The sequence below is a fragment of the Caulobacter sp. 05T431 genome, from assembly GCF_056665975.1.
On sequence record NZ_JBFTKU010000012.1, the window covers coordinates 57,672 to 163,541 of the forward strand.

Here is a 105,870-nt window from a genome sequence, read left to right on the forward strand (position 1 = left end):
CGCCGAAGCGCCGGCGGGCGCGAGACGCGTTTGGTCGCGATATAGGGCCAGCACGGCGTTACGCCAAACGGACTCGCGTCTAGTCGGCCATCAGGAACTGGATGCTCACCGCTTGGTCGTCCCCGACCTTGGAGGCGCCCTCCTGCGACTGCCCGACGCTGGCCACCCGCAGCAGGGGTTGGGATCCCGGTTGTCCGGGCGGGGCGTTGCGCAGGCGGGCCAGGTCCGGCTGGGCGGCCGTGAGCGCCTGATGGAAGACGGCGGCGCGCTGCAGGGCCAGGGCCGCGGCCCGCTGCCCCTCGGCGCTGAAGGCGTCGAGATTGGTCTGGCTGGTCACGTTGACGACCGACAGCTTGGCGTCGCCGCCCGTGCAGTCGCCCCCGGCCGCCACGCCGTAGCCCAGGCAGGGCAACCGGTGGATCAGGCTGCGGGCGACGTCCCCGGCGATCCGCTGGCCGTCGGGCGAGAGCGTCGCCGTCCCCGCCACGAACAGCTGATCCGCCCGGAAGCTGAGCGAGCCGCTTGAAGGATCGCCGGCGACCGGCGCCTTGGCGTCGCGCAGGTCGGCGTCCAGCGCCTGCATCAGCAGTTTCCGGGCGTCCATCACCGAGGCCGTCTCGGCCGTGGCCTTCGTCGGCGGCGCGAAGGCGAAGCAGCGGCGCTGGCCGGCCGCGCCCTTGCCGGTTTCCGACAGGGTCGCCTCCGGCACGCACAGCACCTGGGCCTTGTAGTCGATCTCGATGTCGGCGGTCTTGGGCGTGAGGTTGGCCGCCGTCTGCAGCAGGGCGGCGGTCTCCGGGTGCTTGGCCGTGGTCAGCTTGGCGGTCGTCGAGCGGAACTCGAAGGCGAAGTAGCTGAGCATGATGATGAAGATGAAGATCACCCCCACCATCATGTCGGTCATCGAGACGTAGTAGCTTTCGCCTTCCTCGACATCGACGGTCCGGCCGCGCTTGCGCCGCATCAAACCGCGCCCACGCGGGCGGGCCTGGCGGCCAGGGCCGCCTCGATGCGGCCCAGGATCGCCAGCTGCTCCAGCATCACCTTCTCGGGCGGGGCGAAGCGCACGCAGGCGTCCAGCAGGGCGAAGAAGTGGGCCTCCAGCGCCTCGATGGCCTGGCGACGCCGGCGCGCGGCCAGCCGCAGGACGATCGAGGCCAGCACCCCGGCGATCGAAGTCCAGAACTTGGTGGCGGCGATGGTCAGCAGATTGATCAGCGCGCCCTGCATGGCCGCCGAGCCGCCGCTCATCGCCGAGGTCGCCTCGGTCAGGGCCGCGACGATGCCCATGAAGGTGATCACCAGGCCGATGGCCACCATGATGTTGGCCCACCATTCCAGGGTGCGGGCCGGGGTGTCGGCATGGTCGAAGGCGTCGGCGGCGTGGATCGAGGCCGCCAGCCGCCCGTCGTCGGTCGGGGTCAGCTGGCTGCGATAGTGGGCCCAGCCCAGTTCGAGCGCGGGGTGGGCCTCGCCGCCCAGGCGCTTGTCGATCGCCTCGAACGCTTCGGCGAAGGCCTTCTGGCGATCCCCGCGCAGCTCGTCGAGCAGCCCGGTCCGCCGACGCAGGTCGTCCCGCAGCGGCGCGTATTCGAAGTGACCGGACTGGATGATGATCCCGACGGCGAAGACCAGGATGGCCGCCGCCATCAACAGGGCGGCGCCAGGCATGCTGAACACCGCGACTACGAACGACGTCACCGGATCGTGCATCTGAACCTTCGAATCAACCTCCGGCCACAATACCGCCGGGTGCGGCCGGAATGGGGCGCGGCTTAGCCGTTGAACGCCCGGATCGCGTCGATGATGCGTTGCTGGTCGCTTTCCGCCAGATACGGGTGCATCGGCAGGGCCAGCACGGTCTCGGCCTTGGCCTCGGTCACCGGCAGGCCGCCGGCCCCGCGCGGGAAGTCGGCATAGGGCGCCTGCACGTGCATGGGCACCGGATAATAGACCGCCGTCGGGATCCCCTGCGTCTTCAGGTGGGCGGCCAGGCCGTCGCGGTCGTCGTGCTCGATCACGTACTGGGCCCAGACCGAGACGCCGCCGTCGATGACCTTGGGCGTGGCGATGACCGCGCCCTTCAGGCCCTCGGCGTAGCGGTTCGCCACCCCCTGCCGCAGGTCGATCTCTTCCTGGAAGATGGCCAGCTTCTCGATCAGGATCGCCGCCTGGATGGTGTCCAGACGCGAGTTCATGCCGATGCGGGTGTTCAGGTACTTGGTGTCGTGGTCGAAGGTGCGGCCCACCAGGTCGGGGGCCACGGCCTTGCCGTGCACCCGGAAGCTGTCCATCAGGTCCCACAGGTCCTGGTCGTTGGTCAGCACCGCGCCGCCGTCGCCGTAGCAGCCCAGGGGCTTGGCCGGGAAGAAGCTGGTGGTGGCGACGTCGGCCCAGTGCAGCGGATGCTTGCCGTCCAGGGTGCAGCCGAAGCCCTGGGCGCTGTCGGAGATCAGCTTCAGGCCTTCGCGGTCGCAGATGGCCTTGATCGCCGGATAGTCGGCGGGCTGGCCGAACAGGTCGACGGCGATCACCACCTTGGGGGTCAGCTTGCCTTCGGCCTTCACGCCGGCGATCGCGGCTTCCAGCCTGGCGGGGTCGAGGTTGAACGTGTCGGGCAGGACGTCGACGAACACCGGCGTCGCCCCCACCCACGGCACGACTTCCGGCGTGGCGGCGAAGGTGAAGGACGGGCAGAACACCGCGTCGCCGGGACCGATCCCCCAGGCCATCAGCGGCAGGKCGATGGCGTCGGTGCCGTTGGCGCAGGACAGGGCCAGCTTGGCCTGGCCGAACGCCGCCAGCTTGGCCTCGAACTCGCGCACCTGCGGGCCCATCACATAGGCGCCGCTGTCGAGCACGGCGGCGATCGCCGTGTCGATCTTGGCGCGGATCCGGCGCTGCTGCGCGGCGAGGTCGATGAAGGACATGCTCATGGGCGGCGCTCTTAGAGGCGGTTTGCGACGGTTTCGAGCCAATTGATGTAACCGAGTGTTTCCAGGGAACGAAGCGCGGCCGTGGCGGAACGCGTCGATGTCCTGGTTCGTTGACGGGTCGGCGCGGGGGCGCCATCGAGAGATTCATGCAGACCAAGCCGACCCTGATCCCCGCCGACGCCACGCTCCCCTCCCTTGCCAATGTGAAAGCCGACGAGACGATGTTCGGGCATTTCCTCGACTGGCTGGGCAAGCTGGCGGTGAACCTGGTGGTCGCCACCCTGATCCTGGTCCTGACCTTCTGGATCGCCGGGTGGCTGGCGGGCGTGGCCCGGCGCGCCCTGGGCCGGGTGCATCGCAAGAACCCCGACCCGACGCTGGAGAGCTTCGTCTCGTCCCTGGTGCGCTACGCCGTGGTGGCCGTGGGCCTGGTGGCGGTGCTGCAGCAGCTGGGCGTGCAGGCCACCTCGATCATCGCCGTGCTGGGCGCGGCCTCCCTGGCCATCGGCCTGGCCCTGCAGGGCGCGCTGTCCAACGTGGCGGCCGGCGTGATGATCCTGCTGTTCCGCCCTTACAAGGTGGGCGACGTGATCGAGACCTCGACCCGCCAGGGCACGGTCAAGTCGCTGGACCTGCTGTTCACCGAGATCGCCACCCCCGACAACGTCAAGGTGATGATCCCCAACAGCAAGGTGTTCGGCGACGTCATCCTCAACTACTCGACCCACCGCAATCGGCGCGCGGACGTGGTGTTCAAGGTGCCGCTGAAGACCGACCTGGTCACGGTGCTGCAGAAGATGCGCGAGCGGGCCGAGGGCGACCCGCGGGTGCGCAAGGACCCGGCGGTGATGATCGAGGTCGTCGACCTCAGCGAAGCCTTCGCCCAGGCCGCGATCCGCGTCTGGACCGCCAAGGAGGACTACGGCCCGGTCAAGACCGACCTGATGCTGGCCGCCCACCTCTGGGCCGAGGACCCGACGCGGGAGCTGCCGCCGCCGCGCAAGTCCAAGGCGCCGGACCCGTCGCCGGCCATGCCCGGCGACGCCGGGCATCACCTGTTCAGGTTGCCAAAGCCTCGGAGAGGTCGGCAATCAGGTCCTCGCAGTCCTCGATCCCCACCGACAGCCTGATCAGGGTGTCGGAGATGCCGAGCGCGGCGCGCTGATCGGCCGGGATCGAGGCGTGGGTCATGATGGCCGGATGCTCGATCAGGCTCTCGACCCCGCCCAGGCTTTCCGCCAGCGTGAACAGCCGCGTGCGCTCCAGCATCCGCTTGGCGGTGTTCACGTCGCCCTTCAGCTCCACCGAGATGATCCCGCCGAAGCCGCCCAGCATCTGGCGCTTGGCCAGCTCGTGCTGCGGGTGGCTGGGCAGGCCCGGATAGATCACCCGCTCGACGTCCTTGCGGGTGGACAGCCACTTGGCGATGGCCAGGGCGCTGTCGCAGGCCCGCTGCATGCGCAGGGCCAGGGTCTTGACGCCGCGCAGGGCCAGGAAGCTGTCGAACGGGCCCAGCACCGCGCCGACCGCGTTCTGCAGGAACTTCAGCTTCTCGGCGATCTCGGCGTTGTCGCCAACCACCGCCACGCCCGCCACCACGTCGGAGTGACCGTTCAGGTACTTGGTGGCCGAGTGCATGACGATGTCGAAGCCCAGCTCCAGCGGCCGCTGGACGAACGGGCTGGCGAAGGTGTTGTCCGCCACGGTGATCAGGCCATGCTTTTTCGCCAGAGCCGCGATGCCGGACAGGTCGGCCAGGCGGAGCATCGGGTTGGTGGGCGTCTCGACCCAGATCATCTTCGTGGCAGGCGTGATCGCCGCCTCGATGGCCGCCAGGTCGCCCATGTCGACGAAGCTGAAGGTCAGGCCGGCCGAGCGCTTGCGCACCTTGTCGAACAGCCGGAACGAGCCGCCGTAGAGGTCGTCGCTGGCGATCACGTGCGCGCCGCTGTCCAGAACCTCCAGGATCGTCGAGGCCGCCGCCAGGCCCGAGGCGAAGGCGAAGCCGGCGGTCCCGCTCTCCAGGTCGGCGATGCAGCGCTCGAAGGCGAAGCGGGTGGGATTGTGGCTGCGGCTGTACTCGAAGCCCTTGTGCTCGCCCGGGCTGGACTGGACGTAGGTCGAGGTCGCGTAGATCGGCACCATCACCGCCCCGGTCGTCGGATCGGGGAACTGGCCGCCGTGGATGGTGCGGGTGGCGAAGGCCAGGCGGTTCTTGCCGGGGATCTCGGTCATGGAAAGTCCTTGGACGCCGCGCGGCGGGGCGCGACGTGGAGAGTGGTGCGGGCGAGCGCGTCCGACAAGCGGACGGATGGGCGCTCGGCCTAGCTGGCCATGCGCAGGTGGTTGATCAAGTCGACGCGGGTGATCACCCCGACGAACTCGTCGCCGTCGCAGACCAGGGCCACCTCGTCGCGGTCGAAGACCTCGGGCAGGGCGTCGACGCCTTGCGTGGACTGCAGCGTGTTGACGGCCTTGGTCATGGCCTTGCCGACCTTGGTCTTGAACTTGGGCCCGCGATCGTCGTCCGCGCCCTCGACGGCGGCCAGGATGTCGCTCTCGTCCAGGATGCCGACCAGCTTGCCATGGTCCACCACCGGCAGCTGGCTGATGTCGCCGCTGCGCATGCGGTTGTAGGCGGTCAGCAGGGTGTCGTCGGGCCCGATGGCGATCACGCCGCCGTCGGCGTAGCGCTTGGCGATCAGGTCGCGCAGGTCGCCGTGCAGCTCGCGCTGGTCGAAGYCGTGGGCGGCCAGCCACATGTCGTTGAACATCTTGGTCAGGTACTTGGCGCCCGTGTCGCAGACCAGGGTGACCACGCGCTTGGGCTCGGTCTGGGCCTGGCAGTAGCGCAGGGCCGCGGCAAGCAAGGTGCCCGAGGACGAGCCGGCCAGCACGCCCTCCTTGCGCAGCAGCAGGCGGGCGGTGTCGACGCTCTCGCGGTCGCTGATCGAATAGGCGTGCTTGACGAAGCCCATCTCGGCCACGGCCGGGATGAAGTCCTCGCCGATGCCCTCGACGATCCACGAGCCGGCCTCGCCGTAGCTGCCGGTCGCCACATATTCGCAGAGGATCGAGCCGACCGGGTCGGCCAGCACCATCTGCGTCTTGGGCGAATGGGCGGCCATGAACCGGCCGATGCCCGTCAGGGTGCCGCCCGAGCCGACGCCAACCACCACCGCGTCGACGTCGCCGTCCATCTGCTCGAAGATCTCGGGCGCGGTCGTGGTCTCGTGGGCCCTCGGGTTGGCCGGGTTCTCGAACTGGTTGACGTAGATCGCGCCGGGGATCGACTGGGCCAGGGTCTGGGCCATGTCCTGGTAGTATTCCGGATGGCCCTTGCCGACGTCGCTGCGGGTCAGGCGCACGTCCACGCCCATGGCCCGCAGGTGCAGGATCTTCTCGCGGGCCATCTTGTCGGGCACCACCAGAATCAGCTTGTAGCCCTTCAGGGTCGCTACCTGGGCCAAGCCCAGACCCGTATTGCCGGCCGTGGCCTCGATGATCGTGCCGCCCGGCTTGAGGCTGCCGTCGGCCTCGGCCGCCTCGATCATCGAGCGGGCCACCCGGTCCTTGATCGAGCCGCCGGGGTTCTGGTTCTCCAGCTTCAGGAACAGCCGGCAGGGGCCGGTGTCGAGGTTGCGCACCTCGATCATCGGCGTGCGGCCGATCAGATCGAGCGCGGAACCGACGACCGGGGGAAGGGCGGATTTGGGGTCGTTCATGGCGCAACTCGGCGACAGAGAGAAATGATCTCCCTATCTAGGCCCGTTTCGTGAAAGCGCAAACACCGTTACGCGAGCTTGGCCGCAACCCCTTACGGGGCCAAGAGCGTGGCAGCCGAAAGTGTGAGCGGTTTCGGCGCCTGCCACGCTCTAGATGTTTGATTTGAGCCTTTTAGACGCCTCACGTCGTGAGGCTAAAGGCTCATGCTCCGCAGGCGCCGAGCCGATCCATCCGCCATTCGCGGGCGAACTTGCGGCCCACCACGGCGTCCTCGAACACCACCTTGCGGCGCTCGCCCGACAGGTCCGGGGCGTCGTGGATCATCACGAAGGGGAAGCCGTTGCGGGCCAGGAAGTCCCGGACGAATCCCGAGAAGCGCAGGGCCTCCTCGGCGGAGGCGATGCAGATCTCGACGGCGATGTCGGCGGCGTTCATGGCGCGCTCCCGAAAGCGGTTACTGGGAGCTTAACGCACGAACTCGCAAATGCGAACAACCTTCGCAGGTGCAAAAATGAAACGGCCCCGGATTTCTCCGGGGCCGCACAGGAATCGAACAGGGTCCGGTCGACCTAGAGGATCGCCATTACAGGATGGATTGGCCGGTGCCGGCCCAGTCCTTCAGGAACTGCTCCAGGCCCTTGTCGGTCAGCGGGTGCTTGAACAGGTCGCCGAACACCGCCGGCGGGATGGTCACCACGTCGGCGCCGACGATGGCCGCGTCCTTGACGTGGGCGACGTTGCGCACCGAGGCGGCCAGGATCTCGGTCTCGTAGCCGTAGTTGTCGTAGATGGCGCGGATGTCGCGGATCAGGTCCATGCCGTCGAAGCCGTAGTCGTCCAGGCGGCCGATGAACGGCGAGACGAAGGTCGCGCCGGCCTTGGCGGCCAGCAGGGCCTGGGTCGGCGAGAAGCACAGGGTGACGTTGGTCGAGATGCCCTCGCCGGCGAAGGCGGCGCAGGCGATCAGGCCGTCGCGGGTCAGCGGGATCTTGACCACCACGTTCGGGGCGATGCCGGCCAGCTTCTTGCCTTCGGCGATCATGGCGTCGGCGGTGGTGGCGGCGACCTCGGCGCTGATCGGGCCCGGCACCAGGTCGCAGATCTCGGCGATCACCTCGAGCATCGGACGGCCCGCCTTGGCGATCAGGGTCGGGTTGGTGGTCACCCCGTCCACCAGGCCGGTGGCGGCCAGGTCGGCGATGACCTTGGTGTCGGTGCTGTCGAGGAAGATCTGCATGGGTCTGCGCTTTGTTTTGGGGGTTTCAGGCTCGTTTATCCGTCCGGGCCGTCCGCGCCAAGCGGGGAAAGTCCCTAGGCGTCGGACGGAAACCGCTCGCCCAGGCTTTCGCGCAGGAAGGCCAGCAGGTCGCCGCCCCGGAACCGCAGCCCTTCGACCCCCGCCCGCCGGGCGGCCTCGACGTCCGAGCCCTTGTCGCCGACCAGCACGGTCTCCTCGGGCGCCAGAGACCAGTCGGCCAGGCCGCGCAGGATCATGCCGGGATTGGGCTTGCGGTCGGGATGGTCGGGATGGCGATAGCGCTCGTCGACGGCGTCCTCGTGATGGGGCGCCACATAGAAGGCGTCGATGCGGCCACCGACCTCGGCCAGGCCGGCCTGCAGGGCGTCGTGGAAGAGGTCGACCTGGGCCTCGGTGAAATAGCCCCGCGCCACGCCCGACTGGTTGGTGACGACCAGCACCTTGACGCCCGCCGCGTTCAGCGCCGCCACCGCCTGGCGCGCGCCCTCCACCCAGTCCAGCCGCTCGGGCTCGCAGACATAGCCGTGGTCGAGGTTCAGCACCCCGTCGCGATCGAAGAAGACGGCTTTCAGCGGCGCTTTTCCGGACATGGTCCCGCCTTACGCCAGGGCCGGCGACACGACAAGGCGCGGGACCCGCGGGGTTGGCGAACCCGGCCTCGACGGCCTAGAACGGCCCCAGCTTCCGGCCCGCCCAAGGATCACCGATGACCGACGACTTCGCCCGCCTCGTCCGCCTGCGCGACGAGCTCAAGGCCTGGGCCCTTGAGCACGCCTTCCCGGTCTGGTGGGAGGTCGGCGCCGACAAGGTCCAGGGCGGGTTCTTCGAGAAGATCGCCCTGGACGGGACGCCGGTGGAGGCCCCGCGCCGGGCCCGGGTCCAGCCGCGCCAGATCTATTCCTACGCCGTGGCCGGTCTGCTGGGCTGGAACGGCCCGTGGAAGCAGGCCCTGGAGCACGGGCTGGACTTCTATCTGAGCAAGTACCGCCGTCCGGACGGGTTCATGCGCACCCTGGTGGCCAGCGACGGCTCGCCCCTGGACGACAAGGTCGACCTCTACGACCAGGCCTTCGGCCTGTTCGGCCTGGCCATGGCCAGCTCGGTGCTGCCCGACCGCGCCGACCTGCCGGCCCTGGCGATCAGCCTGCGCGACGCCCTCTACGCCACKCTGAAGCACCCCGTGGCGGGCTTCGAGGAAAGCGTCCCGCGCACCCTGCCGCTGCTGTCCAACCCGCACATGCACCTGTTCGAGGCCAGCCTGGCCTGGGTGGAGGCCGGCGGCGACGCCCAATGGCGCGCCATGGCCGACGAGATCGCCGAACTGGCCCTGGCCAAGTTCATCGACCCGAAGAGCGGCGGCCTGCGCGAATATTATGACGGCGACTGGAACCCCGCCCCCGGCGTCCAGGGCCGKATCGTCGAGCCCGGCCACCAGTTCGAATGGGCCTGGCTTCTGCTGCGCTGGGGCAAGCTGGCCGGGCGCGACGACGCGATCGCCGCCGCCCTGCGGATGATCGCCATCGGCGACGGCCCCGGCGTCGACCCGGCCCGCGGCGTGGCGATCTTCTCGCTGCTGGACGACATGAGCGTGCACGACGACGTCGCGCGGCTGTGGGCCCAGACCGAGCGGATCAAGGCCGGGGTGCTGGCCGCCCTGACGACCGGCGACGACCGCTGGTGGACCACCGCCGCCGAGGGCGCCGAGGGGCTGATCAAGTATTTCGACGTGCCGGTGAAGGGCCTGTGGCGGGACAAGCTCCAGGCCGACGGGACCTTCGTCGACGAAGCCGCGCCCGCCAGCTCGTTCTACCACATCGTCTGCGCGATCCTGGAACTGGACCGGGCGGTCAGCGCCAGACTGTGACCAGGAGCGTGGTCGCCACGCCGGCCTTGACCAGCAGGGGCGAGCGGAGGTCCTCGCGGGCCCCGGCGGCGTAGGTCTCCGAAGCCCCGACCAGTTCGCCGTCCAGCACCTGGATCGAGCACGCCGGCAGGTCGGCCACGGCCCCGGCCTCCATGCGCCACAGCTGCACCGTCGCCTCGGACGTGCTGGTCACCGGCTGGCGCTCGACGCCGCCGCTGAAGGCGATGGCGTGGCGCATGGCGATGTCGCGACCGCTGGCCTTGAGCACGTCGACCAGGGTCTTGACCGCCTGGGCGTCGTCGCGACGGCAGATCAGCACCGCATCGGGCTCGGCGACGATCAGGAGGTCCTGCACGCCGATCGCGCCCACGAACGGGCCCGTGGACCGGGCCAGCACGTTCTTGGCGTCGATCAGATGGATGTCGCCGCTGGCCGCGTTGCCGGCGCCGTCGCGGATCGAGGCTTCCCAGATCGCGTCCCAGGCGCCGAGGTCCGACCAGGTGAAGGCCGCCGGCGCCACGGCGGCGCGGGTCGTGCGCTCCATGACCGCGTAGTCGAGCGACTTCTTGGTGGTGGTGGCGAACGCCTCGCGGTCCAGGAACAGCCGCACGCCGTCGCGCCGGCCCTTGCCCACCGACGCGACCGCGCCGTCGCGGATCGCCGGCTCGAAGGTGGTCAGCTCGTGCAGCAGCGTCCCGGCCGTGAAGGCGAAGTTGCCGCTGTTCCAGTAGTAGCCGTCCTCGATATAGGCCTTGGCCTTGGCCAGGTCGGGCTTCTCGACGAACGCCGCCACGGCCTTGACCCCGCCCGGCAGCAGCTCGCCCGGCTTGATGTAGCCGAAGCCCGTCGCGGGCGAGGTCGGCTGCACGCCGAAGGTCACGATCAGGCCGGTCCTGGCCGCGTCGACGGCCACCATGGCCGCCTCGCGGAACATCTCCGGTTCGGCGATGTGGTGGTCGGCCGCCAGCATCAGCATCACGCCGTCGGGCGAGATCGACTGCACATAGGCCGCCGCCGCCGCGATGGCCGGCGCGGAATCCCGGGCCTCGGGCTCGATGATCACGGTCAGCCTGACGCCCAGTTCCAGCGCCTGGCGCTCGACCAGCTCGGCCATGGCCTGGCCGGTGACCACCACGATCTCGTCCGCGCCCGGCAGGTCCATGACCCGCAGGATGGTGTCCTGGAAGCTGGACCGGTCGCCGATCAGCTTCAGGAACTGCTTGGGACGGTCCGCGCGCGAGGCCGGCCAGAGACGGGTCCCCGATCCTCCGCAGAGGATTACCGGAAAGATGGCGGTCAAGACTCCCCCTAAACCTGGCGCTGTCATTCTATAGGCCGTGAGGTAGCACATCGCTCCCCGAGGACCAGAGGCCTATTGAACCTGGCCGTGCTTAAGCTTGAACGGGCGTTCCGGCGTGAAGTTCCGCCAGCCAGGCGTCCGCCGTCGCGTCCGACGGCATGCGCCAGTCGCCGCGCGGCGACAGCGCGCCGCCCGACGAGATCTTCGGACCGTTGGGCATGGCCGAGCGCTTGAACTGGTTGGCGAAGAACCGCTTCAGGAACAGCTCCAGCCACCGCTTGATCTCGGCCAGGTCGTAGGCGCGTCTGGCGGAATCGGGCGTCCCGACCGGCCACGCCCCGGCCGCCGCGTCCTGCCAGGCGGTCCAGGCCAGGAAGGCGATCTTGGACGGCGCCATGCCGTAGCGGGTCAGGTAGTAGAGGTTGAAGTCCTGCAGAGCGTAGGGCCCCACGAAGCTTTCGGTGGCCTGGACCGTCTCGCCCGGCACCAGTTCCGGCGAGATCTCCGTGGCCAGGATGTCTTCCAGGAGGTCGCTGGTCGCCGCGTCCACGTCGCCCGAGGCCGCCACGAAGCGGATCAGGTGCTGGATCAGGGTCTTTGGCACCCCGGAATTGGGGTTGTAATGGCTCATCTGGTCGCCGACCCCGTAGGTGCACCAGCCCAGGGCCAGTTCCGACAGATCGCCGGTGCCCACCACCATGCCGCGGTGATGGTTGGCCAGGCGGAACAGGTAGTCGGTGCGCAGGCCCGCCTGGACGTTCTCGAAGGTCACGTCATAGACCGGCTCGCCCTTGGCGAACGGGTGGCCCAGGTCGGCCAGCATCTGCTGGGCCGCCGGGCGGATGTCGAGTTCCTCGGCCGTGACGCCCATGGCTCGCATCAGCTTCCAGGCGTTCGACTTGGTGCCCTCGGAGGTGGCGAAGCCAGGCAGGGTGTAGGCGCGGATGTCCGAACGCGGCCGGCCCAGCTGGTCCATGGCCTTGGCGGCGACGATCAGGGCGTGGGTCGAATCCAGCCCGCCCGAGACCCCGATCACCAGGCTCTTGGAGCCGGTGGCCTCGACGCGGCGGGCCAGGCCCTGGACCTGGATGTTGTAGGCCTCGTAGCAGTTCTCGGCCAGCTTGGCGGGGTCGGACGGGGTGAACGGGAAGCGCTCGATCGGCCGCGCCAGGGCCAGGTCGCCGGCCGGCGGGGTGAAGTCGAGCGACACGATCCGGAACGGCGTTTCGGGCGGGTTCAGGGCCATGGCGTCGCCGAAGCTGCCCACCCGCATCCGCTCCTGGCGCAGCCGCTGGACGTCGACGTCCGCGATCGCCATCACCGGTCCGGTCGAGAACCGCGGGCTCTGGGCCAGCAGGGTCCCCATCTCATGGATGTCGACATGGCCGTCCCAGGCCAGGTCCGTCGAGCTCTCGCCCGCGCCGGCCGCCGAATAGACATAGGCCGCCACGGCCCGCGCCGATTGGCTGGCGCACAGCAGACTGCGGGTTTCGGACTTGCCGATGGTGATGTTGCTGGCCGACAGGTTCAGCAGGATCTCGGCCCCGGCCATGGCCTGGGCGGTGCTGGGCGGCGCGGGGGTCCAGACGTCCTCGCAGATCTCGATCCCGACGGTGAAGGCGACGTCCCCCGCAGGGCTTGGAGCGTTGCGCAGCAGGATGTCGGTCCCGAACGGCACGGCCTGGCCGGCCAGGTCCAGGGTGCGGCCGACCACCCCCGCGCCCGGCGTGAACCAGCGGCGTTMGTAGAATTCGCGGTAGTTGGGCAGGAAGCTCTTGGGGACCACCGCCCGCACCCGGCCGCCCTGGATGGCGACGGCGGTGTTGTAGAGCCGGCCGTTGTCGCGCAGCGGCGCGCCCACCACCACCAGCGGCGAGAGCGACGCGCTCTCCTGGGCCAAGGTCGCGATCGCCGCCTCGACGGCGTCGAGCAGGGCGTCCTGCTGCAAGAGGTCGTCGATCGTGTAGCCGGTCAGGCCCAGCTCGGGCAGCACCAGCACGGCGACGCCGGCGTCGTGGSCCTGGYGCGCCAGGGCCAGCGCGCTTTGCGCGTTGGCGGCGGGATCGGCCAGCCGAACCTTGGGAACCGCGGTGGCCACCCGGACGAAGCCATGGCGGTAGGGCGAGAAGAACGAGGGAGAACTCAAGCGACCCGGCCTTTCGAGGTTATGCTAAAAATGAGCATAAGTCTGTCCCCAGCTATAACGCCTGCGGACGTTGTTGCATAGCGCCCACGCGACGACGCCGGTAGGTCTCGAGCCGATGGCTGGCGGGTTGACCCACGGGGGTCATCGTGCGACTCGCCGCCTCGCGCAGCCCCGCAAAACAAGAACAACCCGGAACTCCCATGCCCGTTTCGCCCGTCAAGATGGCCGACGCGATCCGCGTCCTTTCCATGGACGCCGTCCACAAGGCCAAGTCCGGCCACCAGGGCATGCCCATGGGCATGGCCGACGTCGCCACGGTGCTGTGGGGCAAGTTCCTGAAGTTCGACGCGTCCAAGCCCGACTGGGCCGACCGCGACCGCTTCGTGCTGTCGGCCGGCCACGGCTCGATGCTGCTCTATTCCCTGCTCCATCTGACCGGCTTCAAGGCCGTGACGATGAAGGAGATCGAGAACTTCCGTCAGTGGGGCTCGCTGACCCCGGGTCACCCCGAGGTGCACCACACCCCGGGCGTGGAGACCACCACCGGCCCGCTGGGCCAGGGCCTGGCCACCGCCGTCGGCATGGCCATGGCCGAAGCTCACCTGGCCGCCCGCTTCGGCAAGGACGTCGTCGACCACCGCACCTGGGTGATCGCCGGCGACGGCTGCCTGATGGAGGGCGTCAGCCACGAAGCCATCTCTATCGCCGGCCGCCTGAAGCTCAACAAGCTGACGGTGCTGTTCGACGACAACAACACCACCATCGACGGCGAGGCCACCATCGCCGAGACCGGCGACCAGCTGGCCCGCTTCAAGGCCGCCGGCTGGGCGGTCAAGGCCGTCGACGGCCACGACCACGGCAAGATCGCCGCCGCCCTGCGCTGGGCGACCAAGCAGGACAAGCCGACCCTGATCGCCTGCAAGACCCTGATCTCCAAGGGCGCCGGCCCCAAGGAAGGCGACCCCCACAGCCACGGCTACACCCTGTTCGACGACCAGATCCGCGACGCGCGCCTGGCCATGGGCTGGGACGCCGCGCCGTTCACGGTGCCGGACGACATCGCCAAGGCCTGGAAGAGCATCGGCCGCCGCGGCGCCCGCGTCCGCAAGGCCTGGGAAGCCGTGGTCAAGGCCTCGCCCCTGGCCGACGACTTCGCCCGCGCCATGAAGGGCCAGCTGCCCGCCGACGCCTTCAAGGCCCTGGACGCCCACATCGCCGAGGCCGCCAGGACCAAGCCGGGCAACGCCACGCGCGTGCACTCGGGCGCGGCCCTGGACCAGCTGATCCCGACCGTCATCGACATGGTCGGCGGCTCGGCCGACCTGACGGGTTCGAACAACACCTTCGTCAAGGGCATGAAGCCGTTCGACGCCCCCGACTACGCCGGCCGCTACGTCCACTACGGCGTGCGCGAGTTCGGCATGGCCGCGGCCATGAACGGCATGGCCCTGCACGGCGGCGTCATCCCCTATTCGGGCACCTTCCTGGCCTTCGCCGACTACAGCCGCCCGGCCATCCGCCTGGGCGCCCTGATGCAGGCCCGGGTGATCCACGTGATGACCCACGACTCCATCGGCCTGGGCGAGGACGGCCCCACCCACCAGCCGGTCGAGCACGTGGCGTCCCTGCGCGCCATCCCGAACCTGCTGGTCTTCCGTCCGGCCGACGCGGTCGAGACCGCCGAATGCTGGAAGATCGCCCTGCAGCACGAGACCACCCCGTCGGTCATGTGCCTGTCGCGCCAGAAGGTCCCCGGCGTCCGCGGCGACGCCGACGAGAACCGCTCGGCCAAGGGCGCCTACGAGCTGCTGGCCGCCGAGGGCGGCGAGGCGGCCGTGACGATCTTCGCCTCTGGCACCGAGGTCTCGGTCGCCGTGGCGGCGCGCGACATCCTGCAGGCCCAGGGCAAGCCGACCCGCGTCGTCTCGACCCCCTGCTGGGAGCTCTTCGAGCAGCAGACCGACGCCTACAAGGCCTCGGTGATCGGCAAGGCGCCGACTCGCGTCGCCGTCGAAGCCGCCGTGCGCATGGGCTGGGACCGCTTCATCGGGGTGGACGGCAAGTTCGTGGGCATGACCGGCTTCGGCGCCAGCGCCCCGTTCGAACGTCTCTACAAGGAGTTCGGCATCACCGCCGAAGCGGTGGCCGCCGCGGCGGGCTAGGCCCGCCGTTCTGCTCCGAAATAATGGATCAAAAGTTCAAGGAAATGCGTCTTAAAGGCCTTAGAAAGGGCCAAAAGTCCGGCACAAACAACGCGCTCGCAGAGACCAGGACAACGATCGCGGATCGCGATGTTGAGCCCTAGGCGGACAGCCTAGACAGTGGTAGCTACGGCGCGTTGCTCGCCTCATCGGCGATCGAGACTCAAACATAGTTTGCAAGCGGCCAGGTAGATCGAACACTCAGCATGCAGATTAATTTTTCAGCGATCGATGGCCCGCGGATGGCCGCTTGGGATTTCGTTCAGGGCTTTTTGAATTGGAGACTCTGGGCTTTTCTCGGTCTTCAAGACATCAAGCAGCGCTATCGCCGCTCGTCTTTCGGTCCCCTCTGGCTGATGCTGGGCCTGGGCGTGACGATACTGGGTATCGGCATCCTGTATTCGAGGATCCTCAAGGTCGCCTCGGGTGACTTCATCCCGTACCTGGCCATCAGCCTGCTGGTCTGGAACTTCATCTCGACGGTCGTGAACGAGTCCGTGACGATCTTCCTGGTGGGCGCGGGCCTGATGACCTCGACCCGCGTGCCCTACACCAGCTTCGTGCTGCGGGGCCTGATGCGGAACCTGATCGTCGCGGCGCACTGCGTGGTGCCGGTGATCGTGGCCTTCATCTACTACAGGCACCCGGTGAACGTCCCGGTCGCGCTGCTGGCCATTCCGGGCCTGCTGCTGCTGCTCCTGAACCTCTACTGGGTCTCGCTGTGCATCGGCATCATCTGCCTGCGCTTCCGGGACATGGGCCAGATCGTGATCTACGGCACCCAGCTGGCGCTGTTCATCACGCCGATCATCTGGATGCCGAAGCAGGTCGACCCCAACAACCTCATCCTGAAGCTCAATCCCCTGAACCACCTGATCAACCTGGTCCGCAGCCCGCTGTTCGACGGGGTCGTCCCGATCGAGAGCTACGGCTGGGCGCTCGGCCTGCTGGCCGTCGGCGGCGCCTGCACGGCCCTGGTGATGGTGTACTTCCGTCGGTTCCTCGTTTTCTGGATCTAGATCTCGATGTCTATTGAAGTCCAAGGGCTGACGCTGGACCTGCCGATCTACACGGCGAACGCACGCTCACTCCGAAAGAAGCTGATGCCGTCCACGGTCGGCGGCACGTTGTTCTCGAAGGGCGACGCCACCGTGGTGGTCCGGGCCCTCCAGAACATCTCGCTGAAAATCAAGGACGGCGAGCGCGTCGCGCTGATCGGCCCCAACGGCGCGGGCAAGACCACGCTGATGAAGGTGCTGGCCGGCGTCTACACGCCGACCAAGGGCTCGGTGCGAATCAACGGCAAGGTGTCCGCGGCGCTGAACACCGCCCTGGGCATCGACAGCGAAGTGACCGGCCGCGAGAACATCTTCCTGCTGGGCTACTATCGCGGCCTGAGCAAGGCCGAGATCCAGGAAAGCCTGCCGGAGATCATCGAGACCGCCGACCTGGGCCAGTTCATCGACCTGCCGGTCAGCACCTATTCGGCCGGCATGGCCGGACGCCTGACCTTCGCGGTCGCCACGGCCTTCGATCCGGACGTGCTGATCATGGACGAGTGGCTCTCGGCCGGCGACGGCGCCTTCGTCGCCAAGGCCCACGAKCGCACCAGCCGTTTCGTGGAAAAGGCCCGCATCCTGGTGCTGGCCAGCCACTCGCTGGCGATCGTCCGCGAGTTCTGCACCCACGCCGCCTACATCAACAAGGGCTCGCTGATCGCCTTCGGCGAAGTCAACGAGACGATCGCCCGCTACGAAGCGGATCTGCACTCAGCCCAAACGGCCTAATCGACAACGATTCTCGGACGCGGCTTTGGCCCCGTCCGAGATCGAAAAGAGCATGGTTTTGGTTGAATTCCGCGTACCCCGGCTCGTCCATATCCATATCGGGAAAACGGCGGGCACCAGTCTTCGCATGACCATGCACCAGGCCCTGGGGCCTGGCAGCTGCTCGGAGCCGTTCGCCCAGACCTACATGACCGAGGCCGAGGCCGCCCGCTACGACGGCTTCCCCGTGATCAGCGGCCATATCAGCCGGGCCGATCAGATCCGCTGGTTTCCCGACCGCGACGTGATCACCTTGCTGCGGGAGCCCATCGACCGGGGCCTTTCCTTCATCCACTACGTCCGCAGCCTGCCGCCGGAGTCGTCGATCGTGGCGCGCGACGCCCGCGCGATGCCGATCCTGGACCTGATCGAGACGGAGGACGCCAAGCGGAACCTCCACAACACCATGGTCCGGCAGCTGGGCGGGCATGCGCTGGACACGCCGGACGACCTGCCCGCCCTGCTGGAGAACGCCAAGGAGACCCTGCGCCAGGCGTTCTGGGTGGGCCGCCGGAACACCATCGACGCCGACTTGGCGCGATTGAGCGCCTTGCTCGGCGCGGAAGGCCTGACGCCCGTCCAGGCCAACGTCACGCCCAACAGGCCGCCGATCGAAACCGAGGACCCCGCGGTCGTGGAACGTCTTCGAGCCCTCAACGACTACGATCTCCAACTGTGGCGATGGGCCCAGCGCGAGCTGTTCTAGACGGTCCCCCGACACGCCCGCGCCTTGTCATGACCCGGCGTTGCGGGCAAACAGCCTCCAGGGTTCCGGCCCGCCCCTTTTCAAGGTTGCACGCGTCCCCATGACCCTCGACATCGACTCCATCCGCGCCGCCGCCGGCCGTCTCGCCGGTCAGATCGAGCGCACGCCCTGCCGCTATTCCAAGACGCTGTCGAAGATCACCGGCGCCGAGGTGTGGGTGAAGTTCGAGAACCTGCAGTTCACCGCCGCCTACAAGGAGCGCGGCGCGCTGAACAAGCTGATGCTGCTGTCGGACGCCGAGAAGGCCAAGGGCGTCATCGCCGCCAGCGCCGGCAACCACGCCCAGGGCCTGGCCTATCACGGCGCCCGCCTGGGCGTGCCGGTGACCATCGTCATGCCGCGCACCACCCCGTTCATCAAGGTGCAGCACACCCGCGACTTCGGGGCCACGGTGGTCATCGAGGGCGAGACCTATGACGACGCCAACGCCCACGCGCGCAAGCTGCGCGACGAGCAGGGCCTGACCTTCGTCCACCCGTTCGACGACTACGACATCATGGCCGGCCAGGGCACGATCGCCCTGGAGATGCTGGAGGACGCCCCCGACCTGGAGGTCATGCCGGTGCCGATCGGCGGCGGCGGCCTGATCAGCGGCGTGGCCACCGCGGCCAAGGCCCTCAAGTCCGACATCCACATCATCGGCTGCGAGCCGGCCATGTATCCGTCCTTCACCGCCAAGATGCGCGGCGTGGCGGCCCATTGCGGCGGCCAGACCATCGCCGAGGGCGTGGCGGTCAAGCAGGTCGGCGAGCTGACCTACGGCGTCGCCCGGCCGCTGATCGACGACGTGCTGCTGCTGGAAGAGCCGCACATCGAGCAGGCCGTGGCCCTGTACTGCAACGTCGAGAAGACCATCGCCGAAGGGGCCGGCGCGGCCTCGCTGGCCGCCCTGCTGGCCTATCCCGAGCGGTTCCGCGGCAAGAAGTGCGGCCTGATCCTGTGCGGCGGCAACATCGACACCCGCCTGCTGGCTTCGGTCCTGACCCGTGAACTGGTGCGCGCCCAGCGCCTGGTGTCCCTGCGCATCGTCGGCGACGACCGCCCGGGCCTGCTGTCGACGGTGGCCAGCGTGATCGGCGGCATGGGCGCCAACATCATCGAGGTCAACCACAACCGCCTGGCCCTGGACGTGCCGGCCAAGGGCGCGGAGTTCGACATCACCATCGAGACCCGCGACGCTCAGCACACCCAGGACGTCATGGACGCCCTGCGCGAGAAGGGCTACCCGCCGCGCGCGGTGTAGTTTCTCCTTCTCCCCTTGCGGGAGAAGGTGGCGCGAAGCGCCGGATGAGGGGTCTCTCAAAAGCAAAAGCCGCGACCGGCCTTTCGGCTTGTCGYGGCTTTGTCGTTCTTCAACCCCTCACCCGACCGCCTACGGCGGCCACCCTCTCCCGCAAGGGGAGAGGGATCAGGCTTTACAGCAGCCCCTTGATCATTTCCCGCGCCGCGTCGGCCAGGTCCGGGCGCTTCAGGGCCAGGGCGACGTTGGCGCGCAGCAGGCCGATCTTGTCGCCGCAGTCATAGGTTTCGCCCTCGTATTCCAGGGCGTGGAAGTCCTGGGTCTGCAGCAGGGTCAGCATCGAGTCGGTCAGCTGGATCTCGCCGCCCGCGCCCTTGCCCTGCTTTTCCAGCAGGTCGAAGATTTCCGGCTGCAGGATGTAGCGGCCCGAGATGAACAGGTTCGAGGGCTCGGTCCCCTTCGGCGGCTTCTCGACCATGCCGGTCATGCGGTTCAGGCGGCCCTGCTGGCCGTCCAGGGCGACGATGCCGTACTGGTGGGCCATGCCCTCGGGGGCCGGCTCGACCACGACGACGTTGCCGCCCTTCTGGTCATAGGCCTCGATGGCCTGGGCCAGGGCGGGCTTGCCGGCCGACATCACCATGTCGGGCAGCATCACGGCGAACGGCTCGTCGCCGATGATGTCGCGGGCGCACCAGACGGCGTGGCCCAGACCCAGCGGGGCCATCTGGCGCACGAAGCTCATCTCGCCCGGACGGGGCAGCTCGTCGCGCAGCTCCTTCAGCAGGGCGGTCTTGCCCTTGGCCTCCAGCGCCGCCTCCAGCTCGACCTGGTGGTCGAAATAGTCCTCGATCGCGCCCTTGTTGCGGCCCGTCACGAAGACGAAGTGCTCGATGCCCGCCGCGCGTCCCTCCTCGACGATGTAGGACAGGATCGGCCTGTCCACGACGTTGAGCAGCTCCTTCGGGGTGGTCTTGGTGCCGGGCAGGACCCGGGTGCCGAAGCCCGCGACGGGAAGGACGGCTTTACGGACGGGTTTCATGAGGGCCTCGTGAGCGGTCACTGGGTGGGGACGGTTTCTAGGGCGCGCCGCGATCTCGCGCCACCACTGTTCTCTGACTGTCCGTGTCAAAACGAGGGCCGCCCAAAATCGGCGCGCGACAGACCGCGAAATGGTCTAGCACGGACGGAAAATCGTCGGAGCCCGTCGTCCCATGGTCCGTCCCCTAGCGCTGGCCCCCAAACTCGCCCTCGCCGCCGCCCTCGGCGCGACCCTGGCCCTGTCCGCCTGCGGCCCCAGCAAGAAGCAGCAGGAGACCCTGGCCGCGTCCCAGGTCTTCATGAACCAGAACGCCAAGCAGCCGGGCGTCGTCACCCTGGCCGACGGCCTGCAGTACAAGATCGTCCGCTCGGGCCCGCCCGAAGGCGCCAAGCCGAACCCGACCGACGAGGTCAAGGTCAACTACGAGGGCAAGCTGGTCGACGGCACGGTGTTCGACAGCTCCTACGAGCGCGGCCACCCCGAGTCCTTCCCGCTGCAGGGCCTGGTGCCCGCCTGGCGGGAGGCCCTGATCATGATGCGGCCGGGCGACGAGTGGGTGCTCTACGTGCCGCCGGAGCTGGGCTACGGCGCCCAGGACAAGGGCCCGATCCCCGGCAACAGCGTGATGATCTTCCGCATCGAGCTGATCGACGTGCTGTCCACGAAGATCCAGGCGCCCAAGCAGAAAGCGCCGGTTTAGGGCGCCTACACCTTCGGCACCGCCATGCCCCGCCGCACGGCGGCCCGCTCGCCAACCCGTTCCAGCCAGGCCCGCACCGCCGGCAGGGGCGGACGGTCGGGCTGGATCTTCTCCAGCCCCTCCAGGGCCGCCACGGTCCAGGGATAGGCGGCGATGTCGGCGATCGAATAGTCGTAGCCGGCCAGGTAGGGGACCTTCTCCAGTCGCCCCTCCATCACGCCCAGCAGCCGCCGCACCTCGTCGGCGAAGCGGTCGATGGCCAGCTCGATGTGTTCGGGCGCGCGCAGGGCGAAATAGCCCAGCTGGCCGGCCATCGGTCCCAGGCCCCCCACCTGCCAGAAGGTCCATTCCAGCGCCGCCACCCGGTCGGGACCCGACGGGGCCAAGAGCTTGCCGGTCTTCTCGGCCAGATAGACCAGGATCGCCCCGCTCTCGAACACCGATTGCGGCCCGCCTGGCGCGTCATGATCGACGATGGCGGGGATCTTGTTGTTGGGCGAGATGCTGAGGAAATCGGGCGCGAACTGCTGGTTCTGGCCGATGTCGACCGGGTGCACCGTGTAGTCCAGCCCCATCTCCTCCAGGGCGATGGGGATCTTGCGGCCGTTGGGGGTGGTCCAGGTGTAGAGGTCGATCATGGGGGCGCCTTCGAGGGCTTGTCTGTCCGGGGTCGAAGCATAGAACGCAAACGGAGCCGATCGGGGCTCAGCCCCGGTAGGCGCGGGCCGGCGGGCGCGCTAGGGTCGCGCCATGGTCCCGTCCTCCCAAACCGCGCCGCCCGCCGCGTCCTCTGAAGTCCTGGCCGCCCGCGCTGTCGACATCCTGTCCACCCTGGTGGCCTTCGACACCACCTCGCGCCTGTCGAACCTGGCCCTGGTCGAGTGGGTCGAGGCCTATCTGGCGGACCTGGGCGTCGCCTCCCGCCGGGTGCCCAACGCCGACGGGACCAAGAGCAACCTCCTGGCCAGCATCGGCCCGGCGGTGGAGGGCGGCGTCGTGCTGTCGGGCCACACCGACGTGGTGCCGGTCGACGGCCAGCCCTGGAGCAGCGACCCGTTCGTGCTGACCGAACGCGACGGCCGGCTGTACGGCCGGGGAACCTGCGACATGAAGGGCTTCCTGGCCCTGGCCCTGGCCGCCGCGCCGGACCTGGCCCGGGCCGAGCTGGACCGCMCCGTCCACCTGGCCTTCTCCTATGACGAGGAGGTCGGCTGCCTGGGCGCGCCGGACATGATCGCGGTGATCGCCGACGAACTGCCGCGCCCGGCCCTGGTGGTGGTGGGCGAGCCCACCGACATGGTCGCCGTGCGCGGTCACAAGGGCATCGCCAGCTTCCGCGTCACGGTCACCGGCCGCGAGGCCCATTCCAGCCTGACCCACCTGGGCGTCTCGGCCAACATGGTCGCCATCAAGCTGATGAACCACCTGGTCGAGCTGTCCGAGCGGCTGGAGCGCGAGGCCGACCCCGCCTCGCCGTTCACCCCCAAGGGCGCGACCCTGACCATCGGCCAGGTCAACGGCGGCACGGCGGTCAACATCCTGGCGCGGGAGTGCGTGTTCATCTTCGACCTGCGCGTCCCGGCGGGCCTGGAGCCCAAGGCGATCCTGGCCGATTTCTTCGCCCTGGCGGACAAGCTCGACGGCGAGATCAAGGCCAAGGCCCCCGAGGGCGGCGTACGGGTCGAGACCCGCTCAATGACCCCCGCCTTCGCGCCCGAGGTCGACGGCGCGGCCGAGACCTTCGCCCGCCGCATCGCCGGCGACAACGGCCCGCCCCGCGTGGTGCCCTACGCCGCCGAGGCCGGCCAGTTCCAGGGCGCGGGCTTCTCGACCGTGATCTGCGGCCCCGGCTCGATCGACCAGGCCCACCAGCCCGACGAATATGTCGAGATCAGCCAGATGGAGCGCGGCGCGGCCTTCATGCGCCGGCTGATCGAGGACCTGTCCCGGGCCTGACCTGGCGCCTTATCGGGCCGAGGGCCGGTAGGGCCGGATCACCAGCCGCCGGCCGAAGAAGGCCACCGGGTCCAGGGCCATGACCCGCAGGATGGCGAACGACCCGGCCTTGCGGGCGGCCTGGACCTCGCGGCGCGAGGCCAGGATCGGGTCGAGGTCCTCGGACTTCAGGGCCGCGCGGACGCCCCGCCAGGCCGGACCGGCGTCGCCCCGCCGCCAGTGCAGCAGCAAGAGGCCCGCCGTCACCGCCACGTGCAGCGGCAGGGTCAGCCACAGCAGCGGCCCCGGCGTGTTCTTCAGGAAGGTCCACAGACGGTTGCGCGAGCCGTGGAAGACCGAGAAGTCCGACCGCACCCCGGTGCTGGCCGATCCCACGTGCTCGACCACCGCCGCCGGCAGCAGCAGGGTCGGCTCGCCCGCCAGCCGCAGGCGGTAGCCCAGGTCGACGTCCTCGCAATAGCAGAAGAACCGCTCGTCGAAGCCGCCCAGGCCCAGGAACAGCTCGCGGTCGATCAGGGTGGCGGCCCCGCAGGCCGAGAACACCTCGCCCTCCGGCAGGGCGTCCGGACGCCGCCGGCGATAGCCGCCCCGGAACGGGATGCCGGCCGAAGTCATCACGTCGCCGGCCCCGTCCATCAGGCCGGGCTCGTCGGCCACCATCTGCAGCGAGGTGAAGCAATGCACCTCGGGGTGGCGACGGGTCCCGGCGACCAGGGCCTCCAGCCAGTCGGGCCGGGCGTAGGCGTCGGGGTTCAACAGCACCAGCCAGCGCCCCCCGGCCTGCCGCGCCGCCAGGTTGTTGCCCGCCGCGAAGCCCAGATTGGCCCCTGGCTCCAGGAACCGGATCGTCGGGTCGGCCGCCACGGCGGCCTGGGGCGCGCCGTCGGTCGAGGCGTTGTCGACCAGCAGGATCTCGAAATCGGTGAAGGTCTGAGCCCGCAGCGCCGCCAGGCAGCGCGCCAGCGTCGGACCGCTCTGGTAGGAGACGACGATCACGCTGACGAGCGGCGACAGGCTCATGGACACGACTGCTCTATTGAAGGGAAGCGGGGGAACTGGCTAACACAGCCGAACCTCTTTCAGGTACAGCGAACGTGATGAAATTTCTCCGCGACCTGGCCTGGCGCCATGCGCCGGCGTTCAGCCAGGCGCTCTCGACGCGCCTGCCGGCGCTTCGGGCCTGGCGTCTCTACGGCTGGCGGCGCCGCGCGCGGCCGCCGCGCGTCGCGCCCGTCGTCCTGGCGGGATTCCACGGGGCGGTGCTGGGCCTGGGCGAGGCGGCGCGGTCGGCGACCTCGGCCCTGCGCGGGACCGGCCTGGCCGTGACCGCCTGGGACATCTCCGAGACCATGGGTCACGCCCGCCGCCTGCCGGTGGGCGACACCGACCCGCCGCCGCCCGGTCCCGGCGTGCTGATCGCCCAGATGAACCCGCCCGAGCTGATCCGCCTGGTCAGCATGACCGGCGGGGCGGCTTTCGAGGGGAAGTACGTCATCGGCTGCTGGGCCTGGGAGCTGTCGGAGATCCCGGCCCTCTGGAAGCCGGCCTTCCGCTATGTGGACGAGGTCTGGGCGCTGTCCGAGTTCACCGCCGACGCCGTCCGCCGCGCCGCGCCGCGCCGGGTGAAGGTCCGTGTGGTCCCGATCGCCGTGCCGCTGAACGACACGTCGCCGGCCCGCGACCGCTTCGGGTTCGGCGACGAGACGATCGTCCTGTGCGCCTTCGACTTCCGCTCGACGATCGCCCGCAAGAACCCGCTGGCGGCCCTGGACGCCTTCCGCCGCGCCAAGGCCCAGGCCAAGGGGCCCGCGACCCTGGTCTTCAAGACGGTCGGCGGCGACGAGGCCCCCGAGGCCCTGGCCCGGCTCCAGGCGGCGATCGGCGACGACGCCGACGTCCGGCTGATGACCCAGTCGCTGGACGCGGCCGAACGCGACCAGCTGCTGGCCAGCTGCGACATCCTGCTGTCGCTGCATCGCTCGGAGGGCTTCGGCCTGTTCCCGGCCGAGGCCATGGCCGCGGGCAAGCCCGTGGTCGCCACCGCCTGGTCGGGCAATCTGGACTTCATGGACGACGCCTCCGCCGTCCTCGTCCCCTACGCTCTGCGCGCGGTCGAGGACCCCCAGGGCATCTACAGCGGCGGGCAGTGGGCGCAGGCCGACACCGAGGCCGCCGGCCAGGCCCTGGCCCGGCTGATCGACGACCCCGAACACCGCGCCCGCCTGGGCGCCGCCGCCCGCGCCATGATCCAGGACCGCCTGGCCCCGTCGGTCGTCGCCGCCACGATGCGCGACGCCCTGGGCCCCGCCGCCGACCCGAAGGAACCCCGCTCTTGAAGATCGAACCGCTCGCCATCCCCGAGGTCCTGCTGATCACGCCCGTGCGTCACGGCGACCAGCGCGGCTGGTTTTCCGAGACCTTCCGCCAGTCGGCCCTGGACGAGGCCGGCTTCGCGGGCGGCGCCTTCGTGCAGGACAACCACGTCCGCTCGACCGGGCGCGGCATCCTGCGCGGCCTGCACTTCCAGCGGCCGCCCCACGCCCAGGACAAGCTGGTGCGCTGCGTGCGCGGCGCGGTGTTCGACGTGGCCGTCGACATCCGCCGGGGGTCGCCGACCTTCGGGCGCTGGGTCGGGGCCGAGCTCTCGGCCGACAACGGGGCCCAGCTGCTGACGCCCAAGGGCTTCGCCCACGCCTACTGCACTCTCACCGACGATTGCGAGGTGCTCTACAAGGTCACCGGCTACTACGCGCCGGAGGCCGAGGGTCAGTTGCGCTGGAACGACCCAGCCCTGGCCATCGACTGGGGCGTGCCGGCCGGCGAGGTCACCACCAACGCCCGCGACGCCGCGGCCCCGCTGCTGGCCGACCTGGACACGCCCTTCGAATACGGAGCATGACCGTTCCAGCGGCGACTGTCGAAGCGTCGCGGCAAGTGGTATTCCGGCCCGGCGGCGACACGCCGGCCCGCGGGAGACGTTGAAGCGTGAAGATCTTGGTCACCGGCGGCGCGGGTTTCATCGGTTCGGCGGTCTGCCGCCTGCTGCTGGGCGAGACGGGCGATCAGGTCGTCAATGTCGACAAGCTCACCTACGCCGGCACCCTGACTTCGGTGGCCGAGGTCTCGGACTCGCCCGACTACGCGTTCGTCCAGGCCGACATCGCCGACCGCGCCGCGGTCCAGGCGATCTTCGACACCCACCGGCCCGACGCCGTCCTGCACCTGGCGGCCGAATCGCACGTCGACCGCTCGATCTCCGGCGCCGGCCCGTTCGTCGAGACCAACATCGTCGGCACGTACGTGATGCTGGACTGCGCCCTGGAGTACTGGCGCGGCCTGACCGGCGCGGCCAAGGACGCCTTCCGCTTCGTCCACGTCTCCACCGACGAGGTCTATGGCAGCCTCGGGGCCGACGGCCTGTTCGAGGAGACCACCGCCTACGCGCCCACCTCGCCCTATTCGGCCTCCAAGGCCGCGGCCGACCACCTGGCCCTGGCCTGGTTCCACACCTACGGCCTGCCGGTGCTGGTCTCCAACTGCTCCAACAACTACGGGCCCTATCACTTCCCTGAGAAGCTGATCCCGCTGATGATCCTGAACGGGCTGGAGCGTCGGCCCCTGCCCGTCTACGGCGACGGCGCCAACATCCGCGACTGGCTGTTCGTGGAAGACCACGCCCGCGCCCTGCGCACGATCCTGGAAACCGGCCGTCCGGGCGAAAAGTACAATGTCGGCGGCCGCAACGAGCGGAGCAACCTGGCCGTGGTCCAGACGATCTGCGACCTGCTGGACGAGCTGGCCCCCAGCGCCCAGGGCTCGCACCGCGACCTGATCACCTTCGTCGCCGACCGTCCCGGCCACGACCGCCGCTACGCCATCGACGCCACCAAGGTCGAGACCGAGCTGGGTTGGCGGGCGCGCGAGACCTTCGAGACCGGCATCCGCAAGACGGTCGAATGGTACCTGGCCCGGCGTGACTGGTGGGAGCCGCTGCGCCAGGCCTATGACGGCCGGCGGCTGGGCCTGCTGGCCGCCAAGGCCGGCTGAGGTCCATGGCCGCACCCATCCTCGTCTTCGGCCGCAACGGCCAGGTGGCGCGCGAACTGGCCGACCTGGCCCAGGCGAGCGGCCGCGCCATGGTCTTCGCCGGCCGCGAGACCCTGGACCTGGCCGATCCCGCCGGGGTCGAGGGCCTGATCGCCAGCATCGCCCCGGGTGCGGTGATCAACGCCGCCGCCTACACCGCCGTCGATCGGGCCGAGCGCGAGCCCGACGCCGCCTTCGCCCTCAACCGCGACGCCCCGGCCGCCATGGCCGCCGCCTGCGCCGCGCGCGACCTGGCCTTCATCCACTTCTCGACCGACTACGTGTTCGACGGGACCCTGGACCGGCCCTATGTCGAGACCGACCCGACCGGCCCGACCAGCGTCTACGGCGCCAGCAAGCTGGCCGGCGAACGGGCCGTGGCGGCCGCCGGCGGGCGGGCGATCGTCCTGCGCACCTCGTGGGTGTACGGCGTGCACGGGGTCAATTTCGTCAAGACCATGCTGCGCCTGGCCCGCGATCGCGACGAGATCAGTGTCGTCGTCGACCAGGTCGGCCGCCCCACCTGGTCGCGCGACTGCGCGCAGGTGGCCCTGCTGGCGGCCGACGCCCTGGGCGGCAGCCCCAACCTGGTGGGCGTCTACCACCTCAGCGGGGCCGGCGACGCCAGCTGGGCCGACCTGGCCGCGGCCGCCTTCGAGGCCTCGGCCCGGCGCGGCGGCCCGACCGCCGCGATCGCCCCGATCGTCACCGCCGACTATCCCACCCCCGCCAAGCGTCCGGCCAATTCGCGCCTGGACTGCGGCAAGATCGAAGCCGCCCTGCCCTGGCGCTGCCGCCCGTGGCGCGAGAGCCTGGCGGCCTGCATGAACGAGATGGAGCTCCCGGTCCCATGAAAGGCATCGTCCTCGCCGGCGGGTCCGGCACGCGCCTGCATCCCCTGACCCTGGCCGTCTGCAAGCAGCTGCTGCCGATCTACGACAAGCCGATGGTCTACTACCCGATCAGCACCCTGATGCTGGCCGGGATCCGCGACATCCTGATCATCTCCACGCCCAAGGACGTGCCGCTGTTCAAGGACCTGCTGGGCGACGGCTCGGCCTGGGGCGTGCGGTTCGAGTACGCGGTCCAGGAGACCCCGCGCGGCCTGGCCGACGCCTTCATCGTCGGCCGCGACTTCATCGGCGACGACGACTGCGCCCTGGTGCTGGGCGACAACCTCTATTTCGGCCACGGCCTCAGCGAGACCCTGGCCGAGGCGGCCGCCTCGAAGACCGGCGCGACCGTCTTCGCCTATCACGTCACCGATCCGGAACGGTACGGCGTGGTCGATTTCGACACCGAGGGCCGCGCGGTCTCCCTGGAGGAGAAGCCCGCCGCGCCGCGCTCGAACTGGGCGGTGACCGGGCTCTATTTCTACGACCGCCAAGTGGTGGGGATGGCGCGCGACCTGCAGCCGTCGGCCCGGGGCGAGCTGGAGATCACCGACATCAACCGGCTCTACATGGAGCAGGGCCAGCTGTCGGTGTCGAAGCTGGGACGCGGCTACGCCTGGCTGGACACCGGCACCCACGACAGCCTGGTCGAGGCCACCGAGTTCATCCGCGCCATCGAGAAGCGCCAGGGCCAGAAGGTGGGTTGCCCCGAGGAGGTGGCGTTCACCAAGGGCTGGATCTCGGCCGACCAGGTCGCCGCCCTCGGCGCGGCCATGGGCAAGACCGAGTACGGCCAGTACCTGACGCGGCTAGCGCGGGGCTGAGGCCCTTCTCCACCTTGCCCCTATTTTCAGCCGTCATTCCGGGCCTTGTGCCCGGAATCCCTCTCTCCGCCGCAGGTGAAGGGGGGCGGTTCGCCAGCGAACCGCTTGCATCTCACATGGAAGCTGAACCAGGGGTCCCGGACACAAGGCCCGGGATGACGGTGATCTAGGGGGCGAAAGCCGTCCATTCGGCCAGCACGGCCGGATCGTCTTCCGGTCCGCGCAATGTCCMCAGCCGTTCTGGCGCGAGCCGCCCCGCCGCCCACACCGCCGCCCCGCGCACCACCGGCGACGGGTCGGCCAGCAGGGGCTCGACCGCCGCCATCATCCCTGGATCGCCGCTGTTGCCGAGGGCGTAGAGCACGTTGCGCACGAAGCGGTCGCGGCCGATGCGCTTGACCGGGCTCTTGCTGAACAGGGCGCGGAACGACGGGTCGTCCAGCCCCGCCAGCTCGACCAGGGACGGGCCCTTCAGGGTCTCGCGGGCGTGGAAGGCCATCTCGCTGGAGAGGCTGGCGAACTTGTTCCACGGACAGGCGGCCAGGCAGTCGTCGCAGCCGTAGATGCGGTTGCCCAACGCTTCCCGGAACTCCATCGGGATCGGTCCCGACAGCTCGATCGTCAGGTACGAGATGCAGCGCCGGGCATCCAGCTGGTAGGGGCCGGGGAAGGCGTTGGTCGGGCAGATGTCGAGACACGCGCTGCACGAGCCGCAGTGGTCGCGCTCGGGCGGGTCGGCCGGCAGGTCCAAGGTGGTCAGCACGCTGCCCAGGAACAGCCACGAGCCGAACTGGCGCGAGACCAGGTTCGTGTGCTTGCCCTGCCAGCCCAGGCCCGCGCGCTGGGCCAGGGGTTTCTCCATCAGGGGCGCGGTGTCGACGAACACCTTCACCTCGCCGCCGAACCGGCCGTGCATCCAGCGGGCCAGGGCCTTCAACCGCTTCTTGATCACCTCGTGATAGTCGTCGCCCTGGGCGTAGACGCTGATCGCGGCGCGGGATGGGTCCTCCAGCGCCAGCAGCGGATCGTGCTCGGGGCCGTAGTTGACGCCCAGCACCACCGCGGTCGTCGCGTCCTGCCACATGGCGGTGGGGTGGGAGCGCCGGTCCAGCGTCTCCTCCATCCAGCCCATGGCCCCGTGGAACCCCTCGGCCACGAACTCGCGCAACCAGCCGCCGTTGGGCCAGGCGTCGCTGGCGCTGGCGAAGCCGCACGTGTCGAAGCCCAGCCGAAGGGCTTCGGCTCGGATCTCGTCCCGCAAGGTCTCGTTCGGGTGGCTAGAAGTCGAGATCGTCATAGTGCGCGACCGGCGCCAGGCCCGGCCAGCGATCGGCCAGGATGGGTCGGAAGGCGGGCCTGGACTTCAGCTTCATGTACCAGGTCTTGGTGATCGGGAAGTCCTTCCACGGCACGTCGCCGAAATAGTCGATCACCGACAGGTGGGCGGCGGCGGCGAAGTCGGCCAGGCTCATGCGCCGGCCGGCCAGCCAGTCGCGGGTGTTCAGCAGGCCCTCGATATAATCCATGTGCGCGCGCAGGGCGTCGCGGCCCCGGCGCAGAGACGACAGGTCCGGCGCGCCCAGTCTCAGGAGTCGCTTCTCCATCTTCTCGTGCAGCAGGAAGCCGTTGACCTCGTTGTMGAACTTGCGGTCGAACCACTGCAGCAGGCGGCGCGCCTCGGCCCGCTCGCCCGGTTCGCGGCCCAGCAGGGCGGGTTCGGGGTCCTGCTCCTCGATGTGCTCGAGGATGGCGCGGCTCTCGGCCACCACCGTGGTGCGCTGGTGCTTGGTCTCGACCAGCACCGGCGGCACGCCCGACGGGTTCAGCTTGAGGAACTCCTCGGGCCCTTCCCAATAGCGGACCTGCACCTCGACGAACGGCAGGCGCTTCTCGCCCAGGGCGAGGCGCACCTGGCGCGAGGCCGGGTCCAGGGGGAAGTGGTGAAGGGTTCGTTCGACGCTCATGCCCACGCGCATTCAGGCTGCATCGTTCGATCGATGCGCCGTTTTGTTTAACAAGAACTTGCTGAACACCGGTCATCGGCCGACTTAACGGCCAAAATCAGGTCGTTGGACCTGACTCTTGACCTGAAGGTCGAGCGTTAACTCTTACGGTCAAGCTTTGGCGGTCAAGCCTTGGCGTTCATCCGGCCGATCAGGTTGGTCGTGCTCTGGCCGGCCTTCAGCTCGGCCAGCACCACCTTGCCGCCGTAGCCCAGCACCACGTCGGAGCCGACCACGGTCTCCACCGTGTAGTCGGCGCCCTTGACCAGCACGTCGGGGCGGAAGGCCTTGATCAGGTTCAGCGGCGTCTGCTCGTCGAACAGCACCACCAGGTCCACGGCCGACAGCGAGGCCAGGACGGTGGCGCGGCCGCCCTCCTTCTGCACCGGCCGGGTCGGGCCCTTCAGGCGCTGGACCGAGGCGTCGGTGTTCAGGCCGACGATCAGCCGGTCGCAGGCCGCCTTGGCCTGGGCCAGAAGCGAGACGTGGCCGGGGTGCAGCAGGTCGAAGCAGCCGTTGGTGAAGCCCACCTTCAGCCCCCGCGCCCGCCAGCCGGCGACGATGGCCAGGGCGCCGTCCAGGTCGGCGATCTTGTCGGCGATGGGATCGGCGTGCTCGCCACGCGCCACCTCGACCAGCTCGTCGGCGGTGACCACGTCGGTGCCCAGCTTGGCCACCACCAGCCCGGCGGCCAGGTTGGCCAGGCGGGCCGCGTCCAGCGGACGCGCGCCCTTGGCCAGCGACAAGGCCAGGGTCGCGGCCACGGTGTCGCCGGCGCCGGAGACGTCGAACACCTCCAGGGCCGTGGCCGGCAGGTGGACGGGCGCCTCGCCGCGCACGGCCAGGGTCATGCCCGCCCCGCCCCGGGTGATCAGGGCGGCCGACAGGTTGGGGGCCGTGGACAGGATGGCGTCGGCGGCCTCGGCGGCGGCCTCGTCCCCGGCCCCGGTCACGCCCGTGGCCTCGGCGGCCTCGCGACGGTTGGGCTTGATCAGGGTGGCGCCGTCATAGCGGCTGAAGTCGCGGCTCTTGGGATCGACGATCACCGGCTTGCCGGCGGCGTTGGCGGCGGCGATGGCGGCCTTCAGCACGACCGGCGTCAGCACGCCCTTGGCGTAGTCGGACAGCACCACCACGTCGACCTCGCGCAGGTGGGCCTCGAACGCCTTCAGCAGGGCCTGGCCGTCGGCCTCGCCCCGGTCCTCGCGGTCGGCGCGCAGCATCTGGTGCGAGCCGGAGATGTAGCGGGTCTTCTCGGTGGTGCGGCGCTTGGCGTCGACGATCAGGGCCGCGTCCAGGCTGGGCTCGCGGTCGATCAGGCCCAGCAGGGTCCGGCCGGCGTCGTCGTCGCCGACCACGCCCACCAGCACCGCCCGGCCGCCTAGGGCCGCGACGTTGCGGGCCACGTTGCCGGCCCCGCCCAGCATCGCCGTCTCGCGCTCGATGGCGATCACCGGCACCGGGGCCTCGGGCGAGATGCGGTCCACCGCCCCGTAGACGAAGCGGTCCAGCATCACGTCGCCCAGCACCAGCACGGTGGCGCCCGAAAAGGCCGGCGGCAGCTTGGCCAGGGTGTCGTCCATCAGGTCGGTCGCTCGCTTCTCAGACAAGAAGCGCCATTTGGCCCCGCGAGGCGTGCGCCGCAAGCCTTTCAGAACGGCCCAAGTTCTCGAGGGGGCTCGCTGAACGCGCCGGCGTGCGGCTCGGCGACGCCGCGCGGGTCGGGGTGCAGCAGGATGTCGGCGGTCGGGAAGGCCTCCAGCACCCGCGCCTCGGCCTCGACCATCAGGGTGTGGGCCAGGGCCAGGGGCGTGTCGGCGTCGAAGTCCATGTGGGCCTGGACGTGGACGAACGGCCCCGAGGCCCGGGTGCGCAGCTGGTGCACGCCCATCACCCGGGGGTCGGCGGTCAGCAGGGCCACGATCCGGGCGCGGTCGTCATCGGCCAGTTCGCGGTCCATCAGCTGGTGGCTGGCCTCGCGGAACACCCCGATCGCCCCCCAGACCAGCCAGGCGGCGACGACCAGGCCGGCGGCGGCGTCCACCCACGTCAGGCCCAGGAAGCCGGCGGCGGCGATGCCGACCAGGCTGACGGCGTTCGACGCCAGGTCGGCGGCGTAGTGGGCCTTGTCGCCCGACACGGCCACCGAGCGGGTGCGCTTCATCACCTCGGCCTGGGCGCGGATCAGGCCCAGGGTCAGGAGGATCGACACGACCATGACGCCGATCCCCAGCTCCTCGGCGGCGATCGGCTTGGGATTCAGCAGGCCCCGGATGGCCTCCTGGCCGATCAGGGCGCCCGAGGCGAAGACCAGCCCCGCCTGGGTCAGGCTGGAGAAGGCCTCGGCCTTGCCGTGGCCGAACCGGTGCTCGGCGTCCGGCGGCTCGGCGGCGTAGCGCACGGCGTAGAAGGTGATCAGCGAGGCGATCAGGTCCAGGCCGCTGTCGGCCAGCGAGGCCAGCATGGCCACCGAATGGCCGGCCAGCCAGGCCGCGCCCTTGATCAGGATCAGCACGGTCGCCACGCCCACCGACAGGGCGGTGACCCGGCGGGTGAGCTTGGCGGACTCGGCGGCGGTCAGGGCGGGCGTGGGCGCGGCGGACATGCGCCCTGTTTAGCAAGGGTGGCGGCGCCGCCCCAGCGAGAACGACTCGCGGTGGACGAAGGAGGGGACACACACTCACGGCAAGGCCATGCAAGATCGGCTCGGACCGTGGCGTGAGTGTGTGTCCCCCGTTTCATCCCCTACGCCGCCGCCTTCGTCCTGGGCCCCACATAGACCGACTGCGGCCGCACCAGCTTGCCGGTGGCCAGCTGTTCCCGCGCGTGGGCGATCCAGCCGGCGATGCGGCCCATGGCGAAGACGCAGGTGAAGCTCCTGGGCGGCAGGCCCAGGGCCTCCAGCAGGACGGCGGTGTAGAACTCGACGTTCGTGTCCAGCGGCCGGTCGGGCTTGTGGTCGCGCAGGATGCGCAGGGCGGCCTGCTCGACGCTCTCGGCGAAGGCCAGGCGGCCGGGCACGGCGTTGGACGTCTGGGCCAGCTGGCGGATCGCCGCCTTCAGGGCGTCGGCGCGCGGGTCGCGGACCCGATAGATGCGGTGGCCGAAGCCCATCAGCCGGTCGCCGCGCGCCAGGGCGCCGAGCAGCCAGGCCTCGGCGTTGTCGGGCGTCCCGATGGCGTCCAGCATCTCGATCACCGGGCCGGGCGCGCCGCCGTGCAGCGGACCCTTCAGGGCCGAGATCCCCGCCAGCACCGCCGAGGTCAGGCCGGCGCGGGTGGAGGCCACCACCCGGGCCGCGAAGGTCGAGGCGTTCAGGCCGTGGTCGCAGACCGTGACCAGATAGGCGTCCAGCGCCCTCGCCTCCCCGTCCGTGGCCGGAACGCCGCGCGTCATGCGCAGCATGTCGGCCGCGTGCGACAGGGCGGCGTCCGGCGCGACCGGCGACTGGCCTCCGGCGACGCGCAGCACGGCGGGGGTGAAGACGGCCGGGGCGGCCAGCAGCAGCAGGGCCGTGTCCAGGCCGTCGCCGTCGGGCAGGCGGGCGATCAGGGCGCGGACGGCCTCGACCGGATCTCGCTTGGCCAGGCCCTCGTCCAGGGCGGCCACCTCGGCGAAGGCGCGGACCCGGGCCGCCCCCAGCGCCGGGGCCAGGTCGGACGGCAGATCGTCGAAGAAGCCGTCGAGCAGCAGGTGGGCGACGCCCTCGAACCCGGCGCGGTGGGCCAGGTCCTCGACGGCGTAGCCGCGGATCGTCAGGCGGCCGGCCTGACCGTCGACGTCGGACAGCACGGTGTGGGCGGCGACGACGCCTTCCAGGCCTTCGGCGACGAAGCCGGCGTGCTGGGCGGCGGTAAGACCCTTGGACATGGATGAGGTCTCCTTTCGCCGCGCAATCCACGCCTCGGGACCTTGATCGTCAATCTTGATCAATGTAATCAATATAAATGGCCGAATGGATCGACGCGGAACAGGCGATGGCGACGCTGGGGGTGCGGGCCCAGACCCTGTACGCCTATGTCAGCCGGGGCCGGGTGGGGGCCGTCGCCCATCCCGACGATCCGCGCCGCAGCCTCTATCGCGCCTCCGACGTCGCGGCCCTGGCGGCCAAGAAGGCCCGGGGCCGGCGCGCCGCCGACGTGGCGGCCGAGGCCATCGCCTGGGGCGAGCCGGTGCTGCCCTCGGCGATCACCACGGTCGAGGGCGGTCGCCTGTTCTATCGCGGCCAGGACGCCGTGGACCTCTCCCGCATGCACAGCCTGGAGCAGGTGGCCCGCCTGCTGCGCGGCGGCCACGGCGCGCCGCTGACCGGACCCGAGCCGAAGAAGCCCAAGAAGGGCGAGACCCCGCGCGCCCGGCTGTTCTCGACCCTGGCCGCCCGGGCCGGGATCGACCCGCCGGCCCGGGGCCGCGCGCCGCTTGCCTTGGCGATGGAGGCCGCTGKCCTCCTTAAAGCCGCCGCCGACGCCGTGGCCGGATCGATCGGCGACGGCCCGATCCATCAGCGCCTGGCCGACGCCTGGGCCCTGGACGCCCACGGCGCCGACCTGGTCCGCCGGGCCCTGGTGCTGCTGGCCGACCATGAGCTGAACGCCTCGACCTTCGCGGTGCGGGTGGCGGCCTCGACCGGAGCCTCGCTGGCGGCCGCGTCCCTGGCCGGGCTGGCGGCGCTGTCGGGACCGCTGCACGGCGGCATGGCGGCGCGGGTCGAGATGTTCGTCGACGAGGCCCAGCGGCGCGGGCCGACCCGGGCCGTGGCCGAGCGCCTGGCCCAGGGGGCGGCCATGCCGGGCTTCGGCCACCCGCTCTATCCCGACGGCGACCCGCGCGCCGCGGCCCTGCTGGAGGCGTTCAAGGTCCCGGACGTCCTGGCCGAGCTGCGCGCCCAGACCGAAGCCGTCACGGGCCTGGCGCCCAATATCGACTACGCCCTGGTGGCCATGGCCCACGCCCTGGGCCTGCCGGCCGACGCGCCCTTCAGCCTGTTCGCCGTCGGCCGGACGGCGGGCTGGCTGGCCCATGCGATCGAGCAGCTGCACACCGGACGCCTGATCCGTCCCCGGGCCCGCTACATCGGCCCGAAGCCGGAAACGGCGGCGGCCCGGCCCTGAGGCCACGAGCCCGACCGCCGATTCGCATAACATCGTTCTCTACCGGTGGCGCTAAGCGTTACGATGTGTATGGTTGAGCTACCGGGGGCATGCACGCTCCGGGGGAAAACTCGACTGGGGTAGGGTGATATGAAGAAAATCATAGCATTGGCCGCCGCCGTCATGGCGATCGCGGTCGCGGGCGCGCCGTCGATCTCGAACGCTCAGGCGACGCGCACCTGGGTTTCCGGCGTCGGCGACGACGCCAATCCGTGCAGCCGCACGGCGCCGTGCAAGACCTTCGCGKGGGCCATCTCCAAGACGGCGGCGGGCGGCGAGATCGACGTGCTCGATCCGGGCGGCTTCGGCGCGGTCACGATCACCAAGTCGATCGTCATCGGCACCGATCCGGGCCTAGGCGGCATCCTGAACGCCGTGACCAACGGCGTCATCATCAACGCCTTGTCGACCGACACCGTCACCCTGCGGGGCCTAGTGATCGGGGGGCCGATCATCGACACCAACACCGGCCTCAACGGCGTCCGCATCCTGAACGCGGGGGCTGTCAATATCGAGAACTGCTACATCTACGGCAACAAGTCCGCGGCCCCCAACGGCAACGGCGTCCTGGCGGCGAACAGCGGGGGCCTGCTGAAGCTCAGCATCGTCAACACGCTGTTCTCGGAGAACGGCAGCGCCACCGACGGCGGCGGGGTGGTGGTCATGCCCACCGGCACCGGCAGCGCCCAGGTCACCCTCGACCACGTCACCGCCATCGACAACGCGCGCGGCGTGCGGCTGGACGCGTCGAACACCACGGGGTCGGTGCGCGGCGTCCTGTCCAACAGCAACGTCACGAACAACGCGCTGGCCGGCATCCACATCACCAGCAACGGGTCGGTGTCGAACCTCTACGTCACCGACTCGGTCTCGTCGGACAACGCGGGCGGCGTCAATTCGATCGGCGCCGGCGCGGTGGTGATCATCAACCGCAGCAGCTTCTACGGCAACGGCGTGGGCCTGCAGCCGCTGAGCGGCGGGGCGATCCTGAGCTATCAGAACAACGTGGTCGTCGCCAATTCCACGGACGGCGCGCCCACCGGCACGGTCGCTCCGAAATAGGCCTAGGCCCCGCCGCGGGACATCCGCGGCGGGGCGCTTCACGCGGCGCGAGCGTCGGGCTCAGGCCCGTTCGTGCACGGCCTCTTCCGCCGCCAGCGGCTGCGGAAGACGGCTGACCATCTCCTTCGGGCACACCTGCCAGAACAGGTCGCGCACACGGTCCCAGTCGCGGATCAGGCTCTCGGCGAAGGCCGAGTCCGTCTCGCGGGCGTGTTCGGCCAGCAGCGAGCGCAGCACGCCTTCCCAGTAGGGCGAGGCCAGGCGCTGGACCAGGATGCTCTCCGGATTGACCTGGCTCTCGAACCGGCCGTGCTGGTCCAGGACGAAGGCCATGCCGCCGGTCATGCCGGCCCCGAAGTTGCCGCCCGTCGGGCCCAGGATCACCACCTGGCCGCCGGTCATGTACTCGCAGCCGTTGGCGCCGCAGCCCTCGACCACCGTGGTGGCGCCCGAGTTGCGGACCGCGAAGCGCTCGCCGGCCTGGCCGGCCGCGAACAGCCGTCCCGAGGTGGCCCCGAACAGCACGGTGTTGCCCAGCAGGGTGTTGGTCTCGGGCGCCGCCAGGCCGCGCGCCGGCTTGATCACGATCGTCGCGCCCGACAGGCCCTTGCCGACATAGTCGTTGGCCTCGCCGGTCAGCTCGATCCGCAGGCCCTGGACCGCAAAGGCCCCCAGGCTCTGGCCGGCCGAGCCCTTGAGCTGGACGGTCAGATGCCCGGCGGGCAGGCCCTTCATGCCGAACTTGCGCACGATGTGGCTGGAGGTGCGCGAGCCGATCGACCGGGCGGTGCTGCGGACCGTGTAGGTCAGCTGCATCTTCTCGCCGCGCTCCAGCAGGGGCGCCGCGTCGCGGACGATCTGGGCGTCCAGGGTGTCCGGAACCGCGTTGCGGCCCTCGACCGTGCAGTAGGGCTTGTTCTGGCCGGGATCGGCCCGGACCAGCAGCGGGTTCAGGTCGAGGTCGTCCAGGTGCTCGCCGCCGCGCGACACCTGAGCCAGCAGGTCGGTGCGGCCGACGATCTCCTGCAGGCTCTTGAAGCCCAAGCCCGCCAGGATCTCGCGGACCTCTTCGGCCACGAAGCTGAACAGGTTGATGACCTTCTCCGGCGTGCCGGTGAACTTGGCGCGCAGGGCCTCGTCCTGGGTGCAGACGCCCACGGGACAGGTGTTGGAGTGACACTGGCGCACCATGATGCAGCCCATGGCCACCAGCGAGGCGGTGCCGATGCCGAACTCCTCGGCGCCCAGCATGGCGGCGATGACCACGTCGCGGCCTGTGCGGATGCCGCCGTCCGTGCGCAGCACCACCGAGTGGCGCAGGTTGTTCAGGGTCAGCACCTGGTTAGCTTCCGACAGGCCCATCTCCCACGGACCGCCGGCGTACTTGACCGAGGTCTGGGACGAGGCGCCGGTGCCGCCGACATTGCCGGCCACCAGGATGACGTCGGCCTTGGCCTTGGCCACGCCGGCCGCGATCGCGCCGATGCCGGTGGCGGCCACCAGCTTCACCGTGACCCGGGCGATCGGGTTGATCTGCTTCAGGTCATAGATGAGCTGGGCCAGGTCCTCGATCGAATAGATGTCGTGGTGCGGCGGCGGGCTGATCAGCATCACGCCCGGCGTGGCGTGACGCAGACGCGCGATCATCTCCGTGACTTTAAAGCCAGGAAGTTGCCCGCCCTCGCCGGGCTTGGCGCCCTGGGCGACCTTGATCTCGATCTCGCGGCACTGGTTCAGATATTCGGCGGTGACGCCGAACCGGCCCGAGGCCACCTGCTTGATGGCGCTGTTGGGGTTGTCGCCGTTCGGCAGGGGCTTGTAGCGCGCGGAGTCCTCGCCGCCCTCGCCCGACACCGACTTGGCGCCGATGCGGTTCATGGCGATGTTCAGCACGCCGTGCGCCTCGGGGCCCAGGGCGCCCAGGCTCATGCCCGGCGTGACGAAGCGCTTGCGGATCTCGTTGACGCTCTCGACGTCGTCGGTCGAGATCGGGTTGCGGTCCGAGCGCCAGTCCAGCAGGTCACGCAGCTGAATCGGCTTTTGCGTGCGCAGACCGTTGGACCAGCGGCGATAGAGCTCGAAGTCGCCGGTGTCGCAGGCGCTCTGCAGGGTGTGGATCAGCCGCGCCTCGAAGGCGTGGGCCTCGCCGGAACGGCGCAGCTTGTAGAGACCGCCGACCGGCAGGGTCACGGCCGGCTCGCCCCAGGCCTTGCGGTGCAGCTCGACCGACTTGGTCTCGATGCCGGCCAGGCCGATGCCCGAGATGCGCGAGGGCATGCCGGGGAAGAACTCGGCCGCCAGGGCGCGCGACAGGCCGACGGCTTCGAAGTTGTAGCCGCCGCGGTACGAGGAGATGACGCTGATGCCCATCTTGGAGATGATCTTCAGCAGGCCACCCTCGATGGCCGTCTTGAAGTTGATGCAGACGTCGCGCAGCGACTTGTCGCCGACCAGGCCGCGCTCCAGGCGGTCCTGGAAGCTTTCCTGGGCCAGATAGGCGTTGACCGCCGTGGCGCCGACGCCGACCAGCACCGCGAAATAGTGCGTGTCCAGGCACTCGGCCGAGCGGACGATGATCGAGACGTACGAGCGCAGGCCCTTGGCCACCAGGTGGGCGTGGACGCCGCCGGTAGCCAGGATCATCGGCAGGGCCACGCGGTCGGCGTTGCTGGCCTCGTCGGTCAGGACGATGGCGCCGCAGCCGCGCAGCACCGCGTCCTCGGCCTCGGCCCGGATGCGGTCCAGGTTGGCGCGCAGGGCGTCGCCGTCGCGCGCTTCCGGGGCCGGCAGCGGCATGGTGCAGTCGATGACGGCGACGTTCTTCTGGCCCAGCAGGCCATGGATGCGCTCGTACATGCCGGTGGTCAGGACCGGGCTTTCCAGCACGTACACATCCGCTTGCGCGGCGTCCTGGGCCAGGATGTTGCCGAGGTTCTTGAACCGGGTCTTCAGGCTCATGACGCCGGTCTCCCGCAGGGGGTCGATCGGCGGGTTGGTCACCTGGCTGAAGTTCTGGCGGAAGAAGTGGCTGAGCGGCCGGTACTTTTCCGACAGCACGGCCAGGGGCGCGTCGTCGCCCATCGAGCCGACGGCTTCCTTGCCCTCCTCGACCATCGGGGCCAGGACCATTTCCAGGTCCTCCAGCGAGAAGCCGGCGGCGGCCTGACGGCGGGTCAGCTCCTCGCGGCCGTACTTGCGCGGCTCGGGCCCGGGGCCGATCTCCTTCTCGAGATCGACCATGTTGCCCAGCCAGTCGGTATAGGGGTGGCGGCCGGCCAGTTCGTCGATGATGTCGTCTTCGCCGTAGAGCTTGCCGGCGCCCAGGTCGATGGCGATCATCCGGCCCGGGGCGATGGCCAGCTTGCGGGTGATGCGGCTTTCCTCGACGCCGCACATGCCCGCTTCCGAGCCCATGATCACCAGGCCGTCGTCGGTATAGGCCACGCGCAGCGGGCGCAGGCCCGAGCGGTCCTTGCCGGCCACGACCCAGCGGCCGTCGGTGGCGCACAGGGCGGCCGGACCGTCCCACGGCTCCATCACCGCGTTGCAGTAGCTGTAGAGCGCCTTGTGCTCGGCCTTCATGTTCGGGTTGGAGGCTTCCGGCACCAGCAGGGTCTTGGCCATGGGCGCGTCGCGGCCGGCCCGGACCAGCACCTCGAAGGTGTTGTCCAGGTTCGCCGAGTCCGAACCGCCCGGCTGGATCACCGGCTTCACGTCGTCCCCGAACTCGCCGAAGGCGTCGGCCGCCATCTTGATCTCGTGGGACTTCATCCAGTTGATGTTGCCCTTGATGGTGTTGATCTCACCATTGTGGGCCAGCATCCGGAACGGCTGGGCCAGGCGCCATTGCGGGAAGGTGTTGGTCGAATAGCGCTGGTGGAAGATCGCCACCGCGGCGGCGAAGCGGTCGTCCTTCAGGTCGGGATAGAACTCGTCGATGTGCTCGGCCAGGAACATACCCTTGTAGATCAAGGACTTGGCCGAGAACGAGCAGATGTAGAAGTCGCTTATGTTCTGGGCATGCACGCGCTTCTCGATGCGCTTGCGGCACAGGAACAGGGCGCGCTCCAGAGCCTCGCCCTCCAGGCCGGCCGGGGCGGCCAGCATGATCTGCTCGATTTCCGGACGCGTGGCGTTGGCCTTCTCGCCGATCACCGAGGTGTCGACCGGCACCTGGCGCCAGCCATAGATGTAGAAGCCGAAGCGCAGGGCTTCCGCCTCGACGATCGTGCGGCAGGCCTCCTGGGCGCCCAGGTCGGTGCGCGGCAGGAAGACCTGGCCGACGGCGATCGGGCCCTGGCGCAGGGCGTGGCCGGTGCGGCGCACCTGGTCGACGAAGAAGTCCTGCGGGACGCTGACCAGCACGCCGGCGCCGTCGCCGGTCTTGCCGTCGGCGTCGACCGCGCCGCGGTGCCACAGGGCCTTCAGGGCCTTGATCGCCAGCTCGACGACCTCGCGGCGCGGCTGGCCGTCGATGGCGCAGACCAGGCCCACGCCGCACGCGTCGCGCTCGGTCGAGGGGTCGTAGGCGTGGCCGTCGATCAGGGCCTGGCGGTTCTTCAGATACAGCTCGGTCTGGGTGAGAGCGGTCGTGTCGGTCATTGGGATGCTCCCGCCTCGGACATCGTCTTCTTGGCGACGTCGAGAATTTCGCTGACAGAAATGGTGAAATAGCCGCCCTGGCCGCCTTCGAAGGCCTGTCGCCAGGTGGCGTAGCCCTCTTCGAAGTGGGGGTCCAAGGCATGGGCGGCCTGCGTCTTGGGACACGAGGCGGCCAGGATCTTGGCGTCGACGGGGACGTGTCCGAGCACGCCGAGCTTCGCGCCGGGTCGCTGGTCGAACACCGAGATGCTCGCGATCGTAGCCCCATCCTTGCCGCCGCCGTCCAGACGGCCCACGACGGCGACGACGCCCTTGGGCGTGCAGGCGAGCGTCTGCCCCACGGCCAGGTCCGCGCCCATGGCAGGACCCGCGACGAAAGCGACGGCGATGATCAGACCGGATCGGATCACGTTGTCGCCCTCAGCCGGCTCGGCCATCCGACGCGGACCAGGGTCTGGTCGGGGTCGGACAGGGAAAATTCGTACATGCCCCAGGGCTTGGCCTCGGGACCGTTCTTCTCGAGGGTCTCGCCGGCGAAGGCCTTGGCCGCGCCGTCGACGTCCTCGATGTAGAGATACAGGCCGAACGGGTTGCGGCCCGGGACCAGCCAGTCCTCGACCGCGTCGGTCAGGTGCAGGAAACCGCCCTGGCCGTTGCCCAGCATGCGGTAGGTGTCGCCCGGTTCCTTGTCGGCCTCGGGCYGCGTGAAGMCCAGGCGCGCATAGAAGGCCTCGGACGCGTCGAGGTCGTTGCACGGCAGGATCGCCGTCAGGACGCCGGAGGGCGAGGCGGTCATCGCCCTACTCCGCCGCGATCAAGGTCGACGAGACCTTGGCCTGCAGATAGCGGTGCATGGCGTCGGCGGCGTCGCGGCCGTCCTTGATCGCCCAGACCACCAGCGACGCGCCGCGCACGATGTCGCCGGCCGCGAACACGCCGTCCAGATTGGTCATCTGGTGGCGGACGTCGGCCTTAACCGTGCCCCAGCGCGTGACCTTCAGGTCCGGCGCCGACCACAGCTCGGGCAGGTTCTCGGGCTCGAAGCCCAGGGCCTTGACCACCAGCTGGGCCGGACGGTCGAAGTCGCCGCCCTCGATCTCTTCCGGGGTCTGGCGGCCCGAGGCGTCCGGGGCGCCCAGGCGCATGCGGATGGCGCGCACGCCGGTCACGGCCTCGGCGTCGCCGCCCAGGGCGCGCGGCGCGGCCAGCCATTCGAAGGTCACGCCCTCTTCCTCGGCGTTCGCGACTTCGCGCAGCGAGCCGGGCATGTTGGCCTTGTCGCGGCGATAGAGGCAGGTGACCGAGGTGGCGCCCTGGCGGATCGCGGTGCGCACGCAGTCCATGGCGGTGTCGCCGCCGCCGACCACGACCACGTCCTTGCCTTCGGCGTTGAGTTCGCCGCTGTCATAGGCCGGGACGTCGTCGCCCAGGGTCTTCTTKTTGGAGGCGATCAGGTAGTCGAGCGAGGCGACCACGCCCTTGGCGCCCGAGCCCGGGGCGACCAGGTCGCGCGCGGCGTAGACGCCCACGGCGATCAGCACGGCGTCGTGCTTTTCGCGCAGGTCTTCCAGGATGGCGTCCTTGCCGACCTCGAAGCCCAGCTTGAATTCGACGCCGCCGTCGGCCAGGCGCTGGGTGCGGCGCTCGACCACGTCCTTTTCCAGCTTGAAGCCGGGGATGCCGTAGATCAGCAGGCCGCCGGCCCGGTCGTGGCGGTCATAGACGGTGACGGCGTAGCCTTCCTCGCGCAGCTTCTCGKCGGCGGCCAGGCCCGCCGGGCCGGCGCCGATGATCCCCACCGACTGGTCGCGGTCGGCCTTGGCGACCAGCGGCTTCACCCAGCCCATCTCCCAGGCCTTGTCGGTCAGGTAGCGTTCGACCGAACCGATCGTCACGGTGCCGTGACCCGACTGCTCTATGACGCAGTTGCCTTCACAGAGACGATCTTGCGGGCAAATCCTGCCGCAAACCTCCGGCATGGAGTTGGTGGCCTGCGACAGCTGATAGGCCTCTTCCAGGCGGCCTTCGGCGGTCATCCGCAGCCAGTCGGGGATGTTGTTGTGCAGGGGACAGTGGGTTTGGCAGAACGGCACGCCGCATTGCGAGCAACGCGAGGCCTGCTCGGTGGCTTTCGCGTCGATGAAGTCGGCGTAGATCTCGTGGAAGTCGCCGTTGCGCTCAGCCGCCGAACGCTTTTCAGGCGTTTTGCGGGCCACGGTCGTGAATTTCAGCATGCGCTCGGCCATGCGACTTCCCTCGTCCCCGCTGCCGGGGAAAAATTTGCGTGCGCGGGCCTCATACGGACTCTTCGCGGCAAGAAGAATGCGTTTGTCAAATTCGTGGACAAATTTATCCGTGATGACCGTGGGGTTATTGCGAGCGACTCGCAGCTATAGCCCCATATGGTCCACTTAGTGGATAAACGACTTGTTTACCGTGTCGGGCGCACGCCCGGGGCGGGGTTTCAGAGGCCGTGCGCCTAGAGGTAATGACGATGCCGGATTGGCTGATCGCGATCGTGTTGGGCCTGGTCGAGGGCCTGACGGAATTCATTCCCGTGTCTTCGACCGGGCATCTGCTGCTGACCAAGATCGCCCTGGGCCTGACCGATCCGGCCTGGGACACGTTCATCGTCCTGATCCAGCTGGGCGCGGTGCTGGCCGTGGTCGCGGTCTATTTCCAGCGCCTGTGGAGCGTGGTGGTMGGTCTGCCGACCCGGCCGGAAGCCCGTCGCTTCGCGCTCAGCGTGATCATCGGCTGCATCCCCGCCTTCGCCGCGGGCCTGGCCTTGCACGGGGTGATCAAGCACTTCTTCGAGAACCCGTTCCTGCCGCAAGTGATCTGCGCCTCGCTGATCGTCGGGGGCGTGATCCTGCTGATCGTCGACAAGAAGGCCCCCGCCCCCAAGGAAATGGACGGCATGGCGCTGAGCCTGAAGACCGCCCTCCTGATCGGCCTGTTCCAGTGCCTGTCGCTGCTGCCGGGCGTGTCGCGCTCGGGCTCGACCATCGTCGGCTCGATGCTGATCGGCGTGGACCGCAAGGCCGCCGCCGAATTCAGCTTCTTCATGGCCATCCCGATCATGGTCGGCGCCTTCGCCCTGGACCTGCTCAAGAGCTACAAGGACATCGACACCAGCCACGCCGGGACCATCGCCATCGGCTTCGTGGTCTCGTTCCTGTCGGGCCTGCTGGTGGTCAAGACGATGATCGGCTTCATCGGCAAGCGCGGCTTCGCCCCGTTCGCCTGGTGGCGGATCGTGGTGGGGGTGATCGGCCTGGGGCTGATCTACATCCCGAAGTGATCACCCCTAGCCGGGGACATGCCCTTGGGCGTGTCCCCAACGGCAAGCGCTGAGCCAAGATTTGAGGACACGCCGCGAGGGCATGTCCCCCCGGGGCCGCTCAATGCCAGTCCAGCCGGTCGGCTCGCGGCAGTTCGACCAGGTGGATCGTCGGAGCACGGAACGGGCTGACGCAGACATAGCCCGTCGCTTCGGGCTTGCCGCTCCCTTGCGCCAGGAAAGCACTGGCGTCTTCGCCGAAGCGGCAAGGCGACGCCGAGGCGTGACGCATCGTCATGTCCCCGTATCCCGCCGCCCGAAGCGCCCCGACCCTCGCCGCGTCGCTCCATAGGGCGTAGCCGACGAGCCCGCCCACGAGAACGGCAAGGCCCAGAAGAACGGCTGCGCCGGCCTTGATCATGAAGGCTAGAACGCCCCCGCCGGGACCTCGGCGTACTGGCCGCCCTTGCGGTAGCGGTAGAGATAGGACGGGACCACCGCCTCGACGGCGGTCGGGACGACGCCGGCCTCGGCCAGGCCCGGCAGGCCGTTGTTCGCGACGTTGTCGGTCTTCAGCGACTCGACCTGGTCCGAGGTCAGCGGCGGGTTGATCGGCGACAGGTCGCCGACCTTGCCGATCCAGCCGGCGGCGAAGAACGGGATCGGGGCCAGGACGCGGTTGCGGCCGGTCTCGACCAGGATCAGCTCCAGCAGCTCCTTGAAGCTGTAGACGGCCGGGCCGCCCAGTTCGTAGGTCAGGCCCTCGGCGGCCGGGCTGGAGACCGCCTTGGCGATCACGGCGGCCACGTCGCCCACATAGACCGGCTGGAACTTGGTCTCGCCGCCGCCGATCAGCGGCAGGGCGGGGAACAGGGCGGCCATCTGGCCAAACTTGTTGAAGAACTTGTCCTCGGCGCCGAACACGATCGACGGGCGGATCACCACCGCGCCCGGGAAGGCGGCGCGGACGGCCGCTTCGCCCTCGGCCTTGGTGCGCTGGTACTTGGACGAGGAATTGGCGTCGGCGCCGATGGCCGAGACCTGCACCAGGCGCTTGACGCCGGCGGCCTTGGCCTGCTCGGCGACGGTCTTGGCGCCCATCACGTGCAGGGTCTGGAACTTCTGGCGGCCGTTCTCCCACAGCACGCCGACCAGGTTGACCACCGCCTCGGCGCCGTCGACCGCGCGGGCCACCGACGGGGCGTTGCGGACATTGGCCTGCACGACCTCGATCTGGCCGACATCGCCCAGCATGCGCATGCGATAGGCGAGGTTGGGATTGCGCACCGCCACCCGCACGCGATGACCCGCCTTGGCGAGCGCCCGTACGACCTGGCCGCCGACGAAGCCGGAGCCGCCGAACACCGTGACCAGACCTTGCATGCGAAAACCTCTCTTCAAGTCGTGAGGCGGGGGATAGACGACCGCGAGGGCCTTCGCAATCGAAGCTGGAAAAAAGGCTGCGATTAGCGATTGACGTGGCCAGAACCTTTGCATAAACGTCCCGGCCTCGCGGCGGTCCACGGATCGCCCCGCAGGCCCAGGTGGCGGAATTGGTAGACGCGCTGGCTTCAGGTGCCAGTGACTGAAAGGTCGTGGAGGTTCGAGTCCTCTCCTGGGCACCACCCCCTACCAACCTTCGAAAGAAGGTCGGGGTGGCGCCGAAGCTCCCGGAACGCCGGGGGCTTTGAAAGCTTCACAAAAGCCTCCGAGACATGCTCACAAAATGATCCTGGCCCCCACGGGGGCCTAGCGACGGTTGTGACCAGGCGTTAGATATCCTGTTCATTCGGCCGACAGGGTCGGCGCCCCATTATCCAGGCGCATTCGGAATTCGCAGCGTCCGCGCGACGAGACCGAGGGCGCGGAGACGAAGAGACTTGGCCAACTTCCTGCATGAAGGCGATCTGCCCGCCGGCGTTTTCGACGGCGCGACGGCGATCGCCATCGATTCCGAGACCATGGGCCTGCGCCTGGGCCGCGACCCGCTGTGCGTGGTCCAGCTGTCGTCGGGCGACGGCGACGCCCACGTGGTGCGCCTGGACCGCTCGACCTATGACGCGCCCAACCTCAAGCGCCTGCTGACCGATCCTTCCGTGGTGAAACTCTTTCACTTCGGCCGCTTCGATATCGCCATGTTCCTGTTGCACTTGGGGGTCATGACGGCCCCCGTGTACTGCACCAAGATCGCCAGCAAGCTGGCCCGCACCTATACCGACCGCCACGGCCTGAAGGACGTGACGCGCGAACTGGTCGGGGTCGAGCTGTCCAAGGTCCAGCAGAGCTCGGACTGGGGCGCCGACACGCTGTCGGCCGACCAGGTCGCCTACGCGGCCTCGGACGTGCTGCATCTCCACGCCCTGCGCGAGCGCCTGAACGCCATGCTGGTCCGCGAAGGCCGCATGGCCCTGGCCCAGGCGGCCTTCGACTACCTTCCCCACCGCGCGGCCCTGGACCTGGCCGGCTGGGAAGACGTCGACATCTTCGCGCACAGCTGAGGCGGGGCGGGATGACCACCCTCGAGGCCGACCGGGCGGGATACAGGCGGGACTTGCGCCGCTGGCGCCGTCGTTCGCGCCGCGTCCACCTGGCGCGGGTGGTGCTGCCGGCCGCCATGGTCGCCCTGCTGGCCACCGTGGGCGGCCAGGTGGCCTGGCGCTCGTTCACCGCCGGCGACCGCCGGCCGGCCGAGAGCAAGGCCCAGATCCGGATGGTCACGCCGCGTTTCTACGGCCAGTCCAGCGACGGACGCCCCTTCATCATCACCGCCCGCTCGGCGGTGCGCGACGAGAACGACCTCAAGCGGGTGTTCCTAGACGCCCCGACCCTGACCCTGGGCGTGGGCAGCCCCGCCCCCACCCGCTCGACCGCCGACCGCGGCGTCTATCGCGAAGACACCCTGATCCTGCAGCTGTACGGCAACGTGCGCATGGACGACGGGGCGGGCTATCGCTTCGCTTCGGACGAAGCCCTGGTCGACACGCGCAACGGCAACACCACCGGCGAAACCACGCTGCAAGGCGAAGGTCCAACTGGACAGGTGCAATCCAACGCCTACTCCGTATATKACAAGGGTGACCGCATCATCTTCCGGGGCGGCGTCAAGACGCGCATCGACCGGAAGACGGGTGAGGCCGTTCCCGTGCAGGGCCCAAACCCGGGAACAGGTCCGGAATAGAACATGAGGACGTGGTTGATGAATCGATGGATGGCGCCGACGGCGATCGCCTTCAGCCTGTTGAGCGGTACGGCTCTTCTGGGCGGCTCCGCCATGGCCCAGACGCCCGCCGCCAGCGGCAACAACTCCAGCGCGCCGGTGGACATCTCCGCCGACGAGCAGGAGGTCATCAACAGCCAGTGCAAGACCATCTTCCGCGGCGCGGTCGAGGTCCTGCAGGACAAGGCCCGCATGCGGGCCGCGACCATGACCGTCTACAACCGCCGCAAGACGCCAGGTAAGACCTCCTCGCCCACCGGCAACAACGACTGCGGCGACGTCGACCGCGTCGAGGCCGACGGCAATGTCTTCTACGTGACGCCCGAGCAGACCGTGCGCGGCGACCACGCCGTCTACGACTACGCCACCGACACCATCGTGGTGACCGGCGACGTCGTGGCCGTCCAGGGCCAGGACGTGGCCCGCGGCGACCGCATGACGATCAAGACCAAGACCAACGACGTGAAGATGGAATCCAACGCCACGGGTCGCGGCAAGACGCGTGTGCGGGCGGTGCTCTATCCCGACCAGAACAAAGACAAGAAGCCCGCCGCCGGCAAGCCGTAGGACCTCATGGCGTTTTCGATGCAATCCCTGAACGTCGACGCCACGGCCAGCGAAGGCCTGTTCGTCGACGCCATCGGCAAGTCGTTCGGCGACCGTCCGGTCGTCAAGAGCGTCTCCCTGCGCCTCAAGCGCGGCGAGGTCGCCGGCCTGCTGGGCCCCAACGGGGCCGGCAAGACCACCTGCTTCTACATGATCACCGGCCTGGTCGCCGCCGACTACGGCTCGATCTACCTGGACGGCGAGGACATCACGTCCCAGCCGATGTTCCAGCGCGCCCGCATGGGCGTGGGCTATCTGCCGCAGGAAGCCTCGATCTTCCGGGGCATGACGGTCGAGCAGAACGTCATGGCCGTGGTCGAGATGCGCCAGAAGGACCAGCGCAAGGCCCGCGACCACGTCACCGAGATCCTGGAAGAGTTGCGGATCACCCACATCCGCAAGTCGCCGGCCGTGGCCCTGTCGGGCGGCGAGCGCCGTCGCGTGGAAATCGCCCGCGCCCTGGCCAGCGAGCCGTCGTTCATGTTGCTGGACGAACCCTTCGCCGGCATCGACCCGCTGGCGATCTCCGACATCCGCGAGGTGGTCAGCTACCTGAAGAACCGCGGCATCGGCATCCTGATCACCGACCACAACGTCCGCGAGACGCTGCAGATGGTGGACCGGGCCTCGATCATCCACGCCGGCGAGGTGCTGTTCGAAGGCGCCCCGCAGGAGATCGTCGACAATCCCGAGGTCCGCCGCGTCTATCTGGGCGACAGCTTCGACGAGCGGGTCTAGGCCCCCTCGCCTGCCCTCTGGGCAAGATTTAACAGGCCGCGCGTTCCGTCATCCGGGGCGCGCGGCCTTTTCGTTGCGGTTTCGGCGTTCGGAAAACCTCGCCGGATCAACGACTTGATACCCGACGGCGAGAAAAACAGCGGTCTTCGCGGACGGAAGGTCGCAGTGGCCCGCTTTTTGCTGGCGTTGGCGCCCCGTTAACCAAACCGGCCGTTCAATGGCGATCAACAGGTTCGTTGATTTGCCCAGGAGGGCGCATTGGCTCTCGGCCACAGATTGGAGCTTCGGCAAGGCCAGGGCCTTGTCATCACGCCGCAGCTTCAGCAGGCGATCAAGCTCCTGCAACTGTCCAACCTCGAGCTCGACGCCTTCGTCGAGGCCGAGTTGGAGCGCAATCCCCTGCTGGCGCGCGACGACGGTCCGGCCGAGGCTGACCGCGCCGCGGAAGAGCCCGCCGAACGCGCCACCGAGAACCTGGGCCTGGACGCCGTTTCCGACAGCGCCGCCAGCAGCCAGATGGACGCCACCCCCGACGACGTCTCGCCCGGCGAGCGCGCCACCGGCGACGGGCCAGGTCTTGATGGGGCCGATCAGGGGGCCGAGCAGGCCGGCGGCCAGATCGACTGGTCGCGCGCCGGCGGCGGCGGCAGTTTCGAAGGCGACGACAATTACGAAGGCGCCCTCTCCCGCACCCCCACCCTGGTCGAGCACCTGACCGAGCAGCTGGCCGTGGCCGGCCTGTCGGCCGCCCGCAACGCCGTGGCCGCGGTGCTGATCGACGCGGTCGACGAGGGCGGCTACCTGCGCGCCGACCTGCCGGAGGTGGCCGAGCGCCTGGGCTGCGGCCTGGACCTGGTCGAGGAGGTCCTGGCCGTCCTGCAGGGCTTCGAGCCCGCCGGCGTCATGGCCCGCGACGTGCGCGAGTGCCTGGCCCTGCAGCTGAAGGACGTCAACCGCTACGACCCCTGCATGGCCGCCCTGCTGGACAACCTGGACCTCTTGGCCCGGCGCGACATGCCGGCCCTGCGCAAGGCCTGCGGGGTCGACGACGAGGACCTGCGCGAGATGGTCGCCGAGATCCGCGCCCTGACCCCTCGCCCCGGCGCGGCCTTCCACTCCGACCCGCCCCAGACCCTGGTGCCCGACGTCCACGTGCGCGAGACGCCCGGCGGCCTGTGGCACGTGGAGCTGAACACCGACACCCTGCCCAAGGTGCTGGTCGACCAGCGCTACCACGCCCGCATCGCCAAGGGCGCGCGGACCGACCAGGAGAAGACCTTCGTCTCCGACAGCTTCGCCACCGCCAACTGGCTGGTCAAAAGCCTCGACCAGCGGGCCAAGACCATCCTGAAGGTCTCCAGCGAGATCGTCCGCCAGCAGGACGGCTTCCTGGCCTACGGCGTCGAGCACCTGCGGCCGCTGAACCTGAAGACCGTCGCCGACGCCATCGGCATGCACGAGTCCACCGTCAGCCGGGTGACCTCCAACAAGTACATCGCCACCCCGCGCGGCGTGTTCGAGCTGAAGTACTTCTTCACCTCGGCCATCCAGTCGTCGGAAGGCGGCGAGGCCCACTCGGCCGCCAGCGTGCGCCACAAGATCAAGGGCCTGGTCGAGGCCGAGAAGACCGAGGCCGACGTCCATTCCGACGACCGGATCGTCGAAATCCTCAAGGAAGCGGGCGTCGACATCGCCCGCCGGACGGTGGCCAAGTACCGCGAGGCCCTGCGCATCCCCTCCTCGGTCGAGCGTCGCCGCCTGATCAAGGAAACCGCCTAGGTCGAACGACGGCGCCCTTTCGTCCGTCACGCGCTTGCCGCATGCTGCGAACGGCCGCGCTCCGCGTTCTGTGAAGACGTGGCTGAAGGCAGAGCATGACCACCGAGAGTTTGTCCGACGTCATCGAGGGGTTCGGCGAGGACACGCGTCCGGTGCTGACCGTCGGCCAGATGCTCGAGCAGTTCGACAGCCGCGCCTTCGGGGCCATGCTGCTGGTGTTCGGCCTGCTCAACTGCCTGCCCCTGCCCCCGGGTTCGTCGACGATCCTCAGCCTGCCGATCTTGTTGCTGGCCCCGCAGATCGCCTGGGGTTCCGACATCCCGTGGCTGCCGCGCAAGTTGATCCATCACCCCCTGAAACGCGACGACCTGCGCGGATTGTTCCGTAGGCTGACACCGATCGTCCGCCGGATGGAGCTGGTCACCCGCCCTCGGCTGGGCTTCCTGTTCGGCCCGGTCGGCGAGCGGCTGATCGGCGTGGTCTGCACCCTGCTGGCCCTGGTGCTGGTGCTGCCGATCCCGCTGGGCAACCTGGCGCCGGGGGCCACGGTGGCCGTCCTGGCCCTGGCCCTGCTGCAGCGCGATGGGCTGCTGGTCCTGCTGGGATACCTGATGGCGGCCGTCAGCGTGGGCCTGCTGGTGCTCAGCGCCGGCGTCGTGGCGGCGGCGGTCCAGCGTCTCCTGCACATGATTCCGGGGCTGTTTTAAGTCGCTTTTGCGACGCTTGACACCGGGCCGGGACAGGCGCGTTGATAGGCCATGCAAGTCCAAATCTCCGGCAAGCATGTCGACGTTGGTGAGGCTCTGCGAGCGCGAGTCTCCGACGAAATCGCCCTGAGCATCGGCAAGTATTTCGACCGCGGCGGCGACGCCGATGTCGTGATCAGCAAGGAGGGCTTCGCCTTCCGGGTCGATTGTTCGGTCAAGCTGGCTTCGGGCCAGCAACTGATCAGCCACGGAGCGGGCGGCGACGCCCACGCGGCCTTCGACGCCGCCCTGGCCAAGATCGAGACGCGCATCCGGCGCTACAAGCGACGACTTAAGAGCCACTCCATCGCTGCCTCCGCCAAGCAGGCGGAAAACGCGGCGATGTACGTGCTGCGGGCCCCGGACAGCGACGATGTCGACGACGACGACTGGAGCGTCGAGGACGAACATCCCGCCGGCGCGCCGGCCGGCATGATCATCGCCGAGACCCAGGCCTCGCTGAAGATCATGACCGTTTCCATGGCGGTCATGGAACTGGACTTGACCGAGTCCCAGGCAATCGTGTTTAGGAACGCCGCCCACGACGGTTTGTCGGTGGTCTACAGGCGGCCTGACGGAAATATCGGCTGGATCGACCCCGAACGCACCAAGTCGCTGAACGGGCACGCACCGGCCGTTAGCTGATCGAACCTCGGGTCGGTCGGCGCGTTCTGGTAGGCCCCCGTCTCAAGAGCTTGAGGCGGCGACATGCGCGACGACCGACTGCGAGCGAGTTCCACACCATGACCATCGGCGATCTACTGGAGCCCGGCGCGGTCACTCTTCGGGTCAGCGCCGCCAACAAGCGTCAGGTCCTCGGCGTGATCGCCGACGTCGCCGCCCGCGCGTTCGGCGTCAACGCCCACGAGGCCCTGGAAGGCCTGATCGAGCGCGAGGCCGCCGGTTCGACCGGCGTGGGGCAGGGCGTTGCGCTGCCGCACGCCCGGCTGTCCGACATCGACCGCGTCCGCGCGGTGTTCGTGCGCCTGGAGACCCCGGTGGCGTTCGGCGCGGTGGACGACAAGCCCGTCGACCTGCTGGTGGCGCTGTTCGCGCCCAAGGAAGCCGATTCCAGCCACCTGCGCGCCCTGGCTCGCGTCTCGCGCCTGATGCGCCAGCCCGACCTGCGCGAACAGCTCCGCAAGGCCCGCTCGGCCGACGCCGTCCAYGTGATGCTGACCCAAGCCCACGAGAGCAAGTCCACGGCGGCTTGAGGGAGTGAGACCCTCTCTCATAGAGAGAGGGAGGGGCCCGCCGCGAAGCGGTGGGAGGGTGAGCGGTTATAATCTCTCAGGATAAAGCTCCAACGAGACAGCATGGGGTAGCGGCCGCACCGACGGTGGCGGTCTGAGTCAATTCGAGGGCTTCATGGTTCTGGGCATGCCGGCCAGCGGTGAAACCACTCACCCTCCCACCGCCTGACGGCGGCGGGCCCCTCCCTCTCTCTAAGAGAGAGGGATTTTCGCCCTAGACCCGCTTCATGCTCAGGATCTTCACCGGCGGGTTCAGCATCTGGCCCTTCATGGCCGGATAGAGCGCCGGGCCGTCGGCTTTCAGCGCCAGGATCTTCTTCACGATGTCCAGCCCCTGGACCACGCCGCCGAAGGCCGCGAAGCCCTCGTTGTCGCCTTTTCCGCCCGGATGAGCGTCCAGATAGGGCTGCGGCGTGGCGCAGATGAAGAAGTCGCAGGTGGCCGTGCCGGGCGCGTTGCGGGCCATCGAGATGGTCCCGGCCAGATGCTTGATCCCGGTCTGGCGGGTGCTTTCGTGGGCGATGGGGGCGAAGCGGCGCACCCGGTCGGGCGGCCCGCCCTGGATCGAGCCGGCGCCCTTGACGCCCTTGGTCTTGGAGGCGCGGTAGAAGGTCCCGCCGTCATACTTGTGGGCGTCCACATAGCGCAGGAAGTTGGCCGAGGTGATCGGGGCCTTCCGGTCCTCCAGCTCGACGACGATCGTCCCGTGGTCGGTCTGGATCGCCACGCGCGGCTTGGACGGCGCCGCGAAGACGGGCAGGGGGCTGGCCGCCACGAGGCCGATGGCCCCCAGCAGGGTGCGGCGTGCGATCCAAGGGCTCATGCGGTCCTCCCGTGACGGTCGCGACTCCTTAGCGCGCCAAGGGGCGGCGCGTCGACAGCATGGCGATGGCGGAGGACGAAAGCCGTTCGCCGCCGGCCCGGAAGGGCCGACGGCGACAGCGGTCTAGTGCACCGAGACCGGCGMCAGTTCGTGGGCGAGGGCGGCGGCGACGGCCGCGTCCTTGTCGGTCAGCACGGCCAGGCGCGCGCCGTCGGCGCGGAACACCGCGTACAGGGTCTGGTCGGGCGACAGGTCGACCTCGTCGGTCACGCCGACGGGGACGTCGGCCAGGATCTCGGCCGCCTTGATCGGCCGGACATAGACCAGGTCTGGCGCGCCCAGGGCCGCGAAGGCTTCGGCGGAGAAGAACGGGGTAGCGGGGTTAGGTGTCATAAGACCACCTCCTTCGGAAAGGGAACGCCCCGTGTCGCGTCTCGGTTCAGACCGCGACCGTGGGGAACATCGGGGGAAAGCTTGGCTTGAGCGGCTCGGGACCTCAGCCGACCGAGCGGATCGGGATGCGGCGGACCAGCCGTTCAGGCTCCGGACGGGCCAGGTCCACGTGCAGAAGGCCGTGCTCGAGCGTGGCGGCCGTGACCTCCATGCCGTCGGCCAGCACGAAGGTGCGCAGGAAGCCGCGGGCGGCGATGCCGCGGTGCAGATAGGCCTTGTCGGCCTCGGGCTTGCCCTCGCTGTCGCGCCGTCCGGCCACCACCAGCTGGCCGCCTTCGACGGTCACCTGCAGCTGGTCGGGCGAGAAGCCGGCCACCGCCAGGGTGATACGCACCCCGCCGTCGTCCGATTGCTCGACATTGTAGGGCGGATAGCTTTCGGCGGCGGCCTTGGCCGCGCGCTCGATCAGGTCTCTGGTGTGCTCGAAGCCCAGCAGGAAGGGGCTGTCGAACAGGATCGTCCGGGTCATCGCGAAGTCCTCGCTCAAGCGACTTCGTTCGCCGGACACGACCCAACAGCGGCGTCGCGTCCAACGACGTGACAGTTACGTGGCGATGCACGGGGGCGGGTTCAAGACCGTGCGACCGTTAGGTCCTCCCGCGGGCGGAGATGGGGACACACACTCACGGCGCCGCCGTGCGGGATCGGCCGAAGCCTTCGCGTGAGTGTGTGTCCCTCCTTTATCCCGGGCGCGTCCCCTACTTCTTCGTCCAGCCGCCATCCAGCGGCTTCCAGTACTGGCCGGGGGCCAGGCGGGCGTAGAGCTGCTTGGCGGTGGCCTGGCCGGCGGCTTCGGCGGTGACGCCGGTCTTGGCGGCGGTGTCCTTGTAGACAGCAGCGCGGCCGGCGTTGATCTCGGCCACGGCGGCGCGGGTGGCGGCGTCGCCGCCCGAGACGATGCCCAGGAAGCCGTCGGCCTGCTCGCCCACCGTGCCGGCGCCCTTGCCGGCGTCGACGGCGGCCTTGGCGGCGGCGGACTGGGCGAAGGCGGGAACGGCCAGGGCCACGGCGCCCATCGAGGCGGCGACGGCCAGGATCGTCATGGTCTTGCGGATCATGTCGGTTCCTCTCTTAGAACAGGTTGGGGTTCTGCTGGATCAGCGTCTGGACTTCCTTGTCCAGTCGCACGCGCACGTCGGCGTCCAGCTTGGCGTAGATGTTGATCGGGTCGACCTTGACCCGCACCGTCGGGGTGCACGCCGCGAGGGCGCCCACCGCGAGGAGGGGAAGGATCAGGGCGCGCTTCATGGCGGGTGTCTCCAGTTCGGGGGAAATCTGACGATTCAACGCTGAACCGTTGCTGAACGTGGCGCGGGCTCCGGGGCGGGGGTCGTCGTCTCCGGCTCCGGAACGGGCGCCGGAACGGGGGCGGGGGCCTCGGGCGCGCTTTCCTGCCAGCCGCGCTTCCAGGCCGCCAGAAGCTCGTCGAAGTTCAGCGAGGTGTCCAGGGTCAGGTCGACCGGCGTCTTGGCGGGCAGGGGGATGCGGCGCTGGAACGCCTTGCCGGTCAGGAACTCGATCAACCCGACCTTGGCCTTTTCAGGAACCTTCGGATCGTGCTCGCCCTTGACGTGGAACAGCACGCCCAGGCGCCCTTTGTCGGTGCTGCTGACACCGGCCTCCAGGGTGTCGAAGCGCAGGTTCTCCATGGCCTGGTAGGCGAAGTCCTGGATGGCGTTGACCGGGGCGTCCTTCTTGACGGTCAAGGGATCGTTGGGATCGACGCCGCCTTGACCCGCCTGCACGCCGGTCAGGGCCGTACGGGCGATCGACAAGCGGCCGGGACCGGTCGCATAGATCTTGCCGTCGATGAAGCGGAAGCCGGCCGCGTCCATCTCGAACGGCAGACGGCCGTCGATGATCGCCTCCATATGGACCTTGTCGGCCAGGGACGAGCCGGCGACCAGCTGGCCCAGATCCAGGCCCGCGATGTCGACCACGCCCTTGGTCGCGCCCTTGCCGTCCAGCGCCAGGTCCAGCGGCTCCAGGGTGATCTTGCCCTTGGACGCCTCGAAGGTCGCGCCCTCCAGGTGCAGGGCCTCGGCCCCCAGGGCCAGGCTGGCCCGCACCGCCTGGATCGGCACGATGGCGTCGACGCTGTCGACGGTCAGCACCTGGCCGGGCGGGGTGGTCAGCGGGGCCAGGCTGTCGAAGACGATCTCGCCCTTCAGCCTGTGGACCTGGCCCAGCGGGCTGCGGAAATCCAGGCCCGGGGTCGAGACCTTGCCCTGGCTGGTCAGGACCTCGTCCGCCCAGTTGAACCGGCCGGTGAAGGCGACGGGGCCCTCGGCGTCGCGGGCGATCGCGGCCAGGGGCGTCAGGCCCAGGGGCTGCAGCCCGCCCTTGGCGAAGACCAGCTTCGTGGCGTCGATGTCGGCCTGGCCCCGGCCGCTGGCCACGTCGTGGCGGATGGTGACCCGACCCAAAGGACGGCCGTCCAGGGTCTTGCCGTCCAGCCCGCCGGTCCACTGGCCGCGCGCCAGGTCGACCTCGCCCGTCGCGGCGATGGTCTCGAAGCGCTTGCCCTCGGTCGAGGCCTCCACCACCCGGCCGCCGGTGACCTTGACCTGGGCGGTGTCGAAGCCGCGGCCGCTGCCGACGAAGCTGGCGTCGACGCCCTCCAGCCGCGCCTGGGCCACATTGACCATCGCCGCGCCGTCCCTGATCAGGGCCGAGGCCCGCCAGACCCCGCCGGCGGCGACCACCAGCGGCTGGGCGGCGGGGCAGAGCTTGAACGTCACGTCGCTGATCGGCGGCTCGCCCATGGCGATCGCCCGGGCGGTCATCGGGGTGCAGGCGTTCAGCCGGAGGATCAGCCCGCCGCCGCCCAGCTGGGCCCGTCCCGACAGGGTCCCGGCCACGCCCATGAAGGGCGGGACGTCCAGGCTGCCGGCCGCCGTGACGTCGCTGGTCAGGCCCGAGGCGTCCGAACGCCAGCGGGCCGCCGTCACGGTGAGCTCGGGCAAGCCGCCGCCGCCCAGGGCCAGGGTCGCACGACCTTCGGCCGTCCCGTCCCGCGCCGCGACCAGCGGACCGCCGGGCGCGCTGAGCACGGCCTTGGCGCCGCCCGGCGCGGTCAGGGCCACGGGGCGGGGCAGGGACAGGATCGTCCGGCCGCCGGTGATCCCCAGCTTCAGGGCCGGAGCGGAGAGTTCGAAGCGCGACAGGGCCCGGGACGCGGCCTGGCCATAGGCCGGGTTCGGCAGGGCGGCGGCGATGCGCTGGGCGTCGGGACCGCTCATCGCCCCGTCGGCGTCGGCCCGGCCGTCCAGGGCCAGGGCGATCCCGTCGGTGCCCGCCGAGAACCGGCCCTTGCCGTCGGCCGCCAGGCTGGACAGCACCACGCCGCCCGCCGCCACGCGCCCGCCGCCCAGGGCCACGGTCAGCGGACCGCCGATCGAGGTGCGGGTCTTGTCCGAGACCAGGGTCAGGCTGGACGACTGGACCTCCAGCGCCGTGCGCGACAGGGCCGCGGGCCCGGCCACCGCCCGGTCGGCGTTGGCGGCCAGGCGCGTGCGGGCCGAGCCGCGCAGGCCGGACGCGTCATAGGTCAGGGCCAGGTTGGACAGGTCCAGGTCCATGCCGACGTCGCGGCTGTCCAGCCCCGTTCCGGCCGTCAGGCGCTCGCCGCGCGCGTGCAGGGTGGTCTTGCCGGTCAGACCGCCGCGCTTGAAGTCGCCGCTCAGCAGGCCCGCGACGTTCAGATTGGCTTCCAGCCCGCCCAGGCTGGCGGCCTCGACCTCGGCGCCCCGGGCCGTCAGGGCCAGGCGCGCCTCGGCCGGACCGACCATCGAGAGCGTCTTGAGGTCCGGATAGGTCAGGTCGGCCTGCAGGGACCCTTGCGCCTCGGTCAGGTCCAGCTGGCCGGCGCTGAGGGTCTTGAGGCCCAGCTGGACGTCGAGGTTCAGCCGGTCGCCGCGCTTGCGGGCCCGGAGCACGGCGCCGTCGGTGTCGAACGACAGGGCCGGCGTCGCGTAGTGCATCGGGCCCAGCCGGCCGTCGAACCGCAGCAGCTGGCCGTCGTCCAGGCTGGCGTCGCCGCTCAGGCGGGCCGGGCCGCCGGGGGTGCGCAGCAGCACCCGGGCGTCCTCGATCAGGATCGCCGGACCGGGCGTCCGCGGCTGGGCCGGCGACTTCAGCGCCTCGTCGATCAGCGGCTGCAGGGTGCCGAAATTGAGGCCGTTGGCGTCGAGCTGGGCGTTGACCCGCGGCCGCACCAGCCGCACGGCGCGGGTGTTCAGGGCGAACTTGCCGCCGGTCCAGGGCGAAGCGAAATCATAGGCCACCTCGATCCGCTCGGCCGAGAACACCGGCGCGTTCTTGGGGCCCAGGCGGATGGCGCCGGCGAAGCCCGTGGCGTCCAGGTCGTCCAGGTCGAGCGTGGCCTCGATGCCCTTGTCGTTCAGCCAGGCCAGGGCCAGCTCGCGGCTGATCTCGCGGCGGCCGGCATAGGTGGCGAAGCCCAGCGCGATGAAGGCGAGGGCGGCCAGCGACATCGTTTCCAGCACGATGTCGACCAGGGTCGCGCCCGCGACCTCCACGATCTCGGCGGGGGAGGACGCCTCGGCGTCGGGTTTCGTCTCTGGCGTAGGGGGTTCGGCCATCAGGGCGCACAATGCCGCAAGCTGCGGCGATTGTTAGGCCCCTTAGCGCCTTCAAGCGCTGCAAAGGCCGCCCCGCTGGAAGAAGGCGCGAAAAAACAAAGAGATCTAGAGCGCATTTGCGCTCTAGTTTTGAAAGCCCAGCACATCCTGCATGTCGTAGAGGCCCGGCGGCTTGCCCTTGACCCAGACGGCGGCCGCCACGGCGCCCCGCGCGAACAGGCCCCGGTCGGTGGCCGAGTGCGACAGGGTCAGCACCTCCTCCTCGCCGGCGAAGATCACGCTGTGCTCGCCGATGATCCCGCCGCCGCGCACCACGGAGAAGCCGATGGCCCCTTCCTTGCGCGGGCCGGTCATGCCGTCGCGGCCCCGGTCGGCCACCTGGCCCAGGCCCACGCCGCGCCCGTCGGCCGCCGCCTGGCCCAGCATCAACGCCGTACCGGAAGGCGCGTCGACCTTGCGCTTGTGGTGGGCCTCGTAGACCTCGACGTCCCAGTCGGAAGCGGGCAGGGCGGCGGCGGTCTGGCGCACCAGGCCCATCAGCATGTTCACGCCCAGCGAATAGTTGCCCGACTTGACGATGGCGACCTTGGTCGCCGCCGCCGCGATGCGGGCGTTCTGCTCGTCGGTGAAGCCGGTCGAGCCAATCACCAGGGCCGGCCCGCCGTTCGCCGCCGCGTACTCGGCCAGGGCGACCGAGGCCTCCGGGATGGTGAAGTCGACGGCGACGTCGGCGCCCTTCAGGGCCTCGTCACGCTCCAGCAGGCCCTCACCGCCCGGCTCCTTCGACGCGCCGGGACGGTCGAAGCGCGAAAAAATCGTCGCGTCGGCGCGTCCGGCCAGGGTCTTGGCCAGGGCCTGACCCATCCGTCCACGGGCGCCCGCGAGCGCAATGGTAACGGTACCTTTCGACACGCTTTGCGGCGCGGCTAAGTCATTCTGGCTCAAGGCGATCTCCCGGGGTCGACGCGGGCGGTAGTCTCCCGACACGCCCCCTCAGGTCAAGCCAAACGGCGGGCGGGCGGGGTGAGAATGACAACGTTGGACAGGCGTAAATCCAAGCAGAACAAGCGTTTGCGGCCGAAAACTTACGCCGAGTAAGGTTGTGACGCCCCCGCCCGGTCGCTACGGTGCGCCCATCATAAGGACGCGTCGCATCGTTCGACCCGTCCACACCGTGTGACTAGCAGGACAGTAGGACAGGGGGACGCCGCATGAGCGACGCGGAAAAGAAGACCTTCACCGACGAGGAAGCGCTGAACTTCCACCGCTATCCGACCCCCGGGAAGATCGGCGTCGTCGCCACCAAGCCGATGGCCACCCAGCGCGACCTCAGCCTGGCCTACTCCCCCGGCGTCGCCGTGCCGGTCCACGCCATCGCCAAGGACCCCGACGCCGCCTACGACTACACCTCCAAGGGCAACCTGGTGGCGGTGATCAGCAACGGCACCGCGATCCTGGGCCTGGGCGACCTGGGGGCCCTGGCCTCCAAGCCTGTGATGGAGGGCAAGTCGGTCCTCTTCAAGCGCTTCGGCGACGTCGACTCCATCGACATCGAGGTGACCACCAAGGACGCCGACGAGATCATCACGGTGGTCAAGAACATCGGCGTCACCTTCGGCGGCATCAATCTGGAGGACATCAAGAGCCCCGAGTGCTTCCGCATCGAGACCGAGCTGCAGGAGCTGCTCGACATCCCGGTGTTCCACGACGACCAGCACGGCACGGCGATCATCTGCGCCGCCGGCCTGATCAACGCCTGCCACATCACCGGCAAGCGGATCGAGGACGTGAAGGTGGTCCTGAACGGCCCCGGCGCGGCCGGCATCGCCTCGCTGGAGCTGATCAAGGCCATGGGCGTCAAGCCCGAGAACGTGATCGCCGCCGACAGCAAGGGCGTGCTCTATCGCGGCCGCACCGAGGGCATGAACCAGTGGAAGAGCGCCCACGCGGTCGACACCCCGCTGCGCACCCTGGCCGAGGCGGTCAAGGGCGCCGACGTCCTGCTGGGCCTGTCCGCCAAGGGCGCCTTCACGCCCGAGATGATCGCCAGCATGGCGCCCAACCCGGTCATCTTCGCCATGGCCAACCCGGACCCCGAGATCACCCCCGAGGAGGTCCACCGGATCCGCCCCGACGCGATCATGGGCACCGGCCGCAGCGACTATCCCAACCAGGTCAACAACGTCCTGGGCTTCCCCTACATCTTCCGCGGCGCCTTGGACGTGCGGGCCCGGCGCGTCAATCACGAGATGAAGATCGCCTGCGCCAACGCCCTGGCCATGCTGGCCCGCGAGGACGTGCCCGACGAGGTGGCCGCCGCCTATCACGGCCGCCAGCTGAAGTTCGGCCCCAACTACATCATCCCCTCGGCCTTCGACCCGCGCCTGATCTGGTACGTGCCGCCGTTCGTGGCCCAGGCGGCCATGGACACGGGCGTCGCCCGCAAGCCCATCGCCGACATGGACGCCTATCGCGCCAGCCTGGCCCAGCGCCTGGACCCCACCGCCGGCTTCCTGCAGAAGATCAGCGGCGCCGTGCAGGCCAATCCCAAGCGCATCGTCTTCGCCGAGGGCGAGGATCCTTCGGTGATCCGCGCCGCCTACGCCTTCCAGACCGGCGGCTTCGGCAAGGCCATCCTGTGCGGCCGCGAGAATCTGGTGCACGAGAACATGAAGGTGGTCGGCCTCGACCCGGAGACCGCCGGGCTCGAGATCGTCAACGCCCGCCTCAGCGACCGCAATCCCGACTATGTGGACGCCCTCTACACGCGCCTGCAGCGCCAGGGCTATCTGCGCCGCGACGTCCAGCGCCTGATCAACCAGGACCGCAACAGCTTCGCCGCCTCGATGGTCACCCACGGCGAGGCCGACGGCATGGTCACCGGCGTCACCCGCAGCTTCGACCAGGCGCTGGAGGAGGTGCTGCGCGTCATCGACCCGGCCCCCAACGGCCGGATCATGGGCATGTCGGTCGTCCTCGCGAAGGGCCGCACCGTGTTCGTGGCCGACACCAACGTCACCGAGCTGCCCGACAGCGACGAGCTGGTCGAGATCGCCCTGGAAGCCGCCCGCGCCGTCAAGCGCCTGGGCTTCAAGCCGCGCGTGGCCTTCATGAGCTACTCCACCTTCGGCAACCCGATGGGCGAGCGCTCCGACAAGGTGCGCGAGGCCGTGGCCATGCTCGACGAGATGGGCGTCGACTTCGAATACGAGGGCGAGATGCCGCCCGAACTGGCGCTCGACCCGGAAAAGCGCGCCAACTACCCGTTCATGCGCCTGACCGACAGCGCCAACATCCTGATCATGCCGGCCATCCACTCGGCCTCGATCGCGACCAAGCTGGTGCAGAGCCTGGGCGGGGCGACGGTGATCGGGCCGGTGCTGCTGGGCTTGTCACATCAGGTGCAGATCGCGCCGTTGAGCGCGTCGGTGTCGAAGATCCTAAATATGGCGATGATGGCGGCGTATGAGCCGGCGGGGGATTTCGAGGCGGGGGAGTAGGGGGGCTAGGCCCTGACCGCCTCATGCAGAAACCCATAGGCCACACCGCGGCCAACATCGATTGGCGAGCTGACGTGCGGCGCCGGTACGGCTTGAGGCGCATCCGCTACATTCTAATGGCCGGCGGCGTCCTGTTGGTCTGGCTCATCGTCAGCCTCGCGGCGTTCGTCACCTGGACCTTGACCTTCCGCCACGGCCCCAGCCCGCGCGCGACCCTCGCGGCTTTTGAAGCCATTGGTTCGGGCTTGGTGGCGGCGTTCGTCCGCTACGGACCAATCCAGCCCCTTCGCGCTAAGCCCCCTGAGGAAGTCGCCGCCKAGGCCTTTCTGGCGGGCAGGGACGTGCGCTCGGACGATGGGAAATTCGATCTGGACAAATAACCGGGCTCGCTTTGGCGATCCGTTGGCGTGAGCAGGCCCGATGCGGATCGTGCCACTAAGTTGGTCAGCCAACGATGATGGTGGCGAAGGAGCGGACGAAGATTCGTCTACCGCGTAGCCTGTTGTCGATCGAGGTGTTGGGCGATCACGACGAGCAGCTCCGTCGTGAACTTCTCGCTGAAGACGCCCTCCGCAAGGGCATCAGCCATAAGCGCAAGAAGCTCATCTTCGGGAATATCGAGCGGGCGATTGGCCATTCGCCCTTCCGGCCACCAGGAAAAGCGGATTTCGTCTCGTTTCTTTTCCTTGACGTATAGTCGTTCGATACGCTGCCCGTGGATGTCCGCCGCCGTCTTCAGTTCGTTGGCATAGGCAGTTTCTCGCATACTTTCCCCCTCAGCTCTGGCCATCCGCCCCTCAGCGGATGACGCCACGTCCTGAAACCCTTGGTGGAATTGGAGCTCTGGGGTCTGACCGTGTCAAGGATCGCCTTCGGCGACCGCGTCGCGGCGGCGCGGCGCGCCGTCCTTGACACGGTCAGACCCCAGAGCAGGCTCGCCACCATGGATTTCAGGGCGCGGCCTGGCCGCCGTGGGCGGTCCGGCGGGTAGGGGGGCGGAGGAGGGGACACGCGCTCACCCTAGCTCAGGGGCTTGTTCGGAAAAGCTTCGTCGTGAGTGCGCGTCCCCGGGCGACTTATGCTCGGCGGATAGCGAACGAACCTCAGCGTTTTCAACGCCCTGAACTTTTTCGACCGAACTTATCCTCACCCTTCCAGCCGCCCGCATAATCATCCCACCTCGACGCGGGAAAGGGCGCATGGCCAGCGACCGATGCGGCGGCGGGGGGCGATCGAGCGGGAAGCTCCATCGGCGGGCCCTTCTGCTTGAGTAGAGGCGGGACCCAAACTTCAGTCTCTGGTGCCGGTCGGGCGTGGTCCACAGATACGACGTGACTGAAGGTCGATGAAGCAGCAGGCGAGCGGACGACGCTCGCGGTCCGGGATCAGGCGCGTTGGCCTGACCTGCCCGTCGCGGGCGACGAGGCGCGGTCCTAACAGGGCCTAGCGCCGAGGGCTTGCGGATAATGGTCGCGCGGAGCGAACGGGCTTCGTCGAAACGGTTACAACTCAAATATTCCGGACGATGTCCGGCGCTCCGCAGCCCTTTCCATACCCTCAGCGAGAGATCGCGTGAGAGCGAGAGATCGTGCCGGTGAGCACTTGCCCCCACCTGGCGGCTTCGCCGCCTGTCCGCCCCCGCAGGGGGCGGAGGACGTCGCGCCGTCGCTCAATGCGGTTTCAGCTTCGCGATCAGATGCTCCGCCAGCCGGATCGACAGGGTGATGATCGTGAAGGTCGGGTTCGAGATCCCCGCCGAGGGGAAGGCCGAGGCGCCAGCGACGTACAGGTTGTCGAGGGTGTGGACCTTCAGGTCGGCGTCGACCACGCCGTCGGCCGGGTCGGCCGACATGCGGGCGGTGCCGATGTGATGGCCGTTGACCACCACCTGCGACTGGATCGTGGCCCAGTCGGGGAAGGTGACCCGGGCGCCCAGGCCGGCGACCGAGGTCTGGAACAGGGCCGTGGTCTGCTCGTAGGTGACCTGGTCGCGGGGGTCGAGCGTCCAGGTGATGTGGGTCTGGGGCTGGCCGAAGACCTTGTCGCGATACTTGGGGTCGGTGGCCAGGGCGATCCGGCTCTCCGCGGTGGGCGCGGCCTCGTAATAGTAATTGCCGCCGTTCCACCAGAACCAGCAGCTGCCGATCCCCAGCTTGCGCTGCTGGTCGGCGTCGGGCTGGAAGCGGCCGGTGACCCCCACGCCGTCGACGGTGGTGACGTCGAGCGGCCGTATGCCGGCCATGCCGACGCCGTCCATCAGCCGCTGCTGGGCGTAGGTCAGGTAGCTGCCCTGGACCCCGATGACCGGCCCCGTCAGCGGGTGGCACATGAAGGTCTTGCCCACCTGGCCGGACTCGTTGCCCGCGTCCGACAGCAGCAGCAGGCGGGCGTTCTCCACCGCCCCGCAGGCCAGGACGTAGACGTCGGCCTTGACCGTGAACTCGGTGGCCGCCTTGGGGACCGGGTTGCTGTCGTCCATGCTGGCTACGCGCAGGCCGTTCACCTGGCCGCCGGCGTGGTCGATCTCCAGCAGGCTGGCGTTGAGGATCACGTCGCAGGCGCTGTCGCCGATCGTGCCCTGCCCCTGGAACGAGCGGGTGGCGAAGTTGGTGCCGGGCATGAACTGGTACATCGCCACCTCGAAGCCCGGCAGCTTGGGCACGTCGGCGTTCAGCAGCTTGGCCCAGTACTCGGCCGTGAAGTCATCGTGCAGGCCGCAGAGGGCCGCGGCCTTGCTGTAGAAGGGGTCGAGGTCGGCGCGGGTGATCGGCCAGCCGGGGAAGCCGGGGCGCTTCTCGAAGCTGACCGCGTCCAGCGGCCGCGACTGGCCGCCCCAGTGGGTGGAGGTGCCGCCGAAGAACCGCTCGCGCTCCGACGGCCCGCCCCGCACGCCCGGATAGCGCAGGATCAGGAACTCCCGCTCGTTGGTGGCGAACAGCCCGTCGGCCAGGCCGTCATAGAGCAGGGCCTTGTCGGCCTGGCTGGCGTAATAGCTGGGATAGACGCGCGAGCCCTCGATCAGCGTGACCTTCAGCCCCGCCTTCTGCAGGAACCAGGCGGCGGTGATGCCGGCCGGGCCCGAGCCGATGATGCAGACCTGCGTGCTGACCGTCTGGCCGTTGGCGATGTCCTTGCCGTTGCGGATCATGGTTCCACCCTTGAGTTGAGTGGAGCATGTTTGCTATTTACAGGTGCGTCAAGCAGTGATGCAACCGATGAGGGAAGTCCGCCAAGGCTTCGATCCGACGCTGCGCGGCATTGCCCCATCGACAGCGGGTCGCGCCTGGGCATGATGGGCGCAACGCGAACGAGTCCGAGTAAAAGGAGCGCGATGACCGCGCGATCCCCGACCGAGACCCAGGAGTCCCCCGAAGGCCCGGCGGGGGTTGGGATGGCGCCCCACGGGGCGACCTTGGCCGCGTCGCCCAGCGTGACCACCGCGCTCAAGCACGCGCCGATGGGCATCGCCATCTTCGACGACCAGATGCGCTACCTGGCCGCCTCGCGCCAGTATCTGACCGACCAGAACATGTCGCCCGACACCCCGCTGCTGGGCCGGCGCCACTACGACGTCTTCCCCGAGATCCCGCAGTTCTGGCGCGACAAGCACGCCCAGGTGCTGGCCGAGGGGGTCGAGCTGCGCGACGACGACGGCGAGCGCTATGTCGACCGCAACGGCGACGTCCACTGGGTGCGCTGGTCGATGGCCCCCTGGCGGACCGACGACGGTCGGATCGGCGGGCTGGTGCTCTATACCGAGATGGTCACGGCGGCGGTCGAGGCCCGCCACCGACTGCAGGCCGCCGAGGCCCGCTACCGCGCGGTGTTCGACCAGGCGGCCATGGGCGTGGCCCGGGTCTCGGGCTCGGGCCGGTTCCTGGAGGTCAACGACCAGTTCTGCGCCATCACCCGCCACGACCGCGAGACCCTGCTGGCCTCGACCTTCATGGACATCGTGCGCGGCGAGGACACCGTCACCGCCGTGGTCACCCAGGGCCAGGCCCTGTTCGCCGGCGAGATCGACACCTACACCGTCGAACGCCGGGTGGCCGGAGACCGTGACGACGGCGTGGTCTGGGTGCAGGTCACCGCCTCGCGGGTGGATCCCGGCGGCGACGCGCGGCCCTATCTGGTGGTGATCATCTCCGACATCACCGCCCGCAAGCAGGTCGAGGCCGAGCAGCAGCACTACCAGGGCCAGCTGCGGCTGCTGATCAACGAGCTGAACCACCGGGTGAAGAACACCCTGGCCACCGTGCAGTCGATGGCCAGCCAGACCCTGAAGAACGAGCCCCACCCGCTGGTCGCCTTCGAGAAGTTCGAGTCCCGGCTGATGGGCCTGTCCCAGGTGCACGACGTGCTGACCCGCGAGAGCTGGCACGGGGCGGCCTTGAGCGACGTGGCCGAGCGGGCCCTGGCCCCGTTCACCCCGCCGTCCCCCGACGGCAGGCCGGGGTGCAAGCGCCTGGCCATCGACGGTCCGCCCGTCTGGCTGGCGCCGGGCGGGGCCCTGACCATGGCGCTGATCTTCCACGAACTGGCCACCAACGCCCTGAAGTACGGCGCCCTTTCGAATGGAGAGGGGTCCAACAACGACGGCAAGGTGGTGCTCAGCTGGACCTACGACGCCGACACCCGCGACCTGGCCCTGACCTGGACCGAGACCGGCGGCCCGCCGGTGACGCCGCCCACGCGCCGCGGCTTCGGCTCGCGCCTGATCGAACGCAGCCTGCGCGGCGAGCTGAAGGGCGCGGCGACCATGGACTACCGCCCCGAGGGCCTGGTCTGTTCGATGCGGGCGACGCTGTCGGAGGCGGTGGAGGGGGTTTCGCCGTTGGGCGGCTAGTCGGCGAACACTTGCCCCCTACGGACCGCTTTGCGGTCATCTTCCCCCACAGGGGGAAGAGGCTTCAGCGCGGCGGCCTCCGCCCCCTATGGGGGCGGACAGGCGGCGAAGCCGCCAGGTGGGGGCAAGAGGGTGAGCCGCTGACCCCTTGCGCTGGCCCTTCCCCGCACGTAACTCCCCCCTCATGACCACCTCGCCACGCATTGGGGCCAAGATCTGCGGGCTCTCCACGCCCGAGACCGTCGCCGCCGCCGTGACCGGCGGCGCGGCCTTCGTCGGCTTCGTGTTCTTCGCCAAGAGCCCCCGCAACCTCGAGCCCGAGGCCGCCGCCCGCCTGGCCGCGCCGCTGCGGCAGGGACCGGTCAAGACCGTGGCCGTCACCGTCGATCCCGACGACGCCCTGGTCGACCGGCTGATGGCCACGCTGAAGCCCGACCTGATCCAGGTGCACGGCAAGGAGACCCCCAACCGGGTCCGAGAGATCGCCCAGCGCAGCGGCGCCGGGATCGTCAAGGCCTTCTCGGTCTCCTCGCCCGCCGACGTCGACCAGGCCCAGGCCTTCGACGGCGCGGTCGAGCACCTGATGTTCGACGCCCGCCCCGTGGAAGGCTCTGCCCTCCCGGGCGGAACCGGCGCAAGGTTCGACTGGAGCCTGCTGGAAGGCCGGCGATTTTCTCGCCCGCATTTCCTGGCCGGAGGGCTGGACCCGTGGAACGTGGCCGAGGCGATCAAGGCCTCCGGCGCGCCCCTGGTGGACGTTTCCTCTGGCCTTGAGCGGGGTCCAGGCCTAAAGGACCCGGCTCTGATCACGGCGTTCCTGGACGCCGTCAAACGCGCCTGACTGTTTTGGAAGTGCTCGTGAACGTTCCGACTAAGCCTAACGACTGGTCCGCCTACCCCGACGCCAAGGGCCGCTTCGGCGACTACGGCGGCCTCTACGTGGCCGAGACCCTGATGCCGCTCGTGCTGGAGCTGGACCGCGCCTACACGGAAGCCAAGAACGATCCGAAGTTCCAGGCCGAGCTGAAGGGCTACCTGACGCACTATGTGGGCCGGCCCTCGCCGCTCTATTTCGCCGAGCGCCTGTCCAAGCACCTCGGTGGCGCGAAGATCTATTTCAAGCGCGAGGAGCTGAACCACACCGGCGCGCACAAGATCAACAACTGCATGGGCCAGATCCTGCTGGCCCAGCGCATGGGCAAGACCCGGATCATCGCCGAGACCGGCGCGGGCCAGCACGGCGTGGCTTCGGCGACGGTGACCGCCCGCTTCGGCCTGCCCTGCGTCGTCTATATGGGTGCCGTCGACGTGGCCCGTCAGAAGCCCAACGTCTTCCGCATGAACCTGCTGGGCGCGGAAGTGCGCCCGGTGACCTCCGGGGCCGCGACCCTGAAGGACGCCATGAACGAGGCCATGCGCGACTGGGTCACCAACGTGGCCGACACCTATTACATGATCGGCACCGCCGCCGGTCCGCACCCCTATCCGGCCATGGTCCGCGATTTCCAGGCCGTCATCGGCAACGAGACCCGCGAGCAGATCCAGGAACTGGAAGGGCGTTTGCCTGACGCCATCGTCGCCTGCGTGGGCGGCGGGTCGAACGCCATCGGCATGTTCCACCCGTTCCTGGCCGACGAGAGCGTCAAGATCTACGGCGTCGAGGCCTCGGGCCACGGGCTGGAGACCGACAAGCACGCCGCCTCGCTGACCGGCGGCCGCCCCGGCGTCCTGCACGGCAACAAGACCTACCTGCTGCAGGACGACGACGGCCAGATCCTGGACGCCCACTCGATCTCGGCGGGCCTGGACTATCCGGGCATCGGTCCCGAGCACAGCTTCCTGCACGACGTGGGCCGGGCCCAGTACCTGACCTGCACCGACGACGAGGCCCTGAAGGCCTTCCAGCTGTGCGCCGAGCTCGAGGGCATCATCCCGGCCCTGGAAAGCGCCCACGCCATCGCCAAGCTGCCTCAGCTGGCCAAGGAGATCGGCGAGGGCGGCGTGATCGTGCTGTGCCTGTCGGGACGGGGCGACAAGGACATCTTCACCGTGGCCGACGCCCTGGGTCGTACGATTTAATGGGACGAACCATCTGATGAGCGTGACGAGCTATCGCGACGCGGGCCGCCTGGAGCGCGCCTTCCAGCGGGAAAACGACCACCGGGCCCTGTTCATCGCCTATGTGATGGCCGGCGATCCGGACCTGGAGACCTCGTTCGAGATCCTCAAGGGCCTGGCCGACCACGCCGACGTCATCGAGCTGGGCATGCCCTTCTCGGACCCGATGGCCGAGGGCCCGACCATCCAGCTGGCCTCGCAGCGCTCGCTGGCGGCCGGCACCAAGATGCGCGACGTGCTGGGCCTGGTGCGCCGGTTCCGCGAGATCAACACCGTCACGCCGATCGTGCTGATGGGCTATCTGAACCCGGTGCTGTTCCACGGCTACGAGGCCTTCGCCAACGACGCTTCGAACGCCGGGGCCGACGGGGTGATCATCGTCGACTGCCCGCCCGAGGAAGCCGGTCCGCTGACCGACGCGCTTGAGGCGGCCCAGATGAACCTGATCCGCCTGGCCACGCCGACGACCGACGACGCGCGCCTGCCGGCCGTGGTCGCCCGCACCTCGGGCTTCATCTATTACGTCTCGGTGGCCGGTGTGACCGGCGTGCTGGAGGCCGACGCCGAGGCCGTGCGCCGTCCGGTGGAGCGCCTGCGGGCCGCCTCGGGCCTGCCGGTGGCCGTCGGCTTCGGCATCAAGACGCCCGAACGCGCCGCCCAGGTGGCCCGCGTCGCGGACGGCGTGGTGGTGGGTTCGGCCCTGGTGGACGAAATCGCCGCCGCGGCCAAGGTGAACGAAAACGTGACCGAGAAGGTTCTTCTCAAGGCGTCGGAGCTGGCTAAGGCTGTGCGATCGGCGCGACTCGAATTGGCGTGAGGCTGAAGGCTATGGCGATGGCTGAACCCCAGGGGCCCAAGAAGGGCGACAAGACGAAGGCGCCGGCGGAAGGCCGTCGCGGCGGCTGGCTGTCGCGGATCGCGCCCGGCGTGCGCGGCGCGTTCGCCAAGCGCGAGACGCCCGAGAACCTCTGGGTCAAATGCCCCGACACGGGCGAGATGATCTACCGCTCCKACCTGGAGGCGGCCCTGTGGGTCACCCCGGCCGGGCGCCACATGCGCATCGGTCCCGAGGCGCGCTTCAAGTTCACCTTCGACGACGGCGAGCACGAGGTCCTGCCGACCCCGGCGGTGTTCGAAGACCCGCTGAAGTTCTCGGACGGCAAGTCCTACAAGGACCGCCTGGCCGCCGCCCGCAAGAGCACCGGCGAGCAGGACGCCATGGCCATCGCCTTCGGCAAGGTCGGCGGCGTCGAGACCGTGGTTCTGGTMCAGGACTTCGCCTTCATGGGCGGTTCGCTGGGCATGGCGGCGGGTGAAGGCTTCATCGCCGCCGCCGAGGCCGCGATCAAGCGCCAGGTCCCGCTGGTGGTGTTCACCGCCGCCGGCGGCGCGCGGATGCAGGAAGGGGCCCTGTCCCTGATGCAGATGGCCCGCRCGACCCTGGCCATCAACGAGATGAAGGACGCCGGCCTGCCCTATGTCGTGGTCCTGACCGACCCGACCACCGGCGGCGTCACCGCCTCCTACGCCATGCTGGGCGACGTCCACCTGGCCGAGCCGGGCGCCCTGATCGGCTTCGCCGGTCCGCGCGTCATCGAGCAGACCATCCGCGAGACCCTGCCGCCGGGCTTCCAGCGCTCGGAATACCTGGTCGAGAAGGGCATGGTCGACCGCGTCACGCCGCGCAAGGAGCTGCCGGCCGTGCTGGGCTCGATCCTGGGCACGCTGATGATGGGGCGCTCGCTCAAAGCCGCGTAACACTACGCTTTTCCCTCCCCCTTGCGGGGAGGGTGGACCAGCGAAGCTGGTGGGTGGGGCCCGCCGCCGCACGGACCTCTCTGCACCGAACCCCCACCCGACCCCTCCGGGGCCACCCTCCCCACAAGGGGGAGGGAAGGTTCATCAGATGACCGACCACCTCCGCGCCCATGACGCCGCCCTGGCGCGGCTGCAGGCCCTACATCCCAAGCTGATCGACCTGTCGCTGGACCGGATGCTGCGGCTGTGCGCGGCCCTGGACGATCCGCAAGGCAAGCTGCCGCCGGTGATCCATGTGGCCGGCACCAACGGCAAGGGCTCGACCGTGGCCTATCTGCGGGCCATGGCCGAAGCGGCGGGCCTGCGCGTCCACGTCTTCACCTCGCCGCATCTGGTGCGGTTCGCCGAGCGCATCCGCCTGGCCGGGACCCTGATCACCGACGAGCACCTGGGCGAAGTCCTGGAACGGGTCGAGGCCGCCAACGCCGGCCAGCCGATCACCTTCTTCGAAATCACCACCGCCGCGGCGTTCCAGGCCTTTTCCGAGGTCCAGGCCGACCTGTGCCTGGTCGAGGTGGGGCTGGGCGGGCTGCTGGACGCCACCAACGTGGTCATGCCGGCCGTCAGCGTCATCGCCCCGATCGACATCGACCACCGCGAGTTCCTGGGCGACACCCTGGGCAAGATCGCCCAGGAGAAGGCCGGGATCATCAAGCCGAACGTCCCGGTGGTCAGCGCCCGCCAGCAGGAGGAGGCCGAACGCGTCGTTGAGCGCGAGGCCGACCTGTTCGAGGCGCCCCTGACCCTGATGGGCCGCGACTTCGACGCCTGGAACGAGCGCGGCCGGCTGCTGGTGCAGATGCAGGACCGCCTGCTGGACCTGCCCGCGCCCTCCCTGCCTGGCGAGCACCAGTTCGCCAACGCCGGCCTGGCCGTGGCGGCCCTGCTGGCCCTGGGCGATCCGCGCATCGACGAGGCGGCCATGCCCCGGGGGATCGCGTCGGCCGCCTGGCCCGCCCGGTTCCAGCGCCTGACCGCCGGCCCCCTGGCCGACACCGCCAAGGCGGCGGGCGCCGACCTGTGGCTGGACGGCGGCCACAATCCCCATGCCGGGGCGGCCGTGGCCCGGGCCCTGGGCGAGCTGGCGGCCCGCGACGGGCGGCCGGTGGCCCTGATCTCGGGCCTGCTGGCCAACAAGGACGCCACGGGCTTCTTCGCGCCGTTCGCGCCGTTGGGGGCCAAGGTCTTCACGGTGACGTTCGAGGGCCACGCCGCCGCCAGCGCCGCCCAGACGGCGGCGGCCGCCGAACTGGCGGGCCTGCGGGCCCATGCCTGCGACAGCGTCGGGGCGGCCCTGGCGCTGGCGCTGGCGATCGAACCGACGCCGCACGTGCTGATCTGCGGCTCGCTCTACCTGGCCGGCGAGGTGCTGGCGATGAGTCCGGAGACGTGGCCCGCCTAGGGCTGGTCTAGACCAGGATGTTCAGCAGCGAGCCCGGGCGCAGGATCTTCTGCGGCTGTTCGGTCGGCTGGACGAAGGGGCGGGCCGGCGGCTGGCGCTGYGGCTGGGCCTGGGTCTGCAGCTGGACGGCGATCGGCGGAGCGGTGGGCCGGGTCGCGGCGGCGTCGCTAACGGCCGCCTGGAAGAACGCCGCCGCGCGCGAGCCGCCGGCGCCCGCCGAACCCTGCGTCGAAGCGGGTCGTTGCGGGACGGCGGGCAGGCCGGTGGGGCGGATCGTGCTCATGGACGCGACTCTATCATGGTTAACGCAAGGTCGGCGAGCATGGTCAACGCGCGGTTAATGGTCGCGGTTCGGCGCCCAGAAATCGGGGCGGAAAACTCAGGGAAAACCCGGAGAAAAATGAACGGCAGATGAAAGTCGGGTTGTCGACGCCGTTCAGGGAGCGGGGGTTAGGGTGTCCTCAAGATCGACCGGATCGGGGCCGGGCGATCGGTCGGAACAGATTGAAAGGGACACCCGATGCGTACCGCCACCAAGACCACCTTTTCGCTGCTGGCCGCCGCGACCGCCGCGATCAGCCTGGCTTCGGCCCCGAGCTTCGCCTCGGCCCACGACAGCCGCTACTACCGCGACCACCACCGCTACGAGTCGCGCTACGACAGCCGCTACAACCGCTATGACGCCTGCCGCCACGACCGCAAGCGCGGTAAGGCGACCGGCGCGATCATCGGCGCCGTGGCCGGCGGCCTGCTGGGCAACTCGGTCTCGAACGGCAACCGCACCCCCGGCACCCTGCTGGGCGCGGGCGTCGGCGCCTATGCCGGCAGCCAGATCGGCAAGGGCCACCGCTGCTAACGGCCTGAGCCTTTAGACCTGAACGAAGGCCCGGATCGTCGGAAGCGATCCGGGCCTTTTTTCGCGTCATTTCAGCTTCTTGAGCAGGTCCTCGACGTCGGCGTCGGTCAGCGGGCCGCTGTGCTTGGCCAGGATCACGCCGTCGGCCCCGACCAGGAAGGTCTCGGGCACCCCGGTGACGCCGAACTCGATTCCGGCCCGGCCGCTGCGGTCCATCAGCTTGACGGCGAACGGGTCGCCCAGCTCGGCCAGGAAGGCCTGGGTGCGGACCGGATCGTCCTTGTAGGCGACGCCGACCAGGGTGACGCCCTTGGCCTTCAGGGCCATCAGCTGCGGGGCCTCGACCCGGCAGGGCGCGCACCACGAGGCGAAGAAGTTGATCAGGCGGGGGCCCGAAGGCGCATCGCGCACGGCGACCATCGTCCCGCTGTCGAGGTCGGGCAGGCTGACGGCCGGAACGGGCTTGCCGACCAGGGCGTGCGGCTGGACGTGCGGGTCGTGCTTCAGCGCATAGCCCGCGAACAGCACGCCCAGGCCGACCAGGACGATCAGCGGCGCGAAGCCGATCCAGCGGCGCATCACGGCTTGCGGGCCTCCTTCTGGGCCTGCAGCCGCTCGGCCTCGCGCCGCCAGCGGCGGGCCGAGGCCAGGCTGTCGGCGATCATCCAGATAAAGGCGGCCGCCGTCAGGGCGAAGGCCGGCCAGACATAGACGGCGTACTTGCCGGCGTCGAAATCGAAGTGCACGGCGTCAGCCCCCAATCACTAGTTTTCAGCCGCTTGCAGGGCCAGGGCCCGGGCCCTGCGCCGCCAGACCAGGGCGCGGATCCGCACCAGCCACAGCGACCCGAACGCCGACAGATAGGCCAGGGTCATGATCAGCATCGGCCAGGCATAGACCGCCGGCAGGGCGTCGCCCGGCTTGGCGAACAGGGTGGAGCTGCCCTGGTGCAGGCTGTTCCACCACTCGACCGAGAACTTGATGATCGGCAGGTTGATCAGGCCCACAAGGGCCAGGATGGCGGCGGCGCGGGCCGCCTTCTGCTCGTCCTCGAGGGCCGAGCGCAGGGCCAGATAGCCCAGATAGAACAGCAGCAGCACCAGCACCGAGGTCAGGCGGGCGTCCCACACCCACCAGGTCCCCCACATCGGCTTGCCCCACAGCGAGCCGGTGGCCAGGGCCAGGACGGTGAAGGCCGCGCCCAGCGGGGCGCAGGCCACGGCGGCGGCGTCGGCCAGGGCGTGACGGAAGACCAGGGCCAGGAAGCTGGCTATGCCCAGGCACAGATAGACGAACATGCTGATCACGGCGGCCGGCACGTGGATGAACATCATCCGCACTGTGTCGCCCTGCTGGTAGTCCTCGGGGGCGGCGAAGGTCAGCACCAGGCCGACAACCGCCAGCACCGCGGCGATCGCGCCGAACATCGGCGCGGCCCAGCGCGAGAAGGCCATGAACCGCTCGGGGTTCGTCAGGAAGTCCAGCGGGTGGTGGTGTGGATCACGGGCGCCCATTCCCAACGCCTTAGAAGACCTGGAGGGCGCCCGCAATCGTGGAGGTTACCTAGTCGGCGCCGCTCAGTCGGCCTTGGGCGGGGCCGGCATGCGGTCCGGACCGCCCTTGAAGCGCCGGAACTCCGCGTGACGGATCATCGGGCCGTGGCCGCCGACCATCGGGCCCAGGGCGTCGAAGGCCTTCTTCTGGCTGGGCGAGAGAGCCGCGTAGAAGGCGCGGGTGGCGTCGATGCGGGCCTTGGCGCGGTTCAGGTGCTCGGTCTCGCGGTCCAGGCGCTCGGGCGTGGTCAGGGGCTTGGGCGGGGCGTCGGCGACGTCGCGCTTCGGACCGTCCTTGTCCCAGGCCTTGGGCTCGGTCGCCGCCAGATAGGCCTTCAGGGCGCCGTCCTGGTCGGCGCGCAGTTGCAGCACGTCGCGCAGGTGCTGGGCGCGGGCCTCGGGATCGAGATGACGATGATGGCGCATCATCATCGGCGGACCGCCTGGGCCGCCCGGCCCCCCATTGGGACCGTCGTCGGCCATCGGCGGCGGGCCGGGGGGCGGGCCGTCCTGGGCGACGGCGACCGCCGCGGTGGTGGAAAGGGTGATCGCGGCCGCGGCCATCAGGGCGAGGCGGCTCGTTGGCAAGCGCATGGGTTGGCTCCGTGGAAAGTCCCTTGGAGCCGAACCTCGATTCCCCGTGTAACGCTGGAATGTCAGAATCCCGGGCGAATGTTGCAGGACTGACGGAGAGGCTTCGCATAAGGCTTTGACAGCGCGCCGGATTTTCGCGGCGACGCGCGTCCGGGAGATTTCGAGATGCTGTACCTGCTGGCCAAGGCGGCGATTTCCGGCGTGATCATCGCCCTGGCGTCCGAGATCGCCAAGCGCCAGCCCGGCTTCGCCGCCCTGGTCGCCTCGCTGCCGCTGATCTCGATCCTGGGCATGCTGTGGCTGTGGCGCGACACCCGCGACGTCGCGCGGATGGCGACCCATGTCGAGGCGACGTTCTGGTACGTGCTGCCCTCCCTGCCGATGTTCCTGATCGTTCCGGCCCTGCTGCGGCGGGGCGTCAACTTCTGGGCGGCGCTGGGGACGGGTTGCGCGGTGACGATCGGCCTCTATCTGGGCATGACGGCGATCGGTCCGCGCCTGGGCCTGAAGCTGTGACTGCCGCCACATCCTGACAGCGGGTCCTGCTAGACCGCGCTACCGCCCCCGCCGCGAACGCCCCTAGAAGCCCGGTCCATGCAAAGCCAGTCCAAAAAGATCGCCTTCGTCGCCCTGATCCTCGCCGGGGTCTGCTGGGGGCTGGGCTTCCCCCTGGGCAAGCTGGTGCTGCGCGAGACCGACGCGGCCCACATGGTGCTGCTGCGGTTCGTGGTGGCGGCGGTGGTCGCCGGGCCGTTCGCCCTGCGCACGGCCGAGGCTCGAGCGCTGTTCAAGTCGCCGGTGATCCTGGCGGCCGGGGCGCTGTACGGCGTGGCCTTCATGGTGCAGTTCGAGGGCCTGGCCCATGTCAGCGTCACCCTGGCGGCCCTGCTGGTCGGCGCCATGCCGGCCCTGATCGCCATCTCGGCCAAGCTGCTGGGCGAGAAGGTCAGCCGCGCCTCGTGGGGCGGGGTGGCCGCCGCGACCCTGGGGGCGGCCCTGATCGCCGGCAAGCCCGACGGCGCCGGCTCGCCCCTGGGCGTGGCCCTGTCGCTGGGGTCGCTCTTCATCTTCCTGGCCTGGCTGATCGTGCTGCGCCGCGCGCCCAAGACGTCGAACGCCATGGCGATCCCGGCGGTGACGGTGATCGTGGCGGCCTTCGCGGTCTTGCCGATTTCGTGGGCCATGCACGGCCCGCCCAAGCTGGACCTCAGCGCGACGGCCTGGATCGGCATCCTGGGCCTGGGCGTGCTGGGCACCCTGCTGGCCACCGCCGCCTGGCAGTTCGGCTCGGCCCGGGTGGGCAGCGCCAGCGCCGGGGTGTTCATCAATATCGAGCCGCTGATGGGGGCCTGCGTCGGCGTGCTGCTGTTCGGCGACCACCTGACCTGGGCCCTGGGCGCCGGCGGACTGATGATCATCGCGGGGAGCTTCGCGGTGGTGCTGGGCGAGCGCCACGCGCCGCCGGTGACGGCCAGCGCGGGGCCGATCTAGCCCTCGGCGTCCGGCGCCGGATCGAGAGGCCAGACCTCGACGACGTCCTGCGCCACCGCGCAGGGGCTGCGGGCCGCGATTTCGATCGCGGCGGCCAGGTCCGCCGCCTCGACCAAGGCGAAGCCGGCGATGGGCAGGTCGGCGGACAGGAACGGCCCCTGCGTCACCTCCACCTTGGCGGCGTCGGGGTTGCGCACTTGCACGGGCTTGCCGGCGACGCCCATGATGTCGCCCGCTCGCACCCGTTCAGCGTCGGCCGCGTGCGCCGCGTCCCGCACCGCCTTCGCCGTCCGGTCGTAGCCGGCCCTGTCGCCATAGCCGATCGTGATGAACCTGGGCATGCAGACCTGAACGCGAAGGTCCGCCGGCGGTTCTCGACGAGGTTCCGCGACCCGCCGCCGACGAGGCTAGTCCAGCGCGTTGCGGCAGGCCGCCGCCATGGCGATCGGGCCCAGGGCCACGGCCGCCGCGCTGTAGGCCAGCAACAGGAACAGGCCGCCCGTCCACGGCAGGCCGCCGGCCAGGGCGTCCAGGGCGCCGGCCCCGAAGATCACCGGCGGCACGTAGAGCGGCAGGACGATCACCGCCACCAGCAGACCGCCGCGCTTGCTGCCCAGGGCCAGGCTGGCGCCCAGTCCGCCCAGGAACGAGAAGGCCAGGCCCCCGGCCAGGGCGCAGGGGATCAGCAGCGGGATGATCGACGACGGCGCTCCGAGCGCCAGGGCGGCGACCGGCGCGGCCAGGGCCAGGGGCGCGCCCGCCGCCAGCCAGTGGGCCAGGCATTTMGCGACGGCCACCGCCTCGAGCGGGGCGGGTCCCAGGGCCAGCAGGTCCAGAGCCCCGTCCTCGAAATCGCGCTCGAACAGGCGCTCCAGCGACAGCAGCGCCGCCAGGGCCAGGGCCAGCCAGGCGATCCCGGGGGCCAGGCTCGCCAGCCGCTCGGGCGCGCGGCCGGCCGCCAGGGGCAGCAGGGTCACGACGCAGGCGTAGAAGGCCAGGGCCAGCAGCGGTCCGCCGCCATTGCCCCAGGCCAGGGCCAGTTCGCGGCGCAGGAGGATGAGGAACGCCTTCATCCCCCGACCTCCGCCACGCGGCCAATTTCTACACTGAGACTTGGGACGGGCAGGGGATCGTGCACGGCGGCCAGCACCATGCCGCCGCCCGCCAGGTGCTCGGCCATCAGGGCGCCGAAGCCCTCGCGGTGGCCGGCGTCCAGCGGCGCCATCGGCTCGTCCAGCAGCCACAGCGACCGGGGGCTGGCCAGCAGCCGGGCCAGGGCCACGCGGCGGCGCTGGCCGGCCGACAGGCGGCGGATCTCCAGGTCCAGCAGGCGGTCCAGGTCCAGCTTGGTGGCCGCCGCGCGGGCCGAGGCCTCGGTCCCGCCGGTCCACAGGGTCTGGAACAGCAGTTCCTCCCAGGCCGAGCGCGTGGACTTCAGGCCGTCGTGGTGGCCCACCAGGTGCAGGGCGTCGGCGCGCGCCACCTCGGCCTCCAGCGGCCCGGCCTCGCCCTCGAAGCCGACGGAGCCCTGGGCGGGACGCAGCAGTCCGGCCACCGCGCGCAGCAGGCTGGTCTTGCCCGCCCCGTTGCGCCCGGTCAGGGCCACCGCCTCGCCGGCCGAAATCTCCAGATCAAGGCCCGAGAACAGCCGCCGTTCGCCGCGCACAAGACTTAAGTCCTTGATGCGAATAGCTCTCAACATGGGCCCGAAGACCTCAAGACCCTGTCCTGTGCATGGACGTTGCCCCTGACCGAGGCTAAGAAGCCCTCGGCCGTCACCCTCCGATTTGGATGGGATGAACGCGGCGCGGGGATGGACGCTGTGGGTCCGCCTCGAGCGCGCGCTCCCGGGAGTGGTTTTCCGGCGGCCGTGGACAGAGAAGGGATCCTTCCAAATGGCGTCAGTCGACAGCCTCAAAACCCGCCGCGAACTCGTCGTCGGCGGTAAGACCTACGTCTATTACAGCCTTCGCGCCGCTGAGGAAGCGGGTCTGAACGGCGCCGGCAAGCTGCCGGTGTCGATGAAGGTGCTGCTGGAGAACCTGCTGCGCTACGAAGACGGCGTGTCCGTCAACGAAGCCGACCTGAAGGCCGTGGCCGCCTGGCTCGACAACAAGGGCGGCGTCGAGCACGAGATCAGCTTCCGCCCGGCCCGCGTGCTGATGCAGGACTTCACCGGCGTTCCGGCAGTCGTCGACCTGGCCGCCATGCGCGACGCCATGGTCGCCCTGAACGCCGATCCGGCCAAGATCAACCCGCTGAACCCCGTCGACCTGGTCATCGACCACTCGGTGATGGTCGACAACTTCGGCAACCCGAAGGCCTTCGAGGACAACGTCGCCCGCGAATACGAGCGCAATCTGGAGCGCTACCGCTTCCTGCGCTGGGGTTCGTCGGCCTTCAACAACTTCCGCGTCGTGCCCCCGGGCACCGGGATCTGCCACCAGGTGAACCTGGAATACCTGGCCCAGACCGTGTGGACCGCGGCCGTCGACGGCGCCGAAGTCGCCTATCCCGACACCGTCGTCGGCACCGACWSSCACACCACCATGGTCAACGGCCTGKSSGTSCTGGGCTGGGGCGTGGGCGGCATCGAGGCTGAAGCGGCCATGCTGGGCCAGCCGATCCCGATGCTGATCCCGGAAGTCATTGGCTTCAAGCTGAACGGCGCCCTGCCGGAAGGCGCGACCGCCACCGACCTGGTGCTGACCGTCACCCAGATGCTGCGCAAGAAGGGCGTGGTCGGCAAGTTCGTCGAATTCTACGGCGACGCCCTGGCCAACCTGACCCTGGAAGACCAGGCGACCATCGCCAACATGGCTCCGGAATACGGCGCCACCTGCGGCTTCTTCCCGATCTCGGCCGCGACCATCGCCTATCTGAAGGGCACCGGCCGCGACGCCGCCCGCGTCGCCCTGGTGGAAGCCTACGCCAAGGAGCAGGGCCTGTGGTGGGAGCCCGGCGTGGCCGAGCCGACCTTCACCGACACCCTGGAGCTGGACCTGTCGTCGGTGCTGCCGTCGCTGGCCGGCCCCAAGCGTCCGCAGGACCGCGTGCTGCTGACCGAAGCCGCCGCCAAGTTCGGCGAGTCGCTGGTCGGTGAGTTCGGCAAGGCCGAGAACCCCAACGCCCGCGTGCCGGTGGAAGGCGAGAACTTCGACGTCGGCCACGGCGACGTGGTCATCGCGGCCATCACCTCGTGCACCAACACCTCCAACCCCTCGGTGCTGATCGCCGCCGGCCTGCTGGCCAAGAACGCGGTCGCCAAGGGCCTGAAGGTCAAGCCGTGGGTGAAGACCTCGCTGGCCCCCGGCTCGCAGGTGGTCACCGACTACCTGGCCAAGGCCGGCCTGACCAAGCACCTCGATGCTCTCGGCTTCAACCTCGTGGGTTATGGCTGCACCACCTGCATCGGCAACTCGGGCCCGCTGCCCGAGAACATCAGCAAGGCCGTCAACGAGGCCGACCTGGTCGCCTGCTCGGTGCTGTCGGGCAACCGCAACTTCGAAGGCCGCGTGAACCCGGACGTCCGCGCCAACTACCTGGCCTCGCCGCCGCTGGTGGTGGCCTACGCCCTGGCCGGCTCGATGAAGATCGACCTGGCCAACGAGCCGCTGGGTGAAGGCAAGGGCGGCAAGCCCGTCTACCTGAAGGACATCTGGCCCTCGAACGAGGACATCGCCGCCCTGCAGCGCAAGTCGGTGACGGAAAAGATGTTCGCCAGCCGCTACGGCGACGTCTTCAAGGGCGACAAGAACTGGCAGGGGATCAAGATCACCGGCGGCCAGACCTACGCCTGGGAAGCCGACTCGACCTACGTCCAGAACCCGCCCTACTTCCCGAACATGTCGATGACCCCCGCTCCGGTCACCGACATCGTGGAAGCCCGCGTCCTGGCCGTGTTCGGCGACTCGATCACCACCGACCACATCAGCCCGGCCGGTTCGATCAAGAAGACCAGCCCGGCCGGTCAGTATCTGATCGACCACGGCGTCGACCCGCTGGACTTCAACGGCTACGGCGCCCGTCGCGGCAACCACCAGGTGATGATGCGCGGCACGTTCGCCAACATCCGCATCCGCAACAAGATCACCCCGGACATCGAAGGCGGCGTGACCAAGCACTTCCCCTCGGGCGAAGTGATGTCGATCTACGACGCGGCCATGAAGTACCAGGAAGAAGGCCGTCCGGCCGTGGTCTTTGGCGGCAAGGAATACGGCACCGGCTCGTCGCGCGACTGGGCCGCCAAGGGCACCAAGCTGCTGGGCGTCCGCGCGGTGATCTGCGAAAGCTTCGAGCGCATCCACCGCTCGAACCTGGTCGGCATGGGCGTGCTGCCCCTGCAGTTCATCCAGGAAGGCTGGCAGAAGCTGGAACTGACGGGCGAGGAGATCGTCTCGATCCGCGGCCTGCAGGACCTGGCCCCGCGCAAGCAGCTGATCGTCGAGCTCTACCGCCCGACCGACGGCCGCATCGCCCGCTTCCCGGTCCGCTGCCGCATCGACACCCCGACCGAGCTTGAATACTTCAAGAACGGCGGCGTGCTGAACTACGTGCTGCGCAACCTGGCCAAGGCCGACTAAGCGCCGGACGGATCGCTCCCCGGAGCATCGAAAAGACGAAGCCGGGTCCGGAAGGGCCCGGCTTTTTCTTTGCCGAAAGGCGAAGATCGCCGTCTTTCGCGCGGAGATGGCCGCCTTCACGGCCTCGTGAACGGCCATCCGGCGCGATCTTGGCCTAAATGCCCCGCACATGCGTCAGGCCCTGCTCTTCCTCGCCCTCACCGCCCTTTCGGGGTTTTCCGCCGCGCCCGCGCTCGCCGCGAAACCGCCGGTGGTGGTCGAGCTGTTCACCGCTCAAGGTTGCTCGTCGTGCGGCAAGGCCAACCAAGTCGTCGCCGACATGGCCGACGACAAGGGCGTCCTGGCCCTGACCTATTCGGTCGACTACTGGGACTACCTGGGCTGGACCGACACCTTCGCCAAGCCGGCCTTCGCGGCCCGCCAGCGCGCCTACGCCACCCGGTTCTCGCTGCGCGACGTGCCGACCCCGCAGGTGGTGGTGGCCGGCCGCCAGCAGGCCTCGGGCGCCAAGGCCGAAGCGGTCGAGACCCTGGTCAAGGACGCCGCCAAGGCCGCGTCCAACCCGCCGGACATGGAATTCCTGGGCGACGGCGGCCGCGTCGCGGTCGGCTCGGGCCCCGCCCCGCGCGGCGGCGGCGAGGTCTGGCTGGTGCGCTACGATCCGCGCGAACAGGACATCGCCGTCAAGCGCGGCGACAACCGGGGCCAGACCCTGGTCCACCGCAACGTCGTGCGCGAACTGGTCCGGCTGGGGACGTGGTCGGGCCGGCCCAAGCTTTACCGCCTGCCGACGGCCGGCGACGACGCGCTGAAGACCGTGATCATCGTCCAGGGCGCCAAGGGCGGCCGGGTGATCGGCGTGCTGCAGGAAGCGGCCGAGAAGTAGCCCAAAAAGAAAGCCGCGCGGGGAGGGGACACCGCGCGGCCTCTTAGGGGAGGGGAATGTCTAGTCCGTCGGCCGACCGGCGCCCGGATCAGGGGGCTGGGGGGCAATCAGGGTCCGGACCCGAGGCGTCCGATCGACCGACCCTGACCTTTTCGCCCGGCAAGTCGGCGCTGGAAGGGCGCGATCAAGGTCGTTTCGCGGCGGTTCGTGTCCGACGTGTGTCGAAGCCTCGGCACGACACAAACGCGAAGACCCCGCGTGGAGAGGGGCGCCACGCGGGGTCTCGAGCGATATTTGGGATAGTCTGTCGGCCGACCGGCCCACGATCGAGGGGGCTGGGGGGGCTGTTCAGGATCCTGAACCGCAGGATGTCCGATCAGCCGACACCCTCAAGATCACGGGGCAAGCGGGCGCGGACGGGTCGAAATTAAGGTCATTTCGTGTCCGCTCGCGACGGGCCGGAAATTATCAAGCGCCACTGTAGCGCGCCGGCAACGCTCCGCACGCCCCGTATGGCGGCGCTCGCCTAGCAGCCCGATTTGGGTTTAGGCTTCGTCCGATGGCCCTGGATTCCCGACCTGTCGCTGGTGTCGTTTTCTTCGAGCGTCGCGAGATCGACCAGCTCCTGCGGCTGTATGGCCGGATGGTCGCGGCGGGCGAATGGCGCGACTACGGCATGGCCGGCCAAAGCGACCACGCGGTGTTCTCGGTGTTCCGCCACGCGGCCGAGGCGCCGCTCTACCGCATCGAGAAGCGCCCGGCCTTGGCCCGCAAGCAGGGCGAATGGGCGGTGATCGGCCAAGGCGGCCTGACCCTCAAGCGCGGCCACGACCTGGCCCAGGTGCTGCGGATGTTCGACAAGGGCCGGTTCAAGGTCGTCGACTGATCCGCCGCCCTTGAGCGGATCACCACCGATCCGGCGTTTCCATGGGACCGAGCCCGAGCCGGGCCCGCCCTGGAGCGCCGCATGATCGCCGAACCCCTTTCCGTGGCCCATCTGCTGGCGCGCACCTGGTGGTTGGTGCTGGCGAGAGGTCTGGCGGCGATCCTGTTCGGCGCCCTGGCCCTGCTGTGGCCGCACCTGACCCTGATGATCCTGGTTGTCCTCTACGCGGTCTACGCCGTCAGCGACGGGGTGTTCGCCCTGGCGGAGGCGATGCGCGGCGGCGGCCTGATCCCGCGCTGGTGGCTGGTGGTGATCGGGGTCACCCACGTCGCGGCGGGGGCGGCGGCCCTGGCCTGGCCGCACCTGACGGCGATCCTGCTGATCCTCCTGATCGGCGCCTCGGCCGTGACGCGCGGCCTGCTGGAGATCATCGGCGCGATCCACCTGCGCAAGGTGATCGACAACGAGTGGTCGCTGATCGGATCGGGGGCGATCTCGGTGCTGTTCGGGATCGGGGTGATCCTGGCCCCGCGGGCCGGCGCCGTGGCCCTGGCCTGGCTGATCGGCCTGTGGGCCATCGCCCTGGGCGTGCTGATCGTGGTGCTGGCCCTGCGGCTGCGCCGGCTTCGAGGCCGTCTGCGCTGACAAAAAAGCCCCGGCGGTTTCCCGCCGGGGCTCGGTCGTTCGTCCGGGACCTGAACGCTTATCGGCGGCTGCCGAAGATGCTGAGCAGGAATTGGAACAGGTTGATGAAGTTCAGATAGAGGTTCAGCGCGCCGAAGTTGGTGGCCACCGCCATCGACTGCTGGTCGCCGCCCATCTGGTAGTAGCTCATCTTCAGGTTCTGGGTGTCGTAGGCGATCAGGCCCGCGAAGATGAGCACGCCGACGATGCTGATGATGAAGCTCAAGCCCGGCAGGTGCAGGAACATCTGCGCCAGCGACGCCACCACCAGGCCGATCAGGCCGATGAGCAGGAAGCTGCCGAAGCCCGTCAGGTCGCGCTTGGTGGTGTAGCCGAACAGGCTAAGGCCGCCGAAGGCGATGGCGGTGATCAGGAACGTCGAGAACACCGACTGGACCTGATAGATCAGCAGCCACAGGCCCAGGCCCGCGCCGATCGAGGCGACGATCGCCCAGTACAGGATGCCCGCCGAGCGGGCCGTCGGGTTGCGCATGGTGAACATCGCCACCAGCATCATCACCAGCGGCGCGAAGCGCAGCGCCATGCCCAGGCCGGTGAAGCCGATGCGGCCGTCCTGGATGACATACAGCAGGCTGCGGACCGGCTCGTAATAGCTGGTGACGTAGGCCAGGGCGGCGGACAGCAGAAGACCCAACGCCACCTTGTTGTAGACGCCGAGCATGAAACTACGCAGGCCGGCGTCAACCGACATGTCGGCGCGATCCGCGGGGATCGAGCGCGCGTAGCCGCGGTTGAAGTCGCTCATCGGGGTAAAGCCCTTCGCAAAAAGCATCGCGCCCGTGCTTGGACGCTCCCCGAATATCGGGGCCGCGCCAGGATCATGCAAGATGTTGCGCTTTCTGCGGCGGGCGACAGCCTCTATTCAGGTTTCGAGCAACATCGACGGGGATCTCATGGATTACGTGGAACTCGGCCGGACCGGCATCCAGGTCTCGCGCTGCTGCCTGGGCACCATGACCTGGGGTTCGCAGAACAGCGAAGCGGAAGCCCACGAACAGATGGACTACGCCCTGGCCCAGGGCGTGACCTTCTGGGACACCGCCGAGATGTATTCCAGCCCGCCCAATCCCGAGACCCAGGGCAACACCGAGCGCTACATCGGCTCGTGGCTGAAGAAGACGGGCAAGCGCCAGGAGATCGTTCTCGCCTCCAAGGTGGCCGGCCGGGGCGCGGCGTTCGGCGGCCTGTCGTGGATGCGCCCCGACGGCGGCCCCACGCGCCAGACCAGGGCCCAGATCGACTACGCCGTCGAACAGTCGCTCAAGCGCCTGCAGACCGACTATCTGGACCTCTACCAGCTGCACTGGCCCGACCGGCCGGTGCGGGTGTTCGGCGGCCAGACCTTCAAGGACTACGAGCAGGACTTCGAAGCCTTCGGCGACATCCTCGAAGCCCTCGACGCCCACGTGAAGAAGGGCACGATCCGGTCGATCGGCGTCTCCAACGAGTTCCCCTGGGGCGTGATGCGCTTCCTGGCCGAGGCCGAAGCCAAGGGCCTGCCGCGCATCGCCTCGATCCAGAACGCCTACCACCTGGCCAACCGCACGTTCGAATACGGCCTGGCCGAGATCGCCATGCGCGAGCAGGTGGGCCTGCTGGCCTATTCGCCGCTGGCCCAGGGCCAGCTGACCGGCAAGTACCTGGACGGCAAGCTGCCCGAGGGTTCGCGCAAGGCGCTCTACAATCGCATGCAGCGTTACGAGGGCCCCGGCGCCGAGCCGGCGATCCGCGGCTATGTCGACCTGGCCGCCCATTTCGGCCTCGACCCGTCCCAGCTGGCCCTGAAGTTCTGCGACACCCGCCAGTTCGTGACCGCCACCATCATCGGCGCCACCTCGATGGACCAGCTGAAGAYCGACATCGCCGCCTTCGACCTGACCTGGACCGAGGAGATGGAAAAGGCGGTCAACGCGTTGCACGCGCTGCAGCCGAACCCCTGTCCGTAAGGCGGCCTAGGGCGCTCCATCCGGCTTCTTGCCGGTCAGCCAGTCCCACGGGAACATGATGACGACCGTCGTGGAGGCCGTCGCCAGGCCGTCAGCGGTCTTGAAGGGCGCCTTGAGCAGGCCCACGGCCTCGCGCATCGCCTTCTCGGTGGCCGGCGTGTGGTCGTCTCCGCCGAACTGGCAGCCGTCCAGCAGGCCTTCGGTGGTGATGGTGCATTCGGCGAAGGTCGTGCCCTCGGATCGCTGGGCGGCCGCCACCAGACGCTTGTTCTGCTTCGCCGTCGGTTTCTGAAGCCACATGAAGAAGTGGCCCTGGCACATGCCCGTCCCATCGGGACAGGGAATGATCGGCGCCTTGGGCGTGTCGGCCGCCTCGAYGGACGGCGCCACGACCGCCGGCTGGGTCCCGATGCGCGTGAGGACCAGGGCCATGTCGCCGATTTCCGCCTGCTCCGGCGGGGCCTGGAAGACGATCGGGATGGTGATCGTCCCGCCGCCCCCCGGCTCGCCGTTGACCATCTTGGGCTTCATCCGGAAGATCCCGCCCAGCGACACCGCCGCGTCGCCGAAGCCGTAGCCGTCGGGGCTCTCGCTCTTGGCCCTGCAGCCCACCAAGGCGCCGTCGACGGCGACCTCGCAGGCGATCGTCGCCCGGCCCGAAACGTTCTCGGCCTTGGCCTTGGCGGGATAGAACCGCTCCATGTCGTCGCCGGTCGGCTTCACCGCCCAATCGGGACGCGTGATGATCTTGGCCGGCGCCGCATGGGCCGCGGCCGCGCCGAGACTCAACGCCGACGCGAAAAGCAGCGCGCTCCACGACAGTCGTTTCATGTTCATGCCCCCAAACCCCTGGGATCGGAGCTACCAGCGCGGGGGCGGTCCCGCAACCGTCGGACGCGGTCTCCGCCCGCCCTTGTCCACCGAGGGCCGTCCGCTAAGTTCCCCCCATGATCCGCCTGTTCACCGCCATCGCCATCCCGCGTGACCTCGCCGAAGACCTGGTCCCGCGCCAGTACGGCATCGACGGCGCCCACTGGCGGCCGGTCGAGGCCTTCCACATCACCCTGCGTTTCGTCGGCGACGTGCCCGAGCCGGATGCGGCCGACCTGACCGAGGAACTGGCCAAGATCCGGGTCCCGGCCTTCGACCTGCGGATGGCCGGCGCCGGCCATTTCGGCGAGGGCGACGACATCCACGCCGTCTGGGCCGGGGTCGAGGACAGTCCGGAACTGGCCCGCCTGCAGCACGCCAACGAGGCCGCCGCCCGCCGCGTGGGCCTCAATGCCGAGACCCGCGCCTATCGTCCGCACGTCACCCTGGCCTATCTGAAGCGCCCGCCGGTTCCCGAGGTCGCCGCCTGGATCCAGGGCCACAACCTGCTGCGCTCGCCGCCGTTCCGGGTGGACCGCTTCGGCCTCTATTCCAGCTGGCGGACCAAGCACGGCTCGGTCTACCGGCTGGAGGCCGAATTCCCGCTGAGCTGAAGCCTGGGCCAGGCGGAGCTTAAACGTCCAAGAACGGCGTTCGACCTTGCGGTTTGATCCGACGACGCGCCAGATCACGGTGGCGCTCGCTGCAACCGGAGACCCGTATGTCGCTCTACCTGTTCGCCCTGCTGATCGGGGTGGTGGCCGGCCTGCGGGCCCTGACCGCCCCCGCCGCCGTCGCCTGGGGCGCGCATCTGGGCCTCATTCCCTTGCAGGGCACACCGCTGGCCTGGCTGGGCGGCAATATCGCCACCTGGGTGTTCACCGCCCTGGCCGTGCTGGAGTTGGTCGGCGACCAGCTGCCCCAGACCCCCAGCCGCAAGGTCCCGGTGCAGTTCGGCACGCGCATCGCCAGCGGGGCCTTCTGCGGCGCCGCCGTCGGCATGCTGGGCGGAGCCTGGATCGGCGGCGCGATCGCGGGGGCCATCGGGGCGGTGATCGGCACCCTGGGCGGGGCCGACGTCCGCGCCCGCCTGGCCAAGGCCTTCGGCAAGGACCTGCCGGCCGCCCTGATCGAGGACGTGGTCGCCATCGGCGGCGCCGCCCTGATCGTCCTGGCCACCAAATGATGGCCCGCGCTTTCGACGCCATCATCATCGGGGCTGGCCAGGCCGGGCCCCCGCTGGCCGGCCGCCTGACCGAGGCCGGCCAGACCGTCGCCCTCATCGAGCGCAAGCATTTCGGCGGCACCTGCGTCAACACCGGCTGCCGGCCCACCAAGACCTTGGTGGCCAGCGCCTACGCCGCCCACCTGGCGCGGCGTGGCGCGGACTTCGGCGTCGCCTTGCCCGGCCCGGTCGGCGTCGACATGAAGCGGGTCCACGACCGCGCCCAGGCCGTGATCCTCGACAGCCGCGTCGGCGTGAAGGCCTGGCTGGAGGGCATGAAGGGCTGCACGGTATTTGAGGGCCACGCCCGCTTCGAGTCCGCCAATGCGGTGCGAGTGGGCGACGAACTGCTGACCGCCCCGAAGATCTTCCTCAATGTCGGCGGCCGCGCCAACGCCCCGCCGATGCCCGGCCTGGACGACATCTCCTACCTGACCAATGTCGGGATGATGGAGGTCGAGACGCTGCCGAAGCACCTGGTGATCGTCGGCGGCAGCTATATCGGCCTGGAGTTCGCCCAGATGTACCGGCGCTTCGGGGCCGAGGTGACGATCGTCGAGATGGGCCCGCGCCTGATCGGCCGCGAGGATCCCGAGATTTCCGACGCCGTGCGCGAGATCCTCGAGGCCGAAGGGGTGAAGGTCCGCCTCAACGCCGAGTGCATCAGCTTCGCCCCCTGCGACGAAGGCGTCTGCGTCCACGTCACCTGCCAGGATGGCGAGCCCCAGGTCATCGGCTCGGACGTGCTGCTGGCCATCGGCCGCAAGCCCAACACCGACAACCTGGGCCTGGACAAGGCCGGGGTCGAACTGGACAAGCGCGGCTACGTGGTGGTCGACGACCAGTTGAAGACGACCAATCCCGGCGTCTGGGCCATGGGCGACTGCAACGGCAAGGGCGCCTTCACCCACACCGCCTACAACGACTTCGAGATCATCGCCGCCAACCTGCTGGATAATGATCCGCGCAAGGTCAGCGACCGCATCACCTGCTACGGCCTGTTCATCGACCCGCCCCTGGGCCGGGTGGGCATGACCGAGGCCGAGGCCCGCGCCACGGGCCGGCCGCTGCTGGTGGGCCAACGCCCGATGACCCGCGTCGGCCGGGCGGTCGAGAAGGGCGAGACCCAGGGCTTCATGAAGGTGGTGGTCGACGCCGAGTCCAAGCAGATTCTCGGCGCGGCGATCCTGGGCCTGAACGGCGACGAGGCGATCCACGGCATGGTCGACCTGATGTACGCCAAGGCGCCCTACACGGTGATCCAGCGGGCGGTGCACATCCACCCGACGGTGTCGGAGCTGATCCCGACGATGCTGGGCGAGCTGAAGCCGCTGGTCTAGGCCACAGCGTGGTCCTTCAGCACGCCCAGCGGCACCACCGCCAGCATCTCCTCGTGCGTCGCCTCCAGCACCACCTGAGGGGCGACGCCGGCGTCCAGCGCCTCCTTCCAGCGGCCGGCGCACAGGCACCAGCGATCGCCGGGGATCAGGCCCCGGAAGGCGTATTCCGGGCGCGGGGTCGACAGGTCGTTGCCGGTGGCCGCCGAGAAGGCCAGGAATTCCTCGGTCATCACCGCGCACACCGTGTGCAGGCCCAGGTCATGCGGCCCGGTCTCGCAGCAGCCGTTGCGGTAGAAGCCCGTCACGGGGTTCAGCGAGCAGGGCTGGAGCTCCTGGCCCAGCACGTTCTTGGCGTTGTCGTCGTAGCGCGTGGTCATGGCGCGAGCTTAACCCCGTTCTGGAGAATCTGGACAGCGTTCCGCTGTTGTCGCGTGTGACGGCTTCCGATCCGCGCGTTCAGATGCTTAAGAGGGAAGGACAAGATCCAGGGAGCCTCATGTCCGACCTCGCCCGGCCGCGCCGCAGCGCCCTCTACATGCCCGCCTCCAACGCCAAGGCGGTGGAGAAGGCGCGCACGCTGGACGCCGACGTGATCATCCTGGACCTCGAGGACGCCGTCGCCCCGGACATGAAGGACGCCGCCCGCGAGGCCGCCGTCGCGGCGGTCAAGGCCGGCGGCTTCGGCCCGCGCGAGATCGTCATCCGCACCAACGGCCTGGACACCCCCTGGGGCGAGGCCGACCTCAAGGCCGCCGCCGAGGCCGGTCCGGACGCGGTGCTGGTCCCGAAGGTCAACGACGCGGCCGACGTCTACGCCTACCAGGCGGCCCTGCACGCCGCCCCGGTCCATACCCGGCTGTGGACCATGATCGAAACCTGCAAGGCCGCCTTCCACCTGTGGGAGATCGCCGCGGCGTCCAAGACCACCCGCCTCAGCGGCTGGGTGATGGGGGTCAACGACCTGGCCAAGGAGATGCGGGCCCGCCAGACGCCGGGGCGCGAGGCCTTCCTGCCGATCCTGTCGCTGTCGGTCGCCGCCGCCCGGGCCCACGGCCTGACCGTCCTGGACGGGGTGCACAACGACATCGAGGACCTCCCCGCCCTCGAGGCGGTCTGCGGCCAGGCCGTCGACTTCGGCTTCGACGGCAAGACGCTGATCCACCCCAAGCACCTGGAGATCTGCAAYCGCGTCTTCTCGCCCACCGCCGACGAGATCGCCTGGAGCCGGGCGGTGATCGCCGCCTTCGCCGCCCCGGAGAACGCCGGCAAGGGCGCCCTGCGGGTCGAGGGCCGGATGGCCGAGCGCCTGCACCTGGTCCAGGCCKAGCGGCTGGTGGCGGTGGCCGCCGCCATCGCCGAACGCTCGGCCGCCTAGACCGGAAGCCTGATGCGCGCGCTCCTGATCTCCCTGCTGGCCCTCTCCGCCGCCCCCGCCCTGGCCCAGGAGGCGCCGGTCTCGACCACGCCCGCCGCGGCGCCCGCGCCGGTCCAGGCCGCGCCGACCCAAGCGGCGCCCGCCGATCCGAACGCCCCGCCCGTCGTGTCCGCGCCGCCGGCCCCCGATGCGCCGGTTTCGGCCGACCAGGCCGTCGATCCCCTGGCCGACCTGATCGCCCAGAGCGGCCCCCAGACCACCGACGAGGAGGACGCCGCGCCCCAGGCGCCGGCCCCGCCGCACAAGCCGACCATCCTGCCGATCCCCGGGCGCGATCCCGACGAGATCGATCCCAACCGCGCCATTCCGCAGGGCGGCTATGTGCCCCAGGCCGAGGCCTACGACCTGCGGGTCAAGGGCTCGATCCTGGCCGCCCAGGGCCTGCAGGGCCCGCTGGACGGCGGCTGGTCGATCGACGGGCCGGACGGCGCGACCGTCTACCGGCTGCAGCTGGTCGACAAGGTCGGCGGCTATGAGGGGCTGGAAGGCGCCTGGCGCGACGTGCGCCGGCCCGGGACGGTGGGCTCCACCGGCCTGATCGACTTCGTCGACCGCTCGTACGGCGGCTTCCTGGTGCGGTTCTCGCCGCGCCCCGGCCAGCTGGCCACCCTGGACCTGACGCCCCGAGGCGACGGGTCGTGGAGCGGCAAGCTCAACGAGAACGGCGTCGAGACCCTGGTCGTCGCCCGTCGCGTGGCCCAGGCCACGCTGCCGCCCGGCTACGTCCCGACCGGCCGCGGTCCGGTGATCTGGGGCGCCCCGCGTCCCGCCGCCCCGCGCGCCGCGGCCGAGGCGCCCGCCAAGGTCGCCGCCTGCCCGACCAAGGGCAAGACCGGCAAGGCCCTGAAGGCCGCCAAGGCCAAGTGCGCGGCCGCCGCCAAGAAAGCCGGCAAGGGCAAGGCGACCACCGCCAAGGGCAAGAAGGGCGCGAAGGGCAAGGCCGTCGCGTCGAAGGGCAAGGGTTCGGCCAAGGGCAAGGCGACCTCGAAGAGCTCGGCCAAGAAGAAGAAGCGCTAGGCGTCCAGGCTCCGCAGCGCCATCCGGGCGCCGGCCCTCAGCTTCTGGAGGTCCGCRCCGCCGCGCGCGGCCACCTTGAGGCCGGTCCGCACGGTCAGCAGGAAGTCGGCGGCGGCCTCGACGTCCAGGTCCGGCGCGAACTCGCCCGCGGCCACGCCGCCCACCAGCCGCGCGGCGAACAGCGCCTTGAAGCGCTGGCTGGCCGCGTCGGTGAGGGCGTTGACGTCAGGGTCGGAGCGGCCGAACTCGGCGATCGCGCCGACGCCCAGGCAGCCGGTCTCCGGCATGGCTTGCGGCCCGTCGGCGAACGCCGTCAGCGCGGCCTCGACGGCGGCGCGGGGTGAGCCTTCGGCGGCCAGGGCCGCCTCCATCTGCCCCAGGCTGCAGGCGTTGTAGCGCTCCAGCGCCGTCAGGAAGAGCCGCCGCTTGTCGCCGAACGCGCCGTACAGGCTCTGGCGGCCGATCCCCATGCACGCCAGCAGCTCGGCCGTCGAGGATCCCTCGAAGCCGTGCTCGGCGAACACTTCCATCGCCTTGCCGATCGCCTCGTCGCGATCGAATTCCGTCGGTCTGGCCATGGCCCCTTCTAGCATTATGGACCGATCTGTCCATAATATTCTTGACTGAACGATCCACAACGCCATATGGGAGCCGTTATGGACTGATCAATCAAGAAAGAGACATCCCATGGAAAGCGAACGGAACGGCAAGGTCGCCCTGGTGCTAGGCGGCTCGCGCGGCATCGGCGCGGCCATCGTCGAGCGCCTGGCCCGCGACGGCGCCCAGGTCGCCTTCACCTACGCGGCCTCGGCCGACAGCGCAGAGGCGCTGCGGGGGCGGATCGAGGCGGGGGGCGGGACGGCCCTGGCCCTGCGGGCCGACAGCGCCGACGCGGACCAGGTCAAGGCGGCCGTCGACCGGACGGTGGACCGTTTCGGCCGGCTCGACATCCTGGTGGTCAACGCCGGGGTCCTCAAGCTGGCCAAGGTCGACGAGATGTCGCTGGACGACTTCGACCGCCTGGTCGCCGTCAACGTCCGGGGCGTGTTCGCGGCCATCCACCACGCCGCGCCGAGGCTGGCGGACGGCGGGCGGATCATCACCATCGGCAGCAATTCGGCCGACCGGGTCGGCTTCCCCGGCGGCGGGGCCTACGCCATGACCAAGGCGGCGGTGGCGACCCTGGTTCGCGGCGCGGCGATCGACCTGGCCCCGCGCGCCATCACCGTCAACAACATCCAGCCGGGCCCCACGGCCACCGACATGACCGACGGCCTGGCCGACCTGGTCAAGCCGCTGATCCCCCTGGGCCGCATGGGCGAGACGTCGGAGATCGCCGGCCTGGTCGCCTATCTGGCCCGGGACGAGTCCGGCTTCATGACCGGCGCCAGCCTGACCATCGACGGCGGCTACGTGGCGTGAGGCCGCTAGGCGGCGCTAGAGGCCCAGGGCCTCCCGCGCCGCCGCGACCGCCCGCGTCATGGCGGCGGCCTCGTAGGCCTCCGCCGGCGAATGCCCCCAGACCGGCCCTGGCCAGGCCGGATCGCCGACCCGGCGGCCCAGAACGTGGACGTGCAGCTGCGGGGTGACGTTGCCCAAGGCGCCGACGTTCAGCTTGTCGACCGCCAGGCCCAGCGCCTGGGCCACCGCGCGGACCGCCGCGCCGGCCAGCACCGTCTCCTCCATCAGCCGCGCGCGAGCGGCGACCGACAGGTCCTCCAGCTCGCGCGCCCCGCCCAGGCGCGGGATCAGCACCACCCACGGATAGCGCGCGTCCAGCTGCAGACGGGCGTGGCACAGGGGCAGGTCGCCCAGTTCGGCGGCAGTGGCGACGAAGGCCGGATCCAGCACGAACTCAGCCATGACGCTTGGGAACCGCCGCCCAGTAGTCGAAGTCCAGGATCACGCCGGGCGCATAGGCTCCGGCCTCGTCCTTGTCGGGGAAGTCGCCGCAGGGCCGGTCCACCGTCGCCACCAGCCGCAGGCGCAGGGCGCCGACGCCGGGACCCAGGTCGGCCTTGCCCAGCACCTCGCTCCAGGCGAACACCGTGCCGCCCGCGAAATAGGGGCTGACGTGCCGCCCGCCGTTGATCGCCAGGATCAGTCCGGCGTTCTGCAGGCCGTTGAACGACAGGGCCTTGGCGGTGGAGATCACCACCCCGCCATAGACCAGCCGCCGGCCCGACGGGTCCTTGGCCCGCTCGAACTGGTTGAAGTGCACCTTGGCGGTGTTCTGCCACAGCCGCGTGGCCATCTGGGCCTCGGCCTCCTCGACCACCATGCCGTCGACATGGTCGATCTTCTCGCCGACCGCGTAGTCCTCGAAGGCGTGCGGGGCGCCGGCGTGGGCGAAGTCGTACTTGCGGAAATCCAGCCCCGGCGGCGCGACGAGGTCGCCGGAGGCCACGGCGGCGGCCAGGTCCGGGACCGACTGCCCGGCGACCACCGCGGCGGGGTCGCGCTTGCGCACCATGACCCAGCGCACATAGCTGAGCACCGCCACCCCGCGCTGGTTGGCGCCGGTGGTGCGCACATAGACCACCCCGGTCTTGCCGTTGGAGTTCTCCTTCAGCCCGATCACCTCGGACTTGGCGCTGAGCGTGTCGCCCGGATGCACCGGGGCCAGGAACCGGCCCTCGGCGTAGCCCAGATTGGCCACGGCGTTCAGGCTGATGTCGGGCACCGTCTTGCCGAACACGATGTGGAAGGCGACCAGCGGGTCGACCGGGGCGGTCTCCAGCCCGCAGTCGCGCGCGAAGACGTCGGACGAGAACAGCGCAAAACGCGGCCCGTAAAGCGCCGTGTAAAGCGCCACGTCGCCGGCCGTGACCGTGCGCGGGGTGGCGTGGACGATCACCTGGCCGAGCTTGAAATCCTCGAAAAACCGTCCCGGATCGGTCTTGCTCACGGCCGAGTTTCCTTATCGTTGTTCATGCCGTTTTGCCGCACCGCAGCGAAAGGGGGAAGGGGGCTTCAAAGAGGGCTTGAGGCCGAGCCTTTGCGGGCGTAGACCCCGCCGCGACATTTCTTGTCCAACAAGCCTGATGGAGACCCCATGGCTCGCGCGAAGATCGCCCTTATCGGCGCCGGCATGATCGGCGGCACCCTGGCCCACATCGCCGCTCGTGAAGAGCTGGGCGACGTGATCCTGTTCGACATCGCCGAGGGCACGCCCCAGGGCAAGGCGCTCGACATCGCCGAAGCCTCGGCCGTGTTCGGCAAGGACGTGGCCCTGAAGGGCGCCAACGAGTACGCCGACATCGCCGGCGCCGACGTCTGCATCGTCACCGCCGGCGTGCCGCGCAAGCCGGGCATGAGCCGCGACGACCTGCTGGGCATCAACCTGAAGGTCATGAAGGCCGTCGGCGAAGGCATCAAGGCCCACGCCCCCAACGCCTTCGTCATCTGCATCACCAATCCGCTGGACGCCATGGTCTGGGCCCTGCAGCAGTTCTCGGGCCTGCCGAAGGAAAAGGTCATCGGCATGGCCGGCGTCCTGGACTCGGCCCGCTTCGCCTACTTCCTGTCCGAAGCCACCGGCGTGTCGGTGGAAGACATCCACGCCTGGACCCTGGGCGGTCACGGCGACGACATGGTGCCGATGGTGCGTCACTCGACCGTCGGCGGCCTGCCGCTGCCGGAACTGGTCAAGCAAGGCTGGCTGACCCAGGAGAAGCTGGACGCCATCGTCGAGCGCACCCGCAAGGGCGGCGGCGAGATCGTCGCCCTGCTGAAGACCGGCTCGGCCTTCTACGCCCCGGCCGAAAGCGCCATCGCCATGGCCACCAGCTATCTGAAGGACAAGAAGCGCGTCCTGCCCTGCGCCACCTACCTGACCGGCCAGTACGGCCTGAAGGACCTGTACGTGGGCGTGCCGGTGGTCATCGGCGCCGGCGGCGCCGAGAAGATCGTCGAGTTCGAAACCAACGACGCCGAGAAGGCGATGTTCGCCGCCTCGGTCGCTTCGGTGCAGGGCCTGATGGAAGCCTGCAAGGGCATCGACAGCTCGCTGAAGTAGGCTTTCCAGCCTTCGAGATACGGAAAGGGCGGCTCCGACGGGGCCGCCCTTTTTCGTGCAACGGGCCGCGAACCCGAACGACCCAGGATTGTCTTCCCTGTCGAAGCCGTACAGTTTCGCCGCTTTCGGGGGACAACATGGCGCGCAGCACCATCTTCATCGTCGCGGCGGTCGCCGCGCTCGCGTCGGGCCAGGCGAACGCCGATCAAAAGTCCAATTGGCCCAAGGGGCCGGACTGGCTGCACAAGCCGACCGCCCAGGACATGGCCAACTACTATCCGGAAAAGGGCCAGCGCGACGCGGTGTCCGGCCGCGGGATCATCGATTGCGACGTGACGGCCAAGGGCCTGCTGGATCACTGCCGCGTGGTCGACGAATTCCCGACCGGCTACGCGTTCGGCGAGGCCGCCCTGAAGCTGGGCCGCATTTTCCGCATCGATCCGAAGACGGTCGACGTCGCCGATCCGGCGCGGAACCGGGTCATCATACCGATCATCTTCAACGCCCTGAACAAGCCGCCGCCGCCCAGCGGTTTCCTGGCCGGCAGCAACGCCCTGGCGCTGACCCTGGGGGTCCCGCCGAAGACCAAGAACGCCGTCCCGTGCCCGACAGCGGAAAAGCCGGACCAGTTCTGCGGGCTGCACGCCCTGGAATGGGAGGAATCCCCCTGGCTGGCCCGGACCTTGCCGGCCCTGGACGGCATCGACATGACGTCCGGCGTCAGCCTGCTCCAGTGCCGGGTCTCGGCCGAGCGGCGCCTGACCCAGTGCGTCGCGAGCGGCGATCCGACGCCCGCCGCGCAAAAGGCCATGCTGGCCGTGGCCGACATGATGACGGCGCCGGAAAAGGCGCTGGACGGCGCGCCGGTGGGCGACGGTCCGGTGGTGATCCCCTTCGAGTGGTCGAAGATCACCCCGCTGGCCCGGGCGCTGAAGCGGCCCTAGTGCGCCGGCGCGCTCTCGCCGCCTTCCTGCGAGATCTCCTCCAGCGTCCGGCCGACCTGCTTGGCGCCGTAGTCCTTGGCCACGTCGCCCAGCGACAGGATGCCGGTCAGGTTTCCGGCCTCGTTGAGCACGACCAGGCGGCGGATCTGGTGGCTGGCCATCTTGGCGGTGGCGTCGGCCAGGACGTCGTCCTCCTTGACGCTCTGGACCTCGCCCTCGCTCATCGCCTCGGAGATCGGGCTGTCGAAGCTGCGGCCCTCGGCGACCACGCGCAGGACGATGTCGCGGTCGGTGACCAGGCCGACGACCTTGCCGCCCTCGACGATCGGCACGGCGCCGGTTTCGACATGGGCCATCACCTGGGCGACCTTGCGCACGGTGTCGGTGGGGGCGGCGGTGCTGACCTGGCTGGTCATGGCGTCGCTGACTTTCATGGGAAAGCTCCTGAAGGAGTGAATTGGAACCCCACAGAAACCCCGACGCGGCGGGCCCGTTCCGTCCGGTCCCGCTTTGCTCCCGCTCTTTGCCGGTGGCGCGACGCAGTCTAGACCGGCCCGGCCTCATCCCCCGGAGCTTCCATGTCGATCACCATCCACCAGGCCAGCGTCCCCGTCTTCGTCCAGGGGCTGAAGGGCCTCAAGGGCGTGCTGGCCAAGGCCGCCGCCCATGTCGAGACCCGCAAGCTGGACCCCGACGCCCTGCTGAAGGCGCGCCTCTTCCCCGACATGTTCCCGCTGCTGCGGCAGGTGCAGATCGCCACCGATTTCGCCAAGGGCTGCGCCGCGCGCCTGGCCGGCCAGGAGGTTCCGGCCTGGGACGACGTCGAGACCGGCTTCGACGACCTGATCGCCCGGGTCGACCGCGCGATCGCCTATGTCGAGGGCCTGGACCCGGCGGCGTTCGACGGCGCCGAGGATCGCGACATCACCCTGACGCGCCGCGGCGAGACCAGCGTGGTCAAGGGCCTGGCCTATCTGCAGACCCAGGCCCAGCCGAACTTCTTCTTCCACCTGACCACCGCCTACGCGATCCTGCGCAAGAACGGCGTCGAGATCGGCAAGAAGGACTATCTGGGCACGGCCTGAGTCGGAGCTCCCGGCGGCGGTCAAGGCCGCCGCCGGAACGCCCACACCAGGGTCGCCAGGGCGGTGAACACCCCCGCGACCGCCGACAGGATGATCGGCAACTGACTCAAAAACTCCTTGTCCATGACCTGCGTCCAACAGACCCGCCAACAGCGGCGGGTTACACGCCAGAGTGACTCCCGCCCACGACGAGTCCGGTCGTATGTTCTCTTTTTGTTCTTGTAGTCGCGCAGCCAGGCCCTAGGTAGGGGGCATCGTGGCCAGCACCTTTCGCCCCMGGTGCGTGAGTCTGCAACCGACGGACCAGCCACCGCCCAATGTGAGCAGACGTAGCCTCAAGGCTTCAGCGAAAGCCTCATCTTTTCCGTGAAGGATTTGGTCGTTTTCATCGATCCAGCCGCCCCTGATTTCGACTTCGTTCAACAAAGACAAGCATTCTGAAGTGATACTGTCCCTGGTTTTTGTTGCTGCTAACGACGCACGACCAAACAACGCGCCAAGCGCGAAGGCGAAAGACTGCATGGATTCCCCCGAGATCCTGAGGCCAGCTTCGCGTCCTGCCCCGCTTAAAACAAGGCAAAAATGCGGCAGTCTGAAAATAGATGCACGGATGCTCGCCGCGACGCCAAACCGCACGCTCGCGGCGCCAGGGTAAACGCCCCTTAACCCTCTTGCGGCAAAACATCGGGGTTCTACGAGTGCAAGGTGACTTCTGATGGCGCGAGCGGCGCGGCGATCGAGCGTTGAACTGGTCTGGGACGCGGTGCGCTACGGCTGGGCCCAGCCATGGTCGGCGCGGTTCCGGGGCGGGGTGATCTGCGTGGTCGGCGCGGGCCTTTTGCTGTCGGTCGCCACCTACAACGCCGCCGATCCCAGCCTGAACGCCGCCACCGGCCAGCCCGCCACCAACGCCCTGGGCGGCGCCGGCGCGGCCCTGGCCGACATGGTCATGCAGTCGATGGGCCTGGCCGGCTGGATGGCCGCCGCCCTGATGCTGGTGTTCGGCATGTCGCGCGTCACCCAGCCCGACCCGGCCGCCCATCGCCGAGACCTGCGGGTCCGCGCCGCCGTCGGCGGTCTTGGGCTGCTGGCCCTGGCCGGCCTGCTGGCCGCGCCGCCCAAGCCGGTCGCCTGGCCGCTGGCCAAGGGCCTGGGCGGGTTCTGGGGCGACGGCCTGCTGAACCTGCTGGCCGGCCTCCTGAACTTCGCCCGCCTGCCCGGCGCCCATCTGATCGCCGCCCTGCTGCTGGCGATCGGCGCGGCCGTGGCCCTGGGCTATGCGATCGGCGTGCGCCGCATCGACCCCGAGGCGATCGGCGACATGGTCCACGGCCTGATGCAGCCGCGCGAGCGCGCCCCCGCGCCGCAACCCGTCGCCGCGCCCGAACCCGCCGTCCGTCCCCGCGCGCCGCGCAAGGCCCCCGCGCCCGTCATCGACGTCCAGCCGGAAGCCGCCGCCGTCGCCCCGCGCAAGGCCGCCAAGGCCGCGCCGCCGCCGGTGGACGACGACGACTTCKAGCCCAGCTTCGAGCCGCGCCCCCTGGCCATCGCCCAGCCCAAGACGCCCGCCAAGTCCAACAACCGCGAACAGCGCGAGCAGCAGAAGGCCTTCGACTTCGAGGCCGAAGGCTTCCAGCTGCCCGAGCTGGCCATGCTGGCCAAGCCCAAGCCCCGCTCGGCCGAGTTCGACGAGGAGGCCCTGCGCCAGAACGCCCGCCTGCTGGAAAGCGTGCTGGCCGAGTTCGGCGTGCGCGGCCAGATCGACCAGATCCGCCCCGGCCCGGTGGTGACCATGTACGAGCTGGTGCCCGCCGCCGGCACCAAGACCGCGCGCGTCGTGGCCCTGGCCGACGACATCGCCCGCTCGATGAGCGTGATCTCGTGTCGCGTGGCCGTGGCCCAGGGCCGCAACGCCATCGGCATCGAGATGCCCAACTCGCGCCGCGAGACGGTCTATCTGCGCGACCTCTTGTCATCGTCCGACTACGACAAGGCCAGCCACAACCTGCCCATGGCCCTGGGCGAGACCATCGGCGGCGACACCTACATCGCCGACCTGGCCAAGATGCCCCACCTGCTGATCGCCGGCACCACCGGCTCGGGCAAGTCGGTCGGCGTCAACGCCATGATCCTGTCGATCCTCTACAAGCTGCCGCCCGAGAAGTGCCGCTTCATCATGATCGACCCGAAGATGCTGGAACTCAGCGTCTATGACGGCATCCCGCACCTGCTGGCCCCGGTCGTGACCGATCCGAAGAAGGCCGTGGTGGCGCTGAAGTGGACCGTCCGCGAGATGGAGGACCGCTATCGCCGCATGTCCAAGATCGGCGTGCGCAACATCGGCGGCTTCAACGAGAAAGCCAACGAGGCCCTGGAGAAGGGCGAGCACTTCGAGCGCACCGTCCAGACCGGCTTCGACGACGCCGGCCGCCCGATCTACGAGACCGAGAAGATCCGCCCAGAGCCCATGCCCTATCTGGTCGTGGTCATCGACGAGGTGGCCGACCTGATGATGGTGGCCGGCAAGGACATCGAAGGCGCCGTCCAGCGCCTGGCCCAGATGGCCCGCGCCGCCGGCATCCACCTGATCATGGCCACCCAGCGCCCGTCGGTCGACGTCATCACCGGCACCATCAAGGCCAACTTCCCCACCCGGATCAGCTTCCAGGTCACCAGCAAGATCGACGCCCGCACCATCCTGGGCGAGCAGGGCGCCGAACAGCTGCTGGGCCAGGGCGACATGCTGTACATGGCCGGCGGCGGCCGCATCACCCGCCTGCACGGCCCGTTCGTCAGCGACGGCGAGGTCGAGGCGGTGGCCAAGTTCCTGCGCGACCAGGGCATCCCCAACTATCTGGAGGAAGTCACCGCCGGCGGCGACGAGGAGCAGGAAGAGGCCATCGAGGGCGCCTTCGCGGGCGAGGGCGGCGGCAACGACCTCTACGACCACGCCGTGGCGGTGGTCACCCGCGACCGCAAGGCCTCGACCAGCTACATCCAGCGCCGCCTGCAGATCGGCTACAACCGCGCCGCCTCGCTGATGGAGCGGATGGAGAAGGAGGGCGTGGTCGGCCCCGCCAACCACGCCGGCAAGCGCGAGATCCTGGCCCCGCCGCCTCCGCCGATGTAGGGCGTCGCGGGCCGCCGGGATCATTCAAGGCTCCGCTTGCGTTGTAGAGCTTGCGACGGCCCAGGCCGTCGCTTCGCCCGACCAACGATCCCCGGAGCTTTCGCCCATGACCCGACCGCGCACGCCGTTCCTCGCCCTGACCCTGGTGATCGCCATGGCCGGCCTGAGCGCTTGCGACAGGGAGGCCGGGCGCAAGCAGGAAACCGTCGGCAAGGTCGAGTCCGGCCTCGGAACGGTCGTCGGCGACAAGGACCTGAAGGCGCAGGGCAAGGAAGACAAGGTCGCCGGCAACGTGAAGCAGGGCGACCTGAAGGGCGCGGTCAAGGACGCCAAGAAGTAGGACCGTCCCTCGGCCTGAAACCTCGACCGTTCGACGGCGTTCCTTTCGCCTCCAACCTCCGAACCTGAACGGCGCTTCATCGGAGCGCCGGAAAATGGTCGCGCGAGAGCCTTTCGCTCGTCGCACGCTCAGGGCAAAGGTTGGAGGCAATATCGACGGGCGTTCCGTTCGCGAAACCGCTCACACTTTCGCGGAACGCCCTTAGGAGACAGCATGACCAACACGACCCGCCGCCTGATCCTCGCCGCCGGCCTGACCCTGGCCACGGCGCCCGCGTTCGCCGCCCAGCCGCCGGCCGTCAGGCTCTCGGCCGAGGACCAGGCCCTGGTCGACAAGGCCACGGCCTATATCCAGACCCTCGGCTCGGCCAAGGGCCGGTTCATCCAGACCGACGCGCGCGGGACCCAGACCCAGGGGACCTTCTACCTGCAGCGCCCCGGCAAGGCCCGTTTCGCCTATGACGGCCCCAACGGCCTGCTGGTCGTGTCGAACGGCAGCAGCGTCAACATCTCCGATCCTCGGCTGAAGACCTTCGAGAGCTATCCGCTCAGCCGCACGCCCCTGGTCCTGCTGCTGGCCCGCGAGGTGCGGCTGGACCGCGGCGTGACCATCACCGGCGTGCGCAAGCTGTCGGACGGTTTCAGCATCCAGGCCGTGGACGCCAAGAAGGAGACCCGCGGCCGCATCGAGCTGAACTTCAGCAACGGCCCTGACCTGGTGGGCTGGACCGTCACCGACGCCAAGGGGGCGGAGACCCGCGTACGCCTGGTGGACTTCGAAAAGACGTCCGGCCTGGACCCGAAACTGTTCGTCCTGAATGACCCCCGTCGTCGGGTTGGCAAGCCCTAGTTGTATTTTGGCCGTTCGACGCGGTCGGAATGCGACAATTTCACAACATGCAAGATGTTAACGCGATTGTCCTTGACTTAGATTCTCGCCGTGGCAGATTTAACACGCATGGCGAAGAGCGCCCGACCCGCCCTTCGCAACCGTGCCGGACCTATCCCCTCCCGGCGGCGGCATGAGAGACCCGACTTTCGCCCAAGCGCTCCGGCGCTTGGGCGTTTTTCGTTGTGCGGTCCGGATCTTCGGGGCAAGGACGCCGCATGCGCCTCCGTATCGCCACCTGGAACGTCAATTCCGTCCGCTTGCGCGCCGAGCAGGCCGCCCGCTTCGTCGACGAGCAGGCCCCCGACGTGCTCTGCATGCAGGAGATCAAGTGCCAGGAGGGGGAATTCCCCCGCGAGGCCTTCGTCGCCATGGGCCTGCCGCACATCAAGATCATGGGCCAGAAGGGCTGGCACGGCGTGGCCATCGCCTCGCGCCTGCCCTTCGAGGACGTGCCGACGCTGATGAACTGCCGCGAAGGTCATGCCCGCTGCGTCGCGGTCAAGGTGGCCGGCGTCGACATCCAGAACTTCTACATCCCGGCTGGTGGCGACACGCCCGATCGCATCGGCAATCCGAAGTTCGATCATAAGCTCGACTTCTATGAGACCCTGACCGCCGCCTTGAAGAAGCGGGATCCAAAGGCGCCGTTGATCGTCACCGGCGACCTGAACATCGCGCCCGGCGAAAACGACGTCTGGAGTCACCGCCAGATGCTGAAGGTCGTCAGCCACACGCCGGCCGAGCTCGAAGCCTTCGACGCGATGATCAAGTCGATGGACCTGCTGGACCTGCCGCGCCTGGCCACGCCCGAGCCGGAAAAGCTGTTCAGCTGGTGGAGCTACCGCGCCGCCGACTTCCGCAAGTCCAACCGCGGCCTGCGCCTGGACCACATCCTGGCCAGCCCCGGCTTGAAGGATGCGGCGTTCGTCAACGGCAAGGTCAGCGCCAAGGTGCACGACACGGTCCGCGAATGGGAGCGGCCCAGCGACCACGCCCCGGTGACGGCCGACCTGAAGCTCTAGGCCCGCGCCGCCACCAGCTTGCGGATGTTGTCCGCGTCCTCCGGCGTCGCCGGGTTGTAGACCACCAGGCCCAGGTCCGGCCGGCCGTCGACGGCGAAGGCGGAATATTCGAAGACGATCGGGCCCAGCACCGGATGGCGCAGGCGTTTGACGCCCTCGCCGTAGTGCCGCACGTCGTTCTCGCGCCACAACCGGGCGAACTCCGGGCTGGTCCGGCTCAGGTCCTCGACCAAGGCCTGGACCTCGGCCCCGGCGCCGGCCCGCGCCGCGTCGGCCCGGAAGGCGGCGACCACGAACCGCGCCACGCTGTCCCAGTCGAACTGGGCCTCGCGCACGCGGGGATCGCCGAAGATCAGCCGCAGGATGTTGCGCTGTTCCGGCGGCAAGGCGCCGTAGTCGGTCAGTACGGCGGCGGCGGCCTTGTTCCAGGCCACCACGTCCCAGGTGGCGGTGCGGATCAGGGCGGGGCTGGCCTCCAGCGCGTCCAGCACCCGCTGCAGGCGCGGCGTCACCCCCTCGGACTTGGCGTAGCGCACCTCCGGCGGTCGCCCCAGGCCCAGTAGGAACAGGTGCTCACGCTCCACGTCGGTCAGCAGCAGGGCCTGGGCGATCCGGCCCAGCACGTCGGCCGAAGGCGCGCCGCCACGTCCCTGCTCCAGCCAGGTGTACCAGGTGGCGCTGATACCGGCTCGCTGGGCGACCTCCTCGCGCCGCAGGCCCGGCGTGCGCCGCCGACCCGTCGGCAGGCCGAAATCGGCGGGACTCAGCCTGGCCCGCCGGCCCCTCAGATAGGTCGCCAGCGAGTCCTGCGGCGCGGGCGTCGCGATCCTGTTAGTCATTATACCCTGATAATCTCTCATCTTTTACCGGCATAGCATACGCGCCAAATGGGTTGGGTTGAACCTTCGGAGAGCTCCCCCATGCGTGTTTTCGTCACCGGCGCCACCGGCTTCGTCGGCTCCGCCGTCGTCCAGGACCTGATCGCCGCCGGCCACCAGGTGCTGGGCCTGACCCGGTCCGAGGCCGGGGCCCGGCAGCTCGAGGCGGCCGGGGCCCAGATCCATCAGGGCTCCCTCGAGGACCCGGACAGCCTGGCGCGCGGCGCCGCGGCGGCCGACGGGGTGATCCACACCGCCTTCAACCACGACTTCTCGCGGTTCGTGGAGAACTGCGAACAGGACCGCCGGGCCATCGAGGCGATCGGCGCGGCCCTGGAGGGCACGGAGCGGCCGCTGCTGGTCACCTCGGGGACGCTGCTGCTGGCCGATGGCCGCCTGGCGACCGAGGACGACCTGATGCCCGCCGGGCCAGGCCATCCCCGCCAGTCCGAACCGGCGGCCGCGGCCCTGGCGGCGCGCGGGATCAAGGCCTCGGTCGTGCGGCTGCCGCCGTCGGTCCACGGCGTGGGTGACCACGGCTTCGTGCCGCATCTGATCGGCCTGGCGCGCGAGAAGGGCGCGGCGGCCTATGTCGGCGAGGGCCTCAACCGCTGGCCGGCCGTGCACCGGTTCGACGCCGCGCCGGTCTTCCGCCTGGCGCTGGAGCGCGGCGAGGGCGGGGCGCGCTACCACGCGATCGGCGAGGAGGGCGTGGCGTTCAAGGCCATCGCCGCCGCGATCGGCACGGGGCTGGGCCTGCCCGTCGTCAGCGTGTCGCCGGACGAGGCCGCCGACTGGTTCGGCTGGTTCGCCCGCTTCGCCGCCGCCGACGCCCCGACCTCCAGCGTGTGGACCCGGGAGGTGCTGGGCTGGGCGCCGAGCCAGGCGGGTTTGCTGACGGATATGAAGGAGGCGGGGTATTTCGGCGGGTGATGGAATCCAAATCCCTCTCTCTTTGAGAGAGGGAGGGGCCCGCCGCGAAGCGGTGGGAGGGTGAGTGGTTACAGTCTTTCAGGACGAAGCGGTGACGAAGACGGGTTTGCGTCAACGGTAGTATCGGCGGTGGACCTCCGGATTTTTCGAAAGGGCTCGACGGCTCAGGGTTTGCCGGCCGGCGGTGAAACCATTCACCCTCCCACCGCCTGCGGCGGCGGGCCCCTCCCTCTCTCAAAGAGAGAGGGGTTTGGAGTGCGTATCCCCGCCTCATCGCCAACCAACCCGCTGATATCGCTGCGCTATATCTTTATTCCCCGCAGGGTTTCCCGGCGGCCGCATAATCATCCCACCTCGACGCGGGAAAGGGCGCATGGCCAGCGACCGATGCGGCGGCGGGGGCGATCGAGCGGGAAGCTCTGTCGGATCCGGTCCGCGTTCGGTAGGGGCCGGAACAACCTCACATCTATGGTGC

General features: G+C 69.5%; 104 protein-coding genes, 1 tRNA gene and 1 pseudogene. 56 read left to right on the forward strand and 50 right to left on the reverse strand.

What is annotated here, in order from left to right:
- Positions 1 to 79: 79 nt before the first annotated feature.
- The 3 genes from AC1U89_RS12700 to AC1U89_RS12710 form a co-directional block, all read right to left on the reverse strand.
- Positions 80 to 964: a hypothetical protein gene (locus tag AC1U89_RS12700; protein WP_479900058.1), complete on the reverse strand. Its 885-nt coding sequence runs from the start codon at positions 962 to 964 to the stop codon at positions 80 to 82.
- Positions 964 to 1,713: a hypothetical protein gene (locus AC1U89_RS12705; RefSeq protein WP_479900059.1), complete on the reverse strand. Its 750-nt coding sequence runs from the start codon at positions 1,711 to 1,713 to the stop codon at positions 964 to 966. Before AC1U89_RS12705 ends, AC1U89_RS12700 begins: the two co-directional genes overlap by 1 nt.
- A 62-nt stretch (positions 1,714 to 1,775) precedes the next feature.
- Entirely contained in the window at positions 1,776 to 2,936 is a 1,161-nt protein-coding gene (locus AC1U89_RS12710) for a DegT/DnrJ/EryC1/StrS family aminotransferase (protein ID WP_479900060.1), read from the reverse strand.
- A 146-nt stretch (positions 2,937 to 3,082) separates the two neighbouring features.
- Between AC1U89_RS12710 and AC1U89_RS12715 the strand changes: the two genes are divergently transcribed.
- Positions 3,083 to 4,066, forward strand: coding sequence for a mechanosensitive ion channel family protein (locus tag AC1U89_RS12715; protein WP_479900061.1), 984 nt, complete (start codon positions 3,083 to 3,085; stop codon positions 4,064 to 4,066).
- Here the strand turns inward: AC1U89_RS12715 and AC1U89_RS12720 are convergent.
- The 5 genes from AC1U89_RS12720 to AC1U89_RS12740 all read right to left on the reverse strand — a co-directional run bounded on the left by AC1U89_RS12720 (position 3,996) and on the right by AC1U89_RS12740 (position 8,510).
- Positions 3,996 to 5,171: a trans-sulfuration enzyme family protein gene (locus AC1U89_RS12720; protein WP_479900062.1), complete on the reverse strand. Its 1,176-nt coding sequence runs from the start codon at positions 5,169 to 5,171 to the stop codon at positions 3,996 to 3,998. The two genes, AC1U89_RS12715 and AC1U89_RS12720, sit on opposite strands and share 71 nt — an antisense overlap.
- A gap of 89 nt (positions 5,172 to 5,260) precedes the next feature.
- A complete protein-coding gene (locus AC1U89_RS12725) occupies positions 5,261 to 6,661 on the reverse strand; it encodes a pyridoxal-phosphate dependent enzyme (RefSeq protein WP_479900063.1) in 1,401 nt (466 codons plus the stop codon).
- 202 nt (positions 6,662 to 6,863) lie between these two features.
- The gene (locus AC1U89_RS12730; RefSeq protein WP_479900064.1) at positions 6,864 to 7,097 is read right to left on the reverse strand and encodes a hypothetical protein; all 234 of its coding nucleotides are present in this window, start codon (positions 7,095 to 7,097) and stop codon (positions 6,864 to 6,866) included.
- 148 nt (positions 7,098 to 7,245) lie between these two features.
- Entirely contained in the window at positions 7,246 to 7,899 is a 654-nt protein-coding gene (fsa, locus tag AC1U89_RS12735) for a fructose-6-phosphate aldolase (protein WP_029909599.1), read from the reverse strand.
- 74 nt (positions 7,900 to 7,973) lie between these two features.
- Positions 7,974 to 8,510, reverse strand: a complete 537-nt coding sequence (locus tag AC1U89_RS12740) for a D-glycero-alpha-D-manno-heptose-1,7-bisphosphate 7-phosphatase (protein ID WP_479900065.1) — start codon at positions 8,508 to 8,510, stop codon at positions 7,974 to 7,976.
- 116 nt (positions 8,511 to 8,626) lie between these two features.
- Here AC1U89_RS12740 and AC1U89_RS12745 point away from each other — a divergent pair, with 116 nt between their 5' ends.
- Positions 8,627 to 9,784, forward strand: a complete 1,158-nt coding sequence (locus tag AC1U89_RS12745) for an AGE family epimerase/isomerase (protein ID WP_479900066.1) — start codon at positions 8,627 to 8,629, stop codon at positions 9,782 to 9,784.
- On the opposite strand, the gene AC1U89_RS12750 is transcribed toward AC1U89_RS12745, so the two are convergent.
- Together AC1U89_RS12750 and AC1U89_RS12755 are read right to left on the reverse strand one after the other, a co-directional pair.
- Positions 9,768 to 11,084, reverse strand: coding sequence for a mannose-1-phosphate guanylyltransferase (locus AC1U89_RS12750; protein WP_479900067.1), 1,317 nt, complete (start codon positions 11,082 to 11,084; stop codon positions 9,768 to 9,770). The two genes, AC1U89_RS12745 and AC1U89_RS12750, sit on opposite strands and share 17 nt — an antisense overlap.
- 91 nt (positions 11,085 to 11,175) lie before the next feature.
- On the reverse strand, positions 11,176 to 13,230 hold the full coding sequence (locus tag AC1U89_RS12755; RefSeq protein WP_479900068.1) for an NAD(+) synthase: 2,055 nt from the start codon (positions 13,228 to 13,230) through the stop codon (positions 11,176 to 11,178).
- A gap of 200 nt (positions 13,231 to 13,430) precedes the next feature.
- Here AC1U89_RS12755 and tkt point away from each other — a divergent pair, with 200 nt between their 5' ends.
- The 5 genes from tkt (at position 13,431) to AC1U89_RS12780 (ending at position 19,266) form a co-directional block, all read left to right on the forward strand.
- Complete coding sequence (gene tkt / locus AC1U89_RS12760; RefSeq protein ID WP_479900069.1) at positions 13,431 to 15,392, forward strand: transketolase; 1,962 nt, start codon at positions 13,431 to 13,433, stop codon at positions 15,390 to 15,392.
- A 281-nt stretch (positions 15,393 to 15,673) separates the two neighbouring features.
- Positions 15,674 to 16,450: an ABC transporter permease gene (locus tag AC1U89_RS12765; RefSeq protein ID WP_479900070.1), complete on the forward strand. Its 777-nt coding sequence runs from the start codon at positions 15,674 to 15,676 to the stop codon at positions 16,448 to 16,450.
- Positions 16,451 to 16,456: 6 nt separating this feature from the next.
- Positions 16,457 to 17,218: an ABC transporter ATP-binding protein gene (locus AC1U89_RS12770; RefSeq protein WP_479900071.1), complete on the forward strand. Its 762-nt coding sequence runs from the start codon at positions 16,457 to 16,459 to the stop codon at positions 17,216 to 17,218.
- 127 nt (positions 17,219 to 17,345) lie between these two features.
- Entirely contained in the window at positions 17,346 to 17,963 is a 618-nt protein-coding gene (locus AC1U89_RS12775; RefSeq protein WP_479900072.1) for a hypothetical protein, read from the forward strand.
- Between the two features lie 100 nt (positions 17,964 to 18,063).
- Positions 18,064 to 19,266 carry a threonine ammonia-lyase gene (locus AC1U89_RS12780; protein WP_479900073.1) on the forward strand — a complete coding sequence of 401 codons (1,203 nt, stop codon included), beginning with the start codon at positions 18,064 to 18,066 and terminating at the stop codon, positions 19,264 to 19,266.
- 172 nt (positions 19,267 to 19,438) lie between these two features.
- Here the strand turns inward: AC1U89_RS12780 and AC1U89_RS12785 are convergent, their stop codons facing one another.
- Positions 19,439 to 20,305, reverse strand: coding sequence for a UTP--glucose-1-phosphate uridylyltransferase (locus AC1U89_RS12785; RefSeq protein ID WP_479900074.1), 867 nt, complete (start codon positions 20,303 to 20,305; stop codon positions 19,439 to 19,441).
- Positions 20,306 to 20,477: 172 nt separating this feature from the next.
- Here AC1U89_RS12785 and bamJ point away from each other — a divergent pair, with 172 nt between their 5' ends.
- Positions 20,478 to 21,005 (forward strand): BamJ family beta-barrel-assembly machinery protein, encoded by a 528-nt coding sequence (gene bamJ / locus AC1U89_RS12790; RefSeq protein ID WP_479900075.1) that lies wholly within the window; start codon positions 20,478 to 20,480, stop codon positions 21,003 to 21,005.
- 5 nt (positions 21,006 to 21,010) lie between these two features.
- Here bamJ and AC1U89_RS12795 read toward each other — a convergent pair whose 3' ends face one another.
- Positions 21,011 to 21,643, reverse strand: coding sequence for a glutathione S-transferase N-terminal domain-containing protein (locus AC1U89_RS12795; RefSeq protein WP_479900076.1), 633 nt, complete (start codon positions 21,641 to 21,643; stop codon positions 21,011 to 21,013).
- 112 nt (positions 21,644 to 21,755) lie between these two features.
- On the opposite strand from AC1U89_RS12795, the gene argE reads away from it, so the two are divergent.
- Positions 21,756 to 22,961: an acetylornithine deacetylase gene (argE, locus tag AC1U89_RS12800; RefSeq protein ID WP_479900077.1), complete on the forward strand. Its 1,206-nt coding sequence runs from the start codon at positions 21,756 to 21,758 to the stop codon at positions 22,959 to 22,961.
- Between the two features lie 9 nt (positions 22,962 to 22,970).
- Here argE and AC1U89_RS12805 read toward each other — a convergent pair whose 3' ends face one another.
- Complete coding sequence (locus AC1U89_RS12805) at positions 22,971 to 23,981, reverse strand: glycosyltransferase family 2 protein (protein ID WP_479900078.1); 1,011 nt, start codon at positions 23,979 to 23,981, stop codon at positions 22,971 to 22,973.
- 77 nt (positions 23,982 to 24,058) lie between these two features.
- Between AC1U89_RS12805 and AC1U89_RS12810 the strand changes: the two genes are divergently transcribed.
- The 5 genes from AC1U89_RS12810 (at position 24,059) to rfbA (ending at position 28,764) form a co-directional block, all read left to right on the forward strand.
- A complete protein-coding gene (locus AC1U89_RS12810; protein ID WP_479900079.1) occupies positions 24,059 to 25,297 on the forward strand; it encodes a glycosyltransferase family 4 protein in 1,239 nt (412 codons plus the stop codon).
- Positions 25,294 to 25,860, forward strand: coding sequence for a dTDP-4-dehydrorhamnose 3,5-epimerase (rfbC, locus tag AC1U89_RS12815; protein ID WP_479900080.1), 567 nt, complete (start codon positions 25,294 to 25,296; stop codon positions 25,858 to 25,860). The genes AC1U89_RS12810 and rfbC overlap by 4 nt, the downstream gene beginning before the upstream one ends.
- An 86-nt stretch (positions 25,861 to 25,946) precedes the next feature.
- Positions 25,947 to 27,008: a dTDP-glucose 4,6-dehydratase gene (gene rfbB, locus AC1U89_RS12820; RefSeq protein WP_479900081.1), complete on the forward strand. Its 1,062-nt coding sequence runs from the start codon at positions 25,947 to 25,949 to the stop codon at positions 27,006 to 27,008.
- Positions 27,009 to 27,013: 5 nt separating this feature from the next.
- The gene (gene rfbD, locus AC1U89_RS12825; protein WP_479900082.1) at positions 27,014 to 27,901 is read left to right on the forward strand and encodes a dTDP-4-dehydrorhamnose reductase; all 888 of its coding nucleotides are present in this window, start codon (positions 27,014 to 27,016) and stop codon (positions 27,899 to 27,901) included.
- Positions 27,898 to 28,764, forward strand: coding sequence for a glucose-1-phosphate thymidylyltransferase RfbA (gene rfbA, locus AC1U89_RS12830; RefSeq protein ID WP_479900083.1), 867 nt, complete (start codon positions 27,898 to 27,900; stop codon positions 28,762 to 28,764). Before rfbD ends, rfbA begins: the two co-directional genes overlap by 4 nt.
- A 166-nt stretch (positions 28,765 to 28,930) precedes the next feature.
- On the opposite strand, the gene queG is transcribed toward rfbA, so the two are convergent.
- From queG to AC1U89_RS12855, 5 genes are all read right to left on the reverse strand, one after another.
- Complete coding sequence (queG, locus tag AC1U89_RS12835) at positions 28,931 to 30,061, reverse strand: tRNA epoxyqueuosine(34) reductase QueG (RefSeq protein WP_479900084.1); 1,131 nt, start codon at positions 30,059 to 30,061, stop codon at positions 28,931 to 28,933.
- Positions 30,042 to 30,728, reverse strand: coding sequence for an FtsZ-binding protein FzlA (gene fzlA / locus AC1U89_RS12840; protein ID WP_479900085.1), 687 nt, complete (start codon positions 30,726 to 30,728; stop codon positions 30,042 to 30,044). Before fzlA ends, queG begins: the two co-directional genes overlap by 20 nt.
- A gap of 164 nt (positions 30,729 to 30,892) precedes the next feature.
- Positions 30,893 to 32,350 (reverse strand): D-glycero-beta-D-manno-heptose-7-phosphate kinase, encoded by a 1,458-nt coding sequence (gene rfaE1, locus AC1U89_RS12845; protein ID WP_479900158.1) that lies wholly within the window; start codon positions 32,348 to 32,350, stop codon positions 30,893 to 30,895.
- Between the two features lie 68 nt (positions 32,351 to 32,418).
- A complete protein-coding gene (locus AC1U89_RS12850; protein ID WP_479900086.1) occupies positions 32,419 to 33,372 on the reverse strand; it encodes a cation diffusion facilitator family transporter in 954 nt (317 codons plus the stop codon).
- 140 nt (positions 33,373 to 33,512) lie between these two features.
- Positions 33,513 to 34,637, reverse strand: a complete 1,125-nt coding sequence (locus tag AC1U89_RS12855; protein ID WP_479900087.1) for a citrate synthase/methylcitrate synthase — start codon at positions 34,635 to 34,637, stop codon at positions 33,513 to 33,515.
- Between the two features lie 77 nt (positions 34,638 to 34,714).
- On the opposite strand from AC1U89_RS12855, the gene AC1U89_RS12860 reads away from it, so the two are divergent.
- Complete coding sequence (locus tag AC1U89_RS12860; protein ID WP_479900088.1) at positions 34,715 to 35,878, forward strand: citrate synthase; 1,164 nt, start codon at positions 34,715 to 34,717, stop codon at positions 35,876 to 35,878.
- Positions 35,879 to 36,025: 147 nt separating this feature from the next.
- Positions 36,026 to 36,979: a right-handed parallel beta-helix repeat-containing protein gene (locus tag AC1U89_RS12865; RefSeq protein ID WP_479900089.1), complete on the forward strand. Its 954-nt coding sequence runs from the start codon at positions 36,026 to 36,028 to the stop codon at positions 36,977 to 36,979.
- 60 nt (positions 36,980 to 37,039) lie between these two features.
- Here AC1U89_RS12865 and gltB read toward each other — a convergent pair whose 3' ends face one another.
- From gltB to AC1U89_RS12885, 4 genes are read right to left on the reverse strand one after another with little or no spacing between them, the layout of a single operon-like run.
- Positions 37,040 to 41,581 (reverse strand): glutamate synthase large subunit, encoded by a 4,542-nt coding sequence (gltB, locus tag AC1U89_RS12870; RefSeq protein WP_479900090.1) that lies wholly within the window; start codon positions 41,579 to 41,581, stop codon positions 37,040 to 37,042.
- Positions 41,578 to 41,991: a hypothetical protein gene (locus AC1U89_RS12875; protein WP_479900091.1), complete on the reverse strand. Its 414-nt coding sequence runs from the start codon at positions 41,989 to 41,991 to the stop codon at positions 41,578 to 41,580. The genes gltB and AC1U89_RS12875 overlap by 4 nt, the downstream gene beginning before the upstream one ends.
- On the reverse strand, positions 41,988 to 42,377 hold the full coding sequence (locus tag AC1U89_RS12880) for a VOC family protein (RefSeq protein WP_479900092.1): 390 nt from the start codon (positions 42,375 to 42,377) through the stop codon (positions 41,988 to 41,990). Before AC1U89_RS12880 ends, AC1U89_RS12875 begins: the two co-directional genes overlap by 4 nt.
- A 4-nt stretch (positions 42,378 to 42,381) precedes the next feature.
- The gene (locus AC1U89_RS12885; RefSeq protein WP_479900093.1) at positions 42,382 to 43,827 is read right to left on the reverse strand and encodes an NAD(P)-dependent oxidoreductase; all 1,446 of its coding nucleotides are present in this window, start codon (positions 43,825 to 43,827) and stop codon (positions 42,382 to 42,384) included.
- Positions 43,828 to 44,075: 248 nt separating this feature from the next.
- On the opposite strand from AC1U89_RS12885, the gene AC1U89_RS12890 reads away from it, so the two are divergent.
- Positions 44,076 to 44,885 (forward strand): undecaprenyl-diphosphate phosphatase, encoded by an 810-nt coding sequence (locus AC1U89_RS12890; protein WP_479900094.1) that lies wholly within the window; start codon positions 44,076 to 44,078, stop codon positions 44,883 to 44,885.
- Positions 44,886 to 44,985: 100 nt separating this feature from the next.
- Here the strand turns inward: AC1U89_RS12890 and AC1U89_RS12895 are convergent, their stop codons facing one another.
- Positions 44,986 to 45,285 (reverse strand): hypothetical protein, encoded by a 300-nt coding sequence (locus AC1U89_RS12895; RefSeq protein WP_479900095.1) that lies wholly within the window; start codon positions 45,283 to 45,285, stop codon positions 44,986 to 44,988.
- A gap of 5 nt (positions 45,286 to 45,290) precedes the next feature.
- Positions 45,291 to 46,247 (reverse strand): complex I NDUFA9 subunit family protein, encoded by a 957-nt coding sequence (locus AC1U89_RS12900; protein ID WP_479900096.1) that lies wholly within the window; start codon positions 46,245 to 46,247, stop codon positions 45,291 to 45,293.
- A 155-nt stretch (positions 46,248 to 46,402) separates the two neighbouring features.
- Between AC1U89_RS12900 and AC1U89_RS12905 the strand changes: the two genes are divergently transcribed.
- The 9 genes from AC1U89_RS12905 (at position 46,403) to ptsN (ending at position 53,164) form a co-directional block, all read left to right on the forward strand.
- Positions 46,403 to 46,489 (forward strand) — tRNA-Leu (locus tag AC1U89_RS12905).
- A 255-nt stretch (positions 46,490 to 46,744) separates the two neighbouring features.
- A complete protein-coding gene (locus AC1U89_RS12910; protein WP_479900097.1) occupies positions 46,745 to 47,362 on the forward strand; it encodes a ribonuclease D in 618 nt (205 codons plus the stop codon).
- An 11-nt stretch (positions 47,363 to 47,373) separates the two neighbouring features.
- A complete protein-coding gene (gene lptC, locus AC1U89_RS12915; protein ID WP_479900098.1) occupies positions 47,374 to 48,042 on the forward strand; it encodes an LPS export ABC transporter periplasmic protein LptC in 669 nt (222 codons plus the stop codon).
- A gap of 18 nt (positions 48,043 to 48,060) precedes the next feature.
- Entirely contained in the window at positions 48,061 to 48,648 is a 588-nt protein-coding gene (locus AC1U89_RS12920; protein WP_479900099.1) for an LptA/OstA family protein, read from the forward strand.
- 18 nt (positions 48,649 to 48,666) lie between these two features.
- A complete protein-coding gene (gene lptB / locus AC1U89_RS12925) occupies positions 48,667 to 49,425 on the forward strand; it encodes an LPS export ABC transporter ATP-binding protein (RefSeq protein ID WP_479900100.1) in 759 nt (252 codons plus the stop codon).
- A gap of 258 nt (positions 49,426 to 49,683) precedes the next feature.
- Complete coding sequence (gene rpoN, locus AC1U89_RS12930) at positions 49,684 to 51,204, forward strand: RNA polymerase factor sigma-54 (RefSeq protein WP_479900101.1); 1,521 nt, start codon at positions 49,684 to 49,686, stop codon at positions 51,202 to 51,204.
- A 95-nt stretch (positions 51,205 to 51,299) separates the two neighbouring features.
- Complete coding sequence (locus tag AC1U89_RS12935; protein ID WP_479900102.1) at positions 51,300 to 51,911, forward strand: exopolysaccharide biosynthesis protein; 612 nt, start codon at positions 51,300 to 51,302, stop codon at positions 51,909 to 51,911.
- Between the two features lie 51 nt (positions 51,912 to 51,962).
- Positions 51,963 to 52,595, forward strand: a complete 633-nt coding sequence (hpf, locus tag AC1U89_RS12940) for a ribosome hibernation-promoting factor, HPF/YfiA family (protein ID WP_479900103.1) — start codon at positions 51,963 to 51,965, stop codon at positions 52,593 to 52,595.
- A gap of 98 nt (positions 52,596 to 52,693) precedes the next feature.
- The gene (gene ptsN, locus AC1U89_RS12945) at positions 52,694 to 53,164 is read left to right on the forward strand and encodes a PTS IIA-like nitrogen regulatory protein PtsN (protein ID WP_479900104.1); all 471 of its coding nucleotides are present in this window, start codon (positions 52,694 to 52,696) and stop codon (positions 53,162 to 53,164) included.
- Between the two features lie 253 nt (positions 53,165 to 53,417).
- Here the strand turns inward: ptsN and AC1U89_RS12950 are convergent, their stop codons facing one another.
- The 7 genes from AC1U89_RS12950 to dapB form a co-directional block, all read right to left on the reverse strand.
- On the reverse strand, positions 53,418 to 54,026 hold the full coding sequence (locus tag AC1U89_RS12950) for a peptidylprolyl isomerase (RefSeq protein WP_479900105.1): 609 nt from the start codon (positions 54,024 to 54,026) through the stop codon (positions 53,418 to 53,420).
- A 123-nt stretch (positions 54,027 to 54,149) separates the two neighbouring features.
- The gene (locus AC1U89_RS12955; protein WP_479900106.1) at positions 54,150 to 54,419 is read right to left on the reverse strand and encodes a DUF1150 family protein; all 270 of its coding nucleotides are present in this window, start codon (positions 54,417 to 54,419) and stop codon (positions 54,150 to 54,152) included.
- 103 nt (positions 54,420 to 54,522) lie between these two features.
- Positions 54,523 to 54,948, reverse strand: a complete 426-nt coding sequence (locus AC1U89_RS12960; protein WP_479900107.1) for an Hsp20 family protein — start codon at positions 54,946 to 54,948, stop codon at positions 54,523 to 54,525.
- Positions 54,949 to 55,177: 229 nt separating this feature from the next.
- Positions 55,178 to 55,537, reverse strand: a complete 360-nt coding sequence (locus tag AC1U89_RS12965; RefSeq protein WP_479900108.1) for a YdbL family probable chaperone protein — start codon at positions 55,535 to 55,537, stop codon at positions 55,178 to 55,180.
- Positions 55,538 to 55,550: 13 nt separating this feature from the next.
- Positions 55,551 to 55,727, reverse strand: a complete 177-nt coding sequence (locus tag AC1U89_RS12970; protein ID WP_012288956.1) for a YnbE family lipoprotein — start codon at positions 55,725 to 55,727, stop codon at positions 55,551 to 55,553.
- Between the two features lie 35 nt (positions 55,728 to 55,762).
- Positions 55,763 to 59,083: an intermembrane phospholipid transport protein YdbH family protein gene (locus tag AC1U89_RS12975; RefSeq protein ID WP_479900109.1), complete on the reverse strand. Its 3,321-nt coding sequence runs from the start codon at positions 59,081 to 59,083 to the stop codon at positions 55,763 to 55,765.
- A gap of 123 nt (positions 59,084 to 59,206) precedes the next feature.
- Complete coding sequence (dapB, locus tag AC1U89_RS12980; protein ID WP_479900110.1) at positions 59,207 to 59,995, reverse strand: 4-hydroxy-tetrahydrodipicolinate reductase; 789 nt, start codon at positions 59,993 to 59,995, stop codon at positions 59,207 to 59,209.
- 299 nt (positions 59,996 to 60,294) lie between these two features.
- Here dapB and AC1U89_RS12985 point away from each other — a divergent pair, with 299 nt between their 5' ends.
- Positions 60,295 to 62,583 (forward strand): NADP-dependent malic enzyme, encoded by a 2,289-nt coding sequence (locus AC1U89_RS12985; protein WP_479900111.1) that lies wholly within the window; start codon positions 60,295 to 60,297, stop codon positions 62,581 to 62,583.
- Positions 62,584 to 62,606: 23 nt separating this feature from the next.
- Positions 62,607 to 62,963 carry a hypothetical protein gene (locus AC1U89_RS12990; RefSeq protein WP_479900112.1) on the forward strand — a complete coding sequence of 119 codons (357 nt, stop codon included), beginning with the start codon at positions 62,607 to 62,609 and terminating at the stop codon, positions 62,961 to 62,963.
- Positions 62,964 to 63,070: 107 nt separating this feature from the next.
- On the opposite strand, the gene AC1U89_RS12995 is transcribed toward AC1U89_RS12990, so the two are convergent.
- The 3 genes and pseudogenes from AC1U89_RS12995 to AC1U89_RS13005 all read right to left on the reverse strand — a co-directional run bounded on the left by AC1U89_RS12995 (position 63,071) and on the right by AC1U89_RS13005 (position 65,731).
- Positions 63,071 to 63,349, reverse strand: coding sequence for a hypothetical protein (locus AC1U89_RS12995; RefSeq protein WP_479900113.1), 279 nt, complete (start codon positions 63,347 to 63,349; stop codon positions 63,071 to 63,073).
- A gap of 689 nt (positions 63,350 to 64,038) precedes the next feature.
- Positions 64,039 to 64,159: pseudogene (locus AC1U89_RS13000) on the reverse strand (hypothetical protein); the annotation flags it as partial.
- Positions 64,160 to 64,252: 93 nt separating this feature from the next.
- Entirely contained in the window at positions 64,253 to 65,731 is a 1,479-nt protein-coding gene (locus tag AC1U89_RS13005) for an FAD-dependent oxidoreductase (protein WP_479900114.1), read from the reverse strand.
- 183 nt (positions 65,732 to 65,914) lie between these two features.
- Between AC1U89_RS13005 and AC1U89_RS13010 the strand changes: the two genes are divergently transcribed.
- The 6 genes from AC1U89_RS13010 to AC1U89_RS13035 all read left to right on the forward strand — a co-directional run bounded on the left by AC1U89_RS13010 (position 65,915) and on the right by AC1U89_RS13035 (position 72,767).
- Entirely contained in the window at positions 65,915 to 67,429 is a 1,515-nt protein-coding gene (locus tag AC1U89_RS13010) for a sensor histidine kinase (RefSeq protein WP_479900115.1), read from the forward strand.
- Positions 67,430 to 67,613: 184 nt separating this feature from the next.
- Entirely contained in the window at positions 67,614 to 68,270 is a 657-nt protein-coding gene (locus tag AC1U89_RS13015) for a phosphoribosylanthranilate isomerase (RefSeq protein WP_479900116.1), read from the forward strand.
- A gap of 17 nt (positions 68,271 to 68,287) precedes the next feature.
- Complete coding sequence (trpB, locus tag AC1U89_RS13020; RefSeq protein WP_479900117.1) at positions 68,288 to 69,508, forward strand: tryptophan synthase subunit beta; 1,221 nt, start codon at positions 68,288 to 68,290, stop codon at positions 69,506 to 69,508.
- A 16-nt stretch (positions 69,509 to 69,524) separates the two neighbouring features.
- Positions 69,525 to 70,364, forward strand: a complete 840-nt coding sequence (trpA, locus tag AC1U89_RS13025; RefSeq protein ID WP_479900118.1) for a tryptophan synthase subunit alpha — start codon at positions 69,525 to 69,527, stop codon at positions 70,362 to 70,364.
- A gap of 11 nt (positions 70,365 to 70,375) precedes the next feature.
- On the forward strand, positions 70,376 to 71,305 hold the full coding sequence (locus AC1U89_RS13030; RefSeq protein WP_479900119.1) for an acetyl-CoA carboxylase carboxyltransferase subunit beta: 930 nt from the start codon (positions 70,376 to 70,378) through the stop codon (positions 71,303 to 71,305).
- Between the two features lie 148 nt (positions 71,306 to 71,453).
- On the forward strand, positions 71,454 to 72,767 hold the full coding sequence (locus AC1U89_RS13035) for a bifunctional folylpolyglutamate synthase/dihydrofolate synthase (protein WP_479900120.1): 1,314 nt from the start codon (positions 71,454 to 71,456) through the stop codon (positions 72,765 to 72,767).
- A 7-nt stretch (positions 72,768 to 72,774) separates the two neighbouring features.
- On the opposite strand, the gene AC1U89_RS13040 is transcribed toward AC1U89_RS13035, so the two are convergent.
- On the reverse strand, positions 72,775 to 73,050 hold the full coding sequence (locus AC1U89_RS13040; RefSeq protein WP_479900121.1) for a hypothetical protein: 276 nt from the start codon (positions 73,048 to 73,050) through the stop codon (positions 72,775 to 72,777).
- A gap of 237 nt (positions 73,051 to 73,287) precedes the next feature.
- On the opposite strand from AC1U89_RS13040, the gene AC1U89_RS13045 reads away from it, so the two are divergent.
- Positions 73,288 to 73,623 carry a glycine zipper 2TM domain-containing protein gene (locus tag AC1U89_RS13045; protein WP_479900122.1) on the forward strand — a complete coding sequence of 112 codons (336 nt, stop codon included), beginning with the start codon at positions 73,288 to 73,290 and terminating at the stop codon, positions 73,621 to 73,623.
- 66 nt (positions 73,624 to 73,689) lie between these two features.
- Here AC1U89_RS13045 and AC1U89_RS13050 read toward each other — a convergent pair whose 3' ends face one another.
- The 4 genes from AC1U89_RS13050 to AC1U89_RS13065 form a co-directional block, all read right to left on the reverse strand.
- Positions 73,690 to 74,202 (reverse strand): DsbE family thiol:disulfide interchange protein, encoded by a 513-nt coding sequence (locus AC1U89_RS13050; protein WP_479900123.1) that lies wholly within the window; start codon positions 74,200 to 74,202, stop codon positions 73,690 to 73,692.
- Positions 74,202 to 74,369 carry a heme exporter protein CcmD gene (gene ccmD, locus AC1U89_RS13055; RefSeq protein ID WP_479900159.1) on the reverse strand — a complete coding sequence of 56 codons (168 nt, stop codon included), beginning with the start codon at positions 74,367 to 74,369 and terminating at the stop codon, positions 74,202 to 74,204. Before ccmD ends, AC1U89_RS13050 begins: the two co-directional genes overlap by 1 nt.
- Before the next feature lie 18 nt (positions 74,370 to 74,387).
- Complete coding sequence (gene ccmC / locus AC1U89_RS13060; protein WP_479900124.1) at positions 74,388 to 75,137, reverse strand: heme ABC transporter permease CcmC; 750 nt, start codon at positions 75,135 to 75,137, stop codon at positions 74,388 to 74,390.
- A 63-nt stretch (positions 75,138 to 75,200) separates the two neighbouring features.
- Positions 75,201 to 75,770, reverse strand: a complete 570-nt coding sequence (locus AC1U89_RS13065) for a Spy/CpxP family protein refolding chaperone (protein ID WP_479900125.1) — start codon at positions 75,768 to 75,770, stop codon at positions 75,201 to 75,203.
- A 165-nt stretch (positions 75,771 to 75,935) separates the two neighbouring features.
- On the opposite strand from AC1U89_RS13065, the gene AC1U89_RS13070 reads away from it, so the two are divergent.
- Together AC1U89_RS13070 and AC1U89_RS13075 are read left to right on the forward strand one after the other, a co-directional pair.
- A complete protein-coding gene (locus AC1U89_RS13070; RefSeq protein ID WP_479900126.1) occupies positions 75,936 to 76,286 on the forward strand; it encodes a DUF3147 family protein in 351 nt (116 codons plus the stop codon).
- Between the two features lie 78 nt (positions 76,287 to 76,364).
- Positions 76,365 to 77,261, forward strand: coding sequence for a DMT family transporter (locus AC1U89_RS13075; protein WP_479900127.1), 897 nt, complete (start codon positions 76,365 to 76,367; stop codon positions 77,259 to 77,261).
- Here AC1U89_RS13075 and AC1U89_RS13080 read toward each other — a convergent pair.
- From AC1U89_RS13080 to ccmA, 3 genes are all read right to left on the reverse strand, one after another.
- Entirely contained in the window at positions 77,258 to 77,602 is a 345-nt protein-coding gene (locus tag AC1U89_RS13080) for a YciI family protein (protein WP_479900128.1), read from the reverse strand. The genes AC1U89_RS13075 and AC1U89_RS13080 overlap by 4 nt on opposite strands.
- A gap of 66 nt (positions 77,603 to 77,668) precedes the next feature.
- The gene (gene ccmB / locus AC1U89_RS13085; protein WP_479900129.1) at positions 77,669 to 78,334 is read right to left on the reverse strand and encodes a heme exporter protein CcmB; all 666 of its coding nucleotides are present in this window, start codon (positions 78,332 to 78,334) and stop codon (positions 77,669 to 77,671) included.
- Positions 78,331 to 78,963 carry a heme ABC exporter ATP-binding protein CcmA gene (gene ccmA / locus AC1U89_RS13090; protein ID WP_479900130.1) on the reverse strand — a complete coding sequence of 211 codons (633 nt, stop codon included), beginning with the start codon at positions 78,961 to 78,963 and terminating at the stop codon, positions 78,331 to 78,333. The genes ccmB and ccmA overlap by 4 nt, the downstream gene beginning before the upstream one ends.
- A 193-nt stretch (positions 78,964 to 79,156) precedes the next feature.
- Here ccmA and acnA point away from each other — a divergent pair, with 193 nt between their 5' ends.
- From acnA to AC1U89_RS13110, 4 genes are all read left to right on the forward strand, one after another.
- On the forward strand, positions 79,157 to 81,844 hold the full coding sequence (gene acnA, locus AC1U89_RS13095; RefSeq protein WP_479900131.1) for an aconitate hydratase AcnA: 2,688 nt from the start codon (positions 79,157 to 79,159) through the stop codon (positions 81,842 to 81,844).
- A 169-nt stretch (positions 81,845 to 82,013) separates the two neighbouring features.
- Positions 82,014 to 82,730 carry a DUF1223 domain-containing protein gene (locus tag AC1U89_RS13100; protein ID WP_479900132.1) on the forward strand — a complete coding sequence of 239 codons (717 nt, stop codon included), beginning with the start codon at positions 82,014 to 82,016 and terminating at the stop codon, positions 82,728 to 82,730.
- A gap of 559 nt (positions 82,731 to 83,289) precedes the next feature.
- Positions 83,290 to 83,616: a DUF2794 domain-containing protein gene (locus tag AC1U89_RS13105; RefSeq protein WP_029909822.1), complete on the forward strand. Its 327-nt coding sequence runs from the start codon at positions 83,290 to 83,292 to the stop codon at positions 83,614 to 83,616.
- A gap of 81 nt (positions 83,617 to 83,697) precedes the next feature.
- Positions 83,698 to 84,261, forward strand: coding sequence for an HdeD family acid-resistance protein (locus AC1U89_RS13110; protein WP_479900133.1), 564 nt, complete (start codon positions 83,698 to 83,700; stop codon positions 84,259 to 84,261).
- Positions 84,262 to 84,319: 58 nt separating this feature from the next.
- Here AC1U89_RS13110 and AC1U89_RS13115 read toward each other — a convergent pair whose 3' ends face one another.
- The gene (locus AC1U89_RS13115) at positions 84,320 to 85,066 is read right to left on the reverse strand and encodes a Bax inhibitor-1/YccA family protein (protein ID WP_479900134.1); all 747 of its coding nucleotides are present in this window, start codon (positions 85,064 to 85,066) and stop codon (positions 84,320 to 84,322) included.
- Between the two features lie 148 nt (positions 85,067 to 85,214).
- Here AC1U89_RS13115 and AC1U89_RS13120 point away from each other — a divergent pair, with 148 nt between their 5' ends.
- A complete protein-coding gene (locus AC1U89_RS13120) occupies positions 85,215 to 86,267 on the forward strand; it encodes an aldo/keto reductase (RefSeq protein ID WP_479900135.1) in 1,053 nt (350 codons plus the stop codon).
- A gap of 6 nt (positions 86,268 to 86,273) precedes the next feature.
- Here AC1U89_RS13120 and AC1U89_RS13125 read toward each other — a convergent pair whose 3' ends face one another.
- Positions 86,274 to 87,098: an energy transducer TonB gene (locus tag AC1U89_RS13125; protein WP_479900136.1), complete on the reverse strand. Its 825-nt coding sequence runs from the start codon at positions 87,096 to 87,098 to the stop codon at positions 86,274 to 86,276.
- A 116-nt stretch (positions 87,099 to 87,214) separates the two neighbouring features.
- Here AC1U89_RS13125 and thpR point away from each other — a divergent pair, with 116 nt between their 5' ends.
- From thpR to AC1U89_RS13140, 3 genes are all read left to right on the forward strand, one after another.
- Entirely contained in the window at positions 87,215 to 87,751 is a 537-nt protein-coding gene (thpR, locus tag AC1U89_RS13130; protein WP_479900137.1) for an RNA 2',3'-cyclic phosphodiesterase, read from the forward strand.
- Positions 87,752 to 87,858: 107 nt separating this feature from the next.
- Positions 87,859 to 88,323: a DUF4126 family protein gene (locus AC1U89_RS13135; RefSeq protein ID WP_479900138.1), complete on the forward strand. Its 465-nt coding sequence runs from the start codon at positions 87,859 to 87,861 to the stop codon at positions 88,321 to 88,323.
- Positions 88,320 to 89,702, forward strand: coding sequence for an FAD-containing oxidoreductase (locus AC1U89_RS13140; RefSeq protein WP_479900139.1), 1,383 nt, complete (start codon positions 88,320 to 88,322; stop codon positions 89,700 to 89,702). Before AC1U89_RS13135 ends, AC1U89_RS13140 begins: the two co-directional genes overlap by 4 nt.
- On the opposite strand, the gene AC1U89_RS13145 is transcribed toward AC1U89_RS13140, so the two are convergent.
- Positions 89,699 to 90,079 (reverse strand): DUF2237 family protein, encoded by a 381-nt coding sequence (locus AC1U89_RS13145; RefSeq protein WP_479900140.1) that lies wholly within the window; start codon positions 90,077 to 90,079, stop codon positions 89,699 to 89,701. The genes AC1U89_RS13140 and AC1U89_RS13145 overlap by 4 nt on opposite strands.
- Positions 90,080 to 90,198: 119 nt before the next feature.
- Here AC1U89_RS13145 and AC1U89_RS13150 point away from each other — a divergent pair, with 119 nt between their 5' ends.
- Together AC1U89_RS13150 and AC1U89_RS13155 are read left to right on the forward strand one after the other, a co-directional pair.
- A complete protein-coding gene (locus tag AC1U89_RS13150) occupies positions 90,199 to 91,077 on the forward strand; it encodes an HpcH/HpaI aldolase/citrate lyase family protein (protein WP_479900141.1) in 879 nt (292 codons plus the stop codon).
- Positions 91,078 to 91,089: 12 nt separating this feature from the next.
- On the forward strand, positions 91,090 to 92,154 hold the full coding sequence (locus AC1U89_RS13155; RefSeq protein WP_479900142.1) for a hypothetical protein: 1,065 nt from the start codon (positions 91,090 to 91,092) through the stop codon (positions 92,152 to 92,154).
- Here the strand turns inward: AC1U89_RS13155 and AC1U89_RS13160 are convergent.
- Positions 92,151 to 92,732, reverse strand: coding sequence for a TetR/AcrR family transcriptional regulator (locus AC1U89_RS13160; protein ID WP_479900143.1), 582 nt, complete (start codon positions 92,730 to 92,732; stop codon positions 92,151 to 92,153). The genes AC1U89_RS13155 and AC1U89_RS13160 overlap by 4 nt on opposite strands.
- 109 nt (positions 92,733 to 92,841) lie before the next feature.
- Here AC1U89_RS13160 and AC1U89_RS13165 point away from each other — a divergent pair, with 109 nt between their 5' ends.
- Positions 92,842 to 93,576, forward strand: coding sequence for a 3-oxoacyl-ACP reductase family protein (locus AC1U89_RS13165; RefSeq protein WP_479900144.1), 735 nt, complete (start codon positions 92,842 to 92,844; stop codon positions 93,574 to 93,576).
- A gap of 15 nt (positions 93,577 to 93,591) precedes the next feature.
- On the opposite strand, the gene AC1U89_RS13170 is transcribed toward AC1U89_RS13165, so the two are convergent.
- A complete protein-coding gene (locus AC1U89_RS13170; protein ID WP_479900145.1) occupies positions 93,592 to 94,017 on the reverse strand; it encodes an HIT family protein in 426 nt (141 codons plus the stop codon).
- Positions 94,010 to 95,062: a MaoC family dehydratase gene (locus tag AC1U89_RS13175; protein ID WP_479900146.1), complete on the reverse strand. Its 1,053-nt coding sequence runs from the start codon at positions 95,060 to 95,062 to the stop codon at positions 94,010 to 94,012. The genes AC1U89_RS13170 and AC1U89_RS13175 overlap by 8 nt, the downstream gene beginning before the upstream one ends.
- Before the next feature lie 147 nt (positions 95,063 to 95,209).
- On the opposite strand from AC1U89_RS13175, the gene mdh reads away from it, so the two are divergent.
- Positions 95,210 to 96,172: a malate dehydrogenase gene (mdh, locus tag AC1U89_RS13180; protein ID WP_029909863.1), complete on the forward strand. Its 963-nt coding sequence runs from the start codon at positions 95,210 to 95,212 to the stop codon at positions 96,170 to 96,172.
- 137 nt (positions 96,173 to 96,309) lie between these two features.
- Entirely contained in the window at positions 96,310 to 97,116 is an 807-nt protein-coding gene (locus AC1U89_RS13185) for an energy transducer TonB family protein (protein WP_479900147.1), read from the forward strand.
- Here the strand turns inward: AC1U89_RS13185 and AC1U89_RS13190 are convergent.
- Positions 97,113 to 97,550 carry a CBS domain-containing protein gene (locus tag AC1U89_RS13190; RefSeq protein ID WP_479900148.1) on the reverse strand — a complete coding sequence of 146 codons (438 nt, stop codon included), beginning with the start codon at positions 97,548 to 97,550 and terminating at the stop codon, positions 97,113 to 97,115. The two genes, AC1U89_RS13185 and AC1U89_RS13190, sit on opposite strands and share 4 nt — an antisense overlap.
- 144 nt (positions 97,551 to 97,694) lie before the next feature.
- Between AC1U89_RS13190 and AC1U89_RS13195 the strand changes: the two genes are divergently transcribed.
- From AC1U89_RS13195 to AC1U89_RS13215, 5 genes are all read left to right on the forward strand, one after another.
- Positions 97,695 to 98,201, forward strand: coding sequence for a DUF1993 domain-containing protein (locus AC1U89_RS13195; protein WP_479900149.1), 507 nt, complete (start codon positions 97,695 to 97,697; stop codon positions 98,199 to 98,201).
- A gap of 715 nt (positions 98,202 to 98,916) precedes the next feature.
- A complete protein-coding gene (locus tag AC1U89_RS13200) occupies positions 98,917 to 101,331 on the forward strand; it encodes an FtsK/SpoIIIE family DNA translocase (RefSeq protein WP_479900150.1) in 2,415 nt (804 codons plus the stop codon).
- A 106-nt stretch (positions 101,332 to 101,437) separates the two neighbouring features.
- Positions 101,438 to 101,671 carry a hypothetical protein gene (locus AC1U89_RS13205; RefSeq protein WP_479900151.1) on the forward strand — a complete coding sequence of 78 codons (234 nt, stop codon included), beginning with the start codon at positions 101,438 to 101,440 and terminating at the stop codon, positions 101,669 to 101,671.
- 213 nt (positions 101,672 to 101,884) lie between these two features.
- On the forward strand, positions 101,885 to 102,520 hold the full coding sequence (locus AC1U89_RS13210) for an outer-membrane lipoprotein carrier protein LolA (protein WP_479900152.1): 636 nt from the start codon (positions 101,885 to 101,887) through the stop codon (positions 102,518 to 102,520).
- Between the two features lie 257 nt (positions 102,521 to 102,777).
- The gene (locus AC1U89_RS13215; RefSeq protein ID WP_479900153.1) at positions 102,778 to 103,584 is read left to right on the forward strand and encodes an exodeoxyribonuclease III; all 807 of its coding nucleotides are present in this window, start codon (positions 102,778 to 102,780) and stop codon (positions 103,582 to 103,584) included.
- Here AC1U89_RS13215 and AC1U89_RS13220 read toward each other — a convergent pair.
- The gene (locus AC1U89_RS13220; protein ID WP_479900154.1) at positions 103,581 to 104,423 is read right to left on the reverse strand and encodes a helix-turn-helix transcriptional regulator; all 843 of its coding nucleotides are present in this window, start codon (positions 104,421 to 104,423) and stop codon (positions 103,581 to 103,583) included. The two genes, AC1U89_RS13215 and AC1U89_RS13220, sit on opposite strands and share 4 nt — an antisense overlap.
- An 81-nt stretch (positions 104,424 to 104,504) precedes the next feature.
- On the opposite strand from AC1U89_RS13220, the gene AC1U89_RS13225 reads away from it, so the two are divergent.
- Complete coding sequence (locus AC1U89_RS13225) at positions 104,505 to 105,395, forward strand: SDR family oxidoreductase (RefSeq protein WP_479900155.1); 891 nt, start codon at positions 104,505 to 104,507, stop codon at positions 105,393 to 105,395.
- Positions 105,396 to 105,870 lie beyond the last annotated feature (475 nt).

Bases quoted from the DNA above. Each gene is read 5' to 3' on its own strand.
- AC1U89_RS12700 (WP_479900058.1), bottom strand. From the start codon at position 964: ATGCGGCGCAAGCGCGGCCGGACCGTCGATGTCGAGGAAGGCGAAAGC.
- AC1U89_RS12705 (WP_479900059.1), bottom strand. From the start codon at position 1,713: ATGCACGATCCGGTGACGTCGTTCGTAGTCGCGGTGTTCAGCATGCCT.
- AC1U89_RS12715 (WP_479900061.1), top strand. From the start codon at position 3,083: ATGCAGACCAAGCCGACCCTGATCCCCGCCGACGCCACGCTCCCCTCC.
- AC1U89_RS12720 (WP_479900062.1), bottom strand. From the start codon at position 5,171: ATGACCGAGATCCCCGGCAAGAACCGCCTGGCCTTCGCCACCCGCACC.
- AC1U89_RS12730 (WP_479900064.1), bottom strand. From the start codon at position 7,097: ATGAACGCCGCCGACATCGCCGTCGAGATCTGCATCGCCTCCGCCGAG.
- fsa (WP_029909599.1), bottom strand. From the start codon at position 7,899: ATGCAGATCTTCCTCGACAGCACCGACACCAAGGTCATCGCCGACCTG.
- AC1U89_RS12740 (WP_479900065.1), bottom strand. From the start codon at position 8,510: ATGTCCGGAAAAGCGCCGCTGAAAGCCGTCTTCTTCGATCGCGACGGG.
- tkt (WP_479900069.1), top strand. From the start codon at position 13,431: ATGCCCGTTTCGCCCGTCAAGATGGCCGACGCGATCCGCGTCCTTTCC.
- AC1U89_RS12765 (WP_479900070.1), top strand. From the start codon at position 15,674: ATGGCCGCTTGGGATTTCGTTCAGGGCTTTTTGAATTGGAGACTCTGG.
- AC1U89_RS12775 (WP_479900072.1), top strand. From the start codon at position 17,346: ATGACCATGCACCAGGCCCTGGGGCCTGGCAGCTGCTCGGAGCCGTTC.
- AC1U89_RS12780 (WP_479900073.1), top strand. From the start codon at position 18,064: ATGACCCTCGACATCGACTCCATCCGCGCCGCCGCCGGCCGTCTCGCC.
- AC1U89_RS12785 (WP_479900074.1), bottom strand. From the start codon at position 20,305: ATGAAACCCGTCCGTAAAGCCGTCCTTCCCGTCGCGGGCTTCGGCACC.
- bamJ (WP_479900075.1), top strand. From the start codon at position 20,478: ATGGTCCGTCCCCTAGCGCTGGCCCCCAAACTCGCCCTCGCCGCCGCC.
- AC1U89_RS12795 (WP_479900076.1), bottom strand. From the start codon at position 21,643: ATGATCGACCTCTACACCTGGACCACCCCCAACGGCCGCAAGATCCCC.
- AC1U89_RS12805 (WP_479900078.1), bottom strand. From the start codon at position 23,981: ATGAGCCTGTCGCCGCTCGTCAGCGTGATCGTCGTCTCCTACCAGAGC.
- AC1U89_RS12810 (WP_479900079.1), top strand. From the start codon at position 24,059: ATGAAATTTCTCCGCGACCTGGCCTGGCGCCATGCGCCGGCGTTCAGC.
- rfbD (WP_479900082.1), top strand. From the start codon at position 27,014: ATGGCCGCACCCATCCTCGTCTTCGGCCGCAACGGCCAGGTGGCGCGC.
- rfbA (WP_479900083.1), top strand. From the start codon at position 27,898: ATGAAAGGCATCGTCCTCGCCGGCGGGTCCGGCACGCGCCTGCATCCC.
- rfaE1 (WP_479900158.1), bottom strand. From the start codon at position 32,350: ATGGACGACACCCTGGCCAAGCTGCCGCCGGCCTTTTCGGGCGCCACC.
- AC1U89_RS12850 (WP_479900086.1), bottom strand. From the start codon at position 33,372: ATGTCCGCCGCGCCCACGCCCGCCCTGACCGCCGCCGAGTCCGCCAAG.
- AC1U89_RS12855 (WP_479900087.1), bottom strand. From the start codon at position 34,637: ATGTCCAAGGGTCTTACCGCCGCCCAGCACGCCGGCTTCGTCGCCGAA.
- gltB (WP_479900090.1), bottom strand. From the start codon at position 41,581: ATGACCGACACGACCGCTCTCACCCAGACCGAGCTGTATCTGAAGAAC.
- AC1U89_RS12895 (WP_479900095.1), bottom strand. From the start codon at position 45,285: ATGATCAAGGCCGGCGCAGCCGTTCTTCTGGGCCTTGCCGTTCTCGTG.
- AC1U89_RS12900 (WP_479900096.1), bottom strand. From the start codon at position 46,247: ATGCAAGGTCTGGTCACGGTGTTCGGCGGCTCCGGCTTCGTCGGCGGC.
- AC1U89_RS12920 (WP_479900099.1), top strand. From the start codon at position 48,061: ATGAATCGATGGATGGCGCCGACGGCGATCGCCTTCAGCCTGTTGAGC.
- lptB (WP_479900100.1), top strand. From the start codon at position 48,667: ATGCAATCCCTGAACGTCGACGCCACGGCCAGCGAAGGCCTGTTCGTC.
- AC1U89_RS12935 (WP_479900102.1), top strand. From the start codon at position 51,300: ATGACCACCGAGAGTTTGTCCGACGTCATCGAGGGGTTCGGCGAGGAC.
- hpf (WP_479900103.1), top strand. From the start codon at position 51,963: ATGCAAGTCCAAATCTCCGGCAAGCATGTCGACGTTGGTGAGGCTCTG.
- AC1U89_RS12950 (WP_479900105.1), bottom strand. From the start codon at position 54,026: ATGAGCCCTTGGATCGCACGCCGCACCCTGCTGGGGGCCATCGGCCTC.
- AC1U89_RS12960 (WP_479900107.1), bottom strand. From the start codon at position 54,948: ATGACCCGGACGATCCTGTTCGACAGCCCCTTCCTGCTGGGCTTCGAG.
- AC1U89_RS12965 (WP_479900108.1), bottom strand. From the start codon at position 55,537: ATGATCCGCAAGACCATGACGATCCTGGCCGTCGCCGCCTCGATGGGC.
- AC1U89_RS12970 (WP_012288956.1), bottom strand. From the start codon at position 55,727: ATGAAGCGCGCCCTGATCCTTCCCCTCCTCGCGGTGGGCGCCCTCGCG.
- AC1U89_RS12975 (WP_479900109.1), bottom strand. From the start codon at position 59,083: ATGGCCGAACCCCCTACGCCAGAGACGAAACCCGACGCCGAGGCGTCC.
- AC1U89_RS12985 (WP_479900111.1), top strand. From the start codon at position 60,295: ATGAGCGACGCGGAAAAGAAGACCTTCACCGACGAGGAAGCGCTGAAC.
- AC1U89_RS12995 (WP_479900113.1), bottom strand. From the start codon at position 63,349: ATGCGAGAAACTGCCTATGCCAACGAACTGAAGACGGCGGCGGACATC.
- AC1U89_RS13005 (WP_479900114.1), bottom strand. From the start codon at position 65,731: ATGATCCGCAACGGCAAGGACATCGCCAACGGCCAGACGGTCAGCACG.
- AC1U89_RS13010 (WP_479900115.1), top strand. From the start codon at position 65,915: ATGACCGCGCGATCCCCGACCGAGACCCAGGAGTCCCCCGAAGGCCCG.
- AC1U89_RS13015 (WP_479900116.1), top strand. From the start codon at position 67,614: ATGACCACCTCGCCACGCATTGGGGCCAAGATCTGCGGGCTCTCCACG.
- trpA (WP_479900118.1), top strand. From the start codon at position 69,525: ATGAGCGTGACGAGCTATCGCGACGCGGGCCGCCTGGAGCGCGCCTTC.
- AC1U89_RS13035 (WP_479900120.1), top strand. From the start codon at position 71,454: ATGACCGACCACCTCCGCGCCCATGACGCCGCCCTGGCGCGGCTGCAG.
- AC1U89_RS13045 (WP_479900122.1), top strand. From the start codon at position 73,288: ATGCGTACCGCCACCAAGACCACCTTTTCGCTGCTGGCCGCCGCGACC.
- AC1U89_RS13050 (WP_479900123.1), bottom strand. From the start codon at position 74,202: ATGCGCCGCTGGATCGGCTTCGCGCCGCTGATCGTCCTGGTCGGCCTG.
- ccmC (WP_479900124.1), bottom strand. From the start codon at position 75,137: ATGGGCGCCCGTGATCCACACCACCACCCGCTGGACTTCCTGACGAAC.
- AC1U89_RS13065 (WP_479900125.1), bottom strand. From the start codon at position 75,770: ATGCGCTTGCCAACGAGCCGCCTCGCCCTGATGGCCGCGGCCGCGATC.
- AC1U89_RS13070 (WP_479900126.1), top strand. From the start codon at position 75,936: ATGCTGTACCTGCTGGCCAAGGCGGCGATTTCCGGCGTGATCATCGCC.
- AC1U89_RS13075 (WP_479900127.1), top strand. From the start codon at position 76,365: ATGCAAAGCCAGTCCAAAAAGATCGCCTTCGTCGCCCTGATCCTCGCC.
- AC1U89_RS13080 (WP_479900128.1), bottom strand. From the start codon at position 77,602: ATGCCCAGGTTCATCACGATCGGCTATGGCGACAGGGCCGGCTACGAC.
- ccmA (WP_479900130.1), bottom strand. From the start codon at position 78,963: ATGTTGAGAGCTATTCGCATCAAGGACTTAAGTCTTGTGCGCGGCGAA.
- AC1U89_RS13100 (WP_479900132.1), top strand. From the start codon at position 82,014: ATGCGTCAGGCCCTGCTCTTCCTCGCCCTCACCGCCCTTTCGGGGTTT.
- AC1U89_RS13105 (WP_029909822.1), top strand. From the start codon at position 83,290: ATGGCCCTGGATTCCCGACCTGTCGCTGGTGTCGTTTTCTTCGAGCGT.
- AC1U89_RS13110 (WP_479900133.1), top strand. From the start codon at position 83,698: ATGATCGCCGAACCCCTTTCCGTGGCCCATCTGCTGGCGCGCACCTGG.
- AC1U89_RS13115 (WP_479900134.1), bottom strand. From the start codon at position 85,066: ATGAGCGACTTCAACCGCGGCTACGCGCGCTCGATCCCCGCGGATCGC.
- thpR (WP_479900137.1), top strand. From the start codon at position 87,215: ATGATCCGCCTGTTCACCGCCATCGCCATCCCGCGTGACCTCGCCGAA.
- AC1U89_RS13135 (WP_479900138.1), top strand. From the start codon at position 87,859: ATGTCGCTCTACCTGTTCGCCCTGCTGATCGGGGTGGTGGCCGGCCTG.
- AC1U89_RS13140 (WP_479900139.1), top strand. From the start codon at position 88,320: ATGATGGCCCGCGCTTTCGACGCCATCATCATCGGGGCTGGCCAGGCC.
- AC1U89_RS13145 (WP_479900140.1), bottom strand. From the start codon at position 90,079: ATGACCACGCGCTACGACGACAACGCCAAGAACGTGCTGGGCCAGGAG.
- AC1U89_RS13155 (WP_479900142.1), top strand. From the start codon at position 91,090: ATGCGCGCGCTCCTGATCTCCCTGCTGGCCCTCTCCGCCGCCCCCGCC.
- AC1U89_RS13165 (WP_479900144.1), top strand. From the start codon at position 92,842: ATGGAAAGCGAACGGAACGGCAAGGTCGCCCTGGTGCTAGGCGGCTCG.
- AC1U89_RS13170 (WP_479900145.1), bottom strand. From the start codon at position 94,017: ATGGCTGAGTTCGTGCTGGATCCGGCCTTCGTCGCCACTGCCGCCGAA.
- mdh (WP_029909863.1), top strand. From the start codon at position 95,210: ATGGCTCGCGCGAAGATCGCCCTTATCGGCGCCGGCATGATCGGCGGC.
- AC1U89_RS13185 (WP_479900147.1), top strand. From the start codon at position 96,310: ATGGCGCGCAGCACCATCTTCATCGTCGCGGCGGTCGCCGCGCTCGCG.
- AC1U89_RS13190 (WP_479900148.1), bottom strand. From the start codon at position 97,550: ATGAAAGTCAGCGACGCCATGACCAGCCAGGTCAGCACCGCCGCCCCC.
- AC1U89_RS13195 (WP_479900149.1), top strand. From the start codon at position 97,695: ATGTCGATCACCATCCACCAGGCCAGCGTCCCCGTCTTCGTCCAGGGG.
- AC1U89_RS13205 (WP_479900151.1), top strand. From the start codon at position 101,438: ATGACCCGACCGCGCACGCCGTTCCTCGCCCTGACCCTGGTGATCGCC.
- AC1U89_RS13210 (WP_479900152.1), top strand. From the start codon at position 101,885: ATGACCAACACGACCCGCCGCCTGATCCTCGCCGCCGGCCTGACCCTG.
- AC1U89_RS13215 (WP_479900153.1), top strand. From the start codon at position 102,778: ATGCGCCTCCGTATCGCCACCTGGAACGTCAATTCCGTCCGCTTGCGC.
- AC1U89_RS13220 (WP_479900154.1), bottom strand. From the start codon at position 104,423: ATGACTAACAGGATCGCGACGCCCGCGCCGCAGGACTCGCTGGCGACC.
- AC1U89_RS13225 (WP_479900155.1), top strand. From the start codon at position 104,505: ATGCGTGTTTTCGTCACCGGCGCCACCGGCTTCGTCGGCTCCGCCGTC.